At 62.2% G+C, this 114,485-nt stretch carries 106 protein-coding genes, 1 tRNA gene and 1 pseudogene (1 of these 108 running past the window's edge); 46 read left to right on the forward strand and 62 right to left on the reverse strand.

Translation table 11 applies throughout. The features are described 5' to 3' along the window. The coding region (locus tag LB569_RS19320) for a LysR substrate-binding domain-containing protein (protein ID WP_224693708.1) at positions 1-906 on the reverse strand (906 nt) is incomplete at its 3' end. 119 nt (positions 907-1,025) lie between these two features. Here LB569_RS19320 and LB569_RS19325 point away from each other — a divergent pair. From LB569_RS19325 to LB569_RS19335, 3 genes are all read left to right on the forward strand, one after another. After that, the gene (locus tag LB569_RS19325; protein WP_224693709.1) at positions 1,026-1,316 is read left to right on the forward strand and encodes a muconolactone Delta-isomerase family protein; all 291 of its coding nucleotides are present in this window, start codon (positions 1,026-1,028) and stop codon (positions 1,314-1,316) included. A 141-nt stretch (positions 1,317-1,457) separates the two neighbouring features. After that, entirely contained in the window at positions 1,458-2,240 is a 783-nt protein-coding gene (locus LB569_RS19330) for a glucose 1-dehydrogenase (protein WP_224540592.1), read from the forward strand. Between the two features lie 121 nt (positions 2,241-2,361). Next, on the forward strand, positions 2,362-3,360 hold the full coding sequence (locus tag LB569_RS19335; protein ID WP_224540594.1) for a transporter: 999 nt from the start codon (positions 2,362-2,364) through the stop codon (positions 3,358-3,360). On the opposite strand, the gene rarD is transcribed toward LB569_RS19335, so the two are convergent. The 8 genes from rarD to cysS form a co-directional block, all read right to left on the reverse strand. Next, the gene (gene rarD / locus LB569_RS19340; protein ID WP_224693710.1) at positions 3,338-4,264 is read right to left on the reverse strand and encodes an EamA family transporter RarD; all 927 of its coding nucleotides are present in this window, start codon (positions 4,262-4,264) and stop codon (positions 3,338-3,340) included. The two genes, LB569_RS19335 and rarD, sit on opposite strands and share 23 nt — an antisense overlap. An 83-nt stretch (positions 4,265-4,347) precedes the next feature. Next, positions 4,348-5,970, reverse strand: coding sequence for a citramalate synthase (cimA, locus tag LB569_RS19345; RefSeq protein WP_224693711.1), 1,623 nt, complete (start codon positions 5,968-5,970; stop codon positions 4,348-4,350). A gap of 37 nt (positions 5,971-6,007) precedes the next feature. After that, entirely contained in the window at positions 6,008-6,958 is a 951-nt protein-coding gene (gene pip, locus LB569_RS19350) for a prolyl aminopeptidase (RefSeq protein ID WP_224693712.1), read from the reverse strand. After that, the gene (locus tag LB569_RS19355) at positions 6,955-7,431 is read right to left on the reverse strand and encodes a GFA family protein (protein WP_224540602.1); all 477 of its coding nucleotides are present in this window, start codon (positions 7,429-7,431) and stop codon (positions 6,955-6,957) included. Before LB569_RS19355 ends, pip begins: the two co-directional genes overlap by 4 nt. Beyond that, entirely contained in the window at positions 7,428-7,919 is a 492-nt protein-coding gene (locus LB569_RS19360) for a GFA family protein (protein ID WP_224693713.1), read from the reverse strand. The genes LB569_RS19355 and LB569_RS19360 overlap by 4 nt, the downstream gene beginning before the upstream one ends. 6 nt (positions 7,920-7,925) lie before the next feature. Beyond that, positions 7,926-8,312: a VOC family protein gene (locus tag LB569_RS19365; protein ID WP_140710934.1), complete on the reverse strand. Its 387-nt coding sequence runs from the start codon at positions 8,310-8,312 to the stop codon at positions 7,926-7,928. Then, positions 8,309-8,713: an endonuclease domain-containing protein gene (locus LB569_RS19370; protein ID WP_140710936.1), complete on the reverse strand. Its 405-nt coding sequence runs from the start codon at positions 8,711-8,713 to the stop codon at positions 8,309-8,311. The genes LB569_RS19365 and LB569_RS19370 overlap by 4 nt, the downstream gene beginning before the upstream one ends. 208 nt (positions 8,714-8,921) lie before the next feature. Next, a complete protein-coding gene (cysS, locus tag LB569_RS19375; protein WP_224693714.1) occupies positions 8,922-10,373 on the reverse strand; it encodes a cysteine--tRNA ligase in 1,452 nt (483 codons plus the stop codon). A 417-nt stretch (positions 10,374-10,790) separates the two neighbouring features. On the opposite strand from cysS, the gene LB569_RS19380 reads away from it, so the two are divergent. Next, positions 10,791-10,946: a hypothetical protein gene (locus LB569_RS19380; RefSeq protein WP_224693715.1), complete on the forward strand. Its 156-nt coding sequence runs from the start codon at positions 10,791-10,793 to the stop codon at positions 10,944-10,946. Between the two features lie 79 nt (positions 10,947-11,025). On the opposite strand, the gene LB569_RS19385 is transcribed toward LB569_RS19380, so the two are convergent. Beyond that, a complete protein-coding gene (locus LB569_RS19385; protein ID WP_224693716.1) occupies positions 11,026-11,787 on the reverse strand; it encodes an SOS response-associated peptidase in 762 nt (253 codons plus the stop codon). Between the two features lie 127 nt (positions 11,788-11,914). Here LB569_RS19385 and LB569_RS19390 point away from each other — a divergent pair, with 127 nt between their 5' ends. From LB569_RS19390 to LB569_RS19405, 4 genes are all read left to right on the forward strand, one after another. Further along, a complete protein-coding gene (locus LB569_RS19390; RefSeq protein ID WP_224693717.1) occupies positions 11,915-12,337 on the forward strand; it encodes an NUDIX hydrolase in 423 nt (140 codons plus the stop codon). 130 nt (positions 12,338-12,467) lie between these two features. Further along, entirely contained in the window at positions 12,468-12,845 is a 378-nt protein-coding gene (locus LB569_RS19395) for a TIGR02301 family protein (protein WP_140710946.1), read from the forward strand. Between the two features lie 351 nt (positions 12,846-13,196). Continuing rightward, positions 13,197-13,454 carry a hypothetical protein gene (locus LB569_RS19400; RefSeq protein WP_140710948.1) on the forward strand — a complete coding sequence of 86 codons (258 nt, stop codon included), beginning with the start codon at positions 13,197-13,199 and terminating at the stop codon, positions 13,452-13,454. Between the two features lie 68 nt (positions 13,455-13,522). Further along, on the forward strand, positions 13,523-14,311 hold the full coding sequence (locus LB569_RS19405) for an alanine and proline-rich secreted protein Apa (RefSeq protein WP_224540615.1): 789 nt from the start codon (positions 13,523-13,525) through the stop codon (positions 14,309-14,311). Between the two features lie 24 nt (positions 14,312-14,335). On the opposite strand, the gene LB569_RS19410 is transcribed toward LB569_RS19405, so the two are convergent. Beyond that, positions 14,336-15,658 carry a dihydroorotase gene (locus LB569_RS19410; RefSeq protein WP_224693718.1) on the reverse strand — a complete coding sequence of 441 codons (1,323 nt, stop codon included), beginning with the start codon at positions 15,656-15,658 and terminating at the stop codon, positions 14,336-14,338. A gap of 81 nt (positions 15,659-15,739) precedes the next feature. Between LB569_RS19410 and LB569_RS19415 the strand changes: the two genes are divergently transcribed. The 3 genes from LB569_RS19415 (at position 15,740) to LB569_RS19425 (ending at position 19,442) form a co-directional block, all read left to right on the forward strand. Then, complete coding sequence (locus tag LB569_RS19415; protein ID WP_224693719.1) at positions 15,740-16,600, forward strand: YgfZ/GcvT domain-containing protein; 861 nt, start codon at positions 15,740-15,742, stop codon at positions 16,598-16,600. Next, entirely contained in the window at positions 16,600-17,235 is a 636-nt protein-coding gene (locus LB569_RS19420; protein WP_224693720.1) for an HD family hydrolase, read from the forward strand. The genes LB569_RS19415 and LB569_RS19420 overlap by 1 nt, the downstream gene beginning before the upstream one ends. Before the next feature lie 65 nt (positions 17,236-17,300). Further along, positions 17,301-19,442, forward strand: a complete 2,142-nt coding sequence (locus LB569_RS19425) for a putative bifunctional diguanylate cyclase/phosphodiesterase (protein WP_224693721.1) — start codon at positions 17,301-17,303, stop codon at positions 19,440-19,442. A gap of 16 nt (positions 19,443-19,458) precedes the next feature. Here LB569_RS19425 and LB569_RS19430 read toward each other — a convergent pair whose 3' ends face one another. After that, on the reverse strand, positions 19,459-20,349 hold the full coding sequence (locus tag LB569_RS19430; protein WP_224693722.1) for a fatty acid desaturase family protein: 891 nt from the start codon (positions 20,347-20,349) through the stop codon (positions 19,459-19,461). A gap of 111 nt (positions 20,350-20,460) precedes the next feature. Between LB569_RS19430 and LB569_RS19435 the strand changes: the two genes are divergently transcribed. Further along, complete coding sequence (locus tag LB569_RS19435) at positions 20,461-21,378, forward strand: LysR substrate-binding domain-containing protein (RefSeq protein WP_224693723.1); 918 nt, start codon at positions 20,461-20,463, stop codon at positions 21,376-21,378. Between the two features lie 18 nt (positions 21,379-21,396). Here the strand turns inward: LB569_RS19435 and LB569_RS19440 are convergent, their stop codons facing one another. From LB569_RS19440 to rpoZ, 19 genes and pseudogenes are all read right to left on the reverse strand, one after another. Beyond that, positions 21,397-21,669, reverse strand: coding sequence for a DUF3303 domain-containing protein (locus tag LB569_RS19440; protein WP_224693724.1), 273 nt, complete (start codon positions 21,667-21,669; stop codon positions 21,397-21,399). Positions 21,670-21,686: 17 nt separating this feature from the next. Then, the gene (locus LB569_RS19445; protein WP_140710664.1) at positions 21,687-23,150 is read right to left on the reverse strand and encodes a RimK family protein; all 1,464 of its coding nucleotides are present in this window, start codon (positions 23,148-23,150) and stop codon (positions 21,687-21,689) included. Then, a complete protein-coding gene (locus tag LB569_RS19450; RefSeq protein ID WP_224693814.1) occupies positions 23,150-24,247 on the reverse strand; it encodes a peptidase C39 family protein in 1,098 nt (365 codons plus the stop codon). Before LB569_RS19450 ends, LB569_RS19445 begins: the two co-directional genes overlap by 1 nt. A 207-nt stretch (positions 24,248-24,454) precedes the next feature. Then, positions 24,455-25,246 carry an anti-sigma factor family protein gene (locus tag LB569_RS19455; RefSeq protein WP_224693725.1) on the reverse strand — a complete coding sequence of 264 codons (792 nt, stop codon included), beginning with the start codon at positions 25,244-25,246 and terminating at the stop codon, positions 24,455-24,457. Further along, positions 25,243-25,761, reverse strand: coding sequence for an RNA polymerase sigma factor (locus tag LB569_RS19460; protein ID WP_140710660.1), 519 nt, complete (start codon positions 25,759-25,761; stop codon positions 25,243-25,245). Before LB569_RS19460 ends, LB569_RS19455 begins: the two co-directional genes overlap by 4 nt. 172 nt (positions 25,762-25,933) lie before the next feature. Further along, positions 25,934-28,660, reverse strand: a complete 2,727-nt coding sequence (locus LB569_RS19465) for a DUF2339 domain-containing protein (RefSeq protein WP_224693726.1) — start codon at positions 28,658-28,660, stop codon at positions 25,934-25,936. 82 nt (positions 28,661-28,742) lie between these two features. Next, positions 28,743-29,261 (reverse strand): PaaI family thioesterase, encoded by a 519-nt coding sequence (locus LB569_RS19470; protein ID WP_224693727.1) that lies wholly within the window; start codon positions 29,259-29,261, stop codon positions 28,743-28,745. After that, on the reverse strand, positions 29,258-30,034 hold the full coding sequence (recO, locus tag LB569_RS19475; protein WP_224693728.1) for a DNA repair protein RecO: 777 nt from the start codon (positions 30,032-30,034) through the stop codon (positions 29,258-29,260). Before recO ends, LB569_RS19470 begins: the two co-directional genes overlap by 4 nt. Before the next feature lie 131 nt (positions 30,035-30,165). Then, entirely contained in the window at positions 30,166-31,323 is a 1,158-nt protein-coding gene (locus LB569_RS19480; protein WP_140710652.1) for a porin, read from the reverse strand. Positions 31,324-31,826: 503 nt separating this feature from the next. Further along, positions 31,827-32,709 (reverse strand): annotated as a pseudogene (locus LB569_RS19485) (aminoglycoside phosphotransferase family protein). Between the two features lie 41 nt (positions 32,710-32,750). Beyond that, positions 32,751-33,683 carry a GTPase Era gene (gene era / locus LB569_RS19490; RefSeq protein ID WP_224693729.1) on the reverse strand — a complete coding sequence of 311 codons (933 nt, stop codon included), beginning with the start codon at positions 33,681-33,683 and terminating at the stop codon, positions 32,751-32,753. Continuing rightward, complete coding sequence (gene rnc, locus LB569_RS19495; RefSeq protein ID WP_224693730.1) at positions 33,668-34,381, reverse strand: ribonuclease III; 714 nt, start codon at positions 34,379-34,381, stop codon at positions 33,668-33,670. The genes era and rnc overlap by 16 nt, the downstream gene beginning before the upstream one ends. 4 nt (positions 34,382-34,385) lie before the next feature. Continuing rightward, positions 34,386-35,135: a signal peptidase I gene (gene lepB / locus LB569_RS19500; RefSeq protein ID WP_224540635.1), complete on the reverse strand. Its 750-nt coding sequence runs from the start codon at positions 35,133-35,135 to the stop codon at positions 34,386-34,388. 78 nt (positions 35,136-35,213) lie between these two features. Then, the gene (acpS, locus tag LB569_RS19505) at positions 35,214-35,627 is read right to left on the reverse strand and encodes a holo-ACP synthase (RefSeq protein ID WP_224540638.1); all 414 of its coding nucleotides are present in this window, start codon (positions 35,625-35,627) and stop codon (positions 35,214-35,216) included. After that, positions 35,624-36,250 (reverse strand): DUF2062 domain-containing protein, encoded by a 627-nt coding sequence (locus LB569_RS19510; protein WP_224540640.1) that lies wholly within the window; start codon positions 36,248-36,250, stop codon positions 35,624-35,626. The genes acpS and LB569_RS19510 overlap by 4 nt, the downstream gene beginning before the upstream one ends. 335 nt (positions 36,251-36,585) lie before the next feature. After that, positions 36,586-36,966: a VOC family protein gene (locus LB569_RS19515; RefSeq protein ID WP_224693731.1), complete on the reverse strand. Its 381-nt coding sequence runs from the start codon at positions 36,964-36,966 to the stop codon at positions 36,586-36,588. An 11-nt stretch (positions 36,967-36,977) separates the two neighbouring features. Next, on the reverse strand, positions 36,978-37,556 hold the full coding sequence (gene pyrE / locus LB569_RS19520; RefSeq protein WP_224693732.1) for an orotate phosphoribosyltransferase: 579 nt from the start codon (positions 37,554-37,556) through the stop codon (positions 36,978-36,980). A 24-nt stretch (positions 37,557-37,580) separates the two neighbouring features. Further along, on the reverse strand, positions 37,581-39,809 hold the full coding sequence (locus tag LB569_RS19525; RefSeq protein WP_140710637.1) for a RelA/SpoT family protein: 2,229 nt from the start codon (positions 39,807-39,809) through the stop codon (positions 37,581-37,583). 128 nt (positions 39,810-39,937) lie between these two features. After that, entirely contained in the window at positions 39,938-40,339 is a 402-nt protein-coding gene (gene rpoZ, locus LB569_RS19530; protein WP_127276203.1) for a DNA-directed RNA polymerase subunit omega, read from the reverse strand. Between the two features lie 355 nt (positions 40,340-40,694). Here rpoZ and LB569_RS19535 point away from each other — a divergent pair, with 355 nt between their 5' ends. Both LB569_RS19535 and LB569_RS19540 read left to right on the forward strand, forming a co-directional pair. Then, a complete protein-coding gene (locus LB569_RS19535; protein ID WP_027144193.1) occupies positions 40,695-41,276 on the forward strand; it encodes an NYN domain-containing protein in 582 nt (193 codons plus the stop codon). Between the two features lie 11 nt (positions 41,277-41,287). Continuing rightward, the gene (locus LB569_RS19540) at positions 41,288-41,944 is read left to right on the forward strand and encodes a uracil-DNA glycosylase (RefSeq protein ID WP_140710635.1); all 657 of its coding nucleotides are present in this window, start codon (positions 41,288-41,290) and stop codon (positions 41,942-41,944) included. Between the two features lie 35 nt (positions 41,945-41,979). Here the strand turns inward: LB569_RS19540 and LB569_RS19545 are convergent, their stop codons facing one another. Then, on the reverse strand, positions 41,980-42,453 hold the full coding sequence (locus LB569_RS19545; RefSeq protein ID WP_140710633.1) for an Lrp/AsnC family transcriptional regulator: 474 nt from the start codon (positions 42,451-42,453) through the stop codon (positions 41,980-41,982). A gap of 145 nt (positions 42,454-42,598) precedes the next feature. Between LB569_RS19545 and LB569_RS19550 the strand changes: the two genes are divergently transcribed. After that, the gene (locus tag LB569_RS19550) at positions 42,599-43,522 is read left to right on the forward strand and encodes a DMT family transporter (RefSeq protein ID WP_224693733.1); all 924 of its coding nucleotides are present in this window, start codon (positions 42,599-42,601) and stop codon (positions 43,520-43,522) included. 64 nt (positions 43,523-43,586) lie between these two features. Here LB569_RS19550 and LB569_RS19555 read toward each other — a convergent pair whose 3' ends face one another. From LB569_RS19555 to dapA, 3 genes are all read right to left on the reverse strand, one after another. Beyond that, on the reverse strand, positions 43,587-44,297 hold the full coding sequence (locus LB569_RS19555; protein WP_224693734.1) for a GH25 family lysozyme: 711 nt from the start codon (positions 44,295-44,297) through the stop codon (positions 43,587-43,589). 74 nt (positions 44,298-44,371) lie between these two features. After that, positions 44,372-44,851, reverse strand: a complete 480-nt coding sequence (gene smpB / locus LB569_RS19560; RefSeq protein WP_027144197.1) for an SsrA-binding protein SmpB — start codon at positions 44,849-44,851, stop codon at positions 44,372-44,374. 25 nt (positions 44,852-44,876) lie between these two features. After that, a complete protein-coding gene (gene dapA / locus LB569_RS19565) occupies positions 44,877-45,758 on the reverse strand; it encodes a 4-hydroxy-tetrahydrodipicolinate synthase (RefSeq protein WP_140710674.1) in 882 nt (293 codons plus the stop codon). Positions 45,759-46,186: 428 nt separating this feature from the next. Between dapA and LB569_RS19570 the strand changes: the two genes are divergently transcribed. Together LB569_RS19570 and LB569_RS19575 are read left to right on the forward strand one after the other, a co-directional pair. Further along, the gene (locus LB569_RS19570; protein WP_224693735.1) at positions 46,187-48,220 is read left to right on the forward strand and encodes a lytic transglycosylase domain-containing protein; all 2,034 of its coding nucleotides are present in this window, start codon (positions 46,187-46,189) and stop codon (positions 48,218-48,220) included. A 107-nt stretch (positions 48,221-48,327) separates the two neighbouring features. Beyond that, the gene (locus LB569_RS19575) at positions 48,328-49,227 is read left to right on the forward strand and encodes an alpha/beta fold hydrolase (RefSeq protein ID WP_224693736.1); all 900 of its coding nucleotides are present in this window, start codon (positions 48,328-48,330) and stop codon (positions 49,225-49,227) included. Between the two features lie 56 nt (positions 49,228-49,283). Here LB569_RS19575 and LB569_RS19580 read toward each other — a convergent pair whose 3' ends face one another. Beyond that, on the reverse strand, positions 49,284-50,360 hold the full coding sequence (locus LB569_RS19580; RefSeq protein ID WP_224693737.1) for a tyrosine-type recombinase/integrase: 1,077 nt from the start codon (positions 50,358-50,360) through the stop codon (positions 49,284-49,286). 241 nt (positions 50,361-50,601) lie between these two features. Next, the gene (locus LB569_RS19585) at positions 50,602-51,750 is read right to left on the reverse strand and encodes a porin (protein WP_224693738.1); all 1,149 of its coding nucleotides are present in this window, start codon (positions 51,748-51,750) and stop codon (positions 50,602-50,604) included. A gap of 451 nt (positions 51,751-52,201) precedes the next feature. Here LB569_RS19585 and LB569_RS19590 point away from each other — a divergent pair. From LB569_RS19590 to LB569_RS19600, 3 genes are all read left to right on the forward strand, one after another. Beyond that, positions 52,202-52,292 (forward strand) — tRNA-Ser (locus tag LB569_RS19590). Between the two features lie 94 nt (positions 52,293-52,386). Then, positions 52,387-52,530 (forward strand): GIY-YIG nuclease family protein, encoded by a 144-nt coding sequence (locus LB569_RS19595; protein ID WP_224693739.1) that lies wholly within the window; start codon positions 52,387-52,389, stop codon positions 52,528-52,530. Positions 52,531-52,733: 203 nt separating this feature from the next. Then, on the forward strand, positions 52,734-53,909 hold the full coding sequence (locus tag LB569_RS19600) for a porin (RefSeq protein ID WP_224540658.1): 1,176 nt from the start codon (positions 52,734-52,736) through the stop codon (positions 53,907-53,909). Between the two features lie 193 nt (positions 53,910-54,102). Here LB569_RS19600 and LB569_RS19605 read toward each other — a convergent pair whose 3' ends face one another. Both LB569_RS19605 and LB569_RS19610 read right to left on the reverse strand, forming a co-directional pair. Beyond that, positions 54,103-55,767 carry a tetratricopeptide repeat-containing sulfotransferase family protein gene (locus tag LB569_RS19605; RefSeq protein ID WP_224693815.1) on the reverse strand — a complete coding sequence of 555 codons (1,665 nt, stop codon included), beginning with the start codon at positions 55,765-55,767 and terminating at the stop codon, positions 54,103-54,105. Positions 55,768-55,944: 177 nt separating this feature from the next. Next, positions 55,945-57,609 carry a tetratricopeptide repeat-containing sulfotransferase family protein gene (locus LB569_RS19610; RefSeq protein WP_224693740.1) on the reverse strand — a complete coding sequence of 555 codons (1,665 nt, stop codon included), beginning with the start codon at positions 57,607-57,609 and terminating at the stop codon, positions 55,945-55,947. 119 nt (positions 57,610-57,728) lie between these two features. Between LB569_RS19610 and LB569_RS19615 the strand changes: the two genes are divergently transcribed. Then, on the forward strand, positions 57,729-58,841 hold the full coding sequence (locus LB569_RS19615) for a pyridoxal phosphate-dependent aminotransferase (protein ID WP_224693741.1): 1,113 nt from the start codon (positions 57,729-57,731) through the stop codon (positions 58,839-58,841). Here the strand turns inward: LB569_RS19615 and LB569_RS19620 are convergent. Beyond that, complete coding sequence (locus LB569_RS19620; RefSeq protein ID WP_224693742.1) at positions 58,838-59,347, reverse strand: MarR family winged helix-turn-helix transcriptional regulator; 510 nt, start codon at positions 59,345-59,347, stop codon at positions 58,838-58,840. The two genes, LB569_RS19615 and LB569_RS19620, sit on opposite strands and share 4 nt — an antisense overlap. Before the next feature lie 206 nt (positions 59,348-59,553). Here LB569_RS19620 and LB569_RS19625 point away from each other — a divergent pair, with 206 nt between their 5' ends. The 6 genes from LB569_RS19625 to LB569_RS19650 all read left to right on the forward strand — a co-directional run bounded on the left by LB569_RS19625 (position 59,554) and on the right by LB569_RS19650 (position 66,148). Then, positions 59,554-59,838: an acylphosphatase gene (locus LB569_RS19625; RefSeq protein WP_224693743.1), complete on the forward strand. Its 285-nt coding sequence runs from the start codon at positions 59,554-59,556 to the stop codon at positions 59,836-59,838. Between the two features lie 63 nt (positions 59,839-59,901). Further along, on the forward strand, positions 59,902-60,549 hold the full coding sequence (locus LB569_RS19630) for a TetR/AcrR family transcriptional regulator (RefSeq protein WP_224693816.1): 648 nt from the start codon (positions 59,902-59,904) through the stop codon (positions 60,547-60,549). 73 nt (positions 60,550-60,622) lie between these two features. Then, a complete protein-coding gene (locus LB569_RS19635) occupies positions 60,623-61,786 on the forward strand; it encodes an isovaleryl-CoA dehydrogenase (protein ID WP_224693744.1) in 1,164 nt (387 codons plus the stop codon). Position 61,787: 1 nt separating this feature from the next. Further along, on the forward strand, positions 61,788-63,395 hold the full coding sequence (locus LB569_RS19640) for a carboxyl transferase domain-containing protein (RefSeq protein WP_224693745.1): 1,608 nt from the start codon (positions 61,788-61,790) through the stop codon (positions 63,393-63,395). 227 nt (positions 63,396-63,622) lie between these two features. Beyond that, positions 63,623-64,000 carry a hypothetical protein gene (locus tag LB569_RS19645; protein WP_224693746.1) on the forward strand — a complete coding sequence of 126 codons (378 nt, stop codon included), beginning with the start codon at positions 63,623-63,625 and terminating at the stop codon, positions 63,998-64,000. Positions 64,001-64,183: 183 nt separating this feature from the next. Continuing rightward, positions 64,184-66,148, forward strand: coding sequence for an acetyl/propionyl/methylcrotonyl-CoA carboxylase subunit alpha (locus LB569_RS19650; protein WP_224693747.1), 1,965 nt, complete (start codon positions 64,184-64,186; stop codon positions 66,146-66,148). A 19-nt stretch (positions 66,149-66,167) separates the two neighbouring features. Here LB569_RS19650 and LB569_RS19655 read toward each other — a convergent pair whose 3' ends face one another. The 4 genes from LB569_RS19655 to LB569_RS19670 form a co-directional block, all read right to left on the reverse strand. Then, on the reverse strand, positions 66,168-67,343 hold the full coding sequence (locus LB569_RS19655) for a glycosyltransferase (protein ID WP_411970238.1): 1,176 nt from the start codon (positions 67,341-67,343) through the stop codon (positions 66,168-66,170). A 49-nt stretch (positions 67,344-67,392) separates the two neighbouring features. Continuing rightward, on the reverse strand, positions 67,393-68,757 hold the full coding sequence (locus LB569_RS19660) for a glycosyltransferase family 39 protein (RefSeq protein ID WP_224693749.1): 1,365 nt from the start codon (positions 68,755-68,757) through the stop codon (positions 67,393-67,395). A gap of 268 nt (positions 68,758-69,025) precedes the next feature. Continuing rightward, positions 69,026-70,147 (reverse strand): branched-chain amino acid ABC transporter substrate-binding protein, encoded by a 1,122-nt coding sequence (locus LB569_RS19665; protein WP_140709864.1) that lies wholly within the window; start codon positions 70,145-70,147, stop codon positions 69,026-69,028. Positions 70,148-70,540: 393 nt separating this feature from the next. Next, on the reverse strand, positions 70,541-70,807 hold the full coding sequence (locus LB569_RS19670) for a sel1 repeat family protein (RefSeq protein WP_027026420.1): 267 nt from the start codon (positions 70,805-70,807) through the stop codon (positions 70,541-70,543). A 438-nt stretch (positions 70,808-71,245) separates the two neighbouring features. Here LB569_RS19670 and LB569_RS19675 point away from each other — a divergent pair, with 438 nt between their 5' ends. From LB569_RS19675 to LB569_RS19730, 12 genes are all read left to right on the forward strand, one after another. After that, positions 71,246-71,587: a DUF2147 domain-containing protein gene (locus LB569_RS19675; RefSeq protein WP_224693750.1), complete on the forward strand. Its 342-nt coding sequence runs from the start codon at positions 71,246-71,248 to the stop codon at positions 71,585-71,587. 53 nt (positions 71,588-71,640) lie between these two features. Beyond that, positions 71,641-73,158, forward strand: a complete 1,518-nt coding sequence (locus LB569_RS19680; protein WP_224693751.1) for a recombinase family protein — start codon at positions 71,641-71,643, stop codon at positions 73,156-73,158. A gap of 647 nt (positions 73,159-73,805) precedes the next feature. Then, on the forward strand, positions 73,806-74,462 hold the full coding sequence (locus LB569_RS19685; RefSeq protein WP_224693752.1) for a hypothetical protein: 657 nt from the start codon (positions 73,806-73,808) through the stop codon (positions 74,460-74,462). A gap of 503 nt (positions 74,463-74,965) precedes the next feature. Then, complete coding sequence (locus LB569_RS19690; RefSeq protein ID WP_224693753.1) at positions 74,966-77,131, forward strand: N-6 DNA methylase; 2,166 nt, start codon at positions 74,966-74,968, stop codon at positions 77,129-77,131. Next, positions 77,128-78,459 (forward strand): restriction endonuclease subunit S, encoded by a 1,332-nt coding sequence (locus tag LB569_RS19695; protein ID WP_224693754.1) that lies wholly within the window; start codon positions 77,128-77,130, stop codon positions 78,457-78,459. The genes LB569_RS19690 and LB569_RS19695 overlap by 4 nt, the downstream gene beginning before the upstream one ends. Further along, positions 78,456-78,974 carry a hypothetical protein gene (locus LB569_RS19700; RefSeq protein WP_224693755.1) on the forward strand — a complete coding sequence of 173 codons (519 nt, stop codon included), beginning with the start codon at positions 78,456-78,458 and terminating at the stop codon, positions 78,972-78,974. Before LB569_RS19695 ends, LB569_RS19700 begins: the two co-directional genes overlap by 4 nt. Next, complete coding sequence (locus tag LB569_RS19705; protein ID WP_224693756.1) at positions 78,971-82,096, forward strand: type I restriction endonuclease subunit R; 3,126 nt, start codon at positions 78,971-78,973, stop codon at positions 82,094-82,096. The genes LB569_RS19700 and LB569_RS19705 overlap by 4 nt, the downstream gene beginning before the upstream one ends. A gap of 130 nt (positions 82,097-82,226) precedes the next feature. Next, the gene (locus LB569_RS19710) at positions 82,227-82,676 is read left to right on the forward strand and encodes a hypothetical protein (protein ID WP_224693757.1); all 450 of its coding nucleotides are present in this window, start codon (positions 82,227-82,229) and stop codon (positions 82,674-82,676) included. 1,810 nt (positions 82,677-84,486) lie between these two features. Continuing rightward, positions 84,487-84,642, forward strand: a complete 156-nt coding sequence (locus LB569_RS19715; protein ID WP_181173856.1) for a hypothetical protein — start codon at positions 84,487-84,489, stop codon at positions 84,640-84,642. Between the two features lie 41 nt (positions 84,643-84,683). Next, the gene (locus tag LB569_RS19720; protein ID WP_224693758.1) at positions 84,684-84,878 is read left to right on the forward strand and encodes a hypothetical protein; all 195 of its coding nucleotides are present in this window, start codon (positions 84,684-84,686) and stop codon (positions 84,876-84,878) included. A 116-nt stretch (positions 84,879-84,994) separates the two neighbouring features. After that, positions 84,995-86,455, forward strand: a complete 1,461-nt coding sequence (locus LB569_RS19725) for an AMP nucleosidase (protein WP_224693759.1) — start codon at positions 84,995-84,997, stop codon at positions 86,453-86,455. 132 nt (positions 86,456-86,587) lie between these two features. Beyond that, positions 86,588-87,598, forward strand: a complete 1,011-nt coding sequence (locus LB569_RS19730) for an endonuclease/exonuclease/phosphatase family protein (protein ID WP_224693817.1) — start codon at positions 86,588-86,590, stop codon at positions 87,596-87,598. A gap of 53 nt (positions 87,599-87,651) precedes the next feature. On the opposite strand, the gene LB569_RS19735 is transcribed toward LB569_RS19730, so the two are convergent. From LB569_RS19735 to LB569_RS19745, 3 genes are all read right to left on the reverse strand, one after another. After that, positions 87,652-88,248 carry a DUF922 domain-containing Zn-dependent protease gene (locus LB569_RS19735; protein WP_224693760.1) on the reverse strand — a complete coding sequence of 199 codons (597 nt, stop codon included), beginning with the start codon at positions 88,246-88,248 and terminating at the stop codon, positions 87,652-87,654. A gap of 116 nt (positions 88,249-88,364) precedes the next feature. Next, on the reverse strand, positions 88,365-90,044 hold the full coding sequence (locus tag LB569_RS19740; RefSeq protein ID WP_224693761.1) for an electron transfer flavoprotein-ubiquinone oxidoreductase: 1,680 nt from the start codon (positions 90,042-90,044) through the stop codon (positions 88,365-88,367). A gap of 64 nt (positions 90,045-90,108) precedes the next feature. Beyond that, a complete protein-coding gene (locus LB569_RS19745) occupies positions 90,109-90,339 on the reverse strand; it encodes a hypothetical protein (RefSeq protein WP_224540963.1) in 231 nt (76 codons plus the stop codon). Here LB569_RS19745 and LB569_RS19750 point away from each other — a divergent pair. From LB569_RS19750 to LB569_RS19760, 3 genes are all read left to right on the forward strand, one after another. Beyond that, positions 90,263-90,907: a hypothetical protein gene (locus LB569_RS19750; protein WP_224693762.1), complete on the forward strand. Its 645-nt coding sequence runs from the start codon at positions 90,263-90,265 to the stop codon at positions 90,905-90,907. The genes LB569_RS19745 and LB569_RS19750 overlap by 77 nt on opposite strands. Positions 90,908-90,998: 91 nt before the next feature. Then, positions 90,999-91,865 (forward strand): uracil-DNA glycosylase family protein, encoded by an 867-nt coding sequence (locus tag LB569_RS19755; RefSeq protein ID WP_224693763.1) that lies wholly within the window; start codon positions 90,999-91,001, stop codon positions 91,863-91,865. A 54-nt stretch (positions 91,866-91,919) separates the two neighbouring features. Then, positions 91,920-92,732, forward strand: coding sequence for a helix-turn-helix domain-containing protein (locus LB569_RS19760; protein ID WP_140709852.1), 813 nt, complete (start codon positions 91,920-91,922; stop codon positions 92,730-92,732). Here LB569_RS19760 and LB569_RS19765 read toward each other — a convergent pair whose 3' ends face one another. Next, positions 92,733-93,698: a DMT family transporter gene (locus LB569_RS19765; RefSeq protein ID WP_224693764.1), complete on the reverse strand. Its 966-nt coding sequence runs from the start codon at positions 93,696-93,698 to the stop codon at positions 92,733-92,735. Further along, positions 93,695-93,817: a hypothetical protein gene (locus LB569_RS31835; protein WP_263491480.1), complete on the reverse strand. Its 123-nt coding sequence runs from the start codon at positions 93,815-93,817 to the stop codon at positions 93,695-93,697. Before LB569_RS31835 ends, LB569_RS19765 begins: the two co-directional genes overlap by 4 nt. 149 nt (positions 93,818-93,966) lie before the next feature. Between LB569_RS31835 and pepN the strand changes: the two genes are divergently transcribed. Both pepN and LB569_RS19775 read left to right on the forward strand, forming a co-directional pair. Then, complete coding sequence (pepN, locus tag LB569_RS19770; protein ID WP_224693765.1) at positions 93,967-96,612, forward strand: aminopeptidase N; 2,646 nt, start codon at positions 93,967-93,969, stop codon at positions 96,610-96,612. Positions 96,613-96,832: 220 nt separating this feature from the next. Then, on the forward strand, positions 96,833-99,154 hold the full coding sequence (locus LB569_RS19775; RefSeq protein WP_140709849.1) for a PAS domain-containing sensor histidine kinase: 2,322 nt from the start codon (positions 96,833-96,835) through the stop codon (positions 99,152-99,154). 22 nt (positions 99,155-99,176) lie between these two features. On the opposite strand, the gene LB569_RS19780 is transcribed toward LB569_RS19775, so the two are convergent. From LB569_RS19780 to LB569_RS19795, 4 genes are all read right to left on the reverse strand, one after another. Then, positions 99,177-102,137: a bifunctional [glutamine synthetase] adenylyltransferase/[glutamine synthetase]-adenylyl-L-tyrosine phosphorylase gene (locus LB569_RS19780; RefSeq protein ID WP_224693766.1), complete on the reverse strand. Its 2,961-nt coding sequence runs from the start codon at positions 102,135-102,137 to the stop codon at positions 99,177-99,179. After that, positions 102,137-103,612 (reverse strand): ATP-binding protein, encoded by a 1,476-nt coding sequence (locus LB569_RS19785; RefSeq protein WP_224693767.1) that lies wholly within the window; start codon positions 103,610-103,612, stop codon positions 102,137-102,139. Before LB569_RS19785 ends, LB569_RS19780 begins: the two co-directional genes overlap by 1 nt. Positions 103,613-103,620: 8 nt before the next feature. Then, positions 103,621-104,295 carry a response regulator transcription factor gene (locus tag LB569_RS19790; RefSeq protein ID WP_181173855.1) on the reverse strand — a complete coding sequence of 225 codons (675 nt, stop codon included), beginning with the start codon at positions 104,293-104,295 and terminating at the stop codon, positions 103,621-103,623. A gap of 357 nt (positions 104,296-104,652) precedes the next feature. Beyond that, entirely contained in the window at positions 104,653-106,203 is a 1,551-nt protein-coding gene (locus LB569_RS19795; RefSeq protein WP_224540702.1) for a Do family serine endopeptidase, read from the reverse strand. A 198-nt stretch (positions 106,204-106,401) separates the two neighbouring features. On the opposite strand from LB569_RS19795, the gene LB569_RS19800 reads away from it, so the two are divergent. Together LB569_RS19800 and LB569_RS19805 are read left to right on the forward strand one after the other, a co-directional pair. Beyond that, positions 106,402-106,671, forward strand: coding sequence for a CopG family ribbon-helix-helix protein (locus LB569_RS19800; RefSeq protein WP_224693768.1), 270 nt, complete (start codon positions 106,402-106,404; stop codon positions 106,669-106,671). Further along, complete coding sequence (locus LB569_RS19805; protein WP_411970239.1) at positions 106,601-106,975, forward strand: type II toxin-antitoxin system RelE/ParE family toxin; 375 nt, start codon at positions 106,601-106,603, stop codon at positions 106,973-106,975. The genes LB569_RS19800 and LB569_RS19805 overlap by 71 nt, the downstream gene beginning before the upstream one ends. On the opposite strand, the gene LB569_RS19810 is transcribed toward LB569_RS19805, so the two are convergent. The 9 genes from LB569_RS19810 to LB569_RS19850 form a co-directional block, all read right to left on the reverse strand. Then, on the reverse strand, positions 106,972-107,436 hold the full coding sequence (locus LB569_RS19810) for a cytochrome c-type biogenesis protein (protein WP_224693769.1): 465 nt from the start codon (positions 107,434-107,436) through the stop codon (positions 106,972-106,974). The genes LB569_RS19805 and LB569_RS19810 overlap by 4 nt on opposite strands. Then, positions 107,433-109,418, reverse strand: a complete 1,986-nt coding sequence (locus LB569_RS19815) for a heme lyase CcmF/NrfE family subunit (protein ID WP_140709838.1) — start codon at positions 109,416-109,418, stop codon at positions 107,433-107,435. Before LB569_RS19815 ends, LB569_RS19810 begins: the two co-directional genes overlap by 4 nt. A 2-nt stretch (positions 109,419-109,420) precedes the next feature. Further along, positions 109,421-109,864, reverse strand: a complete 444-nt coding sequence (gene ccmE, locus LB569_RS19820) for a cytochrome c maturation protein CcmE (RefSeq protein ID WP_135883386.1) — start codon at positions 109,862-109,864, stop codon at positions 109,421-109,423. Between the two features lie 7 nt (positions 109,865-109,871). Beyond that, on the reverse strand, positions 109,872-111,011 hold the full coding sequence (ccmI, locus tag LB569_RS19825) for a c-type cytochrome biogenesis protein CcmI (RefSeq protein ID WP_224693770.1): 1,140 nt from the start codon (positions 111,009-111,011) through the stop codon (positions 109,872-109,874). A gap of 120 nt (positions 111,012-111,131) precedes the next feature. Then, positions 111,132-111,572, reverse strand: a complete 441-nt coding sequence (locus LB569_RS19830; RefSeq protein ID WP_140709835.1) for a hypothetical protein — start codon at positions 111,570-111,572, stop codon at positions 111,132-111,134. A gap of 179 nt (positions 111,573-111,751) precedes the next feature. Then, on the reverse strand, positions 111,752-113,140 hold the full coding sequence (locus LB569_RS19835) for an ATP-binding protein (protein WP_224693771.1): 1,389 nt from the start codon (positions 113,138-113,140) through the stop codon (positions 111,752-111,754). A 28-nt stretch (positions 113,141-113,168) separates the two neighbouring features. Continuing rightward, entirely contained in the window at positions 113,169-113,834 is a 666-nt protein-coding gene (locus LB569_RS19840) for a response regulator transcription factor (RefSeq protein WP_023812809.1), read from the reverse strand. Positions 113,835-113,913: 79 nt separating this feature from the next. Then, positions 113,914-114,213 carry a hypothetical protein gene (locus LB569_RS19845; protein WP_224693772.1) on the reverse strand — a complete coding sequence of 100 codons (300 nt, stop codon included), beginning with the start codon at positions 114,211-114,213 and terminating at the stop codon, positions 113,914-113,916. A 169-nt stretch (positions 114,214-114,382) separates the two neighbouring features. Then, positions 114,383-114,485, reverse strand: partial view of a DUF3168 domain-containing protein gene (locus LB569_RS19850; RefSeq protein WP_224693773.1) — the 3' end only. 305 nt of this gene lie beyond the right edge of the window; the window shows 103 of its 408 coding nt (coding positions 306-408); its start codon lies off the right edge, out of view; the stop codon is at positions 114,383-114,385.

Consider the following 114,485-nt stretch of genomic DNA (forward strand, 5'->3'; position numbering starts at 1 on the left):
CTCCCCTACTCCCCTACTCCCCTCCCTCCGAGCGGCCTCCCGCAGATCGGCAATCAACGCGCGCCGGTCCTGCCGCCGCCAGGCAAGGTGGATGGAAACCGTGCGCCCGAACCACGGCATGTCGCGGAACACGATCGAGGGCGGCGCGGCCGTGCGCAGGCTCGCCTGCACGGTGGCGAGACCAAGGCCGGCGCTGACAAGCCCAAGCGAGGTCAGCGGATCCGCCGTCTCGTAAGCGATGTCGGGCACGAAGCCAGCCTCGGCGCAAGCGGCGAGGAACTGGCCACGATTGGTATCGTCTGGCTGGCGCACCACTGTGATCCAGACGCGGCCATCGAGATGGCGCGGCTGGATGTCGGGCACACCGGCCAGCGGATCATCCTCGGGAATGGCTAGCACCAGCGGCTCGTGGCGCAGCGGCGTGCTGGCGATATCGGGATCATCGGCCGCCGCGGGCGCATAGACCAAACCAAGATCGAGCGAGCGCTGCCGAAGCGCCTCCATCTGCGCCGCCGAGCGCAGGCTTCTCAACTGCAGATGAAAATCCGGTCGGTCGCGGCGGAACTGGCGCAGCATGCCCGCGACAAGCCCGGCATGGACCGCACCCTCGACATAGCCGATGGCAAGGCGCCCGACAGAACCGCTGGCCAGGTTGCGGCCAAGCTCCTCCAACCGGCGCGCATTCGACAGCAAGGCGCGGGCCTCGGTCAGGAAGGCGCGGCCCTCGGCATTGAGATGAACGCGCTGCTTTGCCCGCTCGAACAGGGCGACGCCAAGCTGTTGCTCCAACTGAATGATCTGACGGCTGAGCGGCGATTGCGAGATATGCAGCAGTTCGGCGGCACGACCGACGCTGCCGGTTTCGGCGACGGTGACGAAATATCTGATCTGGCGCAGGTCGAACATTTTTTGCTCCTCGACACAAAGTCCTTCCAGGTCTCAACTTTAGCCTAGTCAGTCTTTGACTGTCTGACTACCTGGCGCGATATCTCCTGTCATCAACCGCCGACAACAGGAGACCGAAAATGCAGTTCCTTGCCCTTCTCACCCGCAATACGGAAAAGTTCACCGATGCCGATTTCGCACCCGTTCTGCCTGGCGAGGCCGAGCAGCGCCGCGCCCTTTATGCAGAAGGCGCGGTGCGCCAGATCTGGAATCGCGGTGACATTCCCGGCAGCTGCCTGATGTTCGAAGCCGGCAGCGATGCCGATGTGCGCGGCCATCTCGCCACTCTGCCGCTGGTCAAGGCCGGCATGATGGACATTGCAGCGATCGTGCCGCTCAACCCCTATCCAGGGTTTGGCCCGAAGCGCTGAGGCTGACGGAACCCGGGGCGCCATGGTGACAAGCGCCTTGCATGTCATCAAGCCATTCGGCAGGCTGGTGCCGCCGCTCGCGGAGGCTAGACCAGCCTTTCGCGCTGGCGAGCGACAAATCGCCAGCGATGAAGGTGCAAATTGCATTCGACTGACTATCTCGGCCGCCTGTTCGGCCTCGAAGGCAAGCATGCCTTCATCACCGGCGCCAGCCGCGGCCTGGGCCTTGCCTTCGCGGAGGCGCTTGCGAGCGCCGGCGCGCGCGTCACCATCGGCGGCCGCAAGGCCGACGAACTCAAAGCCGCCGGCGAGCGCCTGCGCGCCGAAGGCCACACCGTGGCTGAAGCGATGATCGACGTCACCGACACCCAGTCGGTCGACAAGGCGATCGCGGCGGCCGAAATCGGCACCGGACCGATCGACATCCTGGTCAACAATGCCGGCATCCAGCGACGGGCGCCGCTGGAGAGCTTTAGCGACGCCGACTGGGACGCACTGATGGCTACCAATCTGGACGGCGTGTTCAAGGTGAGCCGGGCCGTCGTCAAGAGCATGATCGCGCGCCAAAGGGGGTCGATCATCAATGTCTCCTCGGTGCAGAGCGTGCTCGCTCGCCCCTCGATCGCGCCTTACGCGGCAAGCAAGGGCGCCATCACCATGCTCACCAAGTCGATGGCCGGCGAATGGGGCCAGCACGGTGTGCGCGTCAACGCCATCGCGCCGGGCTATTTCAAGACCGAGCTCAACGACGCACTGGTCGCCGACGAGACATTCTCCGCCTGGCTGACCGGCCGCACGCCGATGCGGCGCTGGGGCGAGGTGCGGGAACTCGCGGGCGCCGCCGTATTCCTGGCGTCCGACGCCGCCAGCTTCGTGAGCGGACAGACCCTGCTGGTGGATGGCGGGATTACCAGCGTCCTGTAGAGACCCGTGCCCGCGATGCACATCGTCACGAAACAGTCACACTAAATCGGGGATGCCATGCTAGGAATCGCAGCTGGCCGCCCCCGCAACCCCGACCGCATCAGAGACCGGCGAAGCCGCCATGAACATCGCCCTCCCCGCCGAAGGCACCGACCTGTCGCCTTACCTGCCCGATGAGCACGGGTTGTTCTTCATCTACCACTTCACCACCGAAGGGGTGCGCACCAGGGATTCCGGTGCGGCGCACTGGACGTGGCGCAGCTACCAGCTTTCCGACATGCGCGCCCGCCACGAGATCGGAGCCGACCAGGCCTTGCCGGCGCCGGTGCGCGAAGCCTTCCTGACCGCCAGCCATGGCTGCCATATCGACCTCGAGGATGACTGGCTCTATGGCGATCTGCCGGACCTGCGCCATGACTATTCGGCGGAAGCCGGCGGGCTTGGCCATTTCCGCTTCGCCCTCAACGATACGATGCTGGTCGGCGCCCGCAAGCAGCCGCTGCAATCGGTCGACAACATCCGCAAGGCGATCGAGAACGGATCGCGCAAATTCCGTTCGCCGGCCGAGCTGATCGAGGCCGTCGTCGGACAGTCTTTCGACGGAATGGCGGCGGAACTGGCGACCCTCAGCGACAGTCTCGACGGTATCGAGGACCGTATCGTGTGCGACGCATGGCACAATGAGCGGCAGGCGCTGGTCGATGCGCGCCGGCACCTGGTGGTCATCCACCGGCAGATGGCGACCCTGACCAATCTGTTTCGCCATCTCGACCATTCGCATCGCAACGACCTGCCGGATTCGATCAACGACATGGCGGCGCGGCTCTCGCACCGCGCCCAGACGCTGCACTATGACGGCGAGCAGTTGCAGGCGCGCACGCGGCTGCTGCAGGACGAACTGATGGCCAAGCTGACGACGCAGTCGAACCGGCTGCTCTATGTGCTGTCGGTGATGACGGCGGTGCTGTTGCCGATGACCATCATCTCGGGCCTGTTCGGCATGAATGTCGGCGGCCTGCCGCTGGTCAACACGCCCATGGGCTTCTGGGTGGTGACGGCGGTATCGCTGCTGATCGCGGGCGTGACCTATCTTTTCGTCAGGCGGCTCGGACAGATGTAGCCCGGCGCGCCGTCGCCAGCATGGACCAGGAATAGACCGCGAGAGCCGCCCAGATCAGGCCAAAGGCGATGGCCTGCGTGGTGCCGAATGGCTCGTCGAAGATCAGCACGGCAATCAGGAACACCATGGTCGGCGCTATGTACTGCATGATGCCGATGGTCGAGAGGCGCAGCAGCTTGGCACCGAAGGCGAACAGCAGCAGCGGCACGGACGTCACCGGCCCGCAGCCGATGAGCAGCGCGGTGTCGGTGCCATTGCTGGAGACGAAATGGTCCTGCCCGGTGGCGATCAGGAAAATGATGTAGCCCAGCGCCGGGACCGACAGCAAAAGCACTTCGAGCAGAAAACCCTGGCTGGGGCCGATCGGCAGCGTCTTGCGGAAGAAGGCGTAGGCGGCGAAGGAAAAGGCCAGCGCCAGCGATACCCAGGGCAGCTTGCCGCCCTCGATCGTCAGCACGGCGACGGCAATCGCGGCAAGCACCACCGCGGCGATCTGCAGCCGGTCGAGCCGCTCGCCAAGCAGCAGCGCGCCGACCACGACGTTGACGAGCGGGTTGATGTAATAGCCCAGCGCTGTCTCGACGGTGCGGTCGACGGCGATCGCCCAGACATAGATGCCCCAGTTGACCGAGATCAGCGCCGCCGTCAGCGCGGCCATTGCGATGGTGCGGGGCGAGCGGATCGCCGCCTTGAAGTCCGCCGTGCGACCGGCCCAGATCAGGACCGCCGCGGCGATCGGCACCGACCAGACGATGCGGTGTGCAATCACCTCGGCAAGCGGCAGATGCGCCACCGCCTTCATGTAGAAAGGCAGCAAACCCCACAAGAGATAGGCACCCAGCGCCAGCAGGAAGCCGCGGCGGGCTCTTCCGTCTGCATCCTGGGCAATTGCTTCAGCGGCCATGGGCCAACGCTATGGCCCAGTAACCTTGGCAAGACCATCGCAAAGTTCTGATGGATCAATGGACTTTCGTTGATGGTTCAAACTTACTCCGCCGCCACCAGCCCCGCCATCTCGCGGTTCTTCATCAGCTTGTAGATGATCGAATCCATCAGCGCCTGGAAGGACGCGTCGATGATGTTTTCGGACACGCCGACCGTCCACCAGCGGGCGCCGGTACCGTCATGCGATTCGATGAGCACGCGGGTGATGGCCTCGGTGCCGCCATTGAGGATACGCACCTTGAAGTCGGCAAGCTCGAGATCGGCGATCTCGTTCTGGTATCTGCCGAGATCCTTGCGCAGCGCGATGTCGAGCGCGTTGACCGGGCCATGGCCCTCGGCCACCGACATCTTCTCCTCGCCCTCGACCAGCACCTTGACCACCGCTTCCGACACCGTCTTCAACTGGCCGTTGGCATCGAAGCGGCGCTCGATCATGCAGCGGAACGAGGTGACGTGAAAGAACTCGGGCAGGCCGTGCAGCATCTTGCGCGCCAGGAGTTCGAAGGAGGCGTCGGCGCCCTCATAAGCATAGCCCGAGGCCTCACGCTCCTTGACCACCGATATCAGGGCGTCGAGCCGGTGATCGTCCTTCGGTACATCGATGCCGCGCCGCTTCAACTCGGCGAGGAAATTGGCCTTGCCGCCCTGGTCGGAGACCATGACGCGGCGACGGTTGCCGACCGATTCCGGCTGCACGTGCTCATAGGTCGCCGGCTCCTTGGCAAGCGCGGAAGCATGGATGCCGGCCTTGGTGGCAAAGGCGGATGAGCCGACATAGGGCGCCTGCGCTTCCGGGGCGCGGTTCAACAATTCGTCGAACGCGCGAGACAAGCGCGAAATGCCGGTGAGCGCCTCGTCTGAAATGCCGGTCTCGAAACGGTCGGCGAAAGCCGGCTTCAGCGCCAGTGTCGGCACGATCGAGATCAGATTGGCGTTGCCGCAACGTTCGCCGATCCCGTTCAGCGTGCCCTGGATCTGGCGCACGCCGGCCTCGACGGCGGCCAACGAATTGGCCACCGCCTGGCCGGTGTCGTCATGGGCGTGGATGCCGAGATGCGCGCCCGGAATGCCCGCGGCAATGACTTTTTCAACGATTGCCCGCACTTCCGAGGGCTGCGTGCCGCCATTGGTGTCGCAAAGCACCACCCAGCGCGCGCCGGCTTCATAGGCCGTCCTCGCGCAGGCCAGCGCGTAGTCCGGATTGGCCTTGAAGCCGTCGAAGAAATGCTCGCAATCGACCGTCGCTTCCTTGCCCGAAGCGACTGATGCCTCGACCGAAGCCTTAATGGCGTCGAGGTTCTCCTCGTTTGTACAGCCGAGCGCGACGCGGACATGGTAGTCCCAGCTCTTGGCTACGAAGCAGATGGCGTCCGATTTCGACTGTACAAGTGCCGCCAGCCCCGGGTCGTTGGAGGCCGACACCCCAACCCGCTTGGTCATGCCGAAGGCGACGAATTTGGCGCGTGCCGTGCGTTTCTGCTGGAAGAATGCCGTGTCGGTCGGGTTGGCACCGGGATAACCACCTTCGACATAGTCGAAGCCGAACTCGTCGAGCAGTTTGGCAATCGCGATCTTGTCCTCGACCGAAAAGTCGATGCCCGGCGTCTGCTGGCCGTCGCGCAATGTGGTGTCGAAGAGGTAAAGGCGTTGTTTTGTCATGGCCATAGCTCGAAAAATCGTCGCGGAGCGCAAGCAGGAAAGGCTATTTTCCCGCAAACTTGTCCGTCGCCCGGATCAGTTGATGGAGGATGCCAGGCTCGGAATAGGCATGGCCGGCGCCTTCGACCAGATGAAAATCCGCCTTCGGCCATGCCTTGTGCAGCGCCCAGGCGTAGCGCGCCGGGCACGGCATGTCATAGCGGCCGTGGACGATGGTGCCGGGGATATCCCCGAGCTTATGCGCGTCGCGCAGCAGCTGCCCCTCCTCCAGCCAACCGGCGTGGACGAAATAATGGTTCTCGATGCGGGCGAAGGCGACGGCATAGTCGTCCTGCCCGAACGGACCGCTGGTTTCCGGCTCCGGCAGCAGCGTGATCGTCTCGCCTTCCCATAGGCTCCAGGCGCGGGCGGCCTCGATTTGCGCCTTGCGGTCGGACCCGACCAGCCGCTTGCGGTACGCGCCCATCATGTCGCCGCGCTCGGCCTGCGGGATCGGCGCCAGGAAACGCTCCCATTTGTCGGGGAACATTTCCGAGACGCCGAACTGATAATACCATTCGAGTTCCGCGCGGGTCAGCGTGTAGATGCCACGCACCACCAGTTCGCTGACGCGATCGGGGTGTGTCTCGGCATAGGCGAGCGCCAGCGTCGAGCCCCAGGAGCCGCCGAACACCAGCCATTTGTCGAAGCCGGCCATTTCGCGCAGGCGCTCGATGTCGGCGACCAGATGCCAGGTGGTGTTGGCCTCCAGCGAGGCGTTGGGCGTCGACTTGCCGCAACCGCGCTGGTCGAACAGGATGACGTCGTAGAGCTTCGGGTCGAACAGCCGACGGTGTTTGGGCGAGATGGTGCCGCCCGGTCCGCCATGCAGGAAGACCGCCGGCTTGGCGCCCTTGGTGCCCGACCGCTCCCAATAGACCTGATGACCGTCGCCGACATCGAGCATGCCGGAGTCAAACGGTTCGATTTCCGGATAGAGGGTGCGCAAGCTCATAGTTTCAGGCCCTGTTGCGGCCAGTTGGCCGTTTCGTGATCGGGATGCTGGAAGGAGATGATCTGCTCCTGCCTTGTGTAGAAATCGGGGTCGTCGTGGACAGGCTGGTCGAAGATCGTCTCCACCCAGGGCAGCCGCGCGGCGTAGTTGACCTGGATTTGCGGCGCCAGATCGGAGCGGTCGTCGAAGGCGCCGATAGCGATCTCGAGCCCACCGGGCTGGCGATAGGTCAGCGGTGTGCCGCAGCGCGCGCAGAAGCCGCGATCGATGTTGACCGACGACTGGAAATAGCTCGGCTCCTCATGGGTCCATTCGACACCATCCTTGGGCACCGTCACCAGCGCGCCGAAGAATGAACCAAACTGCTTCTGGCACATCCGGCAATGGCAAATGGACGGGCGTCCCAGCGCGCCTTTGACGCGGAAGCGCACGGCGCCGCACTGGCAGCCGCCGGTTCGGACTTGATCGGTCATGGTCTTTCCTCCGGCGGCCATTGCTCGGTGTCGTGATCGGGATGCTGATAGGAGACAAGGTCGGCGAGATAGGGGGCCGAGCCCATATCCGCCATCGTGTCCTCGCCCGGCAATCGCGGAATGGAATCCACATAGGGCAGTTTCGCCTCCGTGCCCCATTGAATGGTCGGCGCGATATCAGCCGGATCGTCGAAAGCGGCGATCGCCAGCGCCATGCCGTCAGGCGCCTCGAAGGTCAGCGGCGTGCCGCATTCGGCGCAGAAGCCGCGCCAGGCGGCATTGGAGGACCGGAAACGCTTGGGCTCGCCGCGCGTCCAGTCGAGCTTGGCGCCGCGCACCGAAACCAGCGGCAGGTAGAAATTGCCGCTCGCCTTCTGGCACATGCGGCAGTGGCAGATCGAGGCGTCGCCGAGCGCGCCTTCGACACGGAAGCGCACCGCGCCGCACTGGCAGCCACCCGAGTAGACCGGCCGGTTGTCGAGGCTCATGACCCCTCACTCCGGCGCATGGCAGACGGCCTCGACATTGTTGCCGTCGGGATCGAAGACGAAGGCGCCGTAATAGTTGGCGTGATAGTGCGGACGCAGGCCCGGCCCGCCATTGTCCTTGCCGCCGGCGGCAAGGGCCGCGGCATGGAAAGCCTCGACCTCGGCACGGTTGCGCGCGGTGAAGGCGACGTGCTGATGAGCCTTCTGGCCATCCTTGCCTTCCTGCAGCCAGAACACCGGGCGGTCGCGGCCATAACCGCCAACCTTGGCGCCACCGGTGTATTCCAGCGGCACCATGTAAAGCAGCGAGGCCCCCAGCGGCGCCATCGCCTTGTCGTAGAAAGCCTTGGAGGCGTCGAAATCGGAAACGTCGATGCCGAGATGGTCGATCATGGGACGAGTTCCTCCCTTGCTGGTTGCGGCACTTCGGCGTTGGCCAGGCCGGCCGAGATGACGATGTGCTGGCAGACATTGTCGATATCGCGGATCACGTCATCATTCCAGAAGCGCAGGATGGTCCAGCCGAGCGCTTCGAGCTTCGCGGTTCGCACTGCATCCAATTCCGAGGCTTCGGCTGTTGCGTGTTGGGAGCCGTCGATTTCTATGATTAGTTTTTTGGTCGGACATGCAAAGTCGACGATGTAGCCCGCTATGGGCATCTGCCGCCGAAAAGATAGCCCCATCAGCCTATGTGCACGTATCTCATTCCAGAGCTTCAGCTCGGCATCGGTCATTTGCTTGCGCATCTTGCGCGCATTGCCGCGACTGAGAGGAGATACGAGATGATGGGTCATCGCGAGGCGCCCCCCTCTGTCCTGCCGGACATCTCCCCCTCTAGGGGGGAGATCGGCCGTTTTGCCGTTTGCGCCCGATCTTCAACGGCGGAGATTAGCGAAGGCTGAAATGGCTTCCAATCTCCCCCCTTGAGGGGGAGATGCCCGGCAGGGCAGAGGGGGGCGCCTCGCACCAACCTCTCCACTCCGGTCATATGAGCGGCCATCCTCACCGCTTGATCTCCCACGTCGTCATGCGCTCGCCGGTGAGCGGGTCCTTGCCGTCCTTCAGCTGTACGCCTTGCGCCAGGAGTTCGTCGCGGACACGGTCGGCTTCGGCCCAGTTCTTGGCGGCGATCAGTTCCAGGCGGTGGGCGATAGCCTTGGCCACCGCCACGTCATCCACCTTGGCCGCGTCTACGTCGAAGCCGAGGAAGGCGAGTGCCGTTTTCAGTGCCGCGGCAGCAGCGTTCTCTCCGTCGCCGTCAAAGTCGGTCGCCTCGCCGGCTAGCTGGGTCAGTTGCTGGAAGGCCGCATAGGTCGCGAGATCATCCGACAGCGCCTCCACGACCTCCGCCGGCAACCGGCCTCCCGCGACCGGCGCCAGGTCCGCCGCGCGCTTCCATTTGCGCAGCGTGTTTTCCGCCTCCTCCAGCTTGCGCACGGAAAAGTCGATCGGTTCGCGGTAATGCGTCATCAGCATTGCCAGCCGCAGCACGTCGCCCGGCCATTTGCGGCCACCGAAAGTGTCGGTCTCCAGCAATTCGTGGATCGAGTAGAAATTGCCGAGGCTCTTCGACATCTTCTGGCCCTCGACCTGCAGGAAGCCGTTGTGCATCCACACATTGGCCATGACATCGGTGCCGTGGGCGCAGCGCGACTGGGCAATCTCGTTCTCATGGTGCGGGAAGATCAGGTCGAGGCCGCCGCCATGGATATCGAAGACCTCGCCGAGATAGGCGGCCGACATGGCCGAGCATTCGATGTGCCAGCCGGGCCGTCCCCTGCCCCACGGGCTTTGCCAGCCGGGCTCCTCCGGCGACGACAGTTTCCACAGCACGAAATCGCCGGGATTCTTCTTATGGGCGTCGACGGCGATGCGGGCGCCGGCCTGCTGCTCGTCGAGATTGCGTTTCGACAACTGCCCATAGTCCGGCATCGACGCCGTATCGAACAGAACTTCACCCGCCGCGACATAGGCATGGCCGCGTCCGATCAGGCTTTGAATCAAGGTGATCATGTCGGCCTTGCCGTCGGCGCGCGGTTCGACGAATTCGGTGGCGCGCGGCTCGACCGTCGGCTCCAGGCAGCCAAGCGTGGCGACATCGCCGTGGAACTGGTCGGCCGTTTTTTCGGTAACCCGCCGTATCGCTTCGTTGAGCGACAGTGTGCCGGCTGATATCTCGCCGCCGAAATCGCGCAGCGCGCGCGCGTTGATCTTGTCGTCGACGTCGGTGATGTTGCGCACATAGGTGACATGCGTCTCGCCATAGAGATGGCGCAGCAGACGGAACAGCACGTCGAAGACGATCACCGGCCTGGCATTGCCGATATGGGCGAAATCGTAGACGGTCGGTCCGCAGACATACATGCGCACGTTCTGCGGATCGATCGGGACAAAATCCTCCTTCGTGCGCGTCAGCGTGTTGTAGAGGCGCAGACCCTGTGATGCGTCAGACATTCCCTGCCTTCCCGGTTTTCAGAACTTCTTGTCGGATGGAGCCAGCCAGCGCCGAGGCGCAAGTCAAGCTCCAGCCTGCTGGCCGGGGCGTTTGTCCAATCTGGGGAAAGATGAGGCGAAAACGTCCGGACCAGCGCGAGGCTAGCCAATAATGCAAATGCCACAAATGGCGAAAGACGTTTTCATGGGCGGCTTTATCGCCCTGACCAGTGTTGCCGTCAAGTCGCTCAGGCCGGGAAAAACATCGCCAAGGCGGGCAAACGCATCGCCCGATGACGCGGAATCAGTCAGTGAAACATTTTATTAAACATGTCGGCACAGTCATGAAACATTCGCCGGCTAGATCACCACGCGTCACGATTTGGTCGGAATCAACCATCAAACGCAGACACGGAAATGTTACCAGGGAAGAGAAACATGCCTCGAAACAAGCAGGAAGCCAACCGCGCCAAGCAACCGGCGCTGGCCAGCCACTATCGCGCGATCGGCCCGGCCGCCATCGTCGCCGCCCTTCTTCACACCGCCAAGAAGAACAAGCCGGCGCAGAAGATCGTATCGCCCCGCGCCGCCTGAAGCGGCGCCCCGGCCGACGCAATCGCCGGCACGGAGGGCGCGAACGGCGCCCTGGACATGAAGACCTCGACAGGCTTCGCTAGAACAGCGTCATCTGACTGTCGTCCGCGCCGGACTTCTGGCGCCTGACTTTCTCGGGCTCCGGCCCGATCTCACCCTTCTCTTGAATCTCGGGTCCAGTATTGGCGACCTTGTTGACGAGGTCGGAGACAGGGATCGCCTCGAAGAAATCGGGCTGCGCCGGCCGCAGCAAATCGGCGACATCGCGCGGTTCGAGCGTGCGGCAATCCAGCCAACGAGCGAAATCCCTGGGGTCGATGACCACCGGCATCCGGTCATGGATGTGAGCGATGTCGGCATTGGCGTTGACTGTCAGGATCGCGCCGGTATCCATTTCCGAACCGCCCGGCTCGGCATAGGTTTCGATAAGGCCGGCAAAGGCGATCAGTCCGCCATGCCTGGGCCGTATCCAATAAGGTTGCCCCTTCTTGCCGCCGGTCTGCCGCCATTCATAGAAGCCCGATGCCGGTACCAGCGCGCGGCGATGGCGCATGGCGGCCTTGAACGAGGCCTTCTCGATCGCCCCTTCCGAACGCGCGTTGAACAGCAGCGGAAACTCCCTGGTGTCCTTGACCCAGGCGGGAATGAGACCCCAGCGCACCAGCATTGCCTGCCGGTCCGGAAGATTGGAGCCCGGAGCTCGCGGCGCGCCCGATGTCGCCATCAGGACCGGCTGTGTCGGCGCGATGTTATAGCGGGCCGGGAAATCCTCGAGCTCGGCAAGACCCAGCAAGGCCGCGGTCTGGTCCGGCGTGGCGGTCAGGGCGAAGCGTCCGCACATGATCGATTGTGTCTTTCGAATGGTTCGATGTTGAAAGTGGCGATCGAACCGGCGTTGCGCAACTGTTAAAGCTTGCCCATGCTGCCGGTCCACAAAGACCTGCCTCAAATGAGTTGACTGGGCATCGATGAACACAACGCGCAAGACACTCCCCGCGGTCTCTGTGGCCGTCGTGCGTGGCGACACCGTACTCCTGGTCAAGCGGGCGCGCTCGCCTTCCCAAGGGCTCTACGCATTTCCCGGCGGCAAGGTCGAAGCCGGCGAGACGCTGGAGGACGCGGCACGGCGCGAGCTGCTGGAAGAGACCGGCTTGCACGCTACGGGATTTCGCCCGCTTCGGGAGATCCACATCGACGGCAGGGACGACAGTCATCCGGTCGATTACCACCTCACCGTCTTCGGCGCCGCTTACGCCGGCGGCGAGGCGGTGGCCAGCGACGATGCCGAGACGGCCGCCTTCTACACACTCGAAGACATGACCCTGTTGCCGCTTGCCGGTTCGGTGTTCGAAGTCGCCGAAGAACTGCTAGTCCCCATTCGAACATGCTGACGCAGCACTGAAAAATCGCCTTGCAGGTGACAAATTGTTTCGCCACAAGGCTCATGTTGTCTCGCCAGCCGCGACGTTTGAGGCCGTTAGGCAGACCATAAAGGCTGAAGCCGTCAGGCAGAGCAGGCTTATGAACCGTCCGTCGATACTCCTCGCCATTTGCCTTGCCGTCAGCATGATCATCCCGGCTCGGCCTGCGTTCAGTGCCGACTCGCCGTTCGAGCCGGGACTGATGCGGCTGGCGGAGGTTCTGGGGTCACTGCATTTCTTGCGCAATCTGTGCGGGGAAAAGGGCGACCAGTGGCGGGGCGAGATGGAAAAGCTGCTCGATTCGGAAAATCCTGACCCGGAACGCCGCGCCCGCTTCATCGCCAGCTTCAACCGCGGCTATCGTTCCTTCGGCGGCACCTACACCCAGTGCACCGCTTCGGCTACCGAAGCCATCAGCCGCTATATGAAGGAAGGTGAGACGCTGTCGCGCGACATCGCCTCGCGTTATGGCAACTGAGCATCAATCAACAGATATTAGACCCAACGGCAGAGACTATCGCCATATCCGGCTTGTGCCTGTCTTTGTCTTGGTGCAATCCTGATGTTGCGCTTTTGCAACAGCGTTAATCAAACGTTACCGCACGAATGCGGAATTAACTCAAACTGAAGGTTTTCACCCCGCAGGCAGTCCTAATCGGCTAAGTTTGATCCGGGTTGAAACGCAGCTTCGCCAAACACAGTTGCCCCCTGTAAATGACGATCAAAAAAATGTCGTATTTACAGATACTTACTTGGAGCGCGTGTGAACGGAACAGATCAGGCCTGATCCACACTGATGGGTTGCCGCTTGAAAGGGTGGACATCGCTTATGGAACATGCTGCCAACGACATCGACGCGCTGGTCAGGGAAGAAAAGCGGCTGACGGCGGTTGAGAGCCACAGCGAAGCCTGGGCGGAAGGCCTTTCGGCTGGCATCGAGCCCGACATCATTGCCGAAGCGGCCCTCGAAACGGCATTCGGCGAGATGCTGCGCGCCAATGGCGAGACCTCGGCCCTTGCCCTGCTCGACCGCATGCGCGAGAAGGTCATTGCTGGCGCCTTCGAACCCGAGCGGCTGCGGCACTGAACCAGTATCCGGTTCTTTGACGGCGGAATACCGTTCGGGCGTCATGCCCGAAGCAAGGAGAACGGGCAGTGAATTTTCCGATGTCAGGCGGGCCGAAGGTCTTGGTCCTCTACATCCGCCTCGCTGCTTGCTACGCCGCGATTTCCTTGGTGACGTGCCTGTCCAGCAGCCCGGCCTATGCGCTGAGTGAGATCAAACGCGAAGAGCTCCCCGCGCCAACCACACCGTCGACGGATGACGACACCTCGTCGCCTGGGAACACGATCCCCATGCCCGATCCGGTGGGAACACCGCCTTCAACTAGCCAGCCAGCCGCCCCGGACGCGGCCGAGCCGGACAAGTCGCCGGACGGCGGGAGCAACAGGCCGCGTGTCGATCCGGAGGCCCCCCTACCGGAGGTCGTCTACGACCTTGGCAGGCTGCCCGAGCCCGTGCGGCGCATGCATGACCTGATCATCGAAGCCTGCAAGAGCGGCGACATCGAGAAGCTCAGACCCTTGATCGGCAAGGGCGACAGCATGACCCAGCTGTCGCTGGCCGACATAGACGGCGATGCCATCGCCTTCCTCAAAGGGCTGTCCGGCGACCCTGACGGCCAAGAGATCCTGGCCATTCTCGAGGAGGTGCTTTCCGCCGGCTACGTCCATGTCGACGCAGGCACGCCGCAGGAACTCTATGTCTGGCCGTATTTCTTCGCGCTGCCGCTCGACAAGCTCGACGCCAAGCAGCGGGTCGAGCTGTTCAAGATCGTCACCGCCGGCGATTTCGACGACATGAAACAGTTCGGCGCCTACATCTTCTATCGCGTCGGCATCACCCCCGCCGGACAATGGACCTTCTTCGTCGCCGGCGACTGAAGCTGCCGCCTTCGCCTTGCGGGTCTAGACAAGCGCCTCGGAAAACTCCACCGCCCTGCCCTGGCCTGGCGTCGCGATCTCGCCTTCCCACATGACGCGCTGACCGCGAATGACGGTGCCGACAGGCCAGCCGGTCACTTGCTTGCCGTCATAAGGCGTCCAGCCCGCCTTCGAGCCGGCCTGCGCATTGGTGATGGTCTCGCGCCGCTTCATGTCGACAATGGTGAAGTCGGCGTCATAACCGGCTGCGATGCGGCCTTTCCCAGCCATGCCGAAGATGCGCTGCGGGCCATGGCTGGAGAGATCGACAAAGCGCTGCAGGGTCAACCGGCCGGCATTGACGTGGTCGAGCATGATCGGCACCAGAGTCTGCACGCCGGTCATGCCCGAGGGCGAGGCCGGATAGGATTTTGCTTTCTCGGCCAATGTGTGCGGCGCGTGGTCGGAGCCGAGCACGTCGACAATGCCCTGCGCAATGCCGTGCCAGACGCCGTCGCGGTGGCGCTTGTCGCGCACCGGCGGGTTCATCTGGATCAGCGTGCCGAGCCGCGCATAGTCGTCGGCGCTCAGCGTCAGATGGTGCGGCGTCGCCTCGCAGGTCGCGACATCCTTGTGCTGTTCGAGGAACAGGATTTCCTCCGCGGTCGAGATGTGCAGGACATGGATGCGGGCGCGGACGTCGCGCGCGATGCGGACCAGCCTTTCGGTGCAGCGCAAGGCGGCGATCTCGTCACGCCAGACCGGATGCGATGACGGATCGCCCTCGATGCGCTCGCCCAGGCGCTCGCGCAGCCGGAACTCGTCCTCCGAATGAAAAGCGGCGCGGCGGCGGGTGTTTCGCAGGATCGAGGCGACACCTTCGTCGTCCTCGACCAGCAGATCGCCGGTGGACGAACCCATGAAGACCTTTATTCCCGCGGCGCCTGGCAGCCGCTCAAGTTCGCCGACATCCCTGGCGTTGTCGCGAGTACCGCCGACCCAGAAAGCAAAATCGCAATGCATGCGGCCGCTGCCGCGCCGGACCTTGTCGGCAAGCGTTGCCTCGCTTGTGGTCAGCGGGTTGGTGTTGGGCATTTCGAACACGGCGGTGACACCGCCCAGCACCGCCGCCCGCGTACCCGTTTCCAAATCTTCCTTGTGCTCCAGTCCGGGCTCGCGGAAATGCACCTGGCTGTCGACGACGCCCGGCAGGATATGCAGGCCCCGGCAGTCGATCGTCTCGCCGGCCGAGGCCTGGCGCAGATCGCCGATGGCGGCGATGCGCCCGCCCCTCACGCCGACGTCGCGCAGCCCCTCGCCGTCATGATTGACCACTGTGCCGCCTGTCAGGATGAGGTCGTAGGTCATGGTGATGCTCTCTTGCGGGGGGAGTGTCAGCGGCTTACGTAATGGCCAACCGTTTTGCAAGATCAGGCTTTTATCCGCTCCATGCCCTTTGCCCCGCTGAAAGACCGCGCGCTTATCTCCGTCTCCGGCCCGGATGCCGAACACTTTCTGCAAAACATCCTGACCCTCGATCTCGATGCGCTTGGCAAAGGTGAGGCCAAGCCGGGCGCGCTGTTGACGCCGCAAGGCAAGATCCTGTTCGACTTCCTGATCTCACGAGCGGGAGAAAACGCCTTCCGCATCGAATGCCGTGCCGATGTTTCAGATGATTTCATTCGCCGGCTGATGCTCTACAAGCTTCGCGCCAAGGTCGAGATTGCCAAGCCGGAACAGACGCTTGTCACTGTCGCCTGGGGAAAAGAGTCAATCGCCTCAGAAAGTGATTCAACCTCGGTCGCCGACAGCCGTTTTGGCGACGAAGGCGTCACGCGCTTCTATGCCGACACCGCGGATACCGGCGACGTCGCCGCGTGGCAGGCCTTTCGCATCGCCCACGGCGTCGCGGAGAGCGGTGCCGATTATGCGTTGGGCGACGCTTTCCCGCACGACGTGCTTCTCGACGAGATGGGCGGTGTCGGCTTCAAGAAGGGCTGCTATGTCGGCCAGGAGGTCGTCTCGCGCATGCAGCATCGGGGTACCGCCCGGCGGCGCGTGCTGATTGTCGAGGCCAGGCTTGCCCTGCCCACCTCCGGGACCGAACTCACCGTCGAGGGACGGCCGGTCGGCGTGCTCGGCTCGACCGCCACCCTGACCGGACTCGCCATCGCCCGCATCGACAGGGTCAAGGCGGCGCTCGATGCCGGCCAGCCGATCCTGGCAGGCGACGTACCGGTGACGCTCACTATCCCCAGCTGGGCCAAATTCAGTTTCCCGCAGGAAACCGTCGGCGCTGAGGAAGCCTGATGGCGGCGGACCGCACCGGCGCGCCATCACGAGCCTGGCAGCGCATGCTGTCCGGCCGCAGGCTCGACCTGCTCGACCCCTCGCCGCTCGACATCGAGATTTCGGACATTGCGCATGGGCTTGCCCGCGTCGCACGCTGGAACGGCCAGACCAGCGGCGAGCATGCCTTTTCGGTCGCCCAGCATTCACTGCTGGTCGAGGCGCTGTTCAACGAGTTGGTGCCCCAGGCTTCGGCCGACGACCAGTTGGCGGCGCTGCTGCACGACGCGCCCGAATACGTCATCGGTGACATGATCTCGCCATTCAAGTCGGTGATGGGCGGCAGCTACAAGGATTGCGAATTGCGCCTGCAGCGCGCCATCCATCTGCGTTTCTCGCTGCCTCCCGAACCGACTGCCATCCTGCGCAGGGAGATCAAGCGCGCCGACCAGATCGCCGCCTATTTCGAAGCAACACTGCTTGCCGGCTTTTCGACCACCGAGGCGACCGAGTTCTTCGGCCGCCCGCGCGGTTTTTCCGCCGAGCGTTTCGACTTCACGCCACGCTCGGTGACCTGGGCACAGGATGCGTTCCTGGAGCGGTTTTCGGCGATCGAGACGTCAAGACACCACGTTGCGACATCCGCGCTAGGGTAGAGAACGCTAAATTAACCGGAAGCGTCAACAGTGTGGTGTTCGATCAAGCACCGCAGGGGCGCCTCATGCCCGTCGTGGATGTCAAGGATGGTTCGGTCGTCCCGAAACGGGCGGCCGAAGGCATGGAACGCTCTCGCCGCATGCAAGATGAGCTGCGCGAACAAAACGAGCGCTTTTCAGCCGCCGTCGAGAACATGTCGCACGGCTTGTGCATGTTCGACGCCGACGAACGCATGATCATCTGCAACCGCAACTACATCGACATATTCCATCTCGACGCCACGGTGATGCGGCCTGGCATCGGCTTCATCGACATCCTGCGGCACAGCGTCGACCTCGGCGTCGCCTCGCAAAGCGCCGACGAACTCTACGCCATCCGTAGGCCCTATATCGACCAGGCGAAACCTTCGACCTACGAAGAAATCCTGTCGGACGGCCATATCATTCTTATCTCGCACCGGCCGCTGGCTTCGGGCGGCTGGGTCTCGATCTACGAGGACATCACCGAACAGCGGCGCGCCGAGCAAGATCTCAAGGAGCAGCATCGCCGCTTCGACGCAGCGCTCGCCAACATGTCGCAAGGCCTGCTGATGTATGACGCCGACGGCAAGATGATCGTGCGCAACGGGCGTTTTCTGGAACTGTACAATGTCACGGCGGCCGACTTCCCGCTTGGAACGACACACCGCGAGGCGCTCGAACGATTGCTGGAACTCGGCATCTACACGAAGATCGACGTCGACAGCGAGGTCGCCAGGACCGAAGCCTGCCGGCGGGCGGGGAAAATGCATTCGACTTATCGCCATCTTGCCGACGGCAGGACGATCCTGGTCGTGCGCCAGCCGATGAGCGGCGGCGGCTGGGTGGCGACGTTCGACGACGTGACGGAACGCCGTCTGGCCGAAGAACGCATGACCCATCTTGCGCATCACGACACGCTGACCGGGCTGCCCAACCGCTCGATGTTTCGCGAACGGCTCGACCTTGCGCTGGAGGATGTGGGAGCCACGCCTCTGGCGATCTTCTCGCTCGACCTCGATCGCTTCAAGGCGGTCAACGACACCTGGGGACATCCCGCCGGTGACTGGCTGTTGAAGAGCGTGGCCGAACGACTTCAGCGTTGCCTGCGCAATGATGCGGACATGATCGCCCGTTTCGGCGGCGACGAATTCGTCATCATCCAGTCGAACTTCAAGGGGATTGCCGATGCCGAGAAACTGGCGAAGCGCATCGTCGAGGCCATCGCAAAACCATTTCGCGACAAGAGCCGCGAGATGCATGTCGGCGTCAGCCTGGGCATCGCCGTTTTTCCCGCCGACGGTCGTGACGCCGACGCGCTTCTGAAGAATGCCGACACGGCCCTCTACCGGGCGAAGAGCGAAGGGCGAAACCTCTATCGCTTCTTCGAACCAGGAATGGACGCCGTCGTGCAGGCCCGCAGGGCGCTTGAAGTCGACCTGGAGACCGCGCTGCGGCGCCACGAGTTCGATCTCGATTTCCAGCCCATCATGAACATCGCCTCGGGCGAGATCATCGGCGCGGAGGCCTTGATGCGCTGGCATTCCCCGGCGCGCGGCACTGTCGGGCCGGACAACTTCATTCCGGTTGCCGAAGAGACCGGGCTGATCGTGCCGCTTGGCGAGTGGGCACTGAGGAAAGCCTGTACGGCGGCGGCAAGCTGGCCGCCCGGTTTACGCATCGCCGTCAATGTTTCGGCGGTGCAGCTCAAAAGCAGCGGGTTTGCCCGCGACGTGATCTCGGCACTGGCTTTTTCCGGCGTGCCGGCTGGACAGCTGGAACTGGAGATCACCGAAACCGTACTGATGGACGAGAGCAAGGCCGTGCTGAAAACGCTGCGCCAGTTGCGTGAGCTCGGCATCCGCATCGCGCTTGACGATTTCGGCACCGGCTATTCCTCGCTCGGCTACCTCAGGCGTTTTCCGGTCGACAAGATCAAGATCGACCGATCATTCATTCGCGACATGGGCAACCGCGACACGGCGGCGATCGTCCGCTCCATCATCGGTCTTGCCAGCGAGCTTGGCATCGTCGTCACGGCCGAGGGTGTCGAGACCGAGAGGCAACTCGACATGCTGCGCGACAATGGCTGTGTCGAGGCGCAAGGCTATCTGATCGGCGTGCCGTCGAAGGCAGCGGATATCCAGCGCCTGTTGAAAGCGCGTGCGCCGCGCAGCCAGACCGGCTGACAGCATCGGAGCGAACTCAGTTCAGCGTTTCCAGATATCTCTCGTGGAAGCTGACATAGCCGGGCTCGACCACCTTCAGGTGCCGCTCGATCAGCGCGTGAAATCGCGGCAATTGATGAAAAGGCACGCCCGGATAGGCGTGATGCTCGGCATGGAACGGCATGTTCCAGGCCAGCTTGCGCACCGCCCAGTTGGTCAGCGTCGTCCTGGTGTTTTCCAGCATGTTGGCGACGAACGGACAGCGGCCGTGCTCGGCAAGCAGATAGAGGCGCAGGAATGGCTGTCCCAACAGAGCGGGAATGATCCAGACATGGAGCAGCACCGTTGCGTGAAACCACACGGCAAGCGCCAGGACCACGACATAGAACGCGATCATCGCACGTGCCTCGGCGCGCACTTTGGGCAGGCCTTTTGGCGGCACATAGCTATCGTGGCAGTCCCCACGCGCGTTGATGCATAGCGTCTTGAAATGCCCCCACCACACCGGCAGGCCCGAGACGTGGACAATGTATTGCCGCAAGGTCTCAGGCTTCGGGAAGGCAAGCTCGGGGTCGTTTTCCGGATCCTGCGTGTACCGGTGGTGAGCGAAGTGGAAGTAACGGAACCAGTCGGCGGGCAGCGCGATGGCCAGGCTGCACAGCCGCGCCACGCCGTCGTTCAGCCGCTGCGTATTGAAAGCCGTGCGGTGAACCGTCTCGTGCAGCAGTGTGAACAGGAACACGATCAGGATGCCTTGCGGCAGCATCAGCAATGGCCAGAACGGCACCTTGGCCGCGATCAGCGATCCAATGATGACAATCGCGCCCAAGTGAGCGCCGAACTGGAACAGGCCCGCGACATCGGATTTGGCCGTCAGGCGATTGCGCTCTTCTGACGTCAGTGACGCGATGATGTCGCGATGATCCATCGGCTTCGATCCAGGCTCGAGATTGATGAAATCACTCTAGTCCGCGAAAAAGCTTTCCAAAAACGACGATTCCTGCGATTTGGATAAGCCAGGCTTGTCTATCTGGCGATCATGTTCACATCCCCATCCCTGAAAGGGCTTCAGGCTTTCGAGGCCGCCGCACGTGCGGGCAGCTTTGTCGCGGCGGCGGAAGAACTTTCGGTCTCGGCTGCCGCCGTCAGCCAGCTTATCCGCACCTTGGAGGAGCAGATGGGCCGCAAGCTGTTTCAGCGGGTCAACCGGCGCGTTGTCCTCACCGAGGCCGGCGTGGAAATGTTGCCGCGGCTGACCGTGGCTTTCCAGGAGATCGGCAGCGTCTCGCGCGAGCTGGGCGGCGATGCATTCCGCCCGCGCCTGGTGGTTTCGGTGCCGCCATCCATGGCCATGGGCTGGCTTTCGCAGCGTCTGGCCGGCTTCGTCGAAAGCCATGGCGCTGCTGACATATCGCTGCGTGGCGATGACGACCCGGTGCCTTTCGACCGCGAACTGATCGACATCAGGCTCTCCTACGGCCCGCACTATCGTGAACATCCGACCGAGGACATTGCCAGGGACGCCGTCTATCCGGTCTGCGCGCCAAAGCTTGTCGGCACCAACAAGGTAGACGGCGAGCCGCTCGCCGGGCTGCCGCTGATCCACACGGATTGGGGACCGACCGGCGCTTCGTTTCCGTCCTGGCGCAACTGGTTCGAGGCGACGAATGCCCAATCTGGCCGGGGAGTGCGGCGCGGCCTGTCGGCCAATTCATCGCGCGCGGCACTCGACTTGGCCATTTCCGGATTGGGCGTGACGCTGGCGCAAGGGATCTATTGCGCCGAAGCGGTGGAGGACGGCAGGCTGGTCCGGCCCGCCGCCGGGGCGATCGCGCTACGCCAGCCCTATTGCCTGACCATCCCGGAGCGCAGCGCCACGCGCGATGTGGTGACCGCGTTTCGCGATTGGCTTGTCGGCGAATGCCGGCGCGCTGTGGGTTCGCCGGCGCTGCGCTGACCTGTCAGCTCCCGTTTGTCAGAGGTGGCCGCTCAAGGCCGCCACCATGTCCTTGTTGGTCGCCACCGGCACGATCTCGAACTCGACCAGATCAGCCCATTCGATGACCCATCGCTGCAGCAGCGTGACGTCATTCGTCTCCACCAACAGGAAGCATCGGCTCATATCCGCCGCTATCCAGCTGTGGTGAACGACAAGCTCATCCGGCTTCAGACGACCTCGATCGCGGAAGCGGCGGTAGATATCCTTGCGGTCGCAGCCGGTGAAATCCTCGATCACGATGAACTGCATCTTTGCCCTCGGTTGAATTACCGTCCCGGCCGGTCCAGCCGCTCCAGGAACCACTGCGTCAGCCGCACCCAGACCTCGTCCTTCTCGCCGGAATCCTCCCAGCCATGGTCGAGATTAGGGTTGTCGTTGACCTCGATGACGAAAACACCGTCCTTGGTCTCCTTGAGGTCGACGCCATAGAGGCCGTCGCCGATGCAGCGCGCCGCCTTGACAGCGGTTTCGACGACATGGGCCGGCGTCTCCTTCAGCGTGAAGGTCTTGATGCCGCCCTGGTCGGGCTTGCCATTGGCCTTGTGGTTGACGATCTGCCAGTGCTTCTTGGCCATCAGATAGTGTACGGCAAACAGCGGCTGGCCGCCGAGCACGCCGACACGCCAGTCATATTCGGTCGGAATGAATTTCTGCGCGATCAGGAGGTCCGAATCCTCCAGCCATTCGGTGGCAAGCGTCTTCAGCTCCTCGAAATTGGCGCATTTCTTGACGCCGCGCGAGAACGAGGAATCGGGGATCTTCAGCACCAGCGGAAAACCCAGCGTCTGTGCCGCGAGCTCCAGATCCGAGGTGCCGGCGATCATCACCGTCGGCGGCACCGGCACCTTGTTGTAGGCCATCAGTTCGTTGAGATAGACCTTGTTGGTGCAACGGATCATCGACAGCGGGTCGTCGATGACCGGCATGCCTTCCTGCTGGGCGCGGCGGGCGAAACGATAGGTGTGATTGGAGATCGAAGTGGTCTCGCGGATGAACAGCGCATCGTAGTTCGCCAGCTTGGCGAGGTCCTTCTTGGTGATGGGTTCGATTTCGACCCCCATCTTCTCGGCGATCTTGGCCCAGTAGCGCAGCGAGGAGATTTCCGAGGGCGGCAATTCCTCATGCGGATCGACCAGCGTGGCGAAGGTGTAGCGCGCCGGCGTGCGGCCCTTGGTGTCGCGCCACTCGCGGTTGGTGTAGGTCTCCAGGCACTGGATGAAGCTTTTTTCCTCGTCCTCGGTCATGCGCGCCAGCGGATGGAAGCCGATCTTGCGGATCGAAGCCCATTCGGCGCTGTCCTTGATGTGGACTTCGAGCGCCGGCGCCCGGAACCAGTCGAACAACAGCTTGGCAAAACGGTCCCAGACCTTGGACGGGCCGATGCCGAAGAAAATGCAGACCTTCGCCGGAAAGGTGCCGCCGAGATCCTTGCGGCATTTGTTGAGCGCCAGTTCCAGTTCCGGCAAGGCATGCTCGTAGAGCTTGCGCTCCGACAGGTCGATCATCGTCTCGACGGTCGGGATGACCTTGTGTCCGCGCGAACTCGCCAGCAGCGAGGCGTAATAGCCGCGGCTCTGGTAGCCGTAATTGTTCGACAGGTTGATAACCTTCGGCCGCTGGCCGCGGAACAGCGAGGGATGCGCGAGATAGTCGCGATTGGTGATGATCTTGTGCGGTGTCGCCACCTGGTCGAGATCGCTCTGCCTGCCGGTAAGAATGACCCAGGTCATTATCTCTTTCCCAAAGTGATGGCGGCGCGCAGTCCGTCGCGGCCGAACTGGGCCATGTTCATGAAGATGCCGTAAGGCACGGGAATGTTGGCGGCATCAAGGATGGTTTCCTGCCTTTCATCCTCGACCCACGGATCGTGGATCAGAATATGGTCGCCATCATCGCCAATGGCGAGCACCCAGTGCGGTACCTTCTTGCCGAACATCAGGAAGCCGCTGATCAGCACCAGCACCAGTTTTCCTCCGGCGAGAGCCGCCCTGATATCGTCTATGGTGAACGGACGGTAATTCACCGGGATACCGTAAAGTTCCGCGCGGCGGCGAAAGTCGACCTGGGCGAGTTCCATGACCCGGCGTTTGTCCGCGCTGCGTACCGATTGCAGGAACAGCGCGCCGTAGAAGGAAACGTAGATCTCCGCCGCAAGCCCGCTTTCATAGCCCGAGACAGCCAGGCCGAATGGTTCGCAGCCGCCCGGTCCAGACATCATGAAGACGGTCGTCGCCTCACGCCAGAGTCGGATTTCCATCACCGGGTCCGGAACGAAGCCACGATCGAAATTGGCCATGGCCATCATCAGGCAGCATGGCCCGCAGGTGAACTCGCAGGTCTGCTGGTAGAACGGCACCCTGGTGGCGACCGGAAGGTCGCCGCGCAGGGTTTTTTCGTAGCGCAGCGCCGTCGCACCGTCCTCGTAGTAACCCGGCTCGCGGCCAATCTTGCGGTAGCCGGCCTGCTCGTAGATGCGGATGGCACGGCCATTGTCCTCGCGCACTTCGAGACGCAGCATCATGCGGTCATGTTCGAAAGCGGCTTCTTCCGCCGCCGACAGCAATTGACGGCCGATGCCGAGCCCGCCGAAAAACGGGCCGACGGCTATGGAATAAAGCCGCGCCACACCACTGCCCTTGCGAAACAGCACGATCGCGTAACCGCCGACGCGGCCGTCGATTTCGGCGACCAGCGTCTCGGCGGTCTCGCGCTCGATGAACTGACGGAAAGAGCGGCGGGAGATACGGTCGCTCGAGAACACAGCCTTCTCGATGGCGGCGAGATCATCGACGTCGGACGCGCGGGCCGTGCGGATCTCGGCAGGCATGCGGCTTGAGAAAACCTCGATTGCGTTGCGGAAACGGCCCCGGTCAAAAGCGTCGCGAACACCGGCCGAAACGCCGGCATTCATCAAGCGCTATCGCTCCTTGATTAGGGCCGAATTGTGACAGTTTCCCCGGCGGCAAGGAAGCCGGCAAGCTTTGCACGCAATCGCTGTTCTTCAAGCCAGCCGGCCGCGCAAGATCGCAACGTCTCAGCTGGCGAGACCGGCCAGAAGCTGGCCATAGGCATTCCTGGCCACGACCGCCAATTGCTCGCGCGGCAGCGAACCGACGACGGCGCAGCCATAGCCCTTGTCCAGCCAGTAGACGGCCTGCGGGCCGTCCTGCGCCGAGGCGTAGGTACCCTTGGCATTCTCGGCCGATTCCGCCGTCACGAAGAGGGATATACGCTCGCCCTTGTCGTCTTCGTAGAGCAGCATCGCCGCCTTGCTTTCACCGGCCGGCAGCAACCGGCCGCCGATCAGCTGAAAGCCGTTGGCGCTCAGGTCCGGCGCCACCAGCTTCAGGCCGACCCGGTTAGACAACCAGGTCTGCAAATGATCCTTGTCGCTGGCCGGCACTTCCACCGCATGCCGCTTCTCGGCGGCGTAGATGACATGGGCGGCGATCGCCTGTTCGGCCAGTTGATCCTCCGCCGGATCCTCCTGCCCGAAGCCGTCGATGCCGGCAAAGTAACCGCCAAATCCGCCCGTGGCGAGAAGCACGGCCGCGGCGGCGGCAAGCCACCAGCGTGAGCGTGGCACGACTGTCTTAACAGGCGCTTCGCCGAGCACCACCTTGCGCAAGCGCGCGGGAACAGGCTCATCCGGCACGCCAGCGAAGGCGGCACGCAATGCCTCGCGGTCGGCGGTGAAGCGGACGCTCCTCGCCTTCATCTCCGGATTGGCATCGAGCCATGCATCATAGGCGGCCCGCTCATCGGCCGGCAGTTCGCCGTCGAGCGCCATGTGGATGTCCCGTTCGGAAAAATCGCGGCGGATCATTTCTCCACGATCCTTATGGCGCGGCGGCGAGCCGTGTCGTCCAGCAGCCCGCGCAGTTCCTCACGCCCACGCGCGATGCGCGACATCAGCGTGCCCGCGGGCACACCCAGAATATTGGCGGCTTCGGCATAGGAAAAGCCCTCGATGGCGACCATGACCAGGGCCGCGCGGCGATCAGGGCTGATCGCCTGCAATGCGTCGATGATCTCGCGCGAAGCAATGCCCTCCAACTGTTCGGCCGGCTGGGCAACCGCCTCGCCCGCCTCCAGCGGCAGCATCGCGGCTTCGCCGCGACGGTTCACCTTGCGCATCTGGTCGATGAACAAATGATGCATGATCGTAAACAGCCACCTCCTGGGGCTTTCTCCCGTCTGCCAGTTGTCAAGCCGCAACAGTGCACGCTCGAGGCAGTCCTGAACGAGGTCGTCGGCAGAATCACGGTCGCGCAGGAGCGAGCGTGCGTAGCGGCGCAGGCGCGGTATTTCGCCTAGGATTGCTGCCTTCTTTTCGTCCATGACCGCTGGTTCTGAGGTCGCCCTTGTTGATCCCGATAGAACGCGCCTTCCCGGCACGGCGCAAGCAGCCAGCGCGAAGCGGTCCACCGCTCCGGTCACCCAAGCAAGGAGATAACGCCGGCGGGTGCCGGTTTATTCCCGCCCGGCGATAAAACCAATGATTGGCCGGCGATTACCCTTTTTCCTTCGCCGCCCGCGTCAAAAGCCGCTGATAGAACAAGCCGATGCCGATGAGCACCGCGCCCAGGCCTATGAAGGACAGCGCCCTGAGCACGCCTTCCAGTTCCGACATGTCGAACAGGAAGACCTTCAGCACGGCAATCGCGATCAGCGCGGCCGAGGCAATGCGCAGCACCTGCGATTTCAGCCAGACGCCAGCCGTGAGCAGCGCCACGCCGATCGCCAGCCAGAGCGCTGAATAGGTATAGGTTTCCAGCTGGCCAAGGCCGCTCCACAAGCCGATGAACTCGCCCTTGAACACGCGTCTCACCGAGAGCGTGGCATAGGCGAAGGCAAGCAACGCCGCCACCAGCGCCAGCATCGCCGAATACCATTTCGGCCGCTTGCCCCTGCTGTAGAGCGCCAGACCAGCGGCGGCGACCGCCGGCAGGAGATAGGCCAGGAACAACAGGTTGAATACCGGGATCCGGCCGGTCGATTCGTCCGTGAACAACGGATTGAGCACGAGGAAATGCTGGATGACGACGAAGGCGACCGAGACCACGCCCACCGCCATCGAACCATAGCGCAGCACCGAGCTTGGCGAGCGCCTGTCGACGGCGATCAGCATGGCGCCGGCGCCGATGGCGATCAGCGTGTAGATCGCCTGTTCGGCGAGCGTCGGCGCATCGCTGTTGATGACGCCGCCATGCATGGCGTGGCGCACCAGCATGGCGAGCGTCAGCAGCGCAAACAGCGCGGCCGCCGCTTCCATGGCGAGGCGCGGCCGGCCACTGGTGGTGCGAGCGAGTTGCCAGGCCGCGAAGCCGAAGGCGAGCGCCGGCACGCCATAACCCGGCAGCACCCAGTTGAAGACCGGTGTCGTCGACAGGAAGTCGGCGCCGACGATCGTCGGGTCGAAGACGACGCGGCCCAGCACCGCGATGACGGCGGCGACTGAAATCCAGCCGAGCACGGGATAAGAGCGCCAGCGCGTGGCGAGCGCCGGCACGATTGCGGCGGCACCGAGCAGGATGGTGGTCCAGCCGGAATCAAAAGCCATGTGCAACATCAGGAGGCCTGCGACCGCCGCGCCGCCCAGGGCGAACGACACCGCCATGCCGCCCTTGAGCGGCGGCTCCTCGGCGCGCGCGATCCACTCGCCACCGGCGGCGAAGACCACGACCAGCAAGGCCGCGACGGCGGCATAGACAAAGTCGCGGTCGAGATTGCCGTAGGTGAACCAGAGCGCCAGCAGGATGACCAGCGGCGCGACGACACCCCACGCGGCCCAACATGCGGCGCGGATCCGCGCCGATGCGACGAAGCGGCGCGCGGCCCACAAACCGGCGGCGATGAAGACAAGGCCGAGCCCAATACCGATGCGCAGCGTCAAGGCGTTTCCGGTCGCCACCGGCAGACCGTCAAAGCCCAAATTGCCTTGCGACAAATCGGAGCCAATGGTGGTGGGTGGAATGATGCCGAGATGGATCATCACGGTCACCAGCCCGGCGGCGTGCAGCAGCGGCACCGTGCGCGGCCGGTAGAGTGCGGTGGCCACAAGGGCGACGAGGACCAGGGCGCCCGGCAAGGCATAGCCGGCGGCGACGAAGGTCGAGTCGACCGACAGGCCGAGCGCCGAAAACGCGACGAAAGCGCCCGGCACGATCGATGGCCAGTCGAAGCCATCTTTCGCAATCTCGCCTCGACTCCCCAGCCAGACGAAAGCGAGCACGGCCAGCGTGACGGCGTCGATGAACAGGATGGCGGACAGGTTCGCGCCCGGTGCGTCGGTCATGTAGAGGATGGTCCAGATGCCGGTGCCGAAAAAGGCGGCCGCCATCAACGCTTTCCAGTCGCGCATGCGGGCGATGACGCCGGTGGCGGCGAGCACGATGGCGAGGTAGCCGAACAGCGCCCAGACATTTGGCGCGGTCGAGGCAACCAGCGCCGGCGTTGCCATGGCGCCGACGAGGCCGATGCCGGCCAGGGCCTGGCCGTGGACAAGAGCGGCGGCGAGCGTCGCGACGCCGATGGCGCCAAGCAGCGTGAAAGCGAGTGCTGGCCCGATGAAGCCGTAAATGCCATGTGCGGCATAGACGGTGCCGAACAGGATGAAGGCACCGGCCGCCGTCAGGATCGCCGGAATATAGGCGCCGGCAACACCTTGCACGGGCACCTTGAAGCCAGTGCGACGAATGAACTCGCCGCCGGCGACGAGCACAAGCCCGAGCACCGCCGCCATGGTGAGGCGCACGCCGGGTCCGAAAATGCCGGCCTCGATGGTGTAACGGATGAGGAACAAGCCGCCCAGCGCCAGCGCAATACCGCCGACCCAGACCGCCCAACGTGTGCCCAGCGCGGTTTCGACGTCGGACTGGCGAGCGGCCTTGGCGACCGCGGCCGGCGCGGCCTCTGGCGTTGCCTCGGTTGCGCTCCATGGACCGGGCACACTCTCCTCGGCCGGAATTTCCGCCTCCGTGGCCTGTATCAGCGCGGGTACCGGCTCGCTGATTACCGGTGGGGCGACATCAGCCGCGGGCGCCGTCACCGGCGCCGTGTCGGCCTTGCCCTCGGCCGCATCCTGTTCCGGCTTGACCGTGGGCGGCATCGCGCCCGAAAGCACGAGACTGCGCAGCGCGCCAAGCTCGCGCTCGATGAGGCCGATGCGGCTCTGCTGACGCGAAATGATGACGAACAAGGCGATGATGGCGACAAGGCCGATCAGGCTTTCAAACATGGCGGTTCCCCCAAACCAGGCCAGTTTTCACTGACGTTTCGTCTCACTGACATTCAAATGCGGCGGCCAAACGGCTGAAAACTCAACGTGCCGCCAGATTGGCGGCTGGAAATATCGAACATGTCTCGGTGCCGAAAGCCAGCAGTTTGCCGCCGGCATCCTTCAGCGTTGCTTCCGAAACGGCAAGCGTGCGGCCCTTGTGGACCACCTTGCCTTCGCAAACGACTTCGCCGGTCCTGGGTGTGATCGGCCGCGTGAGGTTTACCTTGAACTCCGCCGTCGTGTAGGCCTCGCCCTTTTCGAGCAACGTCTGCACGGCGCAGGCCAAGGCCGAATCGAGCAGCGTCGCGGCCCAGCCGCCATGCACGCCCCCCAACGGGTTGAGGTGACGTTCGTTCGGCATGCCCCGGAACACGGCGCGGCCTTCCGATACTTCGGTCAGCGCGAAGCTGAGCTGGAAGGAGATTGGCGGCGCCGGATATTTGCCGTCGATGATTCGCTGCAGCAATTCCAGGCCGGTGTATTCCAGGATGTCGGCATGAGGAATGGTGCCAAGACCGAGCGGCGAGACCCGGCCGGGATAGAGTTCGACCTCACTCATCTGACGATTTCCCTGGCCGCGTCCTCCACGGCGATGGGCTGGTGTGTCGCGTGGTGCTTGCGCAGCGCCGCAAGAAAGCCGGCGCGGGCGTCGGGCTGCTCGATGCCGCGCGGCTCGTAGACGTGGCGGGTGAAGAAAAACCCGGTCAAGCGGAAGGCGTCGGCGATCGCCGCCCGATCCGCGCGCAGGCCGGAGCCGCGCTGCAGGAAGGCCGGCAGCGCCAGCATCTTGTCGTGCCACGGCGCCCCGGCTTCACGGGACACCGCCCGTCCCGACTTCGGCGAGACATAGGCCAGATCCTGCCTTGTGCCGGTGGCGGCGCATTGGCTGAGATCGAGGCCAAAGCCGAGTTCATCGAGAATCAGGAGTTCGAAGCGCGCTACCAGTTCGCCGGCGGCATCGGCATCGTCGAGATGGACGATCATCACCGAAAGCGCTTCGTAGAGGCCGCCATGGGCGTCGCGCTCGGGCAGCAGGCGCAGATGGGCCGCCATTGTCTGAAGGCCGTAGACGGCGACGGCACTGTCCATCAGCCGGGCGGCATTCATCTCGATCGCTTCGGCCTGGAAGGTGCCCAGATGCTCGTCAAGCCGCGCCCGCCACAAGAGATCGACGCGATTGCCGGGCTGGAGAACGGGCTGCTGCTTGCGCGAACGGCCACCGCGCACGAGGCCGAGATGGCGGCCATGGGCGCGCGTCATCACCTCGAGAATGGCGCTGGTTTCGCCATGCTTGCGGGTGCCGAGAATGATTCCCTCGTCGCGCCATTCCATGCCCAGAGCTTTTCACCGATCGGGTGGCGAAATCAAGGTATGGGCGGGCGCCCGTGCCAGCTCTCGCGACAACGCATAAAAACCGCCCGCAGCAATACGCTGCGGGCGGCCTGGTAAGGTCAGTCGATCGATTAGAAGTTGCGCTGGAAACGGACGATGCCGCCCACGCTGTCCTTCTTGTCGGCCTTGGACCAGTTGCCGTAGACGGACGGGTTGCCGTAGTTGCCGTAATGATCCCAGTCGACTTCGGTCGTGATCGTGAAGCCCGGGACGATGGTGTAGGCGACGTTCGCGGCAAGAGCGTAGTTCTTGTCGTCGTCAGCGGAAGCCTGGACGTTGAACGACGTCTTCTCGTTGAACTTGTAGGTACCGCCACCCCAGACGGCCCAGTTGCCGCCCCATGGCTTGTACTGGCTACGGCCATGTGCATCGATGGCATTGTGGGCGTCGTCCGTGAGGTTGTCGTCCGTGCCGTAGCCGCCCATGATGAACAGCGACAGTTCCTTGGTGACGTTGACATCCAGGCGAACCTTGCCGGCCACTTCCTCATAGTTGCTGTCGTAGGCGACGACGCCGGTGATCGCACCCCAGTCGCCCTTGTACTTCAAGCCGCCGACGACATGCGGAACATAGCTGTCGATCGTGTTGGCACCAGTGCCTTCTTCGAGCGAGACCACGCCCGTGAAGCCGCTGCCAGCGTCGAAATAGTACTGGACGACGTTGGTGTCCTTGATGCCATACGGGATGATCGTGTCCTGGATGACGTTGCCGGCATAACCGATGAACTGGTCGTATGCCGTTTCATCCTTACCGACGCGCAGGCCACCGAGCTGGATCCAGGCGAAGTTGAGGCTGGTGGTCTTGTTGCCGGCCTGCCAGCCGGCGCCGCCACCTGTGTAGTCGCCAGAGGAGTTGCCGAACTGGAAGCGGGTTTCGGTGAAGGTCTTCAGCGTACCGAGCTCGGTTTCCTGGCCGGTATAGGTCCGGAGCGTGAAGCGCATGTTCTTGTAGTAGGTGTCGTGGTTTCCGTCGTCCATGTGGTCGCCAACGTTGTTGACGCCATCCAGCGTGCCGGAATCGCCGACGCCAATGTCATAGCGGAGGTAACCGCCGATGCGCAGGCAGGTCTCGGTGCCCGGGATGTAGAAGTAGCCAGCGCCGTAGACGTCGCAGATCTTGACGTATTCGGCCGGTTCCGGTTCGGCGACGACGACCGCGTCCGCGGCGCGCGCGCCGGACACCGCGATCAAAGCCGCGGCTGAGCCGAGAAGGAGGCTCTTGATGTTCATTTTCTGACCTCTCCAGTCAAGTTTGAAAAATGGCTTCTGAATTGTGGCTGGCGGATATGTTTTCCCGCCTCACCCCCACAATGAAAAAAGGCTCGCACCGCGTCCCGTTTTCGCGGCGAACATACCCACCAATCTTCCGCCTTCAATGACAATTCCACAAATATGCCGGATTCCGACCACAGATTAAATCCGTGTTGCACAAATAACACTAGCCTTACCTCCCTACCCGTCAAGCTGGCACAAATGGCACACCGTCATTTTTATGTAACAATTTCAATGTTATTATAGGAATTTTCTATAATAGTGTGATTTATTCTTATATTTTAAAGCGAAATACCTGACAGATTCCAGGAATTTGCTTATTCACACATAAGATCTCTAAGATAAATACGGACGGCCCTCGGCGGTCAACGCACCCCAGCGGGATTCCCAAAGGATTGCACCCAGCAGCAACTCTTGATCCGTCCGGAACTCAGTCCAATGCAGGCGGCGAACGCTTTGCCTCACGCCTCGCGCTCGATCAGCACCGCATCGATCACTCGCCACGCTTCCACGGTCTCGGCTGGCGCGATCTCTATCTATCCGGCGGCGGTGATCAGTGCCTTCCACAGCGCCCAGCCGCGTCCGCGCGCCCAGGTCGCTCGATCTGCCGCCATGCTGGCGCGAAAAATGTTTCGGCTTTCGCCGTCGAACAGCGTCCAGGCAATTGCCAGGTCGCAGGAGTGATCGCCGACACCGCAGGTGCCGAAATCGATCACCGCGCTCAACCTGCCTTTTCGTCCAAAAGGTTGCCCTGGCTGACATCGCCATGGAACCAAACGGGCGGACCTTTCCAGGCGGCGGCAAGGGCCGCCTCCCGGACCGCGGTGGCGGCGTCGGCATCGATGCGGTTGCCGAGTGTCGAGATCGCTTGCCTGGTCTCGCCGTCTTAGACGGTGAGCGGCCCGCCGCGAAAGAAATTGTGCTGCCCTGGCGCCGGCCCGTCTGTCGCGTCCATGCATTTCAACGCAACGAGGAACCGCGCCAGGTCCGCCGCGAATTCCGACAGATTTGCTATTCGTTCCCGTTTCGCGGTCTCGCCCTCGGTCCAGCCATACACGGACCATTGCCAGGGATAGCCCTCGGCCGGAACGCCCATCGCCAGCGGTACCGGAATGGGCAATGGCAACAGCGGCGCCAATTTCGGCAGCCAGCGGTGTTCCTTTTCCACTTGCAGGGATAAGCAGCGGCGCTCGGCAACCGCACGGTCATCTCGTCGCCGAGATGAAAGGTCCTGTTGTCCCAGCCGCCAAAATCAACCGGCCTGACCGCAAGATTCTTCCAATGCGGGAATTGCGCGGCAATCAGGCGGCGCACCAAGGCGACATCAATCGCGACCTCAAGCATGATCTTTCCCGAAAACAGACCCTCGTGTTCGGGATCATGCCCTAATGCGGAAACTCCAGCCCCATCTCGCGGTAGCGCTCGGGATCGTCACCCCAGTTCTCGCGCACTTTCACGAACAGGAACAGATGCACTTTCTGCTCCAATATGCCTGATATCTCCATTCGCGCCGCCTGGCCGATGGCACGGATGGTCTCGCCCTTGTGGCCGAGCACGATCTTTTTCTGGCTGTCGCGCTCGACATAGATGGTCTGGTCGATGCGCACCGAGCCGTCCTTCTTCTCTTCCCATTTCTCGGTCTCGATATGCGAGGAATAGGGCAATTCCTGATGCAGCCTGAGATAGAGTTTTTCGCGAGTGATTTCGGCCGCCAGCTGGCGCATCGGCAGGTCGGAAATCTGGTCTTCCGGATAATACCAGGGGCCGGTCGGCAGCGCCTGGGCCAGATAGTCGAGGAGATCCTTACAGCCGGAACCGGTCAGCGCCGAGACCATGAAGGTGCGTTTGAACGGCACTTTCTCGTTGGCGGCCGCGGCCAGGGCCAGCAACGCCTCGTGCTTGACCCGATCGACCTTGTTGAGGATCAGCGCCATCGGCTGGCGCACGTCCTTCAGCCGTTCGAGGATGGCGTCGGCGTCGCCACGGATGCCGCGTTCGGCGTCGATCAGCAGCAGGACGATATCGGCATCCTTGGCGCCGCCCCAGGCGGTGGTCACCATCGCCGTGTCCAGCCGCCGCTTGGGCTTGAAGATGCCCGGCGTGTCGACGAAGACGATCTGCGCGTTGTCGTGCGTGGCGATGCCGCGCACGATGGCGCGGGTCGTCTGCACCTTGTGGGTGACGATCGACACCTTGGCGCCGACCAACTGGTTGACCAGCGTCGACTTGCCGGCGTTGGGCGCACCGATCAGCGCGACAAAGCCGGAATGCGTGGCAGGGGCTTCAGCAGTTTCAATATCTGTCATGCTGCGTTCCATACACCTTCGCGCAACAGAAGGGCAGCCGCGGCGGCCTGTTCGGCCTCGCGCTTGGAACGGCCGCTGCCGGTTGCCGGTTGAAACGCGCCGACCCTGACGCTGACGGTAAACAGCGGATCGTGATCGGGGCCTTCGCGGCCGTCGATCTGATAGGCGGGAACCGCACTCGCCGCCTGATGCGCCCATTCCTGCAATTCGGTCTTGGCGTCGCGGCGTGCCGCGCCCGAGGCCTGCGAACGCGGACGCCAGTATTTGTGGATGAACGCGCGAGCCGCTTCCAGACCACCGTCGAGATAAAGCACGGCAATCAGCGATTCCAATGCATCGGCACGCAGGTTGACGCGCTTGCGCCCCTCGAGCCCGCGCACGTCCGATCCGGCCCGGATCAGGTCCGGCAGCCCGATATCCTCGGCGATTTCGGAAAGCGCCTCGGCGTTGACGAGCGCATTGAGCCGCAGCGACAACTCGCCTTCCGCCGCGTCGGGAAAAGCGGACAGCAGCATGTCGGCGACAACAAGACCAAGAACCCGGTCGCCGAGAAACTCGAACCGCTCATAGTCGGTGCCGGCATTGGCGCCCCGTGCACTGGCATGGGTAAGAGCACGCTGCAGGCGCCGGCGGTCGGCAAAGGCATGGCCCGTGCGTTCCGCGAGCGCTTCGGCGAGCGCATCGACGGTCAACCGTTTTGGTGCCGCCATGACCCTAGTTGACGAAATGGAACAGGCGCGAAGCGCGCATCAGCGACGGCCATTTCCAGATTTCGAGCGGGCTTGCCTTGCCGGCGATCGAGAAGAAGACCAGGTTGGCGCGGCCGACCAGGTTCTCGGCCGGAACATAGCCGACGGTGAAGCGGCTGTCGGCGGAATTGTCCCTGTTGTCGCCCATCATGAAATAGTGGCCGGCGGGCACGTCGAATTCGCGGGTGTTGTCACCGATCGAGTTCGGCGACAGGTCCAGCGTGTCGTAGCTGACGCCGTCGGGAAGCGTCTCGCGATAGACATCGATCGGATAATCCTTTTCCGTGATGTCGGGATTGTCGATCTGGCCGGTCTTGACGCGCGGCACGCCGACGCCGTTGATGAAGACCTGGCCATCCTTCATCTGGATCTTGTCGCCGGGCAGGCCGATGACGCGCTTGATATAGTCAACGGACGGATCCGGCGGGAACTTGAACACCACCACGTCGCCACGCTTGGGCTCGGAGCCCCAGATGCGGCCCGAGAAAATGTCCGGTCCAAAGGGCAGCGAATAGCGTGAATAGCCGTAGGACCATTTGGTGACGAACAGGTAGTCGCCTTCCAGAAGCGTCGGCCGCATCGAGCCCGACGGGATCGAGAATGGCTGGAACAGCAGCGTGCGAATGACCAGGGCCAGCAAAAGCGCCTGGACGATGACGCTGACCGTTTCGCCAAGCCCGCCGGATTTCTTCTGGGATTTTTCAGCCACGCTCATGTAGTCCTCGATTGTGCGTTGGATGGTATAGAGTCTCGGCGCGCGCTGGGCAACGTCAATGCCGGTCGTCAGATGCAATCAATGTGGCGCTTCTTCGACCGGCACCGCCTCTATGATCACAAAGGCTTGAGCGAGCGGGAAATCATCGGTGATGGTGAGGTGGATCGCTGCCCGATGGCCTCGGGGCAGGATCTTTTCCAGCCGAGCCAGCGCGCCACCGGTCAGCGCCATGGTCGGCGCGCCGCTGGGCAGGTTGACGACACCCATGTCGCGCCAGAACACGCCCTGTGCCAGACCGGTGCCCAGTGCCTTGGCGCAAGCCTCCTTGGCGGCAAAGCGCTTGGCGTAGGAAGCCGCACGGGCGCGCCGGTTCTCCGAACGTGCCTGTTCCAGTTCGGTGTAGATTCTGTGGATGAAGCGCTCGCCATGACGCTCGAGCGATTTCTCGATGCGTCTGATATCAATCAGGTCGCTGCCGATGCCGATGATCATTGGGCGGCGGAACCGACGCTTCCGCCGGGATGAGCGGAACCAACGCTTCCGCCGGGATGAGGCGAATGCTCACGGCGTCTCGCGCGCTCGGCCAGCCGCTTGCGCCTTTGCTCGCGGAAGACATTCATGCCCCAGCGGGTGATGCCGTAGAACACGAGGCCGAACACCAGCCCGAGCGGCACCGCCCCGATCAGCATCGGTTCCAGAACGGGATGCCAGAGTTTCGCGAAGGAAAGCGTGTGCAGCATCTCGCCCAGATGCGCCGGAGGGCCATGCGCGGGCAGGCGATCATGCAGGATAAGCTTGCCCGTTTCCCAGGAAGCGCCCCACAAGATCGGAAAGGTCAGCGGATTGCCGAAGAAAACAGCGCCGAGTGCCGCCGCCACGAGATTGCCGGCGATCACCCAGCACAGAACGGCGGCAATGATGAAGTGGAAACCCACGGGGAAGAAGGAAGCAAAGACACCCGCCGCGACACCCGCCGCCACCGCGTGTGGGGTGGCCTTCAGACGCAGAATGCGCTTGGAGAAATATTGGAGCGAGCGCGAAAACGAACGGCGCGGCCACAGATAGGTGCGCACCCGCTCGAAAAGGCCATCAGGCTTGCGGCGACGAAAAAGCACTCTCTTCCTATTCCCGACAATTCACAGCTTGCACGCCGGCTTTTTCCGGCCAGGCTTCGCCACCATATCTTGCGCTTTACGGTCGCCGAAAGGCAATCGCGACTTTGATATAGCTATCCGCAACCCCGACAACAACCGAAGGCGGTCCGCGCAGCAGCCGCACCGCCAGATTTTGGCAAGGTCCGTCTCCCAACATCGGACAATCGCGGCGAATTTGAGAAGCGGTTGTCGGCTAATTGTCGCAGCCTGATGCTCGATATGCGACCGCGGATACAGGCTGACTTCGACAAGGCTGCCATCCGGGGGCAGGTCCATGATGCCCTCCGGCACCGTGCCTATTTCAGATATTCGCTGACCTCGACCAGATTCTCGTCGGGATCGCGGAAATAGACCGATATCATAGGCCCTCGCGCGCCGATGCGTTCGACCGGACCGACTTCGATGGCAACGCCGTTGGCCGCGAGGCTGGCCTGGATTTCGGTGAGAGGCTCCGCCGCCACGAGGCAGAAATCGCCAGAACCCGGCATCGGCGTCTTTGCCTTCGGCTCGAAAGTGCGGGCGACTTCGTGCAGGTTGATCTTCTGCGAGCCGAACAGAAGCGCCGTCGGCCGGTTCGGCTGATCCAGGCGCCGCATGCCAAGGACGCGTCGGTAAAAGTCGCAGGTTTGTTCAACCGAGCGGACCGTCAACACGAAATGGTCGATGCCGGCGATCATTCGACCCCTCCTCAGATGTTGCGGCTGCCGGGCTTGATGGCCGGGATGGCGGCAAGCTCCGGTGGCAACCTGTCCGGCGGATAGGCTGGAACCTCATATTCGGCAAGCGCGATCAGCGGCACGCCAACATGGGTCTTGCCAGCCGAGCGGTCGATGATGCAGGCGGCCGCGACCACCTCCGCGCCAAGCTCTCGCAGGCAATCGATGGTTTCGCGGATCGACAGACCGGTGGTGACGATGTCCTCGACGATGACGACGCGCGCGCCTCTGTCGATCTCGAAGCGCCGCAGGCGGAACTCGCCCCCTTCCCGCTCCACCCAGATTGCCGGCACACCAAGATGGCGCGAGGTTTCATAAGCCGGGATCAGCCCGCCAATCGCCGGGCCAACAATATAGTCGATCTTGCCTGGCACCGCGGCGCGGATCCTCTGCGCCAGCGCCTTGCACAGCCGCTCGGTCTTGTCGGCATGCATGAACACCCGTGCCTTCTGCAGGAAGACCGGACTGCGCAGGCCCGACGTCAGGATGAAATGACCCTCCAGAACAGCGCCAGCCTCACGGAATATGCCCAGCACTTCGTCGGTGTTCATCTCGTCCCCCATGGTCGGCTATCGCTAGCCATTGACGCGCCGTGCATCGCTGACGCTCGAATTGTCCTTGAGCTGCGATAGCAGCCGGTTGAGATGCTTCAGGTCCCAGACTTCGAGATCGATCAGCATCTCGGTGAAATCGGGCGCGGTGCGCACCATCGACAGCGTGTGGATGTTGGCGTCATTGGAGGCAACGACCTGGGCGATGTCGGCGAGCGATCCGGGCGCGTTGATGGCGGTGACAGAGACCCGCGCGGGAAACCGCTCCTTGGTGCGCTCGTCAATGTCCCAACGGACGTCGATCCAGCGCTCCGGCTGGTCGTCGAAAGCCTGCAGCGCTGGCGACTGGATCGGATAGATGGTGATGCCGGTGCCCGGTTGGACGATGCCGACGATACGGTCGCCAGGGACCGCGCCTTCCGGCGCGAAGCGCACCGGCAGGTCGCCCCGCACGCCGCGGATCGGCACGGCGCCGGCGCCTGGCTGGTCCTTGTCCTTGCGCGCGGCCCGGCCAGGTATCTGGAACAGCATGCCGGCGGCGTTGCGGATCTTCGACCAGCCCTCCTCGCGCTGCTTGGGAGCCGCCGATGTGACGCGCTCGTCCTTGTAGTCGGGGAAGACCGCTTTCATGACATCGGTGGAAGCCAGTTCTCCGCGGCCGACGGACGCCAGCACATCCTCGATGTCCTTGCGCGCCAGCCGGTGCAGGACGGGCTTCAGGCTTTCCTTGGCGAAGGTCTTGCCGGCCCGCTCGAAGGCACGCTCCAGGATACGCGCGCCGAGACCCGAATACTGCTTGCGGATGGCGTTCTTGGTGGCGCGGCGGATGGCGGCGCGCGCCTTGCCGGTGACGACGACCGATTCCCACGCGGCCGGAGGCACCTGCGCCTTGGAGCGGATGATCTCGACCTCGTCGCCATTCTTCAGTTCCGTCATCAACGGCATGATGCGGCCATTGACCTTGGCGCCGACGCAAGTGTCGCCGACATCGGTGTGGACGGCATAGGCGAAATCGATCGGCGTGGCGCCACGCGGCAAGGCAATCAGCATGCCCTTTGGGGTGAAGCAGAACACCTGGTCCTGGAACAGCTCCAGCTTGGTGTTTTCGAGAAAATCTTCCGGGTTGTCGCCCTCGGCCAGTTGCTCGATGGTGCGCCGCAGCCAGGCGTAGGCGTTGGTTTCCTTCGAGATTGCATGGCCGGCGCCGTTCGTCTTGCCACCGGTGTCCTTGTAGATGGAATGAGCGGCGACGCCGTATTCGGCGATCTTGTTCATCTCGCGGGTGCGGATCTGCAGTTCGACGCGCTGGCGCGAAGGACCGACGATGGTGGTGTGAATCGAACGGTAGTCGTTCTGCTTCGGCGTCGAGATGTAGTCCTTGAAACGGCCGGGCACCATCGACCAGGTGGTGTGGATGGCACCCAGCGCACGATAGCAGTCCTCGACGGTGTCGACGACGACGCGGAAGCCGAAAATGTCGGACAGTTGCTCGAAGGACAGCGCCTTGGCCTCCATCTTGCGGAAAACCGACCACGGCTTCTTCTGCCGGCTCTTCACACCAGCGTTGATGGCATGCTTCTCAAACAGTGCCGACAGCGCCTTTTCAATGTCGGTCAGCACGCCCTTGTTGCGCTCGAAGATCTCGGCCAGGCGGGCGGTGACGGCGCGGTAGGCTTCCGGATTGATGAAGCGGAAGGCGATCTCTTCCAGCTCCTCGCGCATGCCTTGCATGCCCATGCGCCCGGCCAGCGGCGCATAGATGTCCATCGTCTCCTCGGCGATGCGCAGGCGCTTGGCCTCGGGCATGTGATCGAGGGTGCGCATGTTGTGCAAACGGTCGGCGAGCTTGACCAGCAGCACGCGCACATCTTCCGAAATCGCCAGCAGAAGCTTGCGCAGGTTTTCCGCCTGCTCGGCCTTTTTCGACACGAGGTCCAGCTTCTTGAGCTTGGTCAGGCCCTCGACCAGCTTGCCCATTTCGGGGCCGAACAGATCGTCGATCTCGGCCCGCGTCGCGGTGGTGTCCTCGATGGTGTCGTGCAGCAGGGCGACGGCGATGGTCGCCTCGTCCATGTGCATCTCGGTGAGGATGGCCGCGACTTCGAGCGGGTGCGAGAAATAGGGATCGCCGGAAGCGCGCTTCTGGTGGCCATGCTTCTGCATGGCATAGACATAGGCCTTGTTGAGCAGCGCCTCGTTGACGTCAGGCTTGTAGCGCTGGACGCGCTCGACAAGCTCATACTGACGCATCATGGGCACAATCTCGCGGTGCTGAAATGATTGATGCGCCGCACTGGTGTGCGGCGCATTTCATAGATAGCCACGAAACTGACTGGACGGAAGTGCCGGAAACGTATTCCAGGCAGGTCCAGAGCGCTTGCTTAGTAGTCGTCGCTCTTTTCCGGCGGCACCAGACCCTCGATGCCGGCCAGCAGGTCTTCCTCGGTCATGCGATCGAAGGTGACGTTGTCCTCGGCGTCGTCGGTGTCGGCCGCGGCAACGGCACCGCCAGTCTGGTCGGCGATCACTTCGCCATCAGCTTCGGGCTCGTCGACCTCGACATGCTTCTGCAGCGAATGGATCAGATCTTCCTTGAGATCGTCGGGCGACAAAGTCTCGTCGGCAATCTCGCGCAGCGCAATGACCGGGTTCTTGTCGTTGTCGCGCGGGACGGTGATCTGCGCGCCCTGGCTGATCTGACGGGCGCGGTGGCCGGCCAGAAGCACCAGTTCGAAGCGGTTGTCGACCTTGTCGATGCAATCTTCAACGGTTACGCGGGCCATGGATTGCCCCTTTCATGCCTGGATGTGTCGGAAAACAGGCGCGGTCCATAACCCGAACGGCGCCAAAATACAAGCATCATGGCAATGCAGGCCCATCGGCACTCAATCTCTCCACCAAACTCCGGCTCTCCACCAATCTCCGGCTCTCCACCAAACTCCGGATTTGGCAAAGCCGGCCGCGTCCACGGTTCGGCGCCACGATCACAATTGCTTGCAGTGTGCCGGACGCCCTTGGATTGCCACCAAACTGGCGTTATTTCGGTTGGTCCAAGGCCGGCCGGTTTATTATGAGCCCGACCAATAGTCGCTACCGCATTTCGTTTAGACGGCGCTTATTTCGAAAAGGACTATTTCCATGTTCGACCCTCGTGAAAAAATCGCCCTGTTCATCGACGGCGCCAATCTCTACGCCACCTCGCGCGCGCTCGGGTTCGACATCGACTATCGCAAGCTTTTGGCGAGCTTCCATAAGCGTGGTTATCTGCTGCGCGCCTATTATTACACCGCGCTGGTGGAGGACCAGGAGTATTCCTCGATCCGGCCGCTGATCGACTGGCTCGACTATAACGGCTTCAAGGTGGTGACCAAGCCGGCCAAGGAATTCACCGACTCGACGGGCCGCCGCAAGATCAAGGGCAACATGGACATCGAGCTCACCGTCGATGCGCTGGAACTCGCCGACGTCGTCGACCACTATGTCATATTCTCCGGAGACGGCGATTTCCGCACGCTGGTCGAGGCGCTGCAGCGGCGTGGCCGCAAGGTGTCGATCGTCTCGACCATGGCCTCGCAGCCGCCGATGATCTCGGATGATCTGCGCCGCCAGGCCGACCATTTCATCGACCTGGCGACGCTGAAGAACGAAGTCGGCCGCGATCCCTCCGAGCGGCCAGTAAGGCGGCCCGAACCGGCCGAGGTCGACGAGGACGACTACTGAGGCCGGTCGACTTGACCGCCCTCTCCGCTTCCGAACCCGGCCGCGACTGCCCGCTCTGCCCGCGACTGCATGGCTTCATCGCCGAATGGCGGCAGCGTGAACCGTCCTGGTTCAATGCGCCAGTGCCGACCTTCCTGCCAACGGGCGGCGAAGACACCGTCCGGCTTCTGATCGTCGGTCTGGCCCCTGGTTTGCGCGGCGCCAACCGCACCGGCCGCCCGTTCACCGGTGACTATGCCGGCGACCTGCTCTATTCGACGCTGATCGCGCACGGTTTTGCACGCGGCGAGTTCAAGGCACGGCCCGATGACGGGTTGGAACTCGTCGGCACGGCAATCACCAACGCGGTGCGCTGCGTACCGCCGGAGAACAAGCCGGTGGGCGCCGAGATCACCACCTGCCGGACATTTTTGGTGCCGACGATCGCTCGCTTTCCCAATTTGCGCGCCGTGCTGGCGCTGGGATCGATCGCGCACCAGTCGACCGTGCGCGCATTGGGCGAACGCGTCGCCGCCTATCCGTTCAAACATGGCGGGCAATTGCCAGCCGGAGGCATTACGCTGTTTTCGAGCTATCATTGCTCGCGCTACAACACCAACACCGGTGTCTTGACGGAAGCCATGTTCGTCAAGGTCTTCAGCGACATCGCGGCATTCCTGGAGACCTGAGGTGCGGGACGTCTCGTACGGTCTCCGGCAGCTAGTCACACCGGCAGCAGGGCGTCCGGCTTCACGTCGCCGATCGAGGCATAGGTATGTGTCTCCTTCACCCCCGGCAGCGGCAGGATGACGCGTTTGAGAAAGTCCTGATAGTCGGCCATCTCGGCAATGCGCGCCTTCACCAGATAGTCGAAGCCACCGACGACCATGTGGCATTCCAGAACCTCGGGCGCTTTTGCGACAGCCTCGGCGAAGCGGTCAAAGATATGCGGGGCCGTGTGATCGAGCCGCACCTCGATGAAGACAAGCATGCCGCGGCCAATCTTTGCCGGATTGAGAATCGCCCTGACAGCAATGATGAACCCGTCGCGAAACAGGCGCTTCACGCGCTGGCTGGCGCCGGTCGGCGACAGGCCGACGCGCGCGGCCAAGTCAAGCGTGGTGCGGCGTCCATCTTCCTGCAGCAGCCGCAGAAGACCGCGGTCGACGGCGTCGAGGTCGCCTGATTCAGGATTCACGTTCAAGCCACCTCATTTGCGTGAATTACACTTCAAGTTGTGAAAAACAGCGTATTTTGTCGCGGCCATTTCGACAATAGGCTCCGCTTCATCGCAATGTCGGGATGTCTCGTCCCGGCGGCATGAATGTGGCGGCGGAACTGACATGGCGGACGTACGAGGCGCGGGGAACACAAGGCTGGCGGTGATCGCCGGGCTCACCATGATTGCCATCTATGCCGCGCAGTTCGTGGCTGCCCGCTTCAGCCTCAGAGAGCATCTGACGGCCACCGACATGACCGGCCTGCGCTTTGCCGGTGCCGGCGCGGTGTTCCTGCCGATCGTCTGGAGGCGTGGCCTGGCGACCATGACGGCGCTGGGCTGGCGGCGTGGATTGACCTTGGCGGTGCTGGCCGGATTGCCCTATCCGCTGATCATCAACTGGGGCCTGACCCATGCGCCCGCCGCCCATGCCGCAGCACTTTGCCCTGCCTCGATCGTCTTTTTCTCGTTCCTGTTGTCGCTGCTGAGGGAAAGCGCATCGCGCCGGCGGATCATTGGCGTGGCCACAATCATCGCCGGCTTGTTGCTGTTCATAGCGCCGGCGCGCGCCGGCGCCGGTGATGTCCTGTTCGGGGACGTGCTGTTCATCGGATCGGGCGCGATGTTTTCCGCCTATGCCGTCCTTGTGCAGCGATGGCGTGTCGATCCGGTCACGGCGACCGCGAGCGTCGTGCTTTTGTCCTGCCTGCCGCTACCACTTCTCTATGTCTTCGCGCCAAGCGGCCTCCATGCCGCCGCGGGTGCCGAGATCGTCAGCCAGATCGTCATTCAAGGTCTGCTCGCGGGCGCTGCCGCAATGTTCCTCTACACTTACATTGTCGACCAATTGGGCTCGCAGGCGGCATCGCTGTTCCTGCCGGGTGTGCCGATCGCCACCGTGATGGTCGGCACGGTCGTGCTTGGCGAGACGCCGCTGGCGATCCAATGCGTGGCCATCGCCATCATGGCCGCCGGGATGGGTTATTCGGCGATGGGTCGACGCGGCGCCAGGGAAAATCTGGCTGCCCCGACATCGGCTGGATCGTGAATGGTGTCCAGAGGTGGCGAAGGCTTTGGAAGAAACCGGACCGGCACCAGATTTTATATGTCCATCAAGGCGTGGGGGCCAGCAGCGCCGGCAATTTCTCCTGCCCGCCCTGCAAGACGTTCAGGTCGACGTCCCCCTCAATGCCGTCGACGCGCCCCTTGTTGTGGTACTGCCAGTAGATCCAGTCATGGCGGTCCGGCTCCATGAGCAATGAGCGGAGCCAAAGTGGCCGAGCGGCGATTTGCCCGGCATAGGCAGCCTCGGCTTCGTCGGTCAGATAGACGATCGCCGGCTTGCCGAACGCAGCCTCGACAGGCCCGAGGAAAGCCTGGAGTTCGGCATTCAGTTGCTCGGGTGACGGGCGTTGCGGGCAGTTGCCGCCGAACTCGATATCGACCACGGGCGGCAGCAAGGGCTGATCGTGCGGCACCACCGAGATGAAATTCCTGGCCTGGTCGGCACCCGGACGGCAGAAGGTGAAGAAATGATAGGCGCCGACGGCGAGCCCGGCGGCGCGGGCCTCGCGCAGATTGCCGGCGAAGGCATCGTCGACATGGTCGCCGCCCTCGGTCGCCTTGATGACGGCGAAGGCCACATCATCGGCGGCAACGCGCCGCCAGTCGATCTGGCCCTGATGATGGGAAACGTCGATGCCCCTGACCGGATATTTGTCGCGGTCAGGAGAGTAGGTGCGAAAATAGACCAATGCCCCGACCACAACGACACTTGCCAGAGCAAGGCTCGCCAAGCCCCAGAGAACAATCCGCTTCTTCAAGACGATCCCCTGTTGGACGCAGATTGGTCGACCTTTAAGCCGGAACCCTTGGCTTTCTTCAGGCCGTTAGCTGGTCACCCACGTTCCTTCAGCAGCCGGCCCTTTTCGCGCGACCAGTCGCGCTGCTTCTCGGTCTCGCGCTTGTCGTGCAGTTTCTTGCCGCGGCCAACGGCAAGCAAGAGCTTGGCGCGCCCCTGGTCGTTGAAATAGATTTTTAGCGGCACAAGCGTCATGCCTTCGCGGTCGACGCTTTGCGACAGTTTTGCCATCTCGCGCTTGTTGAGCAACAGTTTGCGCCGCCGCCTCGGCTCGTGATTGAACCGATTGGCCTGCAGATATTCCGGCAGATAGGAGTTGATCAGCCAGATCTCGCCGCCTTCGACCGAGGCATAGCTGTCCTGGATGTTGGCCTGGCCCTGGCGCAGCGATTTGACCTCGGTGCCTGTCAGCACCAAGCCGGTCTCGATCGTGTCGAGCACCTCATAGGAAAACCGCGCCTTGCGGTTCTCCGCAACGGTTTTGTTGTTGGGATCGGCTTTTCTGACTTGATTCATGATGTGGAGAGGTGGCGCCTCATCCTTAATTAATCAAGCCGGCGTGTTTCATGGCCGCATCGATCTTCTCGGCCGTCGCCGGCTCGACGGTCACCAGCGGCGAGCGCAGAACGTTCTCGACCTTGCCGAGCTTCGACAGCGCGTATTTGGCGCCGGAGACGCCCGGCTCCAGGAAGATCGCCTTGTGCAGTGGCAAGAGACGGTCCTGCAGGTCGAGCGCCTTGGCGCTGTCGCCGGACAACGTTGCTTCCTGGAACTCGGCGCAGAGCCGCGGCGCGACGTTCGATGTCACCGAGATGCAGCCGACGCCGCCATGCGCGTTGAAGCCGAGCGCGGAGGCGTCCTCGCCCGAAAGCTGGATGAAATCCTTGCCGCAGGTCATGCGCTGCTCGGACACACGCTCGACCTTGCCGGTCGCGTCCTTGACGCCGACGATGTTCTTGAAGTCGTGCACCAGCCGGCCCATCGTCTCCGGTGTCATGTCGATCACCGAGCGCGGCGGGATGTTGTAGATGATGATCGGCAGTTTGGTCGCCCTGGCGACGGCGGCGAAATGCTCGTAGAGGCCGCGCTGTGTCGGCCTGTTGTAATAGGGCGTAACGACCAGGGCGGCATCGGCGCCAGCCTTCTCGGCATATTGCACGAGGCCAACAGCCTCCTCGGTGTTGTTGGAGCCGGCGCCGGCAACGACCGGTGCGCGGCCCTTGGCCACCTCGACACAGACCTGAACGACATGGCGATGCTCGTCATGCGAGAGCGTCGGCGACTCGCCGGTCGTGCCCACGGGAACCAGACCCGTCGTGCCTTCGCCCAGCTGCCATTCGACGAACGCGCGAAAGGCTTTCTCGTCGAAACGCCCGCTCTTTTCGAACGGTGTCACGAGCGCGGTAAGCGAGCCTCTCAGCATGTCGTCCAACTCCCTGGGACTTCTTGGTTCACGCATGTCGTTGCCCAAAACCGGCATCCACTTTTGGGCGACATGGACTTTGTTGGTTATGCATGTCGTTGTTGGTTATGCATGTCGTTACCCCAAAACCGGTATCCACTTTTGGGCGACATGGACTTTGTTGGTTATGCATGTCGTTACCCCAAAACCGGTATCCACTTTTGGGCGACATGCATCGGTGTTTTGTCGTGTGCGCCTTCTAACCGAAAGCGAAGCCGCGCACCATAGTCTCGACATTGTTGCGCGGCAAGCATTGCCATGGTGCCAGCAAGCGTAATTCGAACGGCCTCGATAACCCTTTGTTTACGAGCCCTTCACGACCTAAGTTTAGGCTTCGAGGCTGCTTCGCCTGCTGGTAAAATGCTGGATTAAGGAAAGACACGCAGACCATGCCGACCGGTCGGCCCCATTTGTTCGCGCTTCTTGGCGCCATCGCCGCGCTGATGCCCGGCGTGGCGATCAGCGGCAGCGTCGATGTGCGGGTCACCTCGGCCATCCCGGTGCCTGGTGTACAGGACAAGGTGCAACAACAGGCCCCCTCGCCCGGTGTCGCGCTCCTGAAAAGCGGACTGGATGCACTGGCGGCCGGCGATATTGCTGGCGCGCGCGGTGTGCGTGACGCTTTGCCCGCACAATCGCTCGACCAGCACATATTGGCCTGGGCGATCGCCCTTTACGGCGGAGACAAGGTTCCGAGCGGGGATATCGCGGCGGCCGCGAAGATGCTGCCCAACTGGCCAGGCACCGTCGCGTTGCGCAAGAACAGCGAGCGAGCGCTCTATCGCGAGAACCCGGCGGCGGACATCGTCGTCAAGGCCTTCGACGGCAGCCAACCGCAGACATTCGAAGGCGTGATGGTGCTTTCCCGCGCCTATGTAGCGCAGGGCGACGCCAAGGCGGCGCGGTCCGTGCTGGTGCCGTTCTGGCGGACCGCGCTCCTGGAAGCCAAGGACGAGACGGCTCTGATCAAGGAATTCGGCAGTCTTGTTCCCGCGGCCGATCACCGTTTTCGCATGGAGCGCATGTTCTATGCCGACCGGGTGAATTCCGCCTTGCGTGTCGCCGGCCTCGCAGGCGCCCAGTCGCTTGCCGACGCCTGGGCCGCGGCCGACAGAGGCGACAAGAATGCGGCCAAACTGCTGAAGGCGGTGCCGGTGGCGCAGCGTTCTGCCGGCTATTTCTTCGCGCAGGCCGAATATCTGCGCAAGCAGGCGGATTTCGCGGGCGCCGCGGCGGTTGTCATGAAGGCGCCGTCGGACCGAGAATCCCTGGTCGATCCGGATGCCTGGTGGGTCGAACGCCGGGTTCTGTCGCGCGAGCTGGTCGACCAGGGCGACATGAAAACCGCATACGGAATAGTCGCCATGCATGCCGCCGAAAGCGCGGCCAATGCGGCGGAAGCCGAATTCCATGCCGGCTGGTATGCGCTGCGCGGCCTGAACGATCCCAAGCTCGCGGCGACGCATTTCGCGCGCATCGCCGACCTTGCGCAGGGGCCGATGACGCTGTCGCGTGCCTATTACTGGCTCGGCCGCGCGGCGGAAGTCGGCGGCCCCGGCAACGCCAAGGATTATTTTGGACGCGCGGCGACCTATGGCACGACGTTTTACGGCCAGTTGGCGGCCGAACGCGTCGGCCGGCAGGCGCTCAACATCGTCTATCCCCAGCCGAGTGCCGCCGACCGGCAGAACTTTGCGGCCCGCGAAGCCGTCAGCGCCATCAAGCGCCTGCAGGAGGCAGGCTACGACCGCTATGCCGAAACGCTCTATCGCGACCTTGCCGGGCAGTTGACCAGCCCGGGCGAATTGGCCCTGCTCGCAATCCTTGCGGAAAAGCAGGACAACCATTTCATGGCGCTGAAAATCGGCAAGATCGCCGGGGCGCGCGGCATCGATGTCGGCGCGCTGTCGCATCCGCTTGGCGTCATCCCCGATTCGGCCAATATTTCCGGTTCGGGCAAGGCGCTGGCCTATGCGATCGCCCGTCAGGAAAGCGAATTCAATATCGGCGCCGTATCCAGCGCCGGCGCGCGCGGGCTGCTGCAGCTGATGCCTGGGACCGCGAAGCAATTGGCCAAGAAGGCCGGATTGCAGTTTTCGCAGGCCAGGTTGACCACCGACGCCGGCTACAACGCAACGCTTGGTTCGGCGTTCCTCGGCGAACAGCTCGATCGCTTCAACGGCTCCTATGTGCTGACGTTCGCGGGCTACAATGCCGGCCCTACCCGCGCCAGCCAGTGGGTGGCGAAATATGGTGACCCGCGCGGCAAGGACATCGATGCGGTGGTGGACTGGATCGAGCGGATTCCCTACACGGAAACAAGAAGTTACGTTCAGCGCGTAATGGAGAATTACGAGGTCTACAAGATGCGTATTTCCGGCAGGTACGACATCGTCGGCGATCTCGTGAAGGGACGCGGCTGAGGCTCCTGCTTTCCCTCGCGGACCCAAGGAGAAGCCTTTCCCGTTTGACCCTCCGGCGCCGCGTCTATAGCAGTCGTGGACGATCCCGCGGCCAAGGCGTCCGTTCCATGACGAGCAATCCAGATTTCTCCGACTTCTTCTACGCCGCGCCAGATGGGCTGAGGCTTCACGCGCGTGTCTACGGCGAAGGCAATTCCGCGCACTGGCCGGTCGTCTGCCTGCCTGGCTTGACGCGCAACGCGCGGGATTTTCACGAACTGGCGCTCTATCTCTCGACGCGATCCGCCCTTCCCCGCAAGGTCATTGCTTTCGACTATCGCGGACGCGGACAGTCAGCCTACGATCCCGATTTCAGCCATTATAACGTCGGCGTCGAGGCCGGCGACATCCTTGCCGGGCTGGCGGCCCTCGGCATCGAGCAGGCGGCCTTCACCGGCACTTCGCGCGGCGGGCTGATCATCCATGTGCTTGGCGCGATGCAACCGGCGGCACTGAAAGCCATCGTGCTCAACGATATCGGGCCGGTGATCGAACCCGCCGGCCTCGCCCACATCCAGGCCTATCTCGAACGCGCGCCGAAGCCGAAAACCCTCACCGAGGCGGTGGACGCCCAGCGTAAGGTTCATGGTCAGGATTTTTCAGCGCTCACTGATGCGGATTGGGAGCGAATGGTGCGCGCGCTCTATCGGGAAACGAATCAGGGGCTGTTGCCCGATTTCGATCCGAAGCTGGTCGATACGGTTGCCAATCTCGACCTGTCACAGCCCTTGCCGGCTCTTTGGCAGCAGTTCGACGCGTGGGCGGCAATTCCCCTACTCGTCATACGCGGCGCCAATTCGAGGCTATTGTCGCCCGAAACGCTGGCGGAGATACGAAGGCGTCATCCCGACGCCGAGGCAATCACCGTTCCAGGTCAGGGCCACGCACCCTTCCTGGAGACCGGCAGCCTGCCCAACGACATCGCTCGCTTTCTGGATCAAGCAGAGGCGCGGAACATCGGGAAATAACCCCAAGACCAAGCGGAGCCTTGGGGCAGTCACTATAGTATAGTCCATCTCGGCAGCTACTTGGATTTTGAGCTCTTCCGAGGCGCTTTCGGCGAAATCTTCCGCGCATCGCCCTGTTTCCGCTCAGCCTTGCCGGGTGAAGGCGTTGTCACGGGAGAGGAAAATACAGAGGTTTCGGTGTCGCTTGCCGATTGCTCGCACCGAGGCTTCTCCAGCACGACAACGCAACCATCGAGATCATTGGTGGCCAGATGCGCGTAGCGCATGGTCATCGACAGGGTCTGATGGCCGAGCCACATCTGCACCCGGCGGATGTCGATGCCGCCCTGGACAAGGCGCGAAGCGCAGGTGTGGCGCAGGATGTGCGGCACGACCTGGTCGTCGGCGCCAAGACCGACTTCCGCCTTCGCATCGTTCCAGATCGCGCGAAACTGCGCCTGGCTGAGCTTGGTGAACGGGCCCTTGGGTCGGCGCCCCTCGGCCGGAGGCAGCTTGATGACCTCCTTGACCCGCTCGGTCATCGGAATGGTGCGGCTGCGGCCGGACTTGGTGATCCAGAAGGAGACACGGTGTTCCTGGATGTCGTTCCAGATCAGCCCGAGCGCTTCGCCAAGACGGCATCCGGTGTCGACCAGGAAGACGGAAAGTCGGTAAGCATCCTCGCTGCGGCTCTTGATGGCGGCAAACAGCCTGGCCTCTTCGTCCCTCTCGAGGAAACGAATCCGTCCCGCCCGCTCCTTCTGGCGGCGAAACTCGGGCAGGCTGTGAACATCTCCCATCTTGTAAGCCTTGCGCAGCAGTTTGCTGAGGGCAGCCATCTTTCGATTGATGGTTGCGTTGCTGTTGCCGCGCTGGCGCAAGGTGCCGATAAGGTTGTCCAGGGTACTCTGGTCAAAGGCGCTGAAACGCTCCCCAAGGAGGATCTCGTCTATCTCGCCGATGAAGGAGCTCACATTATATTTATGCCGCCCATCATCCCACAGTATGTCTCGATAAGCTGAAAAAAGCTCTCCGACCCGGTATGACTTTACTTCTCTTATCTTGTTGTACGTGTAGTTGATCTTCGAATTCTGAGAAGAAAACGTCGAAAACTGATCAGAGGAGTATCCCTCTTGAATCGCTTCGTTGGTCATTATCCGTCACTCCCCCGAGTGGATGGGATCAGCCCTATCCGCTTGGGAGCGTCCTTTCAAGAGATTAAATCACACAGTTGTGATCTCACCCGCCCACCGCGGATCCCACGAGACCAACCCTGCGGATCTGTTCAGCTACCGATTCCCCCTCTTCCTTCGTTTGCGTTGACTCAGCCACGAAACAAAAACAGCCCGGGCGTTTGTGCGCCCGGGCTGGATTTCACTTGTAAGGAACCAGCCCTTAGAAGGAGCGCTGGAAGCGGAGGATACCGCCGATGCCGTCGGACTTCGCATGATAGTCGCTGGCAGCTGCGTTGACATAGTCAACTTCGGCCGTGACCGTGAAGCCTGGCACCACATCATAAGCGATGTTCGCTGCGATGCCGAGCTTCTTGCCTTCGTCATAAGAAACCTGGGCGTTGAAGGAGGCCTTCTCGTTGAACTTATACGAGCCGCCGCCCCAGATCGCCCAATTGCCATCCCAGAGCTTGAAGAAATTGTGGCCAGAAGGATTCGGCTGGAAACCACCAACGTTGAAGTCCTCGGAGCCGTAGCCACCCATGACGAACAGCGACAGTTCGTTGGTCGCATTGACGTCCAAGCGAACCTTGCCGGCGAACTCGCCGAAGTTGCTGTCATAAGCCGCAACACCGGTGATGGCGCCCCAGCCCTGCGTCCACTTCACGCCACCGACGACGTGCGGGACATAGCTATCGATGGTGTATCCGCCAGTGCCTTCTTCCAACGAGACCACGGCCGAGAAGCCATTGCCAGCATCGAAATAGTACTGAACGACGTTGGTGTCGAACGAGCCGTAAGGAACGAGCGTGTCCTGGATGACGTTGCCGGCATAGCCGATGAACGTATCGAAGGCCGATTCGTCTTTACCGACGCGGAGACCACCGAGCTGGATCCAAGCGAAGTTCAGCGAAACAGGCTTGTTGTAGGCGAAATTGTTTGGATCGCCGTCAACAGCGGTGCCATCCACATAGTAGGTGTGGCCGAAGCCGCCCTGATTACCGAAGTTGAAGCGGGTTTCGGTGTAGGTCTTCAAGGTGCCGAGTTCGGTTTCCTGGCCGGTCCAGGTCTTCAGCGTGAAGCGGGCGTTCTTCTGCCACGTGTCGTTGACGCTGCCGTCCTGCTTGTCGACAGTCTTCGCCCCATCAAACGATTCCAGATCGCCAGCGCCGATATCGTAACGGACATAGCCGCCGATGCGCAGGCAGGTTTCGGTGCCGGGGATGTAGAAGTAGCCAGCGCCATAGACGTCGCAGATCTTGACGTATTCCGCGGGCTCCGGCTCGGCGACGACGACGGCGTCGGCGGCGCGCGCACCGGAAACTGCGATCAGGGCCGCAGCGGAGCCGAGAAGAAGGCTCTTGATGTTCATTTTCTGACCTCCAGTCAAAAGTTAAAAAACGGGTCTGGGTATTCTTTGCTGAAGGACAGCGTTCCCTGCCCCATCCCCACTACCGAAAAAGATGCGCACCGCGCCGCTTCCTCGAGACCGACATTACCCATGAGCCGGCGGCGTTCAACAACGATCGTACCAGCGAAAGGGCTGTTCGGCTGCTATCCCCCAGCGTTGTTGCACAAATGACACGATTTGGCCTCACTCAGAAAGCTCTCGTTAACCATCAGGCCCGCCGCGACCGGCTATTTCCGGCCGAATCCCGCATTCGGCCCACGGAATCATGGCGAGGCCGCGAGTCACCGGCCGGGGATTTGCCGCATAACCGCCGCATCGCGGAAATCCGCGGCGCCGGCGCGGCGTTATTTTCCATATTAATGACGCGGGCTTGTTGATTGTGCCGGCGCTTTTCTTTATCCAGCGCCTCAACGGAGAGGTGGCCGAGTGGTCGAAGGCGCTCCCCTGCTAAGGGAGTAGAGGTCAAAAGCTTCTCGTGGGTTCGAATCCCATCCTCTCCGCCACCCTACGCCCTGCGGGCTTCGGGTGGCAGGCCACCCGGAACCGCATTTGGGCGTAGGAGTGTCGACCGAAGCTACGAAGTAGCGTAGGGGGACCATGTGGTACGTCTATTTCCTGGAGCTCCGTAACGGCGATATCTATGTCGGATCGACAAACGACCTTCGACGCCGCGCCGAATCGCACCGATTGGGTAATGTTCCATCGACAAAGGCCTACCTGCCCGTAGCCTTGAAGAGCTAAATCGCGGTCGAACCGAGGCCAACGCTCGCCAACTCGAGAGATATTTCAAGACCGGATCGGGCAAGGCTTTCGCGACCAAGCGTTTCTTGCAGACCGCGCCTCGCTGACCGCCACCATATCATCTAACTGAAATAAAAGGGAAAACGGCTCTCGTGGCAGCTTTTCGTCGGCCTTCGCTCGCGATTCTGACTGGAGGTCAGAAAATGAACATCAAGAGCCTTCTTCTCGGCTCCGCTGCGGCCCTGATCGCAGTTTCCGGTGCGCGCGCCGCCGACGCCGTCGTCGTCGCCGAGCCGGAGCCCGCGGAATACGTCAAGATCTGCGACGTCTACGGCGCTGGCTACTTCTACATCCCCGGCACCGAAACCTGCCTGCGCATCGGCGGCTATGTCCGCGAGGACATCGGCGTGGGCGATGCCGGCTCGTTCGATGGCGTCAATCACGTTCCGGACCACATGAACGCCGGCGACACCGACTCGACCTATTGGAAGAACACCCGCTTCACGCTGAAGACCTGGACCGGCCAGGAAACCGAACTCGGCACGTTGAAGACCTACACCGAATACCGCATCAACTTCGGCAACAATTACGGCGACTATGATGACGGCCGCACCATCTCCCAGAATGGACCAAATGGCTGGCGGGCAGGGAACAAGAGCAGTGCCTTGGAATTCGCCTGGATCCAGCTCGGTGGCCTGCGCGTAGGCGCTGACGAATCAGCCTTCGATACGTTCATCGGCTATGCCGGCAACGTCATCAACGACACGATCGTCCCTTACGGCGCTTTCCAGACCAACGTCGTTCAGTACTATTTCGATGCCGGCAACGGCTTCTCGGCCGTGGTCTCGCTCGAAGAGGGCTCCGGCTTCGATTCGATCGATAGCTACGTTCCGCATGTCGTCGGCGGCGTGAAGTGGACGCAGGGCTGGGGTGCGATCACCGGCGTTGTCGCCTATGACAGCAACTACGAAGAAGTTGCCGGGAAGGTTCGCCTGGACGTCAACGTCTCCAACGAATTGTCGCTGTTTGCCATGGTCGGATATGGTTCCGACAACAACCTCAACGATTCGAGCAACAACATCGACGCGCTCGGTCGCGGCTTCTACAAGCAGTGGGGCGGCAACTGGGCGGTGTGGGGCGGTGGCACCTACAAGTTCAACGAGAAGACCTCGTTCAACCTCCAGGCTTCGTATGACGACTGGAAGGACATCGGTGTAGCGGCGAACGTCGCCTACACCGTCGTTCCCGGCCTTACGGTTACGGCCGAAGTCGACTGGCAGCGCGTCGGTCAGGGCGCCATCGACAATGACTCCGTCTGGGTTCTGGCGACCAAGAAGGACAATGTCGGCGGTCTCCTCCGCTTCCAGCGCGACTTCTAATCAATTCGCCTTGGCGAAATCGAAAACCCGGCGGGCAACCGCCGGGTTTTTTCGTGGTAGCGGCAAAATGCAGCTTCGCCACGGGCCTCTGCGCAGCGGTTTTCCCAGCAGGTGAGTAGCGCTTTCCCTTAGGGATTGCATTGGAACAAATAGATAGAACGTTTCCGCGAAACGCCGAACCGCTGGCGCTGACTCAGCCGCCGGCCAGATCACCCAGGGCATCGATCAGCGGCTGGATTGAACCTCCATAAGCCTTCCAGCGATTGACCGAGGAGGTGTAGATCGGTTGTCGAACCTGCCAGCGGCTGAACGTGTTCACCGAACCTGGCTTGTCAAAGAACCGCAGACAGGCATCGTCCCAGGGCAGACCCAGATGGTCGATCAAGCGACGCGATTGCGCTCCCTGGTCGGAGACCATGTCCTCATAGCGGTTCTCAAGGATCTGCCCTGGAAAGACCCTGTCCCAGTGACGCATAAGCCGGTCGTGTTCGCGATAATACAGTCCGAGTGTCTGGAGATCGGCGGTATAACTATTGTCCTCATTGAAACTCAGGAAATAGCACGAGAGGCAATTGTCGATAGCATCGCGACGGCAATGAATGATGCGTGCGTTGGGAAACAGCACCCTTATAAGGCCGATAAGTTCGAAATTATGCGGCAATTTGTCGACGATACGCTGGGCGTTGGGGGATCGTTGCCGGATATGGGCAAGATAGTCTTCAGCCAAAGCCTTCGACTGATCCACCGTCATGGTCAGGATGGAGCTTCGCAATTCTTCCGGCGAGCGCGTTTTGGGCGCGAGACCGTTTGTGATGCGCCGGAGTTTTGTCAACTCGCCAGCGCCATAAGCATCCGGGTGGCTCGCACAGATTTGCTCGGTCAAAGTGGTGCCCGAACGCGGCATGCCAAGCACGAAGACAGGCACTTCCGAAGAGCTCCCATGTCCTGCCTTGGCGGCCAGCATCCCGGGGCTGAACAGTTCGATCAGGAAATCGACGCTGTTGCGATAAGCCTCCAGGTCAAAGCCGCGGGTCGAGCGCTTTGCCTGCTGAAAATGGCCCATCGCCTCGTCATAGCGCCTGATATCGTTGAGCACCTTCCCGGCCGCATAGTGGAGCTGTTGTATGCTTTTGTTATCAAGCGCCGGATTTTTCAGTTCGGCCAGAATGGATTTTAGCTCCGCCGGCTCTTCCTTGAATTTTCGTATGCTGACCAGGCCGTTGTAGGCAGCGGCGACATCCTGGCGACGGGCGATCGCCTCATTCATGTAGTTTGCCCCCTCATCCATCCGGCCGAGGCTTACAAGCGCGTTGGCCAGCCCTATTCGGATAGCGGAACGGCCGCCGTCGATCTTGAGCGCTTTCTCATAAAGCGGCACCGCGTTGTCGGCCTTGCCGGATTCGGTGTAGGCGCGGCCTAGCGCGCAAAGCGCCTCGACCCAGTCGGCTTTCAATTCGCATGCAGCCGCAAAATGCCTGATTGCATCCGGATGCTCGCCGAGCTTCAAATAGGCTTCACCCGACATCAGGTGATATTGCGGATTTTGAGGTGCCTCTTTTACCGCTCGCTCAAAACATCGAATCGCCATCTCGTCGTCCACGCCGAGCGCAAAGGTTCCAAGCAAGTACAAGGCAAGGGCATGTCGCGGATTGCGGGCCAACACGCGCTGACATAGCGATTCCGCTTCCAACAACCGATTCGCCTGATGAAGTTCGATCGCCTGCCGGAGCAGCACATCATCGTCCCGGGGACGAGATAGCGGCGTCGCTGTCGGTAGAGCTATTTTTGGTTGGGGGACCTTTGGTTCGGATGGGACTTTCAGGTGTTTGGACCAGGCCGGCGGCAATCGATTGCTCATCATTCCCAGCTAGCAAAAAAAGCCAATCGAATCCAGAGCATCTGACCACATCGGCGGCTTCCAAACTGAAGGCGTATACGTTGGCGGCAGGCTCTTACGTCGAGCACGGTTGCTCCTCGGAAACAGAACTGGCTTGTGCCGCAACTTTTAATTCCGACTCGCAAGCTGCCGTGATGATCAGGTGTCCGCCAGGTCGCCCAGCGCTTCAATCAGCGGCTGAATCTCGCATTCATAATTCTTCCAGCGCTTGACGGAAGATTTGTAAATCGGTTGACGCACCTGCCAACGGCTGGGCGTGTTGACGGAACCGTCCCGGTCGAAAAAGCGCAGGCAGGCGTCATCCCAAGGCAGCCCAAGATCGTCAATCAGACGGCGCGACTGGGCTTCCTGATCCGCAATAAGTAACTCGTAGCTGTTTTCGAGAATGGTTCCCGGGAAAACGACCTGCCAATGCCGCATCAAACGATCATACTCGCGATAATACAGCCCCAGCGTCCGAAGATTAGCGATGTAGCCGTGCCCCTTGTTGAAATTTGAACCGAAGCACGAGATGCAATTGTCGATAGCATCTCGAGTGCAATGGATGATCTTGGCCCTAGGGAAAAGAATTTTGATGAGCCCAATCAACTCGAAATTGTGAGGCATTTTGTCGATGATACGAACCGCCGTGGGCCCCTGCCTCGTGATATCTGATAGGTATTCCCGAGCCAGCGCCTTAGACTGGTCAGCGGTCATCGAGACTATAGTATTACGCAAAGCCTCAGCTGACCGCGTTCGGAAACCCATTGGATTCGCGATGCGTCTTAATTTGGTTTGCTCCCCAGCGCCATACACATCCGGATGACTTGAGCAGATCTGCTCAGTCAAAGTAGTTCCGGATCGTGGCATGCCGAGGACAAACACAGGTATTTCAGTGAAGTTGCCGTAACCGGCTTTCGTTGCCATCGTTTCTGGGCTGAATATGTCGATCAGGGTATCTATCCAGTGGCGATAGGAATTCAAATCAAAATCGTATCCGGCAGCTATTTTCGCTTTTTGGAACTGATCCATAGCTTCTTCGTAGCGCTGAAGGTCATCGAGCACTTTGCCAGCGGCATGATGAAGCCTTTTTGCAACTTCTGGAACAAGCTCCGGATTAACAAGTTCGTTCATAATGGATGCCAGTTCGGCCGGCTGCTCGGTGAATTTTCTGGTGTGCACCAGATCATTGTAGGCCAAGCCAATATTCAGGCGACGTCCAATTGCTTCCTTCAGATAGCCTCTAGCTTCATTCATACGACCAAGGCTGATAAGCGCGCCAGCCAGGCCTGTTAGAACCAGAGGATGATTACTATCGATTTTGAGCGCTCTCTGGTAAGGCGTCAGAGCCATTTCGGCCCTACCGGATGCCACATAGGCGCGACCCAGCCCGCAAAGAGCCTGAACCAAATCTGGCTTCAATTCACAGGCAAGTTGCAAATGATTGATAGCCAGAGGGTGGTCGCCAACCTTCAACAAACTTTCGCCGAGACTGAGTTGATAGTATGGATTGCTCGGCTCCTGCGTGGCAGCTCTAGCGAAATACTTGACCGCCAACTCGTCATTGTATTCGTCATCGAACTCAAGCCCCAACGTTCCAAGAATGTAGAGGGAAAGCGCGTGGTTTGGCGTGTGCGCCAAAACGCGATGGCATAGTTCCTCGGCCTCCGGGAATCGCTTGGCTTGCTGAAATTCGAGAGCCTGTCTCAGCAAAACGTCATCGGCCCGAACTCGTGGCAATGGCATCGCTTTTGGCTGTGTCGTTTTCGGCCTTGATTGGACCTTGAAATGCTTGGACCAGGCGGGCGGCAGACGATTGTTCATTGCGCCTCGCTAGCAAAAAGAGGCGAAGGAATCCAGCGTTGCGGTTGCCGGTTGCCTGACGGTTGCACGGCGTAGCCGGGCACGTTAGCAAGAAGCCCCTACAAACACGAGCTTCCACCATGCCACAGCGCCCCGCCCTCTCGCCAATCATCGCAGCACTTCCGTCGACCGTGCCGTTTGTCGGCCCAGAGGCGCAGGAGCGTGAGCGCGGGCGCGCTTTCCGTGCCCGCATCGGCGCCAATGAGAGCAGCTTTGGCCCCTCGCCGCGCGTCATCGCGCGCATGCAGAGCGTCGCGCGCGACCAGTGGAAGTATTGCGACCCAGACAATTACGACCTGAAGGTTGCCGCCGCCGCGCATCACAATGTGGCGGTCGAGAACGTCGTTGTCGGCGAAGGCATTGACGGGCTGCTCAGCTTGGTGGCGCGCATGTATGTGGCGCCCGGCGATGCGGTGGTCACCTCGCTCGGCGCCTATCCGACCTTCAACTTCCACATTGCCGGTGTCGGCGGCCGGGTGGTGACCGTCCCTTACGAGAACGATCGCGAAAGCCTGGGCGGCCTGCTGGCTGCGGTCGTCAGGGAAAAGGCGCCGCTGGTCTATCTGTCCAACCCGGACAATCCCATGGGGAGTTGGTGGGAGGCGGATGAAATCATCCGCTTCATCGAGGCCTTGCCGGAAACCACGATGCTGGTGCTCGACGAGGCCTATGGCGAGTTGGGGCCGGCCTCGGCCCTGCCGCCCATCGATGTCTCGCGGCCGAACGTCATCCGCATGCGCACCTTTTCCAAGGCCTACGGGCTTGCCGGCATACGCTGCGGCTATGCGTTGGCTGAGACGCAAGTCATCAGCGACTTCGAGAAGATCCGCAACCACTACGGTGTCAGCCGCATGGCACAGATCGCCGGTGTCGAGGCGCTCGCCGACCAGGCCTATCTCGAGACGGTGGTGGCGCGCGTCGCCGCCGGACGGCGGCGCATCGCCGCGATCGCCGAACGGAACGGGCTGAAGCCGCTCGCCTCGGCGACCAATTTCGTCACCATCGACTGCGGCCATGACGCCGCTTTCGCTCAGAAAGTGCTGCAGGGGCTGTTGTCGCGCGACGTCTTCATCCGCAAGCCGATGGCGCCAGGGCTCGACCGCTGCATCCGCGTCAGCGTCGGTCTCGACCACGAACTGGATATCTTCGCCGAGGAATTGCCTGGTGCACTGGCAGCGGCGCGCGGAAACTAAGGCATTTCCAGACGATCGGAAGCCACCGCCGTATCGAGCAGTGAGCTGAGGCGCGCGAGCATGTCCGACAACTCGACGGCCTCCTGGTCGCCCAAGGCCGCGGTCAAGCGAGCAAGATCGCGATCCGCCGCGGCCTGAAGGCTGGTCAATGCCGCCAGGCCGCGTTGCGTGAGTGAGAGAATGCGCCGACGCATGACGTCAGGGCCTGAACGCGTTTCCGTCAGACCGGCGGCAGAGAATTTGCGAAGGATTCTGGTGACATAGCCAGCATCCAGCTGGAGCGCGCGAGCGATTTCGGATGCCGCTGGTGCGAGATCGAGTTGAAGCGCCCGCGCCAGAAAGCCTGTCTTGCCGCCAGCGACGGGGGCGATGTGGCCGGGTCGCCGACCCAATTCGAACAGCACACGTGCCTCGGTCAGCGTGTAGGCGCTATGCAGGAAGGTTTCGTCCAGCAGTCCGATCAGGCCGGTATAGAGCCGGTTGAAACGGCGGATGTCATTGATCAACGCTTTCCGATCAACTGGCATGTCAGGCGCCTTCCCAAAAGGGTTCACGCTAGACTTTTTGCAGAAAACTTGACCTAGTCAACTATTTAATAGGCCAAGTCATACACCGCCGAAACCCAATGCGACCCATCATTTGTTCGCAGTCATCCCTTCAAGCAGTTGCCTTCGTTCGATCCTGCGCCAGACTCCATGCAAGGGAGCGAGCCATGGATGACCGGACGAGAGCAGTGCAGGCGCGCGTGTACGGCAAGGTGCAAGGTGTCGGCTACAGGCTGTGGGCGCGAAGCGAAGCGACCGGGCTCGGGCTGGTGGGCTGGGTGCGCAACGAGAGGGATGGCTCGGTGACGGCATGGCTTGCCGGCGCCGACGCGGCGGTTGCCGCCATTATCGAGCGACTTCGCCATGGCCCGCCAGGCGCTTCCGTCTCGCGGCTTGACGTGGAGGAACTGGAGACCTGGACCACGCCTGGAGATTTCAGGATCATTGCCTAGGCGAAACTCACTCTTGAATTAATTGAACGTTCGTTTTATTGTATTGTCATCAACGAGGCGATGATGGCACGCACCGCGGGATCAGACGGCGAGCGAACCGAAGCGGCAATCCGCGAAGCCGCCGTCGGCCTGATCGCGCGCTACGGCTATGAGGCGATGTCGATGCGCCAGTTGGCCGCCGAGGTCGGCGTGCAGGCGGCCGCGCTCTACCGCTATTTCCCGACCAAGGAGGAGCTGCTGTTCACGCTGATGCGCGAGCATATGCAAGGACTTCGCGAAGCCTGGGAGCGCTTGAGGGCACCCGGCGCGGATCCATCGGGGCAGCTTGCCGCCTATGTGCGCAATCACATCGCCTTTCATATCGAGCGACGCCACGCCACGCATGTGTCGAACATGGAATTGCGCAGCCTGTCTCCCGACAGGCTGACACAGATCCTGCGCATGCGCACGGCCTACGAAAAAGAACTGCGATCGATCCTGCGCGATGGCGCCGAGGCGGGCATTTTCAGCATCGAGGACACCGGCCTGACGGCCATGGCGCTGATCCAGATGATGACCGGCGTCATCGTCTGGTTCCGGCCAGGCGAGCGGCTGTCGATCGCTGAGGTCACGACGACATATCTTTCGATGACAATGCGCCTCGTCGGCGCGAAGATCGATGTCAATACTACAGCGCCGCGCGTCCCGGCGGACGCGCAAAGGACGCTGTAGCACTGGAATTTCGCCCATGAGCCTTCCCGAAGATCGAAGTCGATTTTCGGGGTCATGCGGCAGGAGGAACGGCATGTACACGAACACGCTCAGCTTCGGGCATGACGAGGATGTCGAGGCGTTGCGCGACATGGTGCGGCGCTTTGCCCAGGACAGGATCGCGCCGATAGCCGCTGATATCGATCGCGAGAACGAATTCCCAGCGCATCTATGGGGTGAACTCGGCGCACTCGGCCTGCTCGGCATTACCGCCGATCCCGATTTCGGCGGCAGCGGCATGGGCTATCTCGCCCATGTCATCGCGGTCGAAGAGATTTCGCGGGCCTCGGCGTCGGTCGGCCTCTCCTATGGCGCCCACTCCAATCTTTGCGTGAACCAGATCAACCGCTGGGCAACGCCGGCGCAAAAGGAAAAATACCTGCCGCCGCTGTGTTCGGGCGAGCATGTCGGGGCGCTCGCCATGTCGGAGCCTGGAGCCGGCTCCGACGTGGTGTCGCTCAAGCTGCGCGCCGACAAGCGCAATGACCGCTATGTGCTCAACGGCACCAAGATGTGGATCACCAACGGTCCGGACGCCGAGACGCTGGTCGTCTACGCCAAGACGGACCCGGAGCGGAAGTCACGCGGCATCACCGCCTTCATCGTCGAGAAGGCGATGCCGGGGTTTTCGGTGGCGCAGAAACTCGACAAACTCGGCATGCGGGGGTCCAACACCGGGGAGTTGGTATTCGAAAATGTCGAGGTGCCGTTCGACAATGTGCTGCACGACGAAGGACGCGGCGTCGAGGTGTTGATGTCGGGTCTCGACTATGAGCGCACCGTGCTTGCCGGCGGGCCGATCGGCCTGATGGCGGCGTGCCTCGACGTGGCGATCCCCTATGTTCACGAGCGCAAGCAGTTCGGCCAGCCGATCGGGGAATTCCAGCTGGTGCAAGGCAAGCTTGCCGACATGTATACGGCCATGAACGCAGCGCGCGCCTATGTCTATGCCGTCGCCGCCGCCTGCGACCGCAGCCAGACCAGCCGCAAGGACGCCGCCGGCTGCGTGCTGTTTGCCGCCGAGAAAGCGACGCAGATGGCGCTCGACGCCATCCAGTTGCTTGGCGGCAATGGCTATATCAACGACTATCCGACCGGCCGGCTGTTGCGTGACGCCAAGCTCTACGAGATCGGCGCCGGCACCAGCGAAATCCGCCGCTGGCTGATCGGCCGCGAAATCATGGCGGAGGGGGTGTAGCATGGCCGTCCTGCAGACCCAGATCTCCCCCTCCTCCGAAAGCTTCCGCGCCAATGCCGAGCGCATGCGGGCTCTGGTCGCCGACATCGCGGAGAAGGCGGCAATCGTCGAGCGCGGCGGCTCGGACGAGGCTCGCGAGCGTCATGTCGGCCGTGGCAAGCTGTTGCCGCGCGAACGCCTGGCGCAATTGCTGGACACCGGTTCGCCCTTCCTCGAGATCGGCCAGTTCGCGGCGTGGTCCATGTATGGCGAGGAGATCTCGTCGGCCGGCCTGATCGCCGGCATCGGCCGCGTCGAGGGCACCGAGGTGATGGTCGTCGTCAACGACGCCACGGTGAAGGGCGGCACATATTATCCGTTGACGGTGAAGAAGCATCTGCGCGCACAGGAGATCGCGCTGCAGAACAATTTGCCGTGCGTCTATCTGGTCGACAGCGGCGGCGCCAACCTGCCCAACCAGGACGAGGTCTTTCCCGACCGCGAGCATTTCGGCCGTATCTTCTACAACCAGGCCAACATGTCGGCCGCCGGCATCCCGCAGATCGCCTGCGTCATGGGCTCCTGCACGGCTGGCGGCGCGTACGTGCCGGCGATGTCGGACGAGACGATCATGGTGCGCAACCAGGCGACCATCTTCCTCGGCGGACCGCCGCTGGTGAAGGCGGCCACCGGCGAGGATGTCAGCGCCGAGGATCTGGGCGGCGCTGACGTGCACACCAGGCTTTCCGGTGTCGCCGATCATTATGCGTTGGACGACGAACACGCGCTCGCCATTTGCCGGCGCATCATCAAGAACCTGAATCGGAACAAGGCTGTAAGCCTGAACTTACACAAATCGATTCCGCCGCTTCATCCCGCGGATGAACTCTACGGCATCGTGCCGACCGATCTGCGCCAGCCCTATGATGTGCGCGAGGTGATCGCGCGCATCGTCGACGGCTCCGAATTCGATGAGTTCAAGCAGAATTACGGCACGACGCTGATCACCGGCTTCGCCCATCTCCACGGCATGCCGGTCGGCATCATCGCCAACAATGGCGTACTGTTTTCCGAGAGCGCGCTGAAGGGCGCACACTTCATCGAACTGTGCTGTCAGCGCAAGATTCCGCTGGTTTTCCTGCAAAACATCACCGGCTTCATGGTCGGCCGAAAATACGAGGCGGGCGGCATCGCCAAGGACGGCGCCAAGCTGGTGATGGCGGTGGCGACCGCCAAGGTGCCTAAGGTGACCGTCATCATCGGCGGTTCGTTCGGGGCCGGCAATTACGGCATGTGCGGCCGCGCCTACTCGCCGCGCTTCCTGTGGATGTGGCCAAATGCCCGCATCTCGGTGATGGGCGGCGAACAGGCGGCAACGGTGCTGGCCATGGTCAAGCGCGAAGGCATCGAGCGCAAGGGCGGGGAATGGAGCGCCGAAGAAGAGGCGAAATTCAAGAAGCCGATCCTGATGAAATACGAACATGAGGGCCATCCGCTCTACTCATCCGCCCGCCTTTGGGACGACGGCATCATCGATCCGGCCAGGACACGCGAGGTGCTGGCGCTCAGCCTCTCCGCGGCACTCAACGCCGAGATAGAGGAGACACGCTTCGGCGTGTTCCGGATGTGATGACGAGCAAGGCGTGGGACGCGATCGGCGTCCGTGCCCGTTGTCGTTTCAGCCGTCAAATTGTGGAACTATACCGAGGTGCCGTTGCTGCCATTGGAGGAATTTGAACTTTATGGCCCAACAAATTTCGCAGAAAAAGCAGACTTCAATTCACGCCGCCGATCTGGCGGAGAAGCAAAATATCCGCTACTGCTTGCACTTGCCAGTGCAACGGGGACAGGGCGGAAATGCGACTGAAATATTGCCGGATCGTGGGCGCTTCGACACTTTCCATTCCTCTAATATTCGCGGCAACAGTCTCAAGTCCGGCGGGGTCGCTGGCAGGCAGCAAGGGCGAGGTGCATTTCGCGCCGACCCTGGGCTCGGATCCGAAGAGCCAATGCAACGTCGCCTACAAGGCCTACATCGCCGCGAGCGGCCATTCGGCCTACGCCACGACCTTTTATTCGCGCGTTGTCGACCTTTACATCATCTGCGGCACCAAGCTCAACGCGCCTTCCCAGAAGGCCGCGGAAGAGACCGCGTTGCGCAGTTGCCAGGCCGGCCTGGCGCGATGGAAGGTCAAGACCGCGAGCGGCGGCTGCGCAATCTCGGCGTCGAAGTAGGCAGAGCCGAGCGCCAGGCGGGGCACTCCCTTGGTAAGGGAGATGTTCAGCGTATAGAGCGAACGATTTCCAGGACGGGCCTCCAGGACAATTTGCCTCTCGTGGGGGATATGTCCGGTAGGACTGGGGCGAGCGCGAAGAAAGGCCTGCGTCGCTCGAAGCAACTTCGCCGCTGGAGGCTCCATGTTTAGCAAAATCCTGATCGCCAATCGGGGCGAGATCGCTTGCCGCGTCATTCGCACGGCGCGCAAGCTCGGCGTACACACTGTCGCCGTCTATTCGGATGCCGACGCAAAATCCCTGCATGTCGAGATGGCAGACGAAGCGGTTCATATCGGCCCCTCGCCGGTCGGCGAGAGCTATCTTCGCGGCGACAAGATCGTTGCGGCCGCACTGGAAACGGGCGCGCAGGCCATTCACCCCGGTTACGGATTCCTGTCGGAAAACCCGCATTTCGTCGATCAGGTGGTGGCGGCTGGCCTCATTTTCATCGGCCCGTCGGCGGCCTCGATCCGCGCCATGGGACTGAAGGACGCCGCCAAGCGGCTGATGGAGAAGGCCGGCGTGCCGGTCGTGCCGGGCTATCATGGCGAGGCGCAGGAAATCGTGCTGCTTGCGTCCAAGGCCCGCGAGATCGGCTATCCCGTGCTGATCAAGGCGCGCGCCGGCGGCGGCGGCAAGGGCATGCGCCGCGTCGAGCATCCCGATGATTTTTCGGAAGCGCTGTCCAGCGCCCGGCGCGAGGCCAAGGCCGCTTTCGGCGACGACCGCGTGCTGGTCGAGAAATATGTCGACAAGCCGCGCCACATCGAGGTGCAGGTGTTCGGCGATAACTTCGGCAATGCCGTGCATCTCTACGAGCGCGACTGCTCGGCGCAACGCCGCCACCAGAAGGTGATCGAGGAGGCCCCCGCCCCCGGCATGACGCCGGCGCTGCGCAAGGCGATGACGGAAGCGGCGGTAAAGGCCGCCAAGGCGATCAACTATTCCGGCGCCGGCACCATCGAGTTCATCGTCGATGCCTCGCAAGGCCTGAAAGTCGACCGCTTCTGGTTCATGGAAATGAACACCCGCCTGCAGGTCGAGCACCCGGTCACCGAGATGGTCACCGGCACCGATCTCGTCGAGTGGCAGTTGCGGGTCGCCAGCGGCGAAAAACTGCCGAAGACACAAAGCGAGATCGCGCTTTCCGGCCATGCTTTCGAGGCGCGCATCTATGCCGAGGACGCGGCCAAGGGGTTTCTGCCGGCGACGGGCACGCTGCACCACCTCAAATTTCCGGACATTGCCCCTGAAGGTGCCGCGATGCGCATCGAGACCGGCGTGCGGGCCGGCGATGCCATCTCGCCCTATTACGATCCCATGATAGCGAAGCTGGTCGTCCATGCCGGGGACAGAGCGGCAGCACTGGAAGCGCTCCGCGCGGCGCTCGCGCAGACGGAGGTTGCCGGATCCACCGTCAACACCGCTTTTCTTGCGGCCCTTGCCGCCGATCCGGATTTTGCGGCTGAAGACGTCGATACCGGCCTGATCGGCAGACACCAGGAGGCGCTGACGGCGGTCGCGCCGCCGACCGGCGAAATCATCTCGGCCGCCGCCCTGGCCGCTTCGGGTGCCGGAGCATTGCCGCCGTCGGACGACCCTTGGTCGTCGCTTGCCGGCTATGCGCATTTCCACGGTGTGGCGCGCCGCACCCGGCTGAAATTTGGCGACGAGGCGATACTGGCAAAGGTTTCAATGCGGCCGGACGGCCGCTTTCAGGTGGCGCTCGATGCGCCATATGACAACGCCAATGCGCATGACCTTCGCACCCTTCCCCGCCTCGCCCGCTGGCCTGGCCACATCACGGTGTTCGAGGGCGCTGTCGGCTATACTTTCAGCGTGCCGGATCCCCTGGCCAGGAGCGATGAAGCAGCAGCCGCCTCCGGCAGCCTGCGCGCGCCGATGCCGGGCCTGGTCAAGCTCGTACGCGCGGCGAAGGGCGAAGCTGTGATCAAAGGGCAACCCTTGCTGATCCTCGAAGCGATGAAGATGGAGCACACCATCGCCGCACCACATGACGGTGTGATCGCCGAGATCGCGGCCGAGGGTTCTCAGGTAAGCGACGGGACGGTGCTGGTGCGGTTCGTCGGAGAACCGAACGCCTGACGGCGGGCGCGTCACATACCTATACGGTGGAGCCCTTTGCGGCCACGCTCGGGCGTTTCCTCACTCTCCAGGTAAAGATCGACGTGGCCGCATAGTTCCAAACGGCGCCGAGGAGGATGCCGGCCAAGCCTGCCGACCACCATCTGTAATGACTGTTGGCGAACAGATAGTTTGCAATGCCTACATTGGCGAAAGCACCCACGGAGCATACAAGCATGAAAGTGAACAGGCCAAAGATCACCTCCTTGGCACCCCGGAGACGTCTATCGCGATAGGTCAGTGTGTTGTTCACAAAGAAATTGAACACCATCGCGGTGACTGTCGCGAGGCCTTGAGCGGCTATAAAATCCGCAAGACCCGTGGCGAGAAGTGCCGACAAGACCACCATGTGAACGAACACGCCAAGGCCGCCTATCAGGGAGAAGGATATGAAGCGCGCCGGAACGACGTGACCGACCAACTTGTCGGCCAGCAGCATCAGATATTCCCATGTAACCAAGGCATCCAGCTTGCTCTCGCCGGCCTGCCTCGTGCGAAACTGGTAAGCGACCTCCTGGATCCTCAACGGAGATTTCGAGGAAGCGCAGATATCTAGCAGGATCTTGTAGCCTTGACCTGACAAATCCCTGACCGAGTTATCGAAAGCTGATCTCGTAATAGCGAAGAACCCGCTCATCGGGTCCGTGAGATCGCTCTTCGTTACCATCTTGGCCAGCCGCGTTGCAAAAGCGCTAATTTGTGCCCGGCGTTTGTCCCAGGAGCCCAACCCACCCCCTTCGATGTACCTGGAGCCAACCACAAGATCAGCGGTGTTGGCTTCGAGGAAGGAAAGCATTTTCGGTATGATGGCCTCGTCATGCTGAAGATCGGCATCCATCACGACCATGAACGGCGTGGTCGTGCTGAGCATTCCTTCGGTGACGGCAGTGGACAGCCCGCGCCGGCCGATCCGATGGATGAGCCGAACTCCGGGGAGAACGGCAGCCAATTTTGCGACTTCAGCTCTGGTTCCGTCAGAGGAGTCGTCGTCAACAAAAACGATCTCATGTTCCTTGCCCTCGAGCGCATTCCCGATGGCCGCGGCGACCTTGGACACATTCGCAAATTCATTGAATGTCGGAATGATCACTGAAACCAATGGGGCAAAATGCGACGTCGCATTTTGACTGTCTTTGACATCGATGTTCAAAATCATCCTTGGGTTATCTGAGCTTGGCACAGTAGCAATCCTGTGGAACAAAAACTTACCAATGCAGAAGGGGATCCGCTTCCACGACAGTCAACTTTCCGGCAGCGACGAGTTTGTCGATGGCATCGGGAGGAAGGAGTCCGGCGAGAACCTGCTGGTGGACGTAGAAGGGATCAACAATGAACGTTTTTCCTGAACGGTAGCTGGCGAGCGTACAGAAACAGGTCGCATCTCCAGGGACGCTTTTTAAGCGCGCGGCCGTCGTGGACATAGCCGCTTCGCGCGCGGCTATTTCCTCATGAAAACTCGGATCGATCAACAATCTCACCGGTTCAATGCGTGACGATGCCACCAGGCGAAGACAAATGGCGAGCAAAAGGACGAACCGCAGCGCCTCCGGCGACCAGCGCCGAGCGAGCGGCAAAAGCGGCGCATGCGCGAAAGCGAGGCCGGTGGCAATCGACACCCCGAAGACCAGTTCGAATTGCGCGTTGTAGGCCACGCCATCGCCGGTTTTCTGGACAAAGAACATCACGAGGCCAAGGATGTTTAGGAGATTGCACAAGCGGATATTGGGATCGGTCCTGCGCGTAATGCCGACGTAAACCCAGGCGGCCAGTCCAACGGCAATCCATTGCAGATGGCCGATGGCGCCGAAGGCGTGTTTCAGCGAATAGGCGCGCGGCGACCTCAGATTGCTGAAAAAATCGGGGCCGAAGGCGACGTAACAGAGGGCAAAACCCAGAACGATGGCGAAAGCCGCCAGGATCGCGGATTTCACCATTTGCCGCGGCTTGTTGATGCCCACCCATATCATTGCTGTCAGAGGCATCACTACGATGTTGTGTTTGATGAACCCGGCGGCCACCATCAGAAGAATGGGCAGGGCGTAGCCGCGATCCTGCGCCCGGGCCTTGAGGAAGGCGACAAAGCCAATCGTCATGGCTGCCTGGGCCAGCAAATGGGGGTCATCCATCCCGACATAGCCGGTAAAAAAGCGGCACATGGTGGCGCCGAAAAATAGCGCGCCGATCACCGCGGAGGTCGCATCCCCACCCAGCAGGCGGATGGCGCGGAAAACACCCCAGGCGATCACCAGAATTGCTGCGAGCGACAGCAACCGTCCGGCCAGCACGACATCACCGATCAACCGCCCCAGACCCCCGACAATGTAAAAGGAAAGTGGCGGATAATTGTTGGCAATCAGCTGATGGGCAGCGGGATAGAGCGGCATCCGCCCCATCGCCGCATCGGCATAGTAGGCATTCCATCCCTCATTGGTATCAATCTCGATATCGAGGAACGCCCGATAAATCGGCCACAATGCCGCCAAGACGGTCAACACGACGAGGCAGCCGATCATGATGTACACGCGGCGGGTCAAGAAATTCTCGCCGGCCAGGTTTGTGGTTGAATTCATATGGCGCCAGATCCGGATCTGATTATGCGAATGGGGCAAGTCGGCGAGCAAATCTGCCTGTCTCAAAACGCGAAGCGGCAGAAAGAATCACCCCTACATTCATTTTTTGACCTAAAAAAGCCTTCCCTAATAGCGCAATTACAGAGTGATATTTATTTCTTTCCGGACGTGAAATGCCGGGCGCTCAACTACAGTGTTTCCGACAAAAATGGCCGGGACGAACCCGGCCATTTGTTCAAGTTCCCTGACCGCCGAAGCGGCGGAGCGATTACTGCGCGATCGGCGCGTATTTGCCGTCATGCCACTGGTTGATGTCGTAGCTGGCGTTCTTGAGGTCGCCCTTCTCGTCGAAGGTGACATCGCCGACAACGGTGCTGATCGGCGTGCCGTTCTTCAGCGCCTCGGCAACCTTGGCCGGATCGTCGCTGCCGGCGCGCTTGATGCCTTCGGCGAAAGCCTGGACCACGGCGTAGGAGAACAGCGTGAAGCCTTCCGGCACGAAGCCGCCGGCCTTGATCTTCTCGACCGCCGCCTTGGCTTCCGGCTTTGCCTGGGGATCCGACGGGAACACGAACATGGTGCCCTCGCCGGCCGGGCCGGCAACCTGCCAGAATTCCGGCGAGGCGATGGAGTCCGGCATGATCAGCTGGAACTTCAGGTTCTGTTCGGCCGACTGACGCAGGATCAGGCCAGCCTCAGGATGGTAGCCGCCGAAATAGACCACATCGGCCTTGAGATCCTTAAGCTTGGTGACAAGCGCCGAATAGTCCTTCTCGCCCGGATTGATGGCGTCATAATAGACTTCCTTGAGGCCACCGGCATTCATGGTTGACCTGACGGCATCGGCCACGCCCTGACCGTAGGCGCTCTTGTCGTGCAGGACGACGACGTTCTTGCCGGCATATTTCTTGGCGATCCACGGGCCGATGAAGGCGCCCTGTGCGTCGTCACGCGTATAGAGACGCATGATCGTCGGCCAGCCGGCCTTGGCCGCGGCGTCGGTCAGCACCGGGTTCGACGAAGCCGGGCTCATCATCAACGCACCGGCCTCCGCATAGACGGCCGAGGCCGGAATGCTCGAACCCGAGCAGGCATGGCCGTCGATGAACTTGACGCCGTTGGCGACGATGCGATTGGCGACCGACACGGCCTGCTTGGGATCGCACTGGTCGTCCTCGATGTCGAGCTTGATCTGCGAACCATTGACACCGCCAGCGGCGTTGATGGCGTCGGCGGCGGCCTGTGCGCCCTGCTTGAACTGGTCGCCGATGGTGGCGAGCTGTCCGGTCATCGGGCCGACCACCGAAATGGTGATGTCGTCGGCGAACGCGACCGGCGCGCTCATCATCAGGCCGAAAATGGCCGCGCTCAAAATACTCATTTTTTTCATGACAATAGAACTCCTCCACTCACGCGCGGCCGCCCCGGCCACGCTTCTTCCAGAGAGGCGGGACAATTTCATCCTTCATTGCGCCTGTCTAGGCGCATTGGCGCCGCTCGATTGGGCCTGAGATGTCCCACTCTCGCAAAAAAGCCACGCCAGCCTTGTTCCGGCTGGTCGTGGTTTTTTTGCCTGTCAGGCTGTTCCCCAGCGCCCCCGCGCCGCGAATCCAACTTGGTCTTCCCTGTCTTCCTGCTGACCATCATTCGCGCGGCTTGAACCTGTCGGCCTGCCGCATTCTGGCATTGTTGGCCTGTAGCCTGGCTGTCTGCGCAGCCTTGTCCCTGTTTTAGCCCGACCGTCTTTAGCGGTCTTGGCCGAAGCGTCCCCTTCTGGCGAAATTCAGTGCATGGTCATCCATTCGCGGGCTTCGCGCAGCGCCTTGGCGATCTCGATCTTCGACATCGCGGCTGAGAGTTCCGAGCGCAGTTCGGCGGCGCGGGCCGATCCCTTGATGGCGGCGATGTTGAACCATTTGTGGGCGGCAACGACGTCGGTCTCGCAATCGCGGCCGGTCGCATACATCATGCCCAGTTCGAAAAGAATGTCGGCCTGGGCAGTTGCCCCCATGGCGCCGAAACCTGCTTCAAGCATTTCAAAACGTGCCATTTTAGTCCCCTGTCTGGCTCCCGAGAGCTGCCTCCGTTTGTCTTGTCCGGGCCGCTCTTTCGATGCTTTCGAGAATGCCGCGCAGGCTTGAATCCGTCGTTAAATGGCGTGCTTAATTTGAGGAAAACAAAGCTAAAACAAGAGGTAAACACGGAAATTCGTTAAGGATACGAAGCCAGCAATTCAGCCGATTTTCGTCAAATTTGACGAAAATCTTGCAGGCCTCGATCAACACTCCGCTAACCCTAGGAGACAAACAGGAGACGGCGATCGTTTTCATTTCCTCGCCGACAGCGCGAATTCAGGCGGCTTCAAAATGCCAAAGTCTTCCGTAGCGGCACCGCTTTTGTTTTGCTGGAAGCTGGATTAGCTTACGTTTGCGTAAGCGGCAGACCGGCGAGGCGGAGCATCCGGCCGGCCATCCAAAGGGAGGAAGACATGTTTGGAAAAGTGAGCCTGGCCTTGGCGGCCACTTTGATGCTGAGCGGCGCGGCGTTTGCCGATCCGATCGAGGGCAACTGGAAGACGCAAGCCGGTGACACTGCTGCCATCGGTGGCTCCGGCTCGTTTTCCATTACGCTGAAGTCCGGCAAATATGCCGGCAAGACCATCGGCTCGCTCAAGGCGGCCGGCGACAACAAATATACCGGCAACATCACCGATCCGGCAAACGACAAGACCTATTCAGGCAAGGCGACATTGTCGGGCACCTCGCTCAAGATGAGCGGTTGCGTGCTCGGCGGCCTGATCTGCAAGAGCCAGACCTGGCATAGACTTTAATTCTGCATAGTGGTATCGGGCGGCCTCCAGACACGAACGGAGACCGTCCAGCCATGCTACAGCCCCGAGACCTCAAGGGCCGCAATGCGATTTCTTATGCTCGCTGGAGTTCCGGCAAGCAGGCGCAGGGCGATAGCTCTGCCAGGCAGACGAAGAACGCCGAGGCATTCTGTGCCTCCTATGGTCTGATCCTCGACAGTCAACTGGTAGACGATGGTGTGAGCGCATTCAAAGGCGCGAACCTTGAAGCCGAACTGGGCCAGTTTGTCGGGGACGTCCGTTCTGGCAAGATACCAAGCGATGTGGTCCTGATCGTTGAGAACATTGACCGTATCACTCGCGTGAAGCCCACGCGGGCCATCCGCTATTTCCTCGACCTCTTGGATACCGGACTAACCCTTGTGACCTTGACGGACCAACGGGTCCACACAAGCGAGGGTTACGACGATAATTTCTCAAATCTAATGATGTCCCTCATGGCCATGCAGGCGGCCCACGAGTACAGCTCCAAGCTCTCCCATCGGGTGGGCGAGGCCTGGAAGCGCAAGGCTGAGAAAGCACGCGCAGCGGTCGCAAGCGGAGGCGGAAGGGTCAAGGTCGCCAAGATCCCCTTCTGGATTGACCGGGAGACCAATGGTCTGAATGAGCGAGCGGACGAAGCGCGGCTGATCTTCCAGCTTGCCGAAGAGGGCCACGGACAGCAGACCATCACACAGATACTGAACACGCGCGGCATCCCGTCTCCCGCAGGAAACTCTTGGGCTCAAGCTGTCGTCGGGGATGTCCTTCGGTCCCCAGCCGCCTACGGATGCCTTGTCCTCAAGGGCGAGGAGGTTCCCGGCTACTTCCCGGCGCTGATCACCGAGACCGAATGGCTGGCCTCCCGCCAGCGCACCAAGGCCCGACAGCACAGCCGACAGGTGGGGCGCACATCAAACCTGTTTTCTCGCATGGTCCGCTGCGGACACTGCGGCTCCCCGATGGTGCTCACGTCCTCCAAGAAGGGCGGTGCGGTGTGGGGCTATTTCACCTGCACAGGGAAGACGTTCAAGCGCACTGGATGCACCGCCCCCAACTGGCGATATGACCAGTTCGAGCGAGAGTTGATTGACCGCATTGGTTTCTTGGCTGTTCCTGTACCGCATGACCAGACGGCCCCCGATCTCACAGCCAAACTTGAGGAGACCATAGGTGCCCTTGAGGCTAAGCAATCCAACATCCTCGCCGGTATCGCGGAGGCTGAAACTTCCGATGTTCGCAAGGTCCTGTTGGGGAAGGCCGATGAGTTGGCCCGCCAAATAGAGGCGAAGCGGAGGGACATGGTGGCCATCCGAGAGAATGACGCACGTTACCGGGAGAGTGCGGCGGCTGTCATCGACTTCGAGATGGATCAGGAAGAGATTAGGCGGCTGGCCAAGGAAGACCGGAAGGGAGCTCAAGGGCTCATCTCCAATCTCGTGCAGCGCATCGACCTTGAGTGCGACAGCAAGACCCTCAGGCGGGCGGTCGTCACCATGCGGAGCGGCTACAGCCACGCGCTCATCTTCGACAGCACCGGGGAGCCGGGCTGATTAAGTCGTCATATAGCACATAGAGCCGCCGTCGCTTAAAGGCGTGATGAGAAAATTGTTCCTCAAAAACTCCCAAAAAGGAGGGGCGATTAGAACAAAATAATTACCCCCTCATATGGGACATAGAACGGGAAAATTTTCTTTTCTTCTTTCCCGCAATACCCTTCCATATTGCACATAGAAGCTGCTCATTAGTGCGAGCTAATTAGGGGCCCATACTGGACATAGAGGCCGTTCATTAGGTTGCCATATGGAGGGATAGAACGCCCTCCTGCAGCGATTATCTGCCCATCATGATTTACGGGCAAAGCTCTCCGCCGCGCGTCCGCTCCTTCTTGCCTCCCCTTCCTTCCAGGCTTCATCTCGGTGGTCCCTTGTGATCACCGGGGAACCCTCCGCATCTTGAGCAGCAGTGCAGCTTGTCGCCGAGGGCGCCCGACGTTCCAGAAACACCCAAACCCTAATGCCTGACTGGTTCACACACCGCTATTCGGTCGATGAACTAAGGGCCCTTCGGGACGGCATCGCCGCCCGACCCCAGAGCGCGGCCTGAGAAGCGTCAAGCCCTCGCCAGCTTCCTATACTGCCAACCTCAGCCAATCGACTCCCAACACGCCGTACGGCTCGAAGAAAGGCATTCCATCGCCATGACCATGCACACTAAGCCCACGCCCGGCCTCAAGGGATGGATCAAACAACTCACGTCAGCAGCCATTGCCCGTGGCGGTCGGTCACTCACCGCCGCAGAGGTGATCGCCGAAAGCGTCCGCTACAAAGCGGAGTTAGGTCGACCCCTCCTTGCTCGCGGAGAAATCTTCAACCCAATCACCGGCGAAATCGTCACCGGCTGCCTGTCACTCTCCAAGGCCTTGGATGTCCTTCGGGCACGCTACGGCATCGATACGACCGTCCGAAAGCTTATCCCCATGCTGGAACGCAAGGGGCTTGCCGAGCGCCGCGTTGCTTGGCGCATGGTGCCCATGGTGACCGACCCGACCGCGAGGAAACCGGAGTATCGCCATGACGCCGTGGCCACGAGAGCAGCGGTGGGCGACGGCCGTCTGATATCCATTCACTACGGACAGAAGGACGAGAACTGGGTCCGAACCTTGGTGACCCCAGATGGACTTGAGTTTCTCGCCCGGTTCCTGAAGGCACCAGCGGGAGCCGTCAAGAAACCCAAGGCTCGGGATACCGTGCGGGCACTACTGGCCGAGGGCAAAACACAGGCCGAGATCGTCCAACTGAGTGGCATGTCCAAGCAGGCGGTTTGGTACCATGCAAGGTCTATTAGCGACCTCTAAGTCAAAGAAACTGCTCGTCGCTATACTATAGACGAGAGGTAACTGGGGGTCCGTCGGCGCTGTCGAGAGATAACTGGCGGCCCCCAGTCGGAACCCATAGGTGAGACGGCTTCGCCGTTCATGGGATAACCGACCGCGATGCCAGCTTCGCTTGGCGGGAGACAAAATTGATATTATCAATGATAATCACTGCTTTGTCTCACCAAGCCATGGCTTCAGGACCGTCAGGCTCCTCTATCGGTTCGGGCGAAGCCGTCTCTCCGATCAACTACCTGACGATAACCTGAAGTTGGCTCCGTGGGGCTCGCTTTACGTTCGACGTCTTTGCCCCCACCTTTTTTGTCGCTGGAGGGGCACTGCCACGATGGCGACGACCGACGCACTCAGGTCAACCCTTTGGTCAGCCCAGCCCGCTTCCTGAGAATGTGAAAGGCTCTCAGGATTATCAGGTCATTCTCCCTCTCAGACTCCTCCAGCTTTTCCTCGTACGAAGCTTCCTCGGCGTGAAAGTCCTCCGCTTTTGCGGGCAGGTTCTTCCAACCCCAAACACATGCATCCCAGTGGCTTTCGCAGGGGATGGTGCGCTCTGCGACAACCCGGCCTCTGCTCCCGAAAAACACGATCTTGAAGTGCGTCATCCCGTCGGCTCCAATCATTTGGCATTATTGCCGACAGTCGATGTTTCACACATTTGCACGGGAAAAAAGAGCGACTACCAGAGCCTCTTCGTTAGTGTAGAGAACGCCCCGGTGCTTGGAAGCGGCCTCATAGCCGTTGCCATTTACTGGTCTGTCAGCTTTAGTCTCCCAAAACTGATTTGGGGGGCACCACAGTTGAACCAGCAGGCACTTTCGGCATTCATCTGGTCCGTCGCGGACCTGCTGCGGGGCGACTACAAGCAGGCTGACTACGGTAAGGTCATCCTGCCGTTCACCGTCCTGCGGCGTCTGGACTGTGTGCTGGAGCCGACCAAGGAAGCCGTGCTGGCCGAACATGCGGCGAAGACCGCGCAAGGCATGAGCCCGGAGCCCTTCCTGCTGCGCAAGGCCGGGCAGACCTTCTACAACACCTCCAAGCTCGACATGCGCAAGCTGATGGGCGATCAGGACAACATCGGCCAGAACCTGTTCGCCTACGTTCAGGCCTTTTCGCCGGACGTTCGCGACATCTTCGAGCGCTTCGAGTTCGCCACCCAGGTCGACCGGCTGGCCAAAGCCGGGCTGCTCTATCAGGTCACCGAGAAATTCGCTCGCATCGATCTGCATCCGAGCAAAGTCGACAACCACCAGATGGGGCTCGTCTTTGAGGAACTGATCCGCAAATTCTCCGAACTCTCCAACGAAACCGCCGGTGAGCATTTCACGCCCCGCGAAGTCATCCGGCTCATGGTGAACCTGCTGTTCGTCGAGGATGATGACATCCTGTCGAAGCCCGGTGTGGTCCGCACGATCTATGACCCGACCGCAGGCACCGGCGGGATGCTGTCGGTGGCCGGTGAGCATCTGGTCGAACACAACGACAAGGCCTCGCTGGTCATGTACGGGCAGGAGTTGAATCCCGAGTCCTACGCCATCTGCAAGGCCGACATGCTGATCAAGGGGCAGGATGTCGCCAACATCGTCTTCGGCAACACCCTTTCCGACGATGGCCAACCGCACGAGAAATTCGACTACATGCTGTCCAACCCGCCCTTCGGCGTCGAGTGGAAAAAGGTCGAGAAGGAGGTCCGCCGCGAGGCCGAGCAGCAAGGCTTCAATGGCCGTTTCGGTCCCGGTCTCCCAAGGGTCTCCGACGGCTCCCTGCTATTTCTCATGCACCTTCTCTCGAAGATGCGGCCAGCGGTCGACGGCGGCAGCCGCTTCGGCATCGTCCTGAACGGCTCGCCCCTATTCACCGGCGGGGCTGGCAGCGGCGAGAGCGAAATACGCCGCTACGTGCTAGAAAACGATCTGGTCGAGGCCATCGTCGCCCTGCCCACCGACATGTTCTACAACACTGGCATTTCCACCTATGTCTGGATGCTGTCGAACCGCAAGCCAGCCCACCGCAAGGGTAAGGTGCAGCTTATCGACGCGTCGAGCTTCTGGCGCAAGATGCGCAAGAGCCTTGGCTCCAAGCGCAAGGAGATGGGCGACGACGACATCGCCACAGTCACCAAGTTGTTCGGCGGATTCCATGAGGCCCGTCTTGCAACCGTGCTGGACAACAGTGGCAAGGAAGTGGCCCGGCAGGTCGTGCTGGAGGGCGAGTTGCCCCCGGCGGCTCCCGAGGGCGGCAAGGTGAAGTTCGCGCCGTTGTCGCTGATCTTCCCGAACGAGGCATTTGGTTACCGTGCGATAACCGTCGAGCGCCCCTTGCGTGACCAGCAGGGACGCCTCGTCCTTGGCGAGCGCGGCAAGAACAAGGGCAAGCCTCAGGCCGACAGTGCCCTCAGGGACACTGAGAACGTGCCGCTGCCAGAGGACGTCGAGGCCTATTTCCGGCGCGAGATCCTGCCTCATGCCGGGGATGCCTGGATCGACCACGAAAAGACGAAGGTCGGCTATGAGATCCCCTTCAACCGCCACTTCTACGTCTTCGAGCCGCCGCGTCCTTTGGCCGAGATTGACGCGGACCTGAAGCAGGTCACGGGCCGCATCGTGACGATGATCGGGGGACTGTCGGCATGACCCTGGCCTATCCAAGTTATCGGCCAAGCAAAGTAGAGTGGTTGGGGTCGTTGCCGGAACATTGGGGTGTGAAGCGGATAAAGGAGACCAGCTATCTGAAAGCTCGGGTCGGCTGGAAGGGGTTGACTTCCGACGAGTTTATGTACAGTGGCTTCGCTTACCTTGTTACTGGAACCGATTTTCGTGCTAAATTTATTGATTGGTCTGACTGCTATTGTGTCGACCGTGACCGGTACGACGATGACCCGTTTATCCAGCTTGAGAGCGGAGACCTTTTAATCACAAAGGACGGGACCATTGGCAAGCTTGCGATTGTAACCGACCTTGAAAAGCCTGCGTGCTTGAATAGCGGTATTTTTGTTGTCAGACCTATCAAGGCATACACTACGTCCTATTTGTATTGGGTGCTTAGTTCCCCTAATTTCACCCACTTTTGCGATTTGGGTAGTTTTGGATCAACAATCCAACATCTATATCAGAACGTATTCGAGAATTTCTCCTTTCCTATCCCGCCCATTAACGAACAAACCGCCATTGCCACTTTTCTCGACCGCGAGACGGGCAAGATCGATGCGCTGATAGCGGAGCAGAAGCCGCTGATCGAACTGTTGAAAGAGAAGCGCCAAGCCGTCATTTCCCGCGCGGTTACGAAAGGGCTAAAACCCGATGCCCCCATGAAGGCCTCAGGCGTTGAGTGGCTGGGCGACGTGCCAGAGCATTGGGAGATAGTACCGCTTCGATGGTTTGCTACATGCAGCAGCGGAGCTGCAATTGGGACAGACCAAGTCCATCCCGCGCAAGACAGTGACGCACCCGTGCCCGTGATAGGAGGGAACGGCGTCATGGGTTTCTCTTCCGACGCGAATGTCGATCATGAGGTACTGGCAATCGGCCGAGTTGGGGCATTGTGCGGAAATGTCCATCAGATCCTTCCACCCGCCTGGATTACGGACAACGCTTTGGTCTTGGAAGCGAATACACGATCATTTGACCTGGCATTCTTGGCGCAACTTCTCAGAGCGCGAAACCTCAACCAGCTTGCCGCTCGGACGGCCCAGCCGCTTATCACTGGAACCCAAGTGCGCGACCAGCGCTTGCCCAAGCCGCCACTGGCCGAACAAGCCGCAATTGCAGGTGAGATCGTTACGCAAGTGGATAAGTTTGAGGCCCTACAGCGAGAGGCTGAAAATGCTATCGCACTACTAACCGAGCGCCGGGCCGCGCTGATCTCCGCCGCCGTCACCGGCAAAATCGATGTGCGAACATTTGAAGGTCGCCGCGAGGCCGCCGCCTCTCCCGCCAAGCCAGATCGAATGGTGTTTGCGTGAACGTTTCGAAACTCATCGCGTCCATCCGGTCCAAGAGCCAAAAAGAACGTGGCACGATGCGCGCCCGTGCAAGCGAGGCATTGGCGAAAGGGTCGGCGGAAGCGGGGCAGCTCCTCGACGCTCTGGACCGGTACGAAGCTGAGGAACGGCAGCAGCGGATCGACCACGCAAGCAGTCTTCCAAGGGCACAACTTGTCGTTGAGGCCTTCAGGGATAACCCGATGACCGAGAATGAGCGCAACGTCGTGCAGGCCTTGCTCGACAATCCAGGCCTCACATCCCACGGCCTGAGCGAGAAGCTGGGTTGGGGCGGGCAAATCTGGCACAAGAATTTTGGCACCATGTGCAAGAGCCGTATCGGATCACTGTGGCCAGCGCCGTACGCCGAAGAACGTGATGCCGATTTCTATTGTGGCGTCCTCGCCGACCTCTCCGCCGACCATCGCTGGACTATCAAACCGGAGGTGGCTGAAGGGTTCGCCGCGCTCGGCCTGCGCCCTGCGAAGACCACATGACACTCCACAAGGAAATCAGTTTCGAGACCGAGGTCTGCGAGTATCTCGCTGCGAATGGCTGGCTCTATGCCGAGCGCGATGCCGTCGCCTATGATCGAGCAAGAGCGCTCTTTCCCGCCGATGTCATGGCGTGGGTTCAGGCGAGCCAGCCGACCGCATGGGCTGCGCTAACGAAAACCCATGGCGCTGCGGCGGAGACAACGCTGCTCGACCGTATCCGCAGGCAACTCGATGAACGCGGGACGCTCGACGTGATCCGGCATGGCGTCGAGATGATCGGCCTCAAGGCGCCCTTGGCGCTCGCCCAGTTCAAACCAGCGCTGGCGATGAATACCGACATCCTTGCCCGCTATCAGGCCAACCGGCTGCGCGTGGTGCGGCAGGTGCGCTACTCGCTTGGCAACGAGAACGCCATCGATCTGGTGCTGTTCCTCAACGGGCTGCCTGTCGCCACTGTCGAATTGAAGACTGACTTCACCCAGTCCGTCACTGACGCGGTCGACCAGTACAAGTTAGACCGCCTGCCGAACCTCAAGGGCCAGGCACCCGAGCCGCTCCTGAGTTTTCCCAGCGGCGCTCTGGTTCACTTTGCGGTCAGCAACGCCGAAGTAATGATGACGACGAGGCTCGAAGGCCCGCAGACGCGCTTCCTGCCCTTCAACAAGGGCAACGACGGCGGAAAGGGTAACCCGCCGAACGCTGCCGGACATCCGACCGCCTATCTCTGGCAGGACATCTGGCAGCGGGGCTCGTGGCTGGAAATCCTCGGGCGCTACATCGTGGCCGAGCGCGATGCCAAGAAGAAGATCAAGGGTCTCATCTTCCCGCGCTTCCACCAGCTCGACGCCACCCGCCAACTCAGGGCCGCCGTTCTCGCCGAGGGCGCTGGTGGCAAATACCTGATCCAGCACTCGGCAGGTTCCGGCAAGACCAACTCGATTGCCTGGTCCGCGCACTTCCTTGCGGACCTGCACGACAATCAGCACCGCAAGGTGTTCGACACCGTGCTTGTGGTCTCCGACCGCAACGTCATCGACACCCAGTTGCAGGAAGCGATCTTCAACTTCGAGCGCACGACTGGCGTCGTCGCCACCATCAAGAGCGAGAGCGGTGCCAAGAGCGGTCAACTTGCAGAGGCCCTCGCGGGTGGCAAGAAGATCGTCGTCTGCACCATCCAGACCTTTCCGTTCGCCCTTCAGACCGTACGGGACCTTGCGGCATCGCACGGCAAACAGTTCGCCGTCATTGCCGACGAGGCGCATTCGAGCCAGACCGGCGAAGCAGCAGCCAAGCTGAAGGCCGTGCTTTCCCCCGAGGAGCTTGCTGATCTGGGTGATGGCGGGGAGGTCAGCTCGGAAGACATTCTGGCCGCGCAGATGGCATCGCGGGCGAGCGACAAGGGGATCACCTACGTCGCCTTCACCGCGACACCGAAGGGCAAGACGCTGGAGCTGTTCGGTCGCCGCCCCTTCCCCGATCAGCCAGCCAGCGAGACCAACCTGCCCGCCGCCTTCCACGTCTATTCTATGCGGCAGGCCATCGAGGAGGGTTTCATCCTCGACGTGCTTCAGAACTACACGCCCTACAGCCTCGCCTTCAAGCTCGCCCATGAGGGCAAGGAGATGGACGACACCGAGGTCGAACGCAGCGCAGCGGTCAAGTCCCTGATGCGCTGGGTGCGGCTGCACGACTACAACATCAGCCAGAAGGTGCAGATCGTCGTCGAGCATTACCGCTCGCTGGTGCAGCCACTGCTGGACGGCAAGGCCAAGGCGATGGTGGTGGTGGGCAGCCGTGTGGAAGCCGTGCGCTGGCAACTCGCGATCAACAGGTACATCGGAGAAAAGGGCTATAAGCTCGGGACGCTGGTGGCGTTCTCGGGCGAGGTCAACGACCAGACGAGCGGACCCGACCCTTTCACCGAAACCAGCAAGGATCTGAACCCTGGCCTGAACGGGCGCGACATCCGCGAGGCCTTCAAGCTGCCCGAGTACCACATCCTTCTGGTGGCCAACAAATTCCAGACTGGCTTCGACCAGCCGCTGCTTTGCGGCATGTATGTCGACCGGCGGCTGGCGGGCATTCAGGCGGTGCAGACGCTCTCGCGGCTCAACCGCGCCCATCCCGGCAAGGACACGACCTACGTCCTCGACTTCGTCAACTCCGGCGACGACATCCTCAAGGCATTCCAGACCTACTACCAGACCGCCTCGCTGGAGAACGTCACAGACCCGAACCTCGTCTTTGATCTGCGGGCCAAGCTGGACGCCCTCGGGCACTACGACGACTTCGAGGTCGAGCGCGTGGTGAAGGTCGAACTGGACCCGGCGTCGAAGCAGGGCGACCTGATCGCCACCATCACCCCCGTCGCCGACCGCCTCCTGCGGACCTACCGGGACGCACAGGAGCGCTTGCGCGTGGCTCGCTCGAAGGATGATGCCAAGGCAGCCAAGGACGCTCAGGACACCATGGACGCCCTTGTGCTGTTCCGTGCCGACATGGGTGCCTTCGTTCGCCTCTACGCCTTCCTGTCGCAGATATTCGACTACGGCAACACGGCCATCGAAGGCCGCCACATCTTCTACCGTCGCCTGATCCCGCTGCTGGAGTTCGGGCGGGAGCGGCAGGAGATCGACGTGTCAGGGCTGGTCCTCACACACCACAAGCTGGCCGACAAGGGCAAGCGTACCCTGGCGCTGGGGGGCTTCGGAGAGCCGTTGCAGCCGATCTACGACGCAGGCTCCGGGCAGGTGCAGGAGAAACAGAAAGCCCTCTTGGCCGAGATCGTCGCCAAGCTGAACGACCTCTTTCAGGGCGTCGATGATGGAGACAGCGTTCGCTATGTCATGGGCAACCTCAAGGGCCAGATGCTGAAGTCGGATACGCTGGTCGAACAGGCTGCTAACAACACCAAGGAGCAATTCTCCAACTCACCCGACATCCTTAAATCAATCGTGAACGCGATCATGGATGCCGATGAGACCCATTCAAGTCTGAGCAAGCAGGCGCTGGGCTCGGCGAAGATACGAGAGGGCCTCAAGGACCTGCTTCTGGGGCCGGGTCAGTTGTGGGAGACCCTCAGGGCAATCCGCGAGCGCGATGGGGTCACCGATGTTCAGTGATAGATGGTCTCCTACGCTCGCACTGATCGCCTTGATATTCGCCGTCGTTCAGTGGATCATCTCGCAGCGGGCAGCTAAGCGAAAGCGGGACAGCGAACTTACTGGGTGGGGCGGTGAGGTTATCCGTCTCATGGCTGAACTTGAGACGCTCTACCATCCTATCGTGACGGACAGCCACCTCGACCGGATTGCGGTGGAGCGCCTTAGCTACCACGCGAGTGCGTTAGTGGATAAGGGCCGTCTCTTCTTTCCAAACGTAAAGAAAGGATGGCGCACTCGCGGCGATGGTACCAGGACAAAAATCCTCGATGAGGTCCTGCGAGCCTGCTACGCGGCGCGTCACTTGGCAGAGCGTGGAAGAGGCCCGAACGACAGATTGCATCGCGAACAAGTCTGGGCAATGCGCAAAAGGTTCGTCGAGCTGCTCCAGAAAAAAGTGGGACCCACCCTTCTGAAAGTGGGGAAAGATGATGTTGGTCAGCATGTCGAGATGGATCCAGCGTTGTGGATCGATCATCGAAGAAAACTCGTATTGCCCGGTGATGCAGACGGCACGAAACCGATCGATCCGGCCATTTGAGGGATAGCGGTGTCAATGGGAAAAGGTGGGTATCTCGGCGGTAGTACTGTAGTAGGCGGGTTTGGTTGGTCCTCCTTTGACCCTGCAAGTGGAAGGATGGCAAAAGGCAACGCCAAAAAGCAGTCGTCTCAGAAGGCGAAGGCTAAGTCTACGAGGAAAAAAGCGTCGGTTGAGCCGCCAAAGAAGACGGCTCAGAAGGAAAAACGGCATCCTAATTTTGACCTGTTTCGGCTGATATATCTTGAGGCCATCATCGACGCAGCGCTTCGAGCAATGGCCGCGCCTCTGCCCCCAAAGCGCGCTCGTGAACAACTGAGCGCGGCAACCCTATCCGCTGGTGGTCCTATCCGATGGGCAAAGGCCCAGCCCGAGTATAAGGTCACGTTAGAGCGGAAACAGCAGAGACTTGCCAGCAAGGCCCAAGCTCCTCGGGAGCAAGAGGGCAAGGCCTCCGTGGTGAAGAAACGCATCTGGACGCTGGACGGCCCTTCCAAGGGATCGCGGCAACGACCGATAGTTGAGGTCAACCGAGCCTCCGTCCAGTCTCTGTGTGAGGAACGGGCGCGACTTAGCACCGCTCTTGCTGCTGCCGAGGCCGACATCCGCAGGCACAAAGACGCTATCGCCGAAATTGACCGGCGACTTGCGACGGCAAGCTCAAGCCGAAGGTAGAACTGGGGTACCGAGGAGGTCCTGGGCTGCAACCTTGTCGTTCCTGAACTTGTACCGACGACCGGCCTCGCTACTGACGGGAACTGCGGGTGAGAACCCGGTGTGGTTCAGTCCTCCTTTAGCACGGAAAAGGGGCACCCCGTTTCCAGGGCACCCCTCCGTCATCAGAACAGCCGTCCGAGAAAAGCCATCCACGAAGCCAAGGTGCATTTGCACCCGAAGGCCAAGCGATAGGTCGTCCCATTCGACTGGCTGGCTTCGATAGTGAGGAACACCGTCATCCGGGTTCTCCTCTACCTTGCGCGTGTCTCTTGATGAGCCGAACATCACGCATAAGACCAGCAAGCGGGGTTTTTGGGTTTTTAAACAGCCACCCGGTGGTCCCCACACGCCTCGGCTGTTCGCCGTTGGAGGTAACGTGGGTAGTCTGTGGGCTCGCGTCAACCCCGGCTCTCCATACCCCTGCCCTTACTTGAGTTCCTCGGGGTCATGCCACCGACCGTTGTCGTTGATCTGCTCCGAGGGCACTTCAAGTTCAGTCCCGTCAGGTTCCCCCCGCGCAGCCTTCAGTCATTCGATGGTCCCCAGGTGGGCACATGCTCTCCCCGCTGCTGGCCCCAGTGCTTGCCTCGGTAAACCTTGATCGTCACGGCGCTCTCCTTAAGGGTCCCTCGGGGTTGCGGACCTTTCTGAGAAAAATTCGTGTGACTGTACGTATATCTGGGGACGGCTCAATCCCCCCGGTGGGGGGCGCCTACCAATGCATTTGCAAATTTTGAGGGACGCGCACATCGCCGCCCATGTAGATTATTCGCCGCTGTTAGGGATGGCTGCATGGCCCTCCGGTGCATCACAAATCCCATGTTCGGAGCTATGCGCTCAACACATTCCGTAAAATAAAAGCTAAATCTGGCATAAGCTCTGATCGTCCATTTCCTAGTCATTTCAAAACGGGGCCCTGCGGGTCCCGTTTTCGTTTCATCGACACGTTAGCAGTCGCGCTCGATGCGCCATTCGGGTCTCCGGCAACTCGGCCAATGTCCCGTCAATCAATTTGAACCGCAGATGAACACCGGCATCAGAGCCGGTTCAGAGGCATCAGGGCATTCTCCTGCGTGTTGAAGGAGACACGGACCCAATGCTTGCTCGCCGCTTCACCATCGTCTGCCTGCTGATGAGCCTGTTTGGAATGTTCTTCGCCATCCTCGTCGCCGAAGCGGGCCGTTCGCCCCGCTCCTGGGACGAAGCCACCAGAATGTGCCACCTCGGCTGCCCGACCACGCTTCGCCACTGAAACAGAGAACCCGGACCTCGAAAAGAAAAGCTCAAGACATCATGAACCGCATCGCCGCCAACCTCACCAAGACCCTCCGGCTCCTGCCGCGGGCGGCGCTTATCCTGGTGCTTCTGGCCGCTCCGGTTCTGGCGGTGCCGATGATGCGCGCCGATGCCGGCTCGACGATCGAGGCGCCGGCACTCAGAAAGTCCGGCGTCGGCTTCGTGCTGCTGGTCAGCCTGCAGAGGGGTTGAAGAAAAATGGCGCTTTGAGCGCCTTCGGCGGCGACACCCCTCCCAACCGCCCGTCCAAGTCTCTATATTGAGCCATGGAAAAGCGAATCTATCCCCAAGCCATCGAATCTGTCGTCATGCCCGAGCCTTTTGGCCGGCAAAGCTTCGACAACGCCGAAAAGGCTGTTGCCGCACTGCAGGTGCTTTACAACAGAAACACCAAGTTCCTGCGCGACTCCTTCGCGGCCCTTGCCGCCGGCGGCGACAGCAGCAAGCGCTACCGAGCCTTCTACCCCGAGATCGGCGTCACCACGAGTTCGTTCACCCAGGTCGACTCGCGCCAGGCCTATGGCCACATGCCGACGCCGGGACATTTCTCGACCACGATCACACAGCCGCAGCTGTTCGAGACCTACCTCATCGAGCAACTTCGTCTGATCATGCGCAACCACGGCGTCGCGGTCGCGGTTTCGGAGTCGACCACACCCATTCCGCTGCATTTCGCTTTCCTGGAGGGAACTTACGTCGACGGCGCCGCCGCCGAGCGCATCAAGCGGCCGATCCGCGACCTGTTCGACGTGCCGGATCTGGACGGCACCGACGACCAGATCGCCAACGGTACTTTCGAGGTCGCCTTTGGCGAGCCCCGGCCGCTGGCGCCGTTCACGGCGCAGCGCATCGACTATTCGCTGCACCGCATGACGCACTACACCGCGACCAGTCCGCAGCATTTCCAGAATTTCGTCCTGTTCACCAACTATCAGTTCTATATCGACGAGTTCGTCGCCCGCGCCCGCGACCTGATGGAAAAGGGCGGTGACGGCTACACGGAATTCGTCGAACCTGGCAACGTCATCACCCGGGCCGGGCAGAGTGCGCCCAGCGAAGGCGTGGCGCCACAGCGCCTGCCGCAGATGCCGGCCTATCATCTGAAGAAGCCGAACCATGGCGGCATCACCATGGTCAATATCGGCGTGGGGCCTTCCAACGCCAAGACCATCACCGACCATATCGCCGTGCTTCGGCCGCATGCCTGGGTGATGCTCGGCCACTGCGCCGGGCTACGCAACACCCAGGCGCTTGGCGACTATGTGCTGGCGCATGCCTATGTGCGCGATGACCATGTGCTGGACGACGATCTGCCGGTCTGGGTACCGATCCCGCCGCTGGCCGAGATCCAGGTCGCGCTGCAGGAAGCGGTCGCCGAAGTTACTGGCCTGTCGGGCTATGATCTGAAGCGCATCATGCGCACCGGCACCGTCGCCACCATCGACAACCGCAACTGGGAACTGCGTGACCAGCGCGGGCCGGTGCAGCGCCTGTCGCAGTCGCGCGCGATTGCACTCGACATGGAATCGGCGACGATCGCGGCCAATGGCTTCCGCTTCCGCGTCCCCTACGGCACGCTGCTGTGCGTTTCCGACAAGCCGCTGCACGGCGAACTGAAATTGCCGGGGATGGCGACCGAGTTCTACAAACGCCAGGTGGCGCAGCACCTGACCATCGGCATCAGGGCGATGGAAAAGCTGGCCGAGATGCCGATGGAGCGGCTGCATTCGCGCAAGCTCCGGAGCTTTTCGGAGACAGCGTTCCAATAGACGGCCGCGCGAAGCCTCGGCGAGGCAATTCGTCATCTTGCTCGGGCCGCATTTTGGCCGATAGCAAATCGACGGATCGTCAGGCGGCATTCGGCGGACACGACCTCGATGACAACAGGCGCGCGCTTGAACATGACGGCTGGGCTGGCATTCCTGGCGATGACGGCATTATCGGCCGCTTTGTTGGCCGGGTTCTTCGGCGCGCTGCACCCGGCTTTCGATTCCTTCGCGCATTTTCGCATTCACTTCAGTGTGCTGATGGCGCTTCTGGCGTTGCCGCTGCTTGCGAGTTCCTACCGGCTGCAGGCGGCCGCGGCGCTACTCTTCGCCATCGCCTGCCTGGCCACGACGGCTAGCGCGTTGCCAAGGCTGTGGCCGCGGCCCGCTGTTGCCAAGCCCGCCGACCAGATCGTCTACAGCCTGCTGCAGATGAATCTGCGCTTCAACAACCCGACACCGAAGAAGGTGCTCTCGCTGATCGGCCGCACCAATCCGGACGTGATCACGCTCGATGAGGTGTCGCAGATGTGGACGACCGAGCTTGGCTATATCGCCAGCGCCTACCCCTACCGGATCCTCTGTCCCTACCCGAACGGCACGTTCGGCGTGGCGCTGCTGTCGCGCCGGCCATTTGCCGCCGGCACCGCGCCGCGTTGCGAGCCGCGCGGCGCCATGGCGACCGCCACCATCGACTTCAGCGGGAGCGATGTCGATGTCGCCGCGATCCATTTGAGCTGGCCCTGGCCGAAGGAGCAATATTGGCAGATCGGCGAACTGGCGGGGCCGCTGGCCGCGCTCGGGCCGACCGCGATCGTGGCCGGCGATTGCAACGCCGTGCCGTGGAGCGCCGCGGTGCGGCGGGTCGCGGCTCTCGGCGGGCTGACACTCATGCCTTCCGCCGGCTCGACCTGGATCCATCGGACACTGCCCGACTTCCTGCGCCGCTATGCGGGCTTGCCGATCGACCAGGTGTTCAGCAAGGGCGGCGTGACGATCCTGTCGTCAAAGCGGCTGGAAGATACCGGCTCGGACCATCTGCCGGTGCTGGTCGAATTCTTGGTTCGATCGGATCAGAAACCACCCGAGGACGGGCGCGCCAGCGCACTCGCGGCGAGCGACTTGTCAGCCAGGCCTCGGGGCTGACTTACAAGCGCCGAGACGCCGCGACGCGTCGAGATGGCGAACGGATCGCTCGTTCATGGTTTTCCGATCAAGGCAGCGATCAGATGTTCGACATGGCCGCCATTGGCATGCTCGCGCCGGTCGAAGGCGATTTGTTTGGCCTCATATTCGGCATAGACGGCCTTGATGCGAAGCCGGGCCTCGCTCCGCGTCTTGTAGCAGGACGGGTCGTTGGCGACCCGCAGACCGGTTATCGACCTCTCCGTGGCGCGCATCATCTCCCTGGCGATACGCCCATGTGTTTCCTCATGACTGCGAACACCGGCGAAAAACCTGTTCCAGCGCCTTTTCAGCGCCGGCGTCATCGGCGAGGCAACGCGAGGGAAGGTGTAGAACAGATTGAGCGTGCCGTTGACCCGCCCCAGCCGGCAGAAGCCCTTATCCTGACCTCCGCCGAGATCCCAGTCGACGGTATAGGCCGTGGTGGCGATGGCATGCGTCATGAAGCCGTGCTTGGGACCTTTGCTGTCCATCGCGTCGATGAGGGTCGTACCCGAACTTCCGTTGATGTCGTAGGTCCGCGTCTGGACCACCGCCCTGGTGCCGGCCAGCGCTTCCGTCGCACACAGCGCCCCGATGACGGCGAGGCATGTCAGAACGATCCGGCGCATCTGCCTTTCTCCTTATCCCTGGAGAAGGGAACCATAAGCTGGCGGTGGTTTCAACGATTCTAATGTACGGCATGCCGTCGCGGCATTTGCCGCTGTGCCCGCCCCCAGGCCATCGCTCACATATTCTGGTACACCGGGCCCTCGCCGCCCTGCGGCGGCACCCAGTTGATGTTCTGGTTCGGATCCTTGATATCGCAGGTCTTGCAGTGCACGCAGTTCTGCGCGTTGATGACGAAGCGCACGTCCTTGGCCTGGGGATCGGCGGCGGCGTTGCCATCCTTGTCCACCCACTCATAGACACCCGCCGGGCAATAGCGCGTGGACGGTCCGGCGAAGACGTCGTGCTCGGAGCGTTGCTGCAGCGCCATGTCGCCGACGATGAGGTGCACCGGCTCGTTTTCCTCGTGATTGGTGTTGGACAGGAACACCGAGGACAAACGGTCGAACGTCAGCACGCCATCCGGCTTCGGATAGGTGATCTTCTTGTGCCGGGCTGCCGGCTCGAGCGTGGCATAGTCGGCCTTGCCGTGCTTCAGCGTGCCGAAGGGCGAGACGCCGAACAGCGTGTTCAGCCACATGTCGAGGCCGCCGAGGCCGACGCCGATGATGGTGCCGAAACGCGACCATAGCGGCTTGACGTTGCGCACCTTCTTCAGATCCTTGCCGATGTCGGTCGCGCGCCAGGCGTCCTCGTAGGCGGAAAGCTCGTCATTGGCGCGGCCGGCGCCGATCGCTTCGGCGACATGCTCGGCCGCCAGCATCCCCGACAGCACCGCATTATGGGAGCCCTTGATGCGCGGCACGTTGACGAAGCCCGCCGCGCATCCCATCAGCGCGCCGCCCGGGAACGACAATTTCGGCACCGACTGCCAGCCACCCTCGGTGATCGCACGCGCGCCATAGCCGAGCCGCTTGGCGCCTTCGAACGTACCTGCGATCGCCGGATGGGTCTTGAAGCGCTGGAATTCCTCGAAGGGCGACAGATAGGGGTTCTTGTAGTTGAGGTGGAGGACGAAGCCGACCGCCACCTGGTTGTCTTCCAGATGATAGAGGAAGGAGCCGCCGCCGGTCTTGAGGTCGAGCGGCCAGCCGAAGGAGTGCTGGACAAGGCCCGGCCGATGGTTCTCCGGCTTGACCTGCCAGAGCTCCTTCAGGCCGATGCCGTATTTCCCGGGCTCGCGCCCGTCGGAAAGCTTGTATTTGGCGATCAACTGCTTGGCGAGCGAACCGCGGGCGCCCTCACCGATCAGCACATATTTGCCCATCAGCGCCATGCCCGGCGCGAAGCCCGGACCATGCGTGCCGTCCTTCTCGACGCCCATGTCGCCGGTGACGACGCCGGTGACGGCACGTTCTTCGTTGTAGAGCAGGCCGGCCGCGGCAAAGCCTGGATAGATCTCGACGCCAAGCGCCTCCGCCTTGCCAGCCAGCCAGCGGCAGACATTGCCGAGCGAGACGATGTAGTTGCCGTGGTTGTTCATCAGCGGCGGCATCAGGATGTTGGGCAGACGGAACGAGCCGGCCGGGCCGAGCACCAGGAAATGGTCCGCCGTGACGGGTGTCTTGAAAGGATGACCGTCCTCTTCGCGCCAACCGGGAAGCAGCCTGTCGATGCCGATCGGGTCGACGACGGCACCCGATAGGATATGGGCGCCGACCTCGCCGCCCTTTTCCAGCACGACGACGGAAAGCTCGGGATTGACCTGTTTGAGGCGGATGGCCGCGGCAAGGCCGGCCGGTCCGGCACCGACGATGACCACGTCGAATTCCATGCTCTCGCGTTCGATATCGCTCATCAACCCCTCCGCACTGGCTTGCCGCTGTTGGCGTATCTTGCTGGCTCCTGCGCTGCATAGCGCATCAATTGGCGACAGGAAACCGGCGCATACGTGACAATGCGGATTCGGCCAAAAAGTCGCGCACCATGCACCAGGGCAGCCGTTTGCGCCGGGAAATAGGCCGCACTCGCGTTTTTGATTGTTTGACGACTTGCTTATCGGCCATACTTCCCGCCATGCGCATTCCCGGGCCAGGCGGCTTTTCTTCGACGCGCTTTCCATCAACGCCCGGCCGGGCCTGCCGGGCGGTCATTTTTGCCCTTCTGGCGTTGGCGCCGGATCATGCCGTCGCGGATGAGGCAAAGGTCTGGGCGACAGGCGCGTATTCGTTCTCCGACGAGCTTGGCGGCTTCCGCATCACAGGGGCCTCCGGCATCGGGACCAAGGATGATCCGCTCGTCATCACCGAAGAGCTGAATTCGGCCACACCCGTGACGCTGACCATCCGCACGACGAAGCCGATCCAGACATTCGGCAAGGCCGGTGAGTTCGCCAATGGCATCATGTATATGCGCTTAAACGTGCTCAACAACAGCGGCCAGGCCTGGATCGAGTTCCAGTTCGAGCTGCAGGAAATACTGGACCAGCCGAGCGTGTTCGGAGACGGACTTTCGTTCGACCAACGCAACAAGACGCCCGACAATATCTGGTCGAGCAATTTCGCCGATTTCGACCGCGACTTCGAACCCTATGACAGGCTGCTGTTCAAGAACGGCAAGGTCGACCCGCTGAGGACCGCCAGTTTCGAGTTCCTGATGACCGACTACACACCGCGCTGGACCTTCTATCTCGTGCAGGACCCACGCATACCCACCGGCTAGACCGCGACCTCGCCCCAGGCGAGGGAGATCGGCTGTCGCCGCCGCCTTCGCCGAGGTTGCAAATTGGCGCCGCCCGGACGATGGTGCGGCCATGACTGCCGCCTCTCCCAACAATCCGGTCGATTTCGCCGATCTGCTCGCCTTCTATGCCAGCGCGGGTGTGGACGAGGCTTTGGAGGATGCGCCGGTAAACCGGTTCGCGGAGGCCGCGCCGAAGCCGGCGGAACGCATGCCGGCGACGCCACGTGAAAGCAGGGCAGCGGAACCGCCCACGGCTCCGCCGCGCCTCGATGCGCGCGCCCTGCCGGATGCTCCGGCCGCGCGCCCGCCAACCTCGGCCGTGCCCGACGAGGCGCAGGCGGCGCTGGCGCGCCAATTGGCGACCGCGTCGGTGACCCTGGAAGAGCTACGCCAGCACATGGCCGCTTTCGAGGGCTGCAATCTCAAGGCGACCGCCAAGAACCTGGTGTTCGCCGACGGCAACCCGCAAGCCGCCGTCATGCTGGTCGGCGAAGCCCCCGGCCGTGACGAGGACATTGAGGGGCTGCCCTTTGTCGGTCGCTCCGGCCGCCTGCTCGACCGCATGCTGGCTGCGATCGGCCTCGACCGCAACTCGGTCTACATCGCCAATGTCATCCCCTGGCGGCCGCCCGGCAACCGCACGCCGACGCCGCACGAGACCGAGATCTGCCGGCCGTTCATCGAGCGTCAGATCGAACTGGTCAATCCCAAGGTCCTGATCAATCTCGGCGGTCCGTCGGCCAAGACCTTGCTCAACACCAACGAGGGTATTTTGCGCCTGCGCGGCAATTGGCGGGTCCACACCACGGCCGCCGGCATTGCCATTCCAGCCATGCCGACATTGCATCCGGCCTATCTGCTGCGCACGCCCGCGCACAAGAAGCTGGCATGGCGGGATTTTCTCGAAGTGAAGGCCAGGTTGCGGACACTCAGCTAGCGATAACCTCCCAGGTAATTGAAATGCCTTCAGTGTCAGCCTAGTCATCCTCGCATGACATCAGCCCAAACCTCCGCAGGCAGTCTCATCCGCGAATGGCGCACGCGCCGCCGCATGAGCCAGCTCGACCTCGCCATGGAAGCCGAGATCTCGCAGCGGCATCTCTCCTTCGTCGAAAGCGGTCGCGCAGCACCCTCGCGCGACATGGTGCTGCATCTGGCCGAACAGCTTGCGATCCCGCTCAGGCAGCGCAACCAGTTGCTGCTGGCCGCCGGATTCGCGCCGAGCTTCAGCGAGCGGCCGCTCACCGATACGACGCTGGCGCCGGCAATGGCGGCGGTCGAGATCGTGCTCAAGGGGCACGAGCCGTTTCCGGCGCTCGCGGTGGACCGGCACTGGAACCTGGTCGCGGCGAACGCCGCGATCGGGCCATTCCTGGCCGATGTTTCCGAGCCCTCGCTGCTCCAGCCACCCGTCAACGTGCTGCGGCTCAGCCTGCACCCAGGTGGCGTTGCGCCGCGCATCGTGAACCTGCAGGAATGGCGCACCCACCTGCTCGAACGGCTGAAGCATCAGAACGATGCCGCCGGCGACCCGGTGCTGGTCGAGCTGGAGCGCGAATTGCGCGGCTATCCTTCAGGCCTCAAGGGCAGCCGGCCGGCGCCGGTGGAGCCGAATGCGATCGTCCATCCGCTGAGGCTTGCCCATGGCGATCAGGTGCTGTCGTTCATCAGCACCATCACGGTCTTCGGCACACCGCTGGATGTCACGCTGTCGGAGCTGGCCATTGAGTCTTTCTTCCCGGCGGACGAGCAGACGCGAGCGGTGTTGACGAGACTGGCGAAGGAACGAGCCGAGCGATCCTGATCAGCCCTGCGGCAAGGCCGCTTTGCGGGTGCGGGTCCGTTCCAGACCCAGTTGCCGTTCGCGCCAGATGATGAAGATGCCGGCGGCCACCACGATCACACCGCCGACCAGCGTACTGGCTGAGGTCACGTCGCCGAAAACGAGATAGCCGACGACGACACCGAGGATCATCGAGGTGTATTCGAACGGCGCCACCACCGAGGCCTCGGCATGGCGATAGGCCGCGGTCATCAGGATCTGGCCGAGGCCGCCGCAGAAGCCGGCCAGGATAAGAAGCGCGGCTTGCGCTGGCGTCAGCGCTTGCCAGCCGAAAGGCAGCGTCAGCAGCGAAAGCACGCTCGCCGTAGACGAGAACCACAACACGATGGTCGCCGTCTTCTCCGTCTGCACGAGATTGCGCACGAGCAGCATGGCGACAGCCGAGATTGCCGCGGCAATCAGCGCCGCCATGACGCCCAGGACCTCCTGGTCGTCGAGCCCCTCGTCCGAATTGAGCAGGGTCAGCTCCGGCCAGGAAATGATGAGCACGCCAACGAGGCCGATCGCGACAGCGCTCCAGCGATAGACGCGGATCGTCTCGCCAAGGAAGACCGAGGAGAACACCACGACCAGCAGCGGCTGTGCATAGTTGAGGGTGATCGCCTCCGGCAGCGGCAGCCTGGTCAGCGCGAAGAAGCCGAGCCCCATGGCAGCGACGCCGACTATGCCACGCGCGATGTGGTTGAAGGGGCGTTTCGTGGCGAACGCGGTGGCCAGATGTCCCTTCAACGCCAGGAAGGCAATGATCGGGAAGATGGCGAAAAAGGAACGGAAGAACACGATCTGGCCGGCGGGCACGTCGCCTGCCGCCTTGATACAGGTCTGCATGCCGACAAAAACCGCCACGGAGACGATCTTCAGCGCGATGCCTCTCAGCGTGCCGTGACCGCCCGTCGTCTCTGGTTGCGCGCCCAACCCTGATGTCACTTTGGCGATGCGTCTCTGTCCGCGATCGAAAGCACGTTGCGGGTCTCGAAATGGCAGAACGGGAAATCGTCGGCACGAACGAAAGCGCCCATCCCGAATTTCGGTGTGACGGCGGTCATGACGGCCTCGCGACGATGAAAGGATAGCCTGAATTAGGCTCTGCCGCAGTTTTGTCGAGGGAGTGTTTCGTGTAAAGAGCGCGGACTTTGAATTTTTTGGACCAGTCAGATCATGTCCGGTCCCCGGAAAAGACAGGAAAAGCCAGGGAATGCGCACTGACACAGGCCAGGTCTTCAAGCTCGAGGACTATCGCCCCAGCGACTACCACATTCCGGAAACCAACCTTGACTTCCGTCTTTCGCCGAAGGCTACGATCGTCACCGCGATACTGACCGTCGAGCGCCGCGAGGGCGTATCGAAATCGGCTCCGCTGGTGCTCGACGGCGATGGGCTGACGCTCAAGCGCGTCGAGATCGACGGCAAGACGGTGAAACCGGCGGATCTGCTGGCGAGCCCCGACCAATTGACGCTGCTCAAGCCGCCGGCCGCACGCCGTTTCCAACTGCTGATCGAGACAGAACTGGCGCCGGCCGGCAATGAGGCTCTCATGGGCCTCTACCGCTCGAACAACGTCTATTGCACGCAGTGCGAGGCCGAGGGCTTTCGCCGCATCACCTACTTCCTCGACCGCCCCGACATCCTGTCCGTCTACACGGTGCGGATCGAGGCGCGGCGCGACGAGGCGCCGCTGCTGCTGTCCAACGGCAATCCGGTCGAGGCCGGCGATCTCGCCGATGGCTGGCACTATGCCAGCTGGCACGACCCCTTCCCCAAGCCGTCCTATCTGTTTGCGCTGGTGGCCGGCAATCTCGGCCAGGTCGCCGACAGTTTCGTCACCCTATCCGGCCGCAAGGTCGAACTCGGCATCTATGTCGAGCCCGGCAAGGAGGCGCTCGCCGGCTACGCGATGGACGCTCTGAAGCGGTCGATGCAATGGGACGAGGAAGCATTCGGACGCGAGTACGACCTCGACGTCTTCAACATCGTCGCCGTGTCGGACTTCAACATGGGCGCTATGGAGAACAAGGGCCTCAACATCTTCAACGACAAATACGTCCTGGCCGACCAGGAGACGGCGACGGATGCCGATTTCGCCAATATCGAGGCGATCATCGCGCATGAATATTTCCACAATTGGACAGGCAACAGAATCACTTGCCGCGACTGGTTCCAGCTTTGCCTGAAGGAAGGACTGACGGTCTTCCGCGACCATGAATTCTCCGCCGACCAACGCTCGCGCGCAGTCAAGCGCATTGCCGAAGTGCGCACGCTGCGCGCGCACCAGTTTCCCGAGGACCAGGGTCCGCTGGCGCATCCGGTACGGCCGCGCCGCTACCGCGAGATCAACAATTTCTATACGGCGACGGTCTACGAAAAGGGCTCCGAAGTGGTGCGCATGATCCGCACCATTCTCGGGGCCGAGGCCTTTCGCGCCGGCATGGACCTCTATTTCGAACGCCATGACGGCGAAGCCGCGACCATCGAGGACTTCATCAAGGTGTTCGAGGACGCATCCGGCCGCGATCTTTCACAATTCGCGCTCTGGTATCACCAGGCGGGCACGCCCAACCTGACCGTGAGTTCGACGCACAATCCTGCCGCGCGGGAATTCACGCTGGAGATCGAGCAGTCGGTGCCGCCGACACCGTCGGAAAGCCGCAAGCGGCTGATGCATATACCCCTCGCCTTCGGCCTGATCGGCGCCGGCGGCAAACCTGTCCGCTTTAGCGGCGTCGAGGGCGCCAGCGTCGAGGACGGTGTCATCCATATCCGCAAGCGCCGTCACATCGTGCGCTTTTCCGGCGTTGACGAACGACCGGCGGTGTCGCTCAACCGCGGCTTTTCGGCGCCGGTGACGCTGTCGGTCGAGCAGAAGGCGGCCGACCAGTTCTTCCTCGCCCGCCATGACAGCGACGCCTTCTCGCGCTGGCAGGCCTTCAACACGCTGCTCACCGATGCGCTGATCGCTGCCTTCCGCCAGATCCTTGGCGGCAAACAGCCGGACTTCGCCTCACAGCTGACGGAACTAGCCGGCAACATCGCCAGCAACGAGACGCTCGAGCCAGCCTATCGGGCGCTGGCGCTGTCGCTGCCTGGCGACGCCGACATCGCGCGTGACATAGGCAAGAACATCGATCCGGACGCCATCCACGCAGCGCGCCAGGCGCTTGCGCTGGCGATCGGCACGGCCAATGGCGAGGTATTTTCCGGCCTCTACGACGATCTTGCCGACAAGACCGCCTTCAGCCCCGACGCGGCGAGCGCGGGACGACGCGCCCTGCGCAACATTCTCATGGATTATCTCTCGCTGCTGCCGGGTGGAGCAACGTTGGCCGCCAGGCATTTCCAGTCCGCGACCAACATGACCGACCGCGCGGCCGCGTTGGGCGTTCTGGCGCATCGTCACCATGGATCGCCGGAGGCGAAAAAGGCGCTGGCGGCTTTCGAGAAGACCTATGCATCCGATCCGCTGGTCATGGACAAATGGTTCCAGATCCAGGCCAGCGTGCCGGGGCCGCAGGCTGTCGATACGGTTCGCTCCCTGACCGCTCATCCGGGCTTCTCGATGGGCAATCCGAACCGGGTGCGCTCGCTGATCGGCACGTTCTCCAGCGCCAACCAGACCGGCTTTCACCGCGCTGACGGCGAAGGCTACCGTTTCTTCGCGCAGACCGTGCTCGAAGTCGAAAAGCGCAACCCGCAAGTGGCGGCAAGGCTGGCGACGGCGCTGAGGTCATGGCGCTCGCTGGAGCCTGGAAGGCAGGCCAAGGCCAGGGAAGCGCTGCTGGCGATCGCCAATGGCCAGAACCTGTCGGCGGATTTGCGCGATATCGTCGAGCGTACGCTGGCTTAGTCGTCCCTCCCCGTCTCCCATCGGCTAGAAAGCAAAGCGGCGCCGAGTGACACCGGCGGCGCCGGAAAGCGCATTATTTTATTCGATTTTTAATCTTTTTTCGCCCGACCACTGGACAAGGCGAATCACCTTTGATTCTTTAATGGCGATTCGGAAGTGCGGTGTTGCCGGATCACCAGCACATAGAAATGCGGCATACTGAAATCGGGGAGTGCCATTTATGGCGAAGGCGGACGCGTGGGGCGCGCCCGGTGGGATGGCTTTTGCGCGTCGCGAGACGCGCAGCGACGGCCTTGCCGGGAACACGCGGCTCATCGCCGAACCGGCCTACAAGCGGCTTCTGGCCGCCGAACCGTTGCTGCGCCGGTCGATACCGGCCCTCATCGTCATCTTCCTGATCGTCATCGCGGGGCTGCGTGTGCTCTCGCTGATGAACGAACGCGACGATGTCGAGCGCGACGCCAAGGCAATCCTGACATTGGCCGCCGCGCAGCTCGCCAGTTCGCTCGCCACCACATCGGACACGCTGCCGGGCGCCACCCAGGACCTGCTGGAGACCACCAGCCGCCAGGGCGCGATGGGCCGCAGCCATGTGCTGGTCATCACCGACAGCGCCTTCAAGATCACCGCCGTGACGCCGCGTTCGGTGCCCTGGCAAGGCCATTCGCTCGACGGCCTGGTCCAGGGCGGCCAGCCTCTGTTCATGTTCGGCGACCGCGCCGGTGTCATGGAGGTCAACATCGGCGGGCAGGACTGGTACGCGGCGGTCAGCCTCTCCAAGGACAGGAAGGGAGCCGCCGCGGCGCTTGTGCCGCAAGAGGCGGTCTTCGACACCTGGCGCAAGACAGTCTCGCTCAACGTCACCCTGTTCGTGCTGACGGCGGGCGTCCTGATCATCATCCTCTATGCCTATTTCGGGCAGGCGGCGCGCGCGCAGGCAGCCGACCGCATCTATCTCGAGGCGCATCAGCGTATCGACATGGCGCTGGTGCGTGGCCGCTGCGGCCTGTGGGATTGGGACATGGTGCGCGGCAAGATGTACTGGTCGCGCTCGATGTACGACATGCTCGGCTACGAGCCGTGCGAGACGATGCTGTCCTTCGGCGAGGTCGACGAGATCATCCATCCCGAGGATGGCGACCTGTTCGAACTCGCCAACAGGATCGTCGCGCGAGAAATCGACCACATCGACCAGGTGTTCCGGATGCGGCATGCCGATGGCCAATGGGTCTGGATGCGCGCCCGGGCGCAGGTCATGGACCCGGAAGCCCCCGAGATCCAGCTGATCGGCATCGCCGTCGACGTCACCGAGCAGCGCCATCTGGCGCTGCGTTCGGAAGCCGCCGATCTTCGCCTCAGAACCGCGATCGAGAACATCAATGAATCCTTCGTGCTATGGGATTCGGCTCAGCGCCTGATCATGTGCAATTCCAAATACCAGCACGACAACGGGCTGTCGGATCGCGATGTGATGCCAGGGGTGACGCGCGCTTCCCTGGAAGAGCGGATGCTGGCCTTTGCCTCGGAGCGGCGGCTTGCCAACACCAATGGTCCGCAGGGCGGCGCCACGTTCGAGCGGCAGCTCGCCGATGGTCGCTGGCTGCAGGTCAACGAACTCCGGACCAGGGATGGCGGCATCGTCTCGGTTGGCTCCGACATCACCCAGATCAAGCTGCACCAGGAGAAGCTGGTCGACAGCGAGCGCCGGCTGATGGCGACGATCCACGATCTCAGCCTCGCCAGGCGCTCCGAAGAGGAGCGCTCCAGTGAACTGGTCGACCTCAACCGCAAATACATGAAGGAAACCGAACGCGCCGAAGCGGCCAACCGGGCCAAATCCGAATTCCTGGCCAACATGTCGCATGAATTGCGCACACCGCTGAATGCCATCATCGGTTTCTCGGAACTGATGGAGCAAGGGCTGTTCGGCCCGCTGGGCTCGGAGCGCTACGAGGAGTACGCCACCGACATCAACAGCAGCGGCAAATATCTCCTCGGCGTCATCAACGACATCCTCGACATGTCGAAGATCGAGGCCGGCCAGTTTTCGCTCGACCAGGAACAGATCGACCTCGGTCCGCTGATCAGCGAGACGGTGCGGGTCGTCTCGCTGCAGGCGGCACAGAAGGCGATCACCGTGGAAACGCGCATCGCCGATGCGCTGACCTTGTTCGCCGATCGCCGCGCGATCAAGCAGATCGTCATCAACCTCCTGTCCAACGCGGTGAAGTTCACCGGCCAAGGGGGGCATATATCGGTCAGGGCCCGCAACACGTCGGGCGCGCTGGTGCTGACGATCGAGGACAATGGCTGCGGCATCCCGAAGGAAGCGCTCGGCAAGCTCGGACGGCCGTTCGAACAGGTACAGAACCAGTTCTCCAAGAACCATGCCGGCTCCGGTCTTGGCCTTGCCATTTCGCGCTCGCTGGCCGAGTTGCAGGGCGGCGCGCTGAAGATCCGTTCGACCGAAGGTGTCGGCACGATCGTGTCGGTGCGCATTCCGGTGAGGAAAGCGCCGGCGTCGGTGAAGGCCGCGGCTTAGCTCTAGTCGGACCGACCGCCGATCACGATCCTCCGGCACGCAGCAAAAGATCGAAATCCTTCCTGACCTTCCGCGACGTCTCCTTGAGGTGTGCTTCCAGCACCCCGAAATCCGGCAGGTCGGTGACCGCCAGAAGCAGATCCGAAAGCCCGGGGGGGACGTCGTCGCGTTCGAAAGGTCCGGTGAGGCAAAGCCGCGTCATCTGGGTCAGCGCCAGATAGAGGGCGAAAGCATCGCCCAGGTTCTGCCTGATCGCGACATTGGCGAAACGTGGCGTCAGGCGAGACAGGATTTCGGCCGTACCGGTGGCGCGCGGTCCGGCTTCGACCTGCCCGGTAATGACAGCCACCTGGGCGATGAATTCGAGATCGATCAGACCGCCCGGGATCAGCTTTATGTCCCACAGATCGCGGGGCGGCTTTTCCTGCTCGATCATGGCCCGCATTTCCGAGGCCTCGGCCCTTACCTTCGCCGCATCGCGCGGCTGGCCGAGCACCGCGGCAACTTCCGCCTCGACCTCGCCGCACAGGCCGGCGTCACCGGCAATCGGCCGCGCCCGCGACAGGGCCATGTGTTCCCACGTCCATGCCTCCTGGCGCTGGTATTTCTTGAAGGCATCGATATGGGTGGCGACCGGTCCCTTGTTGCCGGACGGCCGCAAACGCAGGTCGAGTTCGTAAAGCACCCCTTCCGCCGTCGGCGCCGATACCGCCGATATCAGCCGCTGCGTCATGCGGGTGTAGTAGTGCGACGGCGCCAGCGGTTTGTCGCCATCGGAATCCTCGGCGTCCGAATCGTGGTCGTAGAGCAGGATGAGATCGACATCCGACCCGGCGGTCAATTCGCGGCTGCCGAGCTTGCCCATGCCGAGCAGCGAAACCACCCCCCCGGCGATCGTGCCGTGGCGCACGGCGAATTCGGCGGTCACCGCTTGCAGCGCCGCCGCGATGGTCAGGTCCGCCAGATCGGAGAAAGCGCGGCCGGCGCGAGCCGGATCGATCGAGCCCGCGAGAAGGCGCACACCGATCAGGAATTTCTGCTCGGATGCAAATATGCGCAGCCGGTCGAGCACGTCCTCATAAGCCCTGTCGCCTTCGAGGAAGGCGGAAAGCCGCGCCGCGAGATAGGCGCGATCGGGGAGCTCGGTCAGCAATGCCGGGTCGAGCAAGCCATCGAAGACATGCGGGCGACGGGTGATGATCGCCGCCAGCCGGGGCGCCGCACCCATGATCGTCGCCAAAAGCTTAAGCAGTGCGGGGTTCGACTGCAGCAGCGAAAACAGCTGGATGCCGGCCGGCAAGCCGGCGAGGAACTCGTCGAAACGGACCAGCGCCTCGTCGGCGCGACGCGTCTGGCCAAAGGCCTTGAGCAGAGCGGGCGTCAGTTCCGTCAAACGCTCGCGCGCCTCGGCAGACTGGGTGACGCGATAGCGGCCGAAATGCCAGCCGCGGATGACACGGCAGATATCGCTTGGCCGCTGAAAGCCGAGACCGTGCAGGGTCTGCAGCGTGTCCGGGTCGTCAACGTCGCCGGTGAAGACCAGATTGCCGATCCCGGCCGAAAGCTCCGGCGCGGTTTCAAACAGCGCGGCATAGTGGCGCTCGACCTGCTGCAGCGAAGCACGGAACGCGCTGGCAAAAGCGGGCGCGTCGGCAAAGCCCAGCATGCGGGCGATGCGCTCCAGCCCTTCATCGTCTTCCGGCAGCGTGTGCATCTGCTCGTCGGCCACCATCTGGACGGCGTGCTCGACCCGGCGCAGGAACCAATACTGGTCGGCGAGCGCGTCACGCGCGTCCGATGTGATCCAGCCTCGGGCCGCGAGTTGACCGAGCATCGGCACGGTCTCGCGGCCGCGCAGCTCCGGGAAGCGGCCGCCGGCGATCAGTTGCTGGGTCTGGACGAAGAACTCGATCTCGCGGATGCCGCCGCGCCCAAGCTTAACGTTGTGACCCTTCACCGCGATCTCGCCATGGCCCTTATGGGCGTGGATCTGGCGCTTGATCGAATGGACGTCGGCAATCGCGGCGTAGTCCATGTATTTGCGCCAGATATAGGGCTGGAGCTCCCTGAGAAAGGCGTCGCCAGCGGCGAGATCGCCCGCCACAGGGCGCGCCTTGATCATCGCGGCGCGTTCCCAGTTCTGGCCGCGCGCCTCGTAGTAGCGCAGCGCGGCTTCAACCGGAATCGCCAGCGGCGTCGAGCCGGGATCGGGACGCAACCTCAGATCGGTGCGGAAGACATAGCCGTGCTCGGTGCGATCCTGCAGGATGCGAACCAGCCGGCGCGTCAGGCGTGAGAACAGGTCGGTGGCGTCGAGAGGATCGACCACGGCGGGCGCTTCCGGGTCGAAGAACACGACGAGGTCGATGTCGGAAGAGAAATTCAGCTCATGCGCGCCGAGCTTGCCCATGCCCAGCAGGATCCAGCCCGATCGATGCGACGGGTGGTCGAGGTCGGGCAGTTTGAGCTTGCCCTGGCGGTGCGCGTCACGCAGCAGGAAATCGACGGCCGCGCGGGTGCAGGCGTCGGCGAGGTCGCTCAACCGCCTGACGGTCAGCGAGGTTTCGGCCTCGCCCGAGAGGTCGGCGAGCGCGATCAGGAAATGCGCCTCAGCCTTATGCTTGCGCAGCTCCATCATCAGGCTGGATTCCGAAACCGTTTCCGTCAGCGGCGCCTGGTCGATCGCGGCGGTGATCGCCTCCAGGTGGGCCTCGATCGGCAGGTCGAACAGCCCGTCGAGGAGTTGCGTCCGGCGGCGCGCCGTATCGCGCAGGAACGGCGAAAGGTCGAAGACGGCGGCCAGGAAATCCTGCGCCGCCCCCTTGCCGGCCAAGAATTTGGCCGCCCGCGTCAGCACCTCTTCGCGCGCCACAGCCGCGATTTCGGACAGTTCCTGTCGTGCCCGGGCCTGGTCGAGTGGAGCAAGCTGGGTTTCCACGCTGAGCAACCAGTCCTTCTTGCTTCCCTTGGCAACGGCCGCCATCAGTGGTCCTCCCGCGCGGGGAAACTCATGACCACGGATAGTCCGGGATTGCCGGGCAACAGGTCAAGCCGGCCGTAATGGAATGTCATGACCGCCTTGGCGAGACTGAGGCCAAGGCCGGAACCGGGTTGCGAACGGCTCTTTTCCAGCCGCACGAACCGTTCCGTCGCCCGGGCCCGATCGGCGTCGTCGGGGATGCCCTGGCCATTGTCCATGACGGAAAGCCTGATCTCGCCACGCGTGCGTTCGATCGCCACGCGGACCGCCGGCTTGGACGTGGAATCGGTCGAGTATTTGATCGCATTGTCGACGATGTTGGAGAGCGCCTGGCCGATCAGCTCACGGTTGCCGTTCACGACAAAAGCGCCGTTCACCTCGGCATCCAGCGACACGCCGGCCTCCTCGGCCACCGGCTCGTAGAGTTCGACGACGTCACGCACGGCGGCCGCCAGATCGACGCGATTGGTATGCTCGGAAGAATACCCGGCCTCCAGCCGGGAGATCATCAGGATGGCGTTGAAGGTCTTTATCAGCTGGTCGGACTCCGTGATGGTGCCTTCCAGCGCCTGCCGATAGTCCGATGTCTTCTGCTTGCCGGAAAGGGTCGCCTCGGCCCGGTTGCGCAGCCGGGTCAGCGGCGTCTTCAAATCATGCGCGATATTGTCGGAAACCTGCTTCAGGCCCTCGTTGAGCGTCGCGATCCTGGCCAGCATGGCATTGAGGTTTTCCGAGAGCCGGTCGAACTCGTCGCCGGCGCCGGTCACCGGCAGCCGGCCACTTAGATCGCCGCCCATGATACGGCGGCTCGCCTCCGACACGCTGTCGATACGCTTCAGCGCCGCACGGCCGACAAAGAACCAGATCAGAAGGCCGCCCAGTCCCATCATGCCGAGCGCCAGCATCAGCGAACGGCGGATGACGGCGCGGAACCGCTCCGGTTCGCCGAGATCGCGGCCGACCAGCATGATCATCTGGTTTGGCAGGCGCAGCACGAGGGCAATGGCGTTGTGGCCCTTCTCGCCCTGCGCCTGCGTTTCGCTCTGGTCGGGTTGCGCGGTCCCCTTGTCGGCGGGCAAGTTGCGCAGACGATCGAGTTCCCCCTCGCCAAAGCGCTGGTAGGAAAAAGGGCTGGTGGTCCAGCCTTCGTTGTCGAGAACGCCCGGCTCCAGGCTCTGCACGTTACCGGTCAGAATCTGGCCGTTGGCATCGGCGATCAGATAGAGGTTGGCGCCGGGCTGGCGTGAGCGGGCCTCGACCACGCGGACCAATACCGGCAGGCCACCGCGCTGATAGGCACGGGCAAGACCGAGCACCTCGTCATTGATGGTTTCCTGCGTCTGCCCGGTCAGCATACGCGCCGAGAGCGAGGTCATGTAGAGGACAAGCAGCACCGCGCAAAGCGCGAAGAGCAGGAGATAAAGCGCCGAAAGCCGCGCGGCCGTCGTCCTCATGATGGCGGGCACGGAAAGCGCCATGCTGTCGCCTAGCCGCCCTTCAGCATGTAGCCGGCGCCGCGAATCGTATGCAGGATCGGCTTGTCGAAGCCCTTTTCGATCTTGCCGCGCAGCCGCGAGACGTGGACATCGATGACATTTGTCTGCGGATCGAAATGATAATCCCAGACATTTTCGAGCAGCATGGTGCGCGTCACCACCTGGCCGGCATGGCGCATGAGATATTCGAGCAGGCGGAATTCGCGCGGCTGCAGCGTGATCTCACGCGCCGCACGGCGGACGGAATGCGACAGTCTGTCGAGTTCGAGGTCGCCGACCCGGTAGACGGTTTCTGCCTCCTTGGCACTGGCGCGCCGGTTCAGCACTTCGACGCGAGCCAGGAGCTCGGAAAAAGCATAGGGCTTGGTCAGATAATCGTCGCCGCCGGCGCGCAGACCGGTGACCCTGTCATCGACCTCGCCCAGCGCCGAGAGAATGAGCACCGGCGTCGTGTTGCCCCTGGAGCGCAGGGCGACAATGACCGACAGGCCGTCGCGGCGCGGCATCATCCGGTCGATGACCATCACGTCATAGTCACCCGCGTCGGCAAGCGCGAAGCCGGTCTCGCCATCACCCGCGACATGCGCGGTATGACCGGCTTCGGTGAAGGCTTTCTGCAGATAATCCGCGGCCTCGCGATCGTCTTCCATGACGAGAATCTTCATATGGCCGTTATACGCGATTTCGCTGGAAGGTTGAGTAGCCGGCATCTGCATTTTAGCCTTTGCCAAAGCGCTTCTCGATCAAGATGATCGAGGGCGTGCGTGATAAAATCTTTGTTGCGTGGCGTCGTTACGCCGAAAAGTCCAGGTCACGGTCATCTCGTTACCCGGCAATCGCCGTGCCTACCGGCATTCGGGCCCGAGGGCGTGATGTGGCAGCCATATCCGGTGCGCGGCAGCGGGCGATGGGAAGCCCGCTGCCGCTGAAGAAGTGCGCGATGACTGACTAACGCGCGCTCCTTCTTGCTTTCCCATGCGGCGACTCGGGGGTGTTGAAACCGCCGCATTGGAAAAGTCGTCTCAGCCTTTTGCGACCGGCAGCGCGACGAAACGGTTGTTGTCGTCACGGGTAATCTGCATCAGCACGGCCTTGCGCCCGGATTTGACGGCATCGGCCATGGCCTTGGTGACGTCTTCGGTGCCGTTGACCTCGGCCGAGTTGACCGATGTGATGACATCGCCCGGCTGAATGCCGCGATCGGCGGCGGCGCTGTCGGGGTCGACGTCGGTGACCACCAGTCCCTTGCCGTTTTCGGACTTGGTGACGGTCAGGCCGAGATCGGCCAGCGTGTCCGGCTTTGCCGGAGCGGCGGGTTGCTGCTGCTGGTCGCCCGACGCCTGCTTGTCGCTGGCGGGCAGCTTGCCGAGATCGACCTTGATGGTCTGGCTCTTGCCGTCGCGCCACACGGTGACGTCGACCGACTTGCCCGGCGAATAGGCGCCGATCAGGCGGGCGAGCTCCTTCGGCGAGGCAACGTCCTTGCCGTCGACCTGGGTGATCACGTCGCCGGCTGCTATGCCGGCCTTCTTGCCGGGGCCTTCATCCTGGGCGCTGGACACCAATGCTCCGTTGTTGGACTTCAGACCGAGCGATTCGGCGATGTCCGAGGTGACCGGCTGGATTTCGACACCGAGCCAGCCCCGCTGCACGGCACCGCTCTTCATCAAGTCCCCGACGACCTGCTTGGCCGTGGATGCCGGAATGTCGAAGGCGATGCCGACACTGCCACCGGAAGGCGAGAAGATGGCGGTGTTGATGCCGACCACCTGACCGTTGAGGTTGAAGGTCGGGCCACCCGAATTGCCGCGGTTGACCGAGGCGTCGATCTGCAGGAAATCATCATAGGGGCCGGCGCCGATGTCGCGGCCGCGCGCCGAGACGATGCCGGCGGTGACGGTGCCGCCGAGACCGAACGGATTGCCGACAGCCACGACCCAGTCGCCGACACGAACCTTGGAATCGTCGGCGAAGTCGACATAGGTGAACTTGCCGCCACCGTCGACCTTGAGCACGGCGAGGTCGGTGCGCGGATCGGTGCCGACCAGCTTGGCGTCGAGTTCCTTGCCGTCATTGGTCACCACGGTGAAGGCGGTGCCTTCTTCGACGACGTGGTTGTTGGTAACGAGATAACCGTCCTCGGAAATGAAGAAGCCGGAGCCTTGCGCCACCGGACGCGGCTGGTCGTTGTTGCGGTCGCGGTGACCGAAGCGGCGGTGACCTTCATCATTCTGGCCACCCTGGTCGCCAAAGCCACGGAACTCCTTGAAGAAGCGGCGCAACTGCGGATTGTTGGGAAGATTGTCGAGGCCGTCCTGATCATCGGAGCCGTCATCGGCGGTCGGCTGGATCTTGGCCTTAACCTTGACGCTGACCACGGCGGGCGAAACGCGCTCGACGACATCGGCGAAGCCCGGAACCTGCGGCGCCTCGACGCGTACGGCATCGGCCAGAACGGGGCTGGTTCCGCTGGTCAGCGCGCCAACGCCGATCGCGCCGGCGACGGCGATGGACGCGACGGCAGCCAGAAGACGCTTGCGGGTGCGGGAATATGAATTGGGGGCAATATTCATGGGTTCGTATCCTCTTTCAAAGGGACGCGCCTTGATCGGCATCCTCAGGGAACGAGAATTAGAGCGGCGCACATTACACCGCCATTTCCGGTGCATGAAACTTTGGTAATGTTTGTCGTAGCAGCGAGGTCGCACGAATCCTTGGTCGCAGCCGGCGATTGCATCATGTTGTACACAAATCGGCACAAGGCTTTCATCATGACGGCAAGCACTACGATGACAATTCGCGTTTCGCCCGAAACCAAGGTGAAGCTGGAGCGGATCGCCGCCGACACCCGGCGCAGTAAGGCCTTCCTCGCGGTCGAGGCAGTGTCGGCCTATGTCGATCGCGAGCTTGAGATCATCGAAGGTGTAAAGCGCGGCATGGCTGACGCGGAGGCTGGCCATCTCGTCGCCCATGAAGAAGCCATGGCGGAAATCGACGCCATCATCGACACAGTGGAAGCCAGACGCGCGGGCAGCGCGTGAACGGATCGTCACCTGGTCGCGGGACGCACTCGACGATATCAAACGGCAGGTCGCTTTTATCGCGCAGGACAACCCGGCCGCGGCACGACGCCTGCCGGATCGCATTCGCGCCACGGGTCGGGGTCTTGGTGACATGGCGACTGGCCGTTCCGGCCTGGTAACCGGCACCTATGAAAAGCCGATTAGCCGCCTGCCCTACATCATTGTCTATGAATTGAAGTCGATCTCAGGCCGTGAGAGCGTCGTTGTCGTGCATGTCATTCACACGTCGCGGGACTGGCCACCGGACGAATGGCCGGATTAATCGCCTAGCATCTTGTCCAGAGCGGCCTGCTCTTCGGCCGAAAGCGCTGCCGGTGCCGGAAGCCGGCGCGAACGCGTGCTGAGCACTATGAACACGCCACCGGCCAGAAGCAGGAGAACCGGCGTGCCCCACAGCAAAGCGTTGCGCAGATCGAAACGCGGCTTCAGCAGCACGAATTCGCCGTAGCGGGAGACCACATAGTCCATCACCTGCTTGTCGGTATCGCCGGCAACGAGGCGCTGGCGCACCAGGATGCGCAGGTCGCGGGCGAGGTCGGCGTCGGATTCGTCGATCGACTGGTTCTGGCAGACCATGCAGCGCAAGCCCTCCGACAGCGCCCGCGCCCGCGCCTCCAGCGCCGGATCCGCCAGCATCTCGTCAGGCTTGACGGCCAGCGCCGTGCCGGCCACACCGAGCATCAGCATCAGGGCGAGCAACGAGGCGGACAGCCTTGCCTTCATGGCTGGCTCGCGTCTGCCACGGTCTGCTTGCGGCGGCGCGAAGGTGCACCGACCCGCAGCCGCCGGTCCATCAACGACATGGCCGCGCCCGCCATCATCACCAGACCGCCGCCCCAGATCAGCGTCACCAGCGGCTTCCACCAAAGTCGCACCACCACCGAGCCGTCCTTGCCCTCGTCGCCGAGGGAAATGTAGAGCTGGGAGAGGAAGATGGTCCTGATGCCGGACTCCGTCGTCGTCATCTGCCGCACCGGATAGAAACGTTTGGCCGAACTGATTTCGCCGACAGGGCTGCCGCTGACGCCGATCAGCTCGAAACGGCCGCGATCCTCGCTGTAGTTCGGTCCCTGCGCGGGATAGAGCCCGACGAAACGCACCGTGTGGCCAGAGATTTCGACAGTTTCACCGGCATGCATGGAGAGGATCTTCTCCGTGCCGAAGCAGAGCGTGCCGACAATGCCGAGCACCGTCAGGCCGAGGCCAAGATGGGCGAAGGCGGTCCCGAAGACCGAGCGAGGCAGACCAACCAGGCGCCTGACCATGACCGGCACGGCGACATTGCCTACACCGGCCTTGACGGCGAGGTCGGTCAGCGCGCCAAGGATCAGCCAGACGGCAAGGCCGACGCCAAGCGCGGCAAGCACCGAAGCGCCATCGATGAACAAGGCCGTGACCAGCGTCGCCAGAAGAGCGGCCCCGAACGCCACCATCAGGCGCTGCGCGACGCCAAGGACATCGCCGCGCTTCCAGGCCAGCAGCGGTCCGAAAGGAACCACCACCAGCAGCGGCGCCATCAGCGGGGCGAAGGTGAGGTTGAAGAACGGCGCTCCGACCGAGATCTTGTCGGCCGAAAAAGCCTCGACCGCCAGCGGATAGAGCGTGCCGACCAGCACGGTGGCGGTCGCCGTGGTGAGGAACAGATTGTTGAGGACGAGCGCGCCTTCGCGCGAAACCGGATGGAACAGGCCGCCTGCCGTCAGCCTCGAGGCGCGCAGGGCAAACAATGCCAGCGAGCCGCCGATGAACAGCGTCAGGATGCACAGGATGAAGACGCCGCGCGTCGGATCGGTGGCAAAGGCGTGGACGGATGTCAGCACGCCCGAACGCACCAGGAAGGTACCGAGCAGCGACAACGAGAAGGTTAAAATGGCGAGCAGCAGCGTCCAGATCTTCAAGGCCGAGCGTTTTTCCATGACGATGGCCGAATGCAAAAGCGCGGTGCCCGCCAGCCACGGCATGAAGGACGCGTTTTCAACCGGATCCCAGAACCAGAAACCGCCCCAGCCGAGCTCGTAATAGGCCCAGTACGATCCCATCGCGATGCCGCCGGTCAGGAACATCCAGGCGACCAGCGTCCATGGCCGCACCCAGCGTGCCCAGGAGGCATCGATGCGCCCCTCGATGAGGGCGGCGACCGAGAACGAAAAGCAGATCGAGAAGCCGACATAGCCGAGATAGAGCAGCGGCGGATGAATGGCTAGGCCGAGATCCTGCAGGATCGGGTTGAGATCGCGGCCTTCGATGGGTGCCGGATTGAGCCGGATGAAGGGATTGGACGTCGCCAGGATGAACAGGAAGAAGGCAGCACCGATGGCGCCTTGCACGGCGAGCACGTTGGCGCGCAGCGTCGCCGGCAGGTTGGAGCCGAAAGCGGCGACAAGCGCGCCGAAGAAAGTCAGGATCAGCACCCAGAGCAGCATCGAACCTTCATGGTTGCCCCAGGTTCCGGTGATCTTGTAGATCAGCGGCTGCAGCGAATGCGAGTTCTCCCAGACATTGGCCAGCGAAAAATCGGAGCTCGCATAGGCGCTGGCAAGTGCCGCGAAGGACAGGGCCGTCAAGGCAAAACCGGTCACCGCGACGGGGCCGCCGACCGCCATCAGGCGCTGGTTGCTCAGCCGCGCGCCAAACAGCGGCACGATGGTCTGGACCAGCGAGAGCGCGAACGCCAGGACCAGGGCGAAATGTCCGGTTTCAACCATGGCTATTCACTCTTGCTCTCCTGCCAGACGCCCTTGGCCTTCAGACCGGCGGCAACTTCCTTGGGCATGTAACGCTCGTCGTGCTTGGCCAGCACGCTGTCGGCGACAAAAACGCCGTCGGGGCCGAAAGTGCCCTCGGTGATGACGCCCTGCTCTTCGCGGAAGAGATCGGGCAGGATGCCGGTATAGGTGACCTTGACCGATTTATGCGTATCGGTAACCGAAAAGGCGACTGTCGCACCCTGGCCGCGCTGGATGGTGCCTTTCTCGACCAAACCGCCGAGCCTGATGCGCTGGCCGGGCTGCACACTGGCGGTGGTCAGATCGGCCGGCATGTAGAAATAGGACGCTTTCTGACCGAGCGCGTAGAAGGTCAGGCCGGTGGCGGCGGCGAGGAAAGCCAGGCCGCCCACAATCACCGACAATCGTTTCTGCTTGCGCGTCATATCAGGCCTACTCCGTCGCCGTCAGGCCGATCGAGGCGGCAAAGGCGGTGAATTTCTTGGCTTCTTCGCTGCCGGGGCCAAAGACCGCAATGGCGCGACCCAGCGCATCGCGCGCCTGGTCAGCCTTGCCCAGCACGACATAGGAACGAACGAGCCGCATCCATCCTTCCGCGTCGCGTGGATTCTGGCGAAGTTTGTCGTCGAGCCCGGCGACCATGGTGTTGATCATGGCTTCCCTGTCCTGCGGCGACATGGAGGAAGCCGCGTCGACATCGGCGGCATCGGGGCCCTTCGTGGCCGCGTCGGAAGCGACTTCGGGGCCGCCGGATTTGGCCAATGCCTGTTCGATGGCGCCGCGCCACGGCGAATCCGGCGGCAGCTTAGCAAGCGTCGCCTGCCAGGCCGCGGTCGCTTCCTGGCCACGGCCCTCCTGCGCCAAGGCCATGGCCAGATAGAAGCTGGCTTTCGCATTGGCGGGGTCAAGCTTCAAGGCCGCCTCGAAGGCATCCTGGGCATCGGCCGAAACAATACCGCCCGCGGCACCGGCGATCGCCTCGCCGAGACCGGCCCGGCGGGCAGCACTGTCGCCGTCGAGGCGAATGGCGTTGCGGTAGGCCGCGACGGCGTCGGCGAAGCGCTGCATGCGCAGATAGACCGGCGCCAGCACGTCCCAGCCCCTTCCATCGGAAGGATTGGCGGCGAGATGGGCTTCGGCGCGCGCCACCAATTCGTCGACCGAACTGTCGGCGGGGTTCTTGGCCAGTCGCTCGCCGAGCGGCTGCGACGGCAAGTCAGGCGAGCCGATCTGGCTGTAGAGCCCCCAACTGACCAACGGGACCGCCAGCACGGCCACGGTCGCGACAAGCCTTGCCGTGACCGACGCCGCCCTGCCGGACGTCTTGCCGGCCATATCCGCATTGCCAAGGCGAAGGATGCGGCGGGCGATCTCGGCGCGCGCCTCGGCCGCCTCAGCGGGCCGGATCAAGCCGCGCGCGGCATCGCGGTCGAGTTCGGCCAGTTGATCGCGATAGACTTCCAGATCGTGATCGCTGCTCGATGACGCACCCTTGGAGCCCCCGGCCAGCGGCAAAAGCACCGCCAGGCTGGCGCCCAGCGTGAGAATTGCGGCTATGACCCAGAACAGCATGGTTCTTCCAATAAAGGCAGAGCCCTGCCCTGCCAACATACCTATCCTGCGACGCTTTGACGGCAGGAAGCCTGATATCCCTGACCGGCACCCGACACTGGCGCCGTCCGCGGCGAAGACTCAGGTCAATGGCGTCCAACTGCCGTCGGCATTGCGGCAGGCTGTTCCGTGCGCCGTGGAACTGGCGCCGCCGCTGAACACCGTCTGCGTATACTGGCGGCAGTCCTGCGAACCGACGCGGTAGGGCTGGGCTGGAACGACCTCGCCATAGCGCGAAGCCTGATCGCCCTTCCACGTCACCTTCTGGCCGCTGGTGTTGTATTCGAGCGCCTTGTATTCGGCCTCGAGCGCGCTGCGCTTCTCGGTCTCGCTCAGTCCGTTGCCGATCGAGCCGCCAATGAGGCCGCCCCCCATGGCGGAAATGATCGACTTGGTGACGACCTTGCCGCCCGCCGGCGGCGTCGAGGCCGGGGTAGCCGCCACGGTCGGGCCCTTGCCGCTCAAGGTAGTGCAGCCCGACACGGCCAGCAATGCGGAAAAAAGCGCGACGCGAATCTTCATGCCAACAACCGGTATTCTTGAGTTGGAGCCTGCCATGGATGCGCCGGGGGCCGCGTCATCTCAGCGTGGCCATAGTATTGATATTTGTCGGAAATTTGGCCGCCGCCGGCCAGTGCGTGGTCAATCGATATGCCGCCATAGCATGCGCGGCCATCGCTGTCGATTGGCCTGGGAACACGTCACTGAAGGCTCCGCAATCGCACCACTGCCCTCAATCCGCCCATGCCGGACCGTTCCAGCACCAGGCCGCCTCCATACTCGTTGACGAGGTCGGCGACAATGGCAAGGCCCAGCCCCGTTCCCGGTTTTGTCTCGTCCAGGCGCCGTCCGCGCTTCATGGCTTCGCGCGCCTTGTCCTCGGGAATCCCCGGGCCATCGTCCTCGATGCTGATCTCGAACAGGCTCTCATCCTTGCTGGCCAAGGGCACGACCGAGACCGCGACCGCACTCTTTGCCCATTTCATCGCATTCTCGAGAAGATTGCCAAGCAGTTCCTCGAGGTCCTCGCGTTCGCCGGCAAAGACGATCTCGGTGGCCGGCAGCGACAGCGACAGGCTGGTCCGAGGGTTGAGCTTCTGCAAGACCCGCACCATGCGCTGCACCAGCGGTGCCACCGGCGTGCGATAGACGACGCTGTCGCGCTGCGCCGCGACGCGGGCGCGCTGCAAATAGTGCTCGATCTGCTTTTGCATGGATGCGGCCTGCTCGGCGATCAACTGCCCCTTGGCGCCGCCAAGCGCCCGGCCCTCGTTGAGCAGAACGGCGAGCGGCGTCTTCAGCGAATGGGCGAGGTTGCCGACCTGGGTCCGCGAGCGTTCGACAATGCGTTTGTTGTTTTCAATCAGCGCGTTGGTTTCATTGGCCAACGGTTCGATCTCGGCCGGGAAGCGGCCGTCGAGCCTCTGCGCGGTGCCCTCGCGCACCATGGCGAGCGCGTTCCGGACCCTGCGCAACGGCTGCAGCCCTAGCAGGATAGCGATGGCGTTGATGGCGATCATGCCGATACCGAACAGGCTGAGATAGGTCAGCAAGCGGCGCTGGAACGTTCCTATTTCCTGCTCCAGCTCTGTCTTGTTGCCCATGACGCGGAAGCGCGCGGCGCGGTTCTTGGCATCGAGAACGAATTCGCTCTCGAACACGACCAGCTCTTCGCCATTGATGCCTTGCGCGGCATAGCTGCGCTGGAAATTGGCGTTGAAGGGAACGTCCGCCACATCGGGCGACGGGATGGTCCGGGTCATGGACGACGAGTGAAGATCGCCATGCACGCCTTCCGAGGCGGGCTCGACGGACCAGTACCAGCCCGAATTCGGCTCGGAGAAACGCAGGTCGCCAAGGTCGGGCGAGCCGGTCAGCGCACCGCCGTCGGAAATGCCGATCGAGCCGATCAGGTTGAACAGATGCGCCGACAGCAGGCTGTCGAAACCCCGCTCGCTAGCCTGGCGGTAGAGCGTGGTGATCAGGGTGAAGATGACGACCAGGGTCAGTATCGCCCAAACCGTGGAAAAGGCGATGACGCGGAACGTCAGCGAGCGCGGCCACGCGCGCAGCGAAAGCCGTCCGCCCACGGTTGGGTTGGTAGGGAGCGGTTCCGCCTTACGCCTCCGGCTCACGCATGCGGTAGCCCATGCCGCGCACGGTTTCGATCATGTCGATACCCATCTTCTTGCGCAACCGCCCGACAAACACCTCGATGGTATTGGAATCGCGGTCGAAATCCTGATCGTAGAGATGCTCGACCAGCTCGGTGCGGGAGACGACCTCGCCCATATGGTGCATCAGATAGGCAAGCAGGCGGAATTCGTGCGAGGTCAATTTCAGCGGCACGCCGTCGACATCGGCCTTCGAAGCCTTGGTGTCGAGGCGCAGCGGCCCGCAGGTCAGTTCCGACGAAGCGTGGCCGGCGGCGCGGCGGATCAGCGCCCTGAGTCGCGCCAGCACCTCCTCGATGTGGAACGGCTTGGTGACGTAGTCGTCGGCGCCGGCATCGATGCCGGAGACCTTGTCGCTCCAGCGGTCGCGCGCGGTCAGGATCAGCACCGGCATCTTGCGGCCGCCGCGACGCCAGCGCTCGACCACGCTGATCCCATCCATCTGCGGCAGACCGATGTCGAGCACGACGGCATCGTAAGGCTCGGTGTCGCCGAGGAAATGCCCCTCCTCACCATCGAAGGCACGGTCGACGACATAGCCGGCATCGACCAGCGCATCCGAAATCTGCCGGTTGAGATCCTTGTCATCCTCGACGACGAGTACACGCATGCGGGGACCAATGCCTGTTGACCGAGGTTTCAGATATAGGCCGATTCCGCCGGCCTGGGAAACGGCCGGGAAGGCCGCGTCAGTTTTGCGGAACGACGATTTCGGAGCGGCGCGGACGCTGCCCGTCCTTGCCGGGCACCAGCACGACGATGACGCAGACCGGCTGGCCGCCGCGCGTCGATGCCGAGGCCTTGGCGAGCGTTCCGCCATTCTGCTCGGCCACCTGCTGACCGATCGCATAGCAGTCGGATGCGGCCAGGACGATCGGGCTGGGCTGGTCGAGCGCGATGACCGGCATCGCCATTGCCTGCGACGCAAACAGCCCGGCGGCACTAAGCGCCAGGGTCGCGGTTCGGAAATGAGAGCGAAGCGTTTTCATGTCCGGCGTTGTAACGCATCGGTGCTGAACGTGAAATGAACAGTGAACGGCCCTGAAACCATGCTCGCCACACCCCTGCAACGCGAGACAGACAATCTGATTTCACCGCCCCACCGGTGAAACCCGCGAAACCCAGTCTAGACTCCGTTTCGACGATATTGAAAGCGCGTCAGGCGTTTTCCTGCGTCAACGCACGGAATCGCAGCAGACCGTGATGGACAAGCAGTTCCTCATCGTAGCGCGCCTCGGTGAATTCCAGCGACAGCCGCGTC

The sequence above is a fragment of the Mesorhizobium sp. BH1-1-4 genome, from assembly GCF_020165665.1.
Classification (GTDB): Bacteria; Pseudomonadota; Alphaproteobacteria; order Rhizobiales; family Rhizobiaceae; genus Mesorhizobium.

Bases quoted from the DNA above. Each gene is read 5' to 3' on its own strand.
- LB569_RS19325 (WP_224693709.1), top strand. From the start codon at position 1,026: ATGCAGTTCCTTGCCCTTCTCACCCGCAATACGGAAAAGTTCACCGAT.
- LB569_RS19335 (WP_224540594.1), top strand. From the start codon at position 2,362: ATGAACATCGCCCTCCCCGCCGAAGGCACCGACCTGTCGCCTTACCTG.
- rarD (WP_224693710.1), bottom strand. From the start codon at position 4,264: ATGGCCGCTGAAGCAATTGCCCAGGATGCAGACGGAAGAGCCCGCCGC.
- cimA (WP_224693711.1), bottom strand. From the start codon at position 5,970: ATGGCCATGACAAAACAACGCCTTTACCTCTTCGACACCACATTGCGC.
- pip (WP_224693712.1), bottom strand. From the start codon at position 6,958: ATGAGCTTGCGCACCCTCTATCCGGAAATCGAACCGTTTGACTCCGGC.
- LB569_RS19355 (WP_224540602.1), bottom strand. From the start codon at position 7,431: ATGACCGATCAAGTCCGAACCGGCGGCTGCCAGTGCGGCGCCGTGCGC.
- LB569_RS19360 (WP_224693713.1), bottom strand. From the start codon at position 7,919: ATGAGCCTCGACAACCGGCCGGTCTACTCGGGTGGCTGCCAGTGCGGC.
- LB569_RS19365 (WP_140710934.1), bottom strand. From the start codon at position 8,312: ATGATCGACCATCTCGGCATCGACGTTTCCGATTTCGACGCCTCCAAG.
- LB569_RS19370 (WP_140710936.1), bottom strand. From the start codon at position 8,713: ATGACCCATCATCTCGTATCTCCTCTCAGTCGCGGCAATGCGCGCAAG.
- cysS (WP_224693714.1), bottom strand. From the start codon at position 10,373: ATGTCTGACGCATCACAGGGTCTGCGCCTCTACAACACGCTGACGCGC.
- LB569_RS19380 (WP_224693715.1), top strand. From the start codon at position 10,791: ATGCCTCGAAACAAGCAGGAAGCCAACCGCGCCAAGCAACCGGCGCTG.
- LB569_RS19385 (WP_224693716.1), bottom strand. From the start codon at position 11,787: ATGTGCGGACGCTTCGCCCTGACCGCCACGCCGGACCAGACCGCGGCC.
- LB569_RS19390 (WP_224693717.1), top strand. From the start codon at position 11,915: ATGAACACAACGCGCAAGACACTCCCCGCGGTCTCTGTGGCCGTCGTG.
- LB569_RS19395 (WP_140710946.1), top strand. From the start codon at position 12,468: ATGAACCGTCCGTCGATACTCCTCGCCATTTGCCTTGCCGTCAGCATG.
- LB569_RS19400 (WP_140710948.1), top strand. From the start codon at position 13,197: ATGGAACATGCTGCCAACGACATCGACGCGCTGGTCAGGGAAGAAAAG.
- LB569_RS19410 (WP_224693718.1), bottom strand. From the start codon at position 15,658: ATGACCTACGACCTCATCCTGACAGGCGGCACAGTGGTCAATCATGAC.
- LB569_RS19415 (WP_224693719.1), top strand. From the start codon at position 15,740: ATGCCCTTTGCCCCGCTGAAAGACCGCGCGCTTATCTCCGTCTCCGGC.
- LB569_RS19420 (WP_224693720.1), top strand. From the start codon at position 16,600: ATGGCGGCGGACCGCACCGGCGCGCCATCACGAGCCTGGCAGCGCATG.
- LB569_RS19425 (WP_224693721.1), top strand. From the start codon at position 17,301: ATGCCCGTCGTGGATGTCAAGGATGGTTCGGTCGTCCCGAAACGGGCG.
- LB569_RS19430 (WP_224693722.1), bottom strand. From the start codon at position 20,349: ATGGATCATCGCGACATCATCGCGTCACTGACGTCAGAAGAGCGCAAT.
- LB569_RS19435 (WP_224693723.1), top strand. From the start codon at position 20,461: ATGTTCACATCCCCATCCCTGAAAGGGCTTCAGGCTTTCGAGGCCGCC.
- LB569_RS19440 (WP_224693724.1), bottom strand. From the start codon at position 21,669: ATGCAGTTCATCGTGATCGAGGATTTCACCGGCTGCGACCGCAAGGAT.
- LB569_RS19445 (WP_140710664.1), bottom strand. From the start codon at position 23,150: ATGACCTGGGTCATTCTTACCGGCAGGCAGAGCGATCTCGACCAGGTG.
- LB569_RS19450 (WP_224693814.1), bottom strand. From the start codon at position 24,247: ATGCCTGCCGAGATCCGCACGGCCCGCGCGTCCGACGTCGATGATCTC.
- LB569_RS19455 (WP_224693725.1), bottom strand. From the start codon at position 25,246: ATGATCCGCCGCGATTTTTCCGAACGGGACATCCACATGGCGCTCGAC.
- LB569_RS19460 (WP_140710660.1), bottom strand. From the start codon at position 25,761: ATGGACGAAAAGAAGGCAGCAATCCTAGGCGAAATACCGCGCCTGCGC.
- LB569_RS19465 (WP_224693726.1), bottom strand. From the start codon at position 28,660: ATGTTTGAAAGCCTGATCGGCCTTGTCGCCATCATCGCCTTGTTCGTC.
- LB569_RS19470 (WP_224693727.1), bottom strand. From the start codon at position 29,261: ATGAGTGAGGTCGAACTCTATCCCGGCCGGGTCTCGCCGCTCGGTCTT.
- recO (WP_224693728.1), bottom strand. From the start codon at position 30,034: ATGGAATGGCGCGACGAGGGAATCATTCTCGGCACCCGCAAGCATGGC.
- LB569_RS19480 (WP_140710652.1), bottom strand. From the start codon at position 31,323: ATGAACATCAAGAGCCTCCTTCTCGGCTCAGCCGCGGCTTTGATCGCG.
- era (WP_224693729.1), bottom strand. From the start codon at position 33,683: ATGGAACGCAGCATGACAGATATTGAAACTGCTGAAGCCCCTGCCACG.
- rnc (WP_224693730.1), bottom strand. From the start codon at position 34,381: ATGGCGGCACCAAAACGGTTGACCGTCGATGCGCTCGCCGAAGCGCTC.
- lepB (WP_224540635.1), bottom strand. From the start codon at position 35,135: ATGAGCGTGGCTGAAAAATCCCAGAAGAAATCCGGCGGGCTTGGCGAA.
- acpS (WP_224540638.1), bottom strand. From the start codon at position 35,627: ATGATCATCGGCATCGGCAGCGACCTGATTGATATCAGACGCATCGAG.
- LB569_RS19515 (WP_224693731.1), bottom strand. From the start codon at position 36,966: ATGATCGCCGGCATCGACCATTTCGTGTTGACGGTCCGCTCGGTTGAA.
- pyrE (WP_224693732.1), bottom strand. From the start codon at position 37,556: ATGAACACCGACGAAGTGCTGGGCATATTCCGTGAGGCTGGCGCTGTT.
- LB569_RS19525 (WP_140710637.1), bottom strand. From the start codon at position 39,809: ATGATGCGTCAGTATGAGCTTGTCGAGCGCGTCCAGCGCTACAAGCCT.
- rpoZ (WP_127276203.1), bottom strand. From the start codon at position 40,339: ATGGCCCGCGTAACCGTTGAAGATTGCATCGACAAGGTCGACAACCGC.
- LB569_RS19535 (WP_027144193.1), top strand. From the start codon at position 40,695: ATGTTCGACCCTCGTGAAAAAATCGCCCTGTTCATCGACGGCGCCAAT.
- LB569_RS19550 (WP_224693733.1), top strand. From the start codon at position 42,599: ATGGCGGACGTACGAGGCGCGGGGAACACAAGGCTGGCGGTGATCGCC.
- smpB (WP_027144197.1), bottom strand. From the start codon at position 44,851: ATGAATCAAGTCAGAAAAGCCGATCCCAACAACAAAACCGTTGCGGAG.
- dapA (WP_140710674.1), bottom strand. From the start codon at position 45,758: ATGCTGAGAGGCTCGCTTACCGCGCTCGTGACACCGTTCGAAAAGAGC.
- LB569_RS19570 (WP_224693735.1), top strand. From the start codon at position 46,187: ATGCCGACCGGTCGGCCCCATTTGTTCGCGCTTCTTGGCGCCATCGCC.
- LB569_RS19575 (WP_224693736.1), top strand. From the start codon at position 48,328: ATGACGAGCAATCCAGATTTCTCCGACTTCTTCTACGCCGCGCCAGAT.
- LB569_RS19580 (WP_224693737.1), bottom strand. From the start codon at position 50,360: ATGACCAACGAAGCGATTCAAGAGGGATACTCCTCTGATCAGTTTTCG.
- LB569_RS19585 (WP_224693738.1), bottom strand. From the start codon at position 51,750: ATGAACATCAAGAGCCTTCTTCTCGGCTCCGCTGCGGCCCTGATCGCA.
- LB569_RS19595 (WP_224693739.1), top strand. From the start codon at position 52,387: ATGTGGTACGTCTATTTCCTGGAGCTCCGTAACGGCGATATCTATGTC.
- LB569_RS19600 (WP_224540658.1), top strand. From the start codon at position 52,734: ATGAACATCAAGAGCCTTCTTCTCGGCTCCGCTGCGGCCCTGATCGCA.
- LB569_RS19605 (WP_224693815.1), bottom strand. From the start codon at position 55,767: ATGAGCAATCGATTGCCGCCGGCCTGGTCCAAACACCTGAAAGTCCCA.
- LB569_RS19610 (WP_224693740.1), bottom strand. From the start codon at position 57,609: ATGAACAATCGTCTGCCGCCCGCCTGGTCCAAGCATTTCAAGGTCCAA.
- LB569_RS19615 (WP_224693741.1), top strand. From the start codon at position 57,729: ATGCCACAGCGCCCCGCCCTCTCGCCAATCATCGCAGCACTTCCGTCG.
- LB569_RS19625 (WP_224693743.1), top strand. From the start codon at position 59,554: ATGGATGACCGGACGAGAGCAGTGCAGGCGCGCGTGTACGGCAAGGTG.
- LB569_RS19630 (WP_224693816.1), top strand. From the start codon at position 59,902: ATGGCACGCACCGCGGGATCAGACGGCGAGCGAACCGAAGCGGCAATC.
- LB569_RS19635 (WP_224693744.1), top strand. From the start codon at position 60,623: ATGTACACGAACACGCTCAGCTTCGGGCATGACGAGGATGTCGAGGCG.
- LB569_RS19640 (WP_224693745.1), top strand. From the start codon at position 61,788: ATGGCCGTCCTGCAGACCCAGATCTCCCCCTCCTCCGAAAGCTTCCGC.
- LB569_RS19645 (WP_224693746.1), top strand. From the start codon at position 63,623: ATGCGACTGAAATATTGCCGGATCGTGGGCGCTTCGACACTTTCCATT.
- LB569_RS19650 (WP_224693747.1), top strand. From the start codon at position 64,184: ATGTTTAGCAAAATCCTGATCGCCAATCGGGGCGAGATCGCTTGCCGC.
- LB569_RS19655 (WP_411970238.1), bottom strand. From the start codon at position 67,343: ATGATTTTGAACATCGATGTCAAAGACAGTCAAAATGCGACGTCGCAT.
- LB569_RS19660 (WP_224693749.1), bottom strand. From the start codon at position 68,757: ATGAATTCAACCACAAACCTGGCCGGCGAGAATTTCTTGACCCGCCGC.
- LB569_RS19665 (WP_140709864.1), bottom strand. From the start codon at position 70,147: ATGAAAAAAATGAGTATTTTGAGCGCGGCCATTTTCGGCCTGATGATG.
- LB569_RS19670 (WP_027026420.1), bottom strand. From the start codon at position 70,807: ATGGCACGTTTTGAAATGCTTGAAGCAGGTTTCGGCGCCATGGGGGCA.
- LB569_RS19675 (WP_224693750.1), top strand. From the start codon at position 71,246: ATGTTTGGAAAAGTGAGCCTGGCCTTGGCGGCCACTTTGATGCTGAGC.
- LB569_RS19680 (WP_224693751.1), top strand. From the start codon at position 71,641: ATGCTACAGCCCCGAGACCTCAAGGGCCGCAATGCGATTTCTTATGCT.
- LB569_RS19685 (WP_224693752.1), top strand. From the start codon at position 73,806: ATGACCATGCACACTAAGCCCACGCCCGGCCTCAAGGGATGGATCAAA.
- LB569_RS19695 (WP_224693754.1), top strand. From the start codon at position 77,128: ATGACCCTGGCCTATCCAAGTTATCGGCCAAGCAAAGTAGAGTGGTTG.
- LB569_RS19705 (WP_224693756.1), top strand. From the start codon at position 78,971: ATGACACTCCACAAGGAAATCAGTTTCGAGACCGAGGTCTGCGAGTAT.
- LB569_RS19710 (WP_224693757.1), top strand. From the start codon at position 82,227: ATGGCTGAACTTGAGACGCTCTACCATCCTATCGTGACGGACAGCCAC.
- LB569_RS19715 (WP_181173856.1), top strand. From the start codon at position 84,487: ATGCTTGCTCGCCGCTTCACCATCGTCTGCCTGCTGATGAGCCTGTTT.
- LB569_RS19720 (WP_224693758.1), top strand. From the start codon at position 84,684: ATGAACCGCATCGCCGCCAACCTCACCAAGACCCTCCGGCTCCTGCCG.
- LB569_RS19725 (WP_224693759.1), top strand. From the start codon at position 84,995: ATGCCCGAGCCTTTTGGCCGGCAAAGCTTCGACAACGCCGAAAAGGCT.
- LB569_RS19730 (WP_224693817.1), top strand. From the start codon at position 86,588: ATGACGGCTGGGCTGGCATTCCTGGCGATGACGGCATTATCGGCCGCT.
- LB569_RS19735 (WP_224693760.1), bottom strand. From the start codon at position 88,248: ATGCGCCGGATCGTTCTGACATGCCTCGCCGTCATCGGGGCGCTGTGT.
- LB569_RS19740 (WP_224693761.1), bottom strand. From the start codon at position 90,044: ATGAGCGATATCGAACGCGAGAGCATGGAATTCGACGTGGTCATCGTC.
- LB569_RS19750 (WP_224693762.1), top strand. From the start codon at position 90,263: ATGCGCATTCCCGGGCCAGGCGGCTTTTCTTCGACGCGCTTTCCATCA.
- LB569_RS19745 (WP_224540963.1), bottom strand. From the start codon at position 90,339: ATGACCGCCCGGCAGGCCCGGCCGGGCGTTGATGGAAAGCGCGTCGAA.
- LB569_RS19755 (WP_224693763.1), top strand. From the start codon at position 90,999: ATGACTGCCGCCTCTCCCAACAATCCGGTCGATTTCGCCGATCTGCTC.
- LB569_RS19760 (WP_140709852.1), top strand. From the start codon at position 91,920: ATGACATCAGCCCAAACCTCCGCAGGCAGTCTCATCCGCGAATGGCGC.
- LB569_RS31835 (WP_263491480.1), bottom strand. From the start codon at position 93,817: ATGACCGCCGTCACACCGAAATTCGGGATGGGCGCTTTCGTTCGTGCC.
- pepN (WP_224693765.1), top strand. From the start codon at position 93,967: ATGCGCACTGACACAGGCCAGGTCTTCAAGCTCGAGGACTATCGCCCC.
- LB569_RS19775 (WP_140709849.1), top strand. From the start codon at position 96,833: ATGGCGAAGGCGGACGCGTGGGGCGCGCCCGGTGGGATGGCTTTTGCG.
- LB569_RS19780 (WP_224693766.1), bottom strand. From the start codon at position 102,137: ATGGCGGCCGTTGCCAAGGGAAGCAAGAAGGACTGGTTGCTCAGCGTG.
- LB569_RS19785 (WP_224693767.1), bottom strand. From the start codon at position 103,612: ATGGCGCTTTCCGTGCCCGCCATCATGAGGACGACGGCCGCGCGGCTT.
- LB569_RS19790 (WP_181173855.1), bottom strand. From the start codon at position 104,295: ATGAAGATTCTCGTCATGGAAGACGATCGCGAGGCCGCGGATTATCTG.
- LB569_RS19795 (WP_224540702.1), bottom strand. From the start codon at position 106,203: ATGAATATTGCCCCCAATTCATATTCCCGCACCCGCAAGCGTCTTCTG.
- LB569_RS19800 (WP_224693768.1), top strand. From the start codon at position 106,402: ATGACGGCAAGCACTACGATGACAATTCGCGTTTCGCCCGAAACCAAG.
- LB569_RS19805 (WP_411970239.1), top strand. From the start codon at position 106,601: ATGAAGAAGCCATGGCGGAAATCGACGCCATCATCGACACAGTGGAAG.
- LB569_RS19810 (WP_224693769.1), bottom strand. From the start codon at position 107,436: ATGAAGGCAAGGCTGTCCGCCTCGTTGCTCGCCCTGATGCTGATGCTC.
- LB569_RS19815 (WP_140709838.1), bottom strand. From the start codon at position 109,418: ATGGTTGAAACCGGACATTTCGCCCTGGTCCTGGCGTTCGCGCTCTCG.
- ccmE (WP_135883386.1), bottom strand. From the start codon at position 109,864: ATGACGCGCAAGCAGAAACGATTGTCGGTGATTGTGGGCGGCCTGGCT.
- ccmI (WP_224693770.1), bottom strand. From the start codon at position 111,011: ATGCTGTTCTGGGTCATAGCCGCAATTCTCACGCTGGGCGCCAGCCTG.
- LB569_RS19830 (WP_140709835.1), bottom strand. From the start codon at position 111,572: ATGAAGATTCGCGTCGCGCTTTTTTCCGCATTGCTGGCCGTGTCGGGC.
- LB569_RS19840 (WP_023812809.1), bottom strand. From the start codon at position 113,834: ATGCGTGTACTCGTCGTCGAGGATGACAAGGATCTCAACCGGCAGATT.
- LB569_RS19845 (WP_224693772.1), bottom strand. From the start codon at position 114,213: ATGAAAACGCTTCGCTCTCATTTCCGAACCGCGACCCTGGCGCTTAGT.